At 47.9% G+C, this 115,343-nt stretch carries 107 protein-coding genes and 1 riboswitch; of the genes, 81 read left to right on the forward strand and 26 right to left on the reverse strand.

Going from position 1 to position 115,343, the window contains the following annotated elements; translation table 11 throughout:
- Positions 1-381 precede the first annotated feature (381 nt).
- Positions 382-1,929: a response regulator transcription factor gene (locus tag E0496_RS22235; protein WP_141503985.1), complete on the reverse strand. Its 1,548-nt coding sequence runs from the start codon at positions 1,927-1,929 to the stop codon at positions 382-384.
- A gap of 7 nt (positions 1,930-1,936) precedes the next feature.
- Positions 1,937-3,736 carry a cache domain-containing sensor histidine kinase gene (locus E0496_RS22240; RefSeq protein WP_141503986.1) on the reverse strand — a complete coding sequence of 600 codons (1,800 nt, stop codon included), beginning with the start codon at positions 3,734-3,736 and terminating at the stop codon, positions 1,937-1,939.
- 171 nt (positions 3,737-3,907) lie between these two features.
- On the opposite strand from E0496_RS22240, the gene E0496_RS22245 reads away from it, so the two are divergent.
- From E0496_RS22245 to E0496_RS22260, 4 genes are all read left to right on the forward strand, one after another.
- Positions 3,908-5,275, forward strand: a complete 1,368-nt coding sequence (locus E0496_RS22245; RefSeq protein ID WP_141503987.1) for an ABC transporter substrate-binding protein — start codon at positions 3,908-3,910, stop codon at positions 5,273-5,275.
- Positions 5,276-5,377: 102 nt separating this feature from the next.
- On the forward strand, positions 5,378-6,244 hold the full coding sequence (locus E0496_RS22250; protein WP_241674932.1) for a carbohydrate ABC transporter permease: 867 nt from the start codon (positions 5,378-5,380) through the stop codon (positions 6,242-6,244).
- A complete protein-coding gene (locus E0496_RS22255; RefSeq protein ID WP_141503989.1) occupies positions 6,241-7,077 on the forward strand; it encodes a carbohydrate ABC transporter permease in 837 nt (278 codons plus the stop codon). Before E0496_RS22250 ends, E0496_RS22255 begins: the two co-directional genes overlap by 4 nt.
- Before the next feature lie 92 nt (positions 7,078-7,169).
- A complete protein-coding gene (locus E0496_RS22260; protein WP_141503990.1) occupies positions 7,170-8,735 on the forward strand; it encodes an alpha-L-rhamnosidase-related protein in 1,566 nt (521 codons plus the stop codon).
- A 111-nt stretch (positions 8,736-8,846) separates the two neighbouring features.
- Here E0496_RS22260 and E0496_RS22265 read toward each other — a convergent pair whose 3' ends face one another.
- Positions 8,847-9,233, reverse strand: coding sequence for a cupredoxin domain-containing protein (locus tag E0496_RS22265; protein ID WP_141503991.1), 387 nt, complete (start codon positions 9,231-9,233; stop codon positions 8,847-8,849).
- A 212-nt stretch (positions 9,234-9,445) separates the two neighbouring features.
- Complete coding sequence (locus tag E0496_RS22270; protein WP_141503992.1) at positions 9,446-9,805, reverse strand: phage holin family protein; 360 nt, start codon at positions 9,803-9,805, stop codon at positions 9,446-9,448.
- Between the two features lie 259 nt (positions 9,806-10,064).
- Between E0496_RS22270 and E0496_RS22275 the strand changes: the two genes are divergently transcribed.
- From E0496_RS22275 to cysK, 5 genes are all read left to right on the forward strand, one after another.
- The gene (locus E0496_RS22275) at positions 10,065-12,431 is read left to right on the forward strand and encodes an endonuclease MutS2 (protein ID WP_141503993.1); all 2,367 of its coding nucleotides are present in this window, start codon (positions 10,065-10,067) and stop codon (positions 12,429-12,431) included.
- A 48-nt stretch (positions 12,432-12,479) separates the two neighbouring features.
- Positions 12,480-12,902 carry a DUF350 domain-containing protein gene (locus E0496_RS22280; protein WP_141503994.1) on the forward strand — a complete coding sequence of 141 codons (423 nt, stop codon included), beginning with the start codon at positions 12,480-12,482 and terminating at the stop codon, positions 12,900-12,902.
- 210 nt (positions 12,903-13,112) lie between these two features.
- On the forward strand, positions 13,113-13,718 hold the full coding sequence (locus E0496_RS22285) for a hypothetical protein (RefSeq protein ID WP_141503995.1): 606 nt from the start codon (positions 13,113-13,115) through the stop codon (positions 13,716-13,718).
- A gap of 130 nt (positions 13,719-13,848) precedes the next feature.
- Complete coding sequence (locus E0496_RS22290) at positions 13,849-15,072, forward strand: MFS transporter (RefSeq protein ID WP_141503996.1); 1,224 nt, start codon at positions 13,849-13,851, stop codon at positions 15,070-15,072.
- 12 nt (positions 15,073-15,084) lie between these two features.
- Positions 15,085-16,002, forward strand: coding sequence for a cysteine synthase A (gene cysK / locus E0496_RS22295; RefSeq protein WP_141503997.1), 918 nt, complete (start codon positions 15,085-15,087; stop codon positions 16,000-16,002).
- A gap of 12 nt (positions 16,003-16,014) precedes the next feature.
- On the opposite strand, the gene E0496_RS22300 is transcribed toward cysK, so the two are convergent.
- A complete protein-coding gene (locus E0496_RS22300; RefSeq protein WP_141503998.1) occupies positions 16,015-17,085 on the reverse strand; it encodes a CotH kinase family protein in 1,071 nt (356 codons plus the stop codon).
- A 99-nt stretch (positions 17,086-17,184) separates the two neighbouring features.
- On the reverse strand, positions 17,185-17,511 hold the full coding sequence (locus tag E0496_RS22305; RefSeq protein WP_141503999.1) for a hypothetical protein: 327 nt from the start codon (positions 17,509-17,511) through the stop codon (positions 17,185-17,187).
- Between the two features lie 429 nt (positions 17,512-17,940).
- Between E0496_RS22305 and E0496_RS22310 the strand changes: the two genes are divergently transcribed.
- The 30 genes from E0496_RS22310 (at position 17,941) to E0496_RS22450 (ending at position 45,139) form a co-directional block, all read left to right on the forward strand.
- The gene (locus E0496_RS22310; RefSeq protein ID WP_206669838.1) at positions 17,941-18,597 is read left to right on the forward strand and encodes a hypothetical protein; all 657 of its coding nucleotides are present in this window, start codon (positions 17,941-17,943) and stop codon (positions 18,595-18,597) included.
- Positions 18,598-18,666: 69 nt separating this feature from the next.
- Complete coding sequence (locus E0496_RS22315) at positions 18,667-19,335, forward strand: DUF2642 domain-containing protein (protein ID WP_141504001.1); 669 nt, start codon at positions 18,667-18,669, stop codon at positions 19,333-19,335.
- A 113-nt stretch (positions 19,336-19,448) separates the two neighbouring features.
- Positions 19,449-20,573: a GerAB/ArcD/ProY family transporter gene (locus E0496_RS22320; RefSeq protein WP_141504002.1), complete on the forward strand. Its 1,125-nt coding sequence runs from the start codon at positions 19,449-19,451 to the stop codon at positions 20,571-20,573.
- Positions 20,573-22,027: a spore germination protein gene (locus tag E0496_RS22325; protein WP_141504003.1), complete on the forward strand. Its 1,455-nt coding sequence runs from the start codon at positions 20,573-20,575 to the stop codon at positions 22,025-22,027. The genes E0496_RS22320 and E0496_RS22325 overlap by 1 nt, the downstream gene beginning before the upstream one ends.
- Positions 22,027-23,199 carry a Ger(x)C family spore germination protein gene (locus tag E0496_RS22330; RefSeq protein ID WP_206669839.1) on the forward strand — a complete coding sequence of 391 codons (1,173 nt, stop codon included), beginning with the start codon at positions 22,027-22,029 and terminating at the stop codon, positions 23,197-23,199. Before E0496_RS22325 ends, E0496_RS22330 begins: the two co-directional genes overlap by 1 nt.
- 88 nt (positions 23,200-23,287) lie before the next feature.
- Entirely contained in the window at positions 23,288-23,512 is a 225-nt protein-coding gene (locus E0496_RS22335) for a hypothetical protein (RefSeq protein WP_141504005.1), read from the forward strand.
- A gap of 33 nt (positions 23,513-23,545) precedes the next feature.
- Complete coding sequence (locus tag E0496_RS22340) at positions 23,546-23,947, forward strand: spore coat protein (protein ID WP_141504006.1); 402 nt, start codon at positions 23,546-23,548, stop codon at positions 23,945-23,947.
- Between the two features lie 125 nt (positions 23,948-24,072).
- Entirely contained in the window at positions 24,073-24,564 is a 492-nt protein-coding gene (locus tag E0496_RS22345; protein WP_141504007.1) for an Lrp/AsnC family transcriptional regulator, read from the forward strand.
- A 15-nt stretch (positions 24,565-24,579) separates the two neighbouring features.
- A complete protein-coding gene (locus tag E0496_RS22350) occupies positions 24,580-25,800 on the forward strand; it encodes an aminotransferase class I/II-fold pyridoxal phosphate-dependent enzyme (protein ID WP_141504008.1) in 1,221 nt (406 codons plus the stop codon).
- A gap of 109 nt (positions 25,801-25,909) precedes the next feature.
- Positions 25,910-26,482 carry a cob(I)yrinic acid a,c-diamide adenosyltransferase gene (locus tag E0496_RS22355; protein ID WP_141504009.1) on the forward strand — a complete coding sequence of 191 codons (573 nt, stop codon included), beginning with the start codon at positions 25,910-25,912 and terminating at the stop codon, positions 26,480-26,482.
- Entirely contained in the window at positions 26,479-27,435 is a 957-nt protein-coding gene (locus E0496_RS22360) for an RluA family pseudouridine synthase (RefSeq protein ID WP_241674933.1), read from the forward strand. Before E0496_RS22355 ends, E0496_RS22360 begins: the two co-directional genes overlap by 4 nt.
- A gap of 33 nt (positions 27,436-27,468) precedes the next feature.
- The gene (locus tag E0496_RS22365) at positions 27,469-27,849 is read left to right on the forward strand and encodes an arsenate reductase family protein (RefSeq protein WP_141504010.1); all 381 of its coding nucleotides are present in this window, start codon (positions 27,469-27,471) and stop codon (positions 27,847-27,849) included.
- Positions 27,850-27,857: 8 nt separating this feature from the next.
- Positions 27,858-29,066 carry an aminotransferase class I/II-fold pyridoxal phosphate-dependent enzyme gene (locus tag E0496_RS22370; protein ID WP_141504011.1) on the forward strand — a complete coding sequence of 403 codons (1,209 nt, stop codon included), beginning with the start codon at positions 27,858-27,860 and terminating at the stop codon, positions 29,064-29,066.
- A gap of 564 nt (positions 29,067-29,630) precedes the next feature.
- Positions 29,631-30,497: a 5'-3' exonuclease gene (locus tag E0496_RS22375; protein ID WP_141504012.1), complete on the forward strand. Its 867-nt coding sequence runs from the start codon at positions 29,631-29,633 to the stop codon at positions 30,495-30,497.
- Positions 30,498-30,505: 8 nt separating this feature from the next.
- Entirely contained in the window at positions 30,506-30,820 is a 315-nt protein-coding gene (locus tag E0496_RS22380; RefSeq protein WP_141504013.1) for an ArsR/SmtB family transcription factor, read from the forward strand.
- Positions 30,821-31,180: 360 nt separating this feature from the next.
- Positions 31,181-31,450 (forward strand): DUF1871 family protein, encoded by a 270-nt coding sequence (locus E0496_RS22385; protein ID WP_141504014.1) that lies wholly within the window; start codon positions 31,181-31,183, stop codon positions 31,448-31,450.
- A gap of 8 nt (positions 31,451-31,458) precedes the next feature.
- Positions 31,459-31,587 carry a hypothetical protein gene (locus E0496_RS36945; RefSeq protein WP_277755876.1) on the forward strand — a complete coding sequence of 43 codons (129 nt, stop codon included), beginning with the start codon at positions 31,459-31,461 and terminating at the stop codon, positions 31,585-31,587.
- Positions 31,588-32,094: 507 nt separating this feature from the next.
- Complete coding sequence (locus E0496_RS22390; protein WP_141504015.1) at positions 32,095-32,505, forward strand: helix-turn-helix domain-containing protein; 411 nt, start codon at positions 32,095-32,097, stop codon at positions 32,503-32,505.
- A gap of 99 nt (positions 32,506-32,604) precedes the next feature.
- A complete protein-coding gene (locus E0496_RS22395; RefSeq protein WP_141504016.1) occupies positions 32,605-33,354 on the forward strand; it encodes a YveK family protein in 750 nt (249 codons plus the stop codon).
- A gap of 25 nt (positions 33,355-33,379) precedes the next feature.
- A complete protein-coding gene (locus E0496_RS22400; RefSeq protein WP_161601523.1) occupies positions 33,380-34,009 on the forward strand; it encodes a CpsD/CapB family tyrosine-protein kinase in 630 nt (209 codons plus the stop codon).
- A 356-nt stretch (positions 34,010-34,365) separates the two neighbouring features.
- Positions 34,366-36,192: a polysaccharide biosynthesis protein gene (locus tag E0496_RS22405; protein ID WP_141504018.1), complete on the forward strand. Its 1,827-nt coding sequence runs from the start codon at positions 34,366-34,368 to the stop codon at positions 36,190-36,192.
- Positions 36,193-36,217: 25 nt separating this feature from the next.
- Positions 36,218-37,099, forward strand: a complete 882-nt coding sequence (gene galU / locus E0496_RS22410) for a UTP--glucose-1-phosphate uridylyltransferase GalU (protein WP_141504019.1) — start codon at positions 36,218-36,220, stop codon at positions 37,097-37,099.
- A gap of 23 nt (positions 37,100-37,122) precedes the next feature.
- Positions 37,123-38,289, forward strand: a complete 1,167-nt coding sequence (locus E0496_RS22415) for a glycosyltransferase family 4 protein (RefSeq protein WP_141504020.1) — start codon at positions 37,123-37,125, stop codon at positions 38,287-38,289.
- On the forward strand, positions 38,252-39,439 hold the full coding sequence (locus E0496_RS22420) for a glycosyltransferase (protein ID WP_141504021.1): 1,188 nt from the start codon (positions 38,252-38,254) through the stop codon (positions 39,437-39,439). The genes E0496_RS22415 and E0496_RS22420 overlap by 38 nt, the downstream gene beginning before the upstream one ends.
- Complete coding sequence (locus E0496_RS22425; RefSeq protein ID WP_141504022.1) at positions 39,330-40,445, forward strand: glycosyltransferase family 1 protein; 1,116 nt, start codon at positions 39,330-39,332, stop codon at positions 40,443-40,445. Before E0496_RS22420 ends, E0496_RS22425 begins: the two co-directional genes overlap by 110 nt.
- Positions 40,446-40,461: 16 nt before the next feature.
- Positions 40,462-41,358, forward strand: a complete 897-nt coding sequence (locus E0496_RS22430) for a glycosyltransferase family 2 protein (protein WP_141504023.1) — start codon at positions 40,462-40,464, stop codon at positions 41,356-41,358.
- A 49-nt stretch (positions 41,359-41,407) separates the two neighbouring features.
- Entirely contained in the window at positions 41,408-42,481 is a 1,074-nt protein-coding gene (locus E0496_RS22435) for an EpsG family protein (RefSeq protein WP_141504024.1), read from the forward strand.
- A gap of 12 nt (positions 42,482-42,493) precedes the next feature.
- Positions 42,494-43,234, forward strand: coding sequence for a glycosyltransferase family 32 protein (locus E0496_RS22440; protein ID WP_141504025.1), 741 nt, complete (start codon positions 42,494-42,496; stop codon positions 43,232-43,234).
- A gap of 41 nt (positions 43,235-43,275) precedes the next feature.
- On the forward strand, positions 43,276-43,881 hold the full coding sequence (locus tag E0496_RS22445) for a sugar transferase (protein ID WP_277755881.1): 606 nt from the start codon (positions 43,276-43,278) through the stop codon (positions 43,879-43,881).
- A gap of 121 nt (positions 43,882-44,002) precedes the next feature.
- A complete protein-coding gene (locus E0496_RS22450; RefSeq protein ID WP_141504343.1) occupies positions 44,003-45,139 on the forward strand; it encodes an aminotransferase class I/II-fold pyridoxal phosphate-dependent enzyme in 1,137 nt (378 codons plus the stop codon).
- Positions 45,140-45,147: 8 nt separating this feature from the next.
- Here the strand turns inward: E0496_RS22450 and E0496_RS22455 are convergent, their stop codons facing one another.
- Complete coding sequence (locus E0496_RS22455) at positions 45,148-45,804, reverse strand: acetyltransferase (protein WP_141504027.1); 657 nt, start codon at positions 45,802-45,804, stop codon at positions 45,148-45,150.
- A gap of 207 nt (positions 45,805-46,011) precedes the next feature.
- Here E0496_RS22455 and E0496_RS22460 point away from each other — a divergent pair, with 207 nt between their 5' ends.
- The 11 genes from E0496_RS22460 (at position 46,012) to E0496_RS36950 (ending at position 59,858) form a co-directional block, all read left to right on the forward strand.
- Positions 46,012-47,226, forward strand: a complete 1,215-nt coding sequence (locus E0496_RS22460; RefSeq protein WP_141504028.1) for a nucleotidyltransferase domain-containing protein — start codon at positions 46,012-46,014, stop codon at positions 47,224-47,226.
- A gap of 46 nt (positions 47,227-47,272) precedes the next feature.
- Positions 47,273-48,478: a glycosyltransferase gene (locus E0496_RS22465; protein WP_141504344.1), complete on the forward strand. Its 1,206-nt coding sequence runs from the start codon at positions 47,273-47,275 to the stop codon at positions 48,476-48,478.
- Positions 48,479-48,510: 32 nt separating this feature from the next.
- The gene (locus E0496_RS22470; RefSeq protein ID WP_141504029.1) at positions 48,511-49,542 is read left to right on the forward strand and encodes a glycosyltransferase; all 1,032 of its coding nucleotides are present in this window, start codon (positions 48,511-48,513) and stop codon (positions 49,540-49,542) included.
- A gap of 26 nt (positions 49,543-49,568) precedes the next feature.
- Complete coding sequence (locus E0496_RS22475) at positions 49,569-50,726, forward strand: polysaccharide pyruvyl transferase family protein (protein ID WP_141504030.1); 1,158 nt, start codon at positions 49,569-49,571, stop codon at positions 50,724-50,726.
- Positions 50,727-50,733: 7 nt separating this feature from the next.
- Complete coding sequence (locus E0496_RS22480; protein ID WP_141504031.1) at positions 50,734-51,927, forward strand: glycosyltransferase; 1,194 nt, start codon at positions 50,734-50,736, stop codon at positions 51,925-51,927.
- 10 nt (positions 51,928-51,937) lie between these two features.
- Positions 51,938-53,119, forward strand: coding sequence for a glycosyltransferase (locus tag E0496_RS22485; protein ID WP_141504032.1), 1,182 nt, complete (start codon positions 51,938-51,940; stop codon positions 53,117-53,119).
- Between the two features lie 17 nt (positions 53,120-53,136).
- Positions 53,137-54,324 carry a glycoside hydrolase family 88 protein gene (locus E0496_RS22490; RefSeq protein ID WP_241674958.1) on the forward strand — a complete coding sequence of 396 codons (1,188 nt, stop codon included), beginning with the start codon at positions 53,137-53,139 and terminating at the stop codon, positions 54,322-54,324.
- Positions 54,325-54,341: 17 nt separating this feature from the next.
- Positions 54,342-55,922 (forward strand): lipopolysaccharide biosynthesis protein, encoded by a 1,581-nt coding sequence (locus E0496_RS22495; protein ID WP_141504034.1) that lies wholly within the window; start codon positions 54,342-54,344, stop codon positions 55,920-55,922.
- Positions 55,923-55,971: 49 nt separating this feature from the next.
- Positions 55,972-58,278, forward strand: a complete 2,307-nt coding sequence (locus E0496_RS22500; protein WP_141504035.1) for a right-handed parallel beta-helix repeat-containing protein — start codon at positions 55,972-55,974, stop codon at positions 58,276-58,278.
- Between the two features lie 115 nt (positions 58,279-58,393).
- A complete protein-coding gene (gene galE / locus E0496_RS22505) occupies positions 58,394-59,461 on the forward strand; it encodes a UDP-glucose 4-epimerase GalE (RefSeq protein WP_141504036.1) in 1,068 nt (355 codons plus the stop codon).
- Between the two features lie 135 nt (positions 59,462-59,596).
- A riboswitch (cyclic di-GMP riboswitch) is annotated at positions 59,597-59,678 on the forward strand.
- A gap of 18 nt (positions 59,679-59,696) precedes the next feature.
- Positions 59,697-59,858: an anti-repressor SinI family protein gene (locus tag E0496_RS36950; protein WP_141504037.1), complete on the forward strand. Its 162-nt coding sequence runs from the start codon at positions 59,697-59,699 to the stop codon at positions 59,856-59,858.
- Between the two features lie 14 nt (positions 59,859-59,872).
- On the opposite strand, the gene E0496_RS22515 is transcribed toward E0496_RS36950, so the two are convergent.
- Entirely contained in the window at positions 59,873-60,205 is a 333-nt protein-coding gene (locus E0496_RS22515; protein ID WP_141504038.1) for a helix-turn-helix domain-containing protein, read from the reverse strand.
- Between the two features lie 407 nt (positions 60,206-60,612).
- Here E0496_RS22515 and E0496_RS22520 point away from each other — a divergent pair, with 407 nt between their 5' ends.
- From E0496_RS22520 to E0496_RS22560, 9 genes are all read left to right on the forward strand, one after another.
- On the forward strand, positions 60,613-62,565 hold the full coding sequence (locus E0496_RS22520) for a lasso peptide isopeptide bond-forming cyclase (RefSeq protein WP_141504039.1): 1,953 nt from the start codon (positions 60,613-60,615) through the stop codon (positions 62,563-62,565).
- Between the two features lie 5 nt (positions 62,566-62,570).
- Positions 62,571-62,714 carry a paeninodin family lasso peptide gene (locus E0496_RS22525; protein WP_141504040.1) on the forward strand — a complete coding sequence of 48 codons (144 nt, stop codon included), beginning with the start codon at positions 62,571-62,573 and terminating at the stop codon, positions 62,712-62,714.
- Between the two features lie 115 nt (positions 62,715-62,829).
- Positions 62,830-63,732: an aldolase gene (locus tag E0496_RS22530; protein ID WP_141504345.1), complete on the forward strand. Its 903-nt coding sequence runs from the start codon at positions 62,830-62,832 to the stop codon at positions 63,730-63,732.
- 3 nt (positions 63,733-63,735) lie between these two features.
- Positions 63,736-64,044 (forward strand): lasso peptide biosynthesis PqqD family chaperone, encoded by a 309-nt coding sequence (locus tag E0496_RS22535; protein ID WP_421924478.1) that lies wholly within the window; start codon positions 63,736-63,738, stop codon positions 64,042-64,044.
- A gap of 15 nt (positions 64,045-64,059) precedes the next feature.
- Complete coding sequence (locus tag E0496_RS22540; protein WP_141504041.1) at positions 64,060-64,515, forward strand: lasso peptide biosynthesis B2 protein; 456 nt, start codon at positions 64,060-64,062, stop codon at positions 64,513-64,515.
- Positions 64,516-64,538: 23 nt separating this feature from the next.
- On the forward strand, positions 64,539-66,344 hold the full coding sequence (locus E0496_RS22545) for an ABC transporter ATP-binding protein (protein ID WP_141504347.1): 1,806 nt from the start codon (positions 64,539-64,541) through the stop codon (positions 66,342-66,344).
- A gap of 103 nt (positions 66,345-66,447) precedes the next feature.
- Positions 66,448-67,212, forward strand: a complete 765-nt coding sequence (locus tag E0496_RS22550; RefSeq protein ID WP_141504042.1) for a metallophosphoesterase — start codon at positions 66,448-66,450, stop codon at positions 67,210-67,212.
- A gap of 303 nt (positions 67,213-67,515) precedes the next feature.
- A complete protein-coding gene (locus E0496_RS22555) occupies positions 67,516-68,307 on the forward strand; it encodes an alpha/beta hydrolase family protein (RefSeq protein ID WP_141504043.1) in 792 nt (263 codons plus the stop codon).
- Positions 68,308-68,474: 167 nt separating this feature from the next.
- Entirely contained in the window at positions 68,475-69,830 is a 1,356-nt protein-coding gene (locus tag E0496_RS22560; RefSeq protein WP_141504044.1) for a dicarboxylate/amino acid:cation symporter, read from the forward strand.
- Positions 69,831-69,898: 68 nt separating this feature from the next.
- Here E0496_RS22560 and E0496_RS22565 read toward each other — a convergent pair whose 3' ends face one another.
- Positions 69,899-70,177 carry a hypothetical protein gene (locus tag E0496_RS22565; RefSeq protein WP_141504348.1) on the reverse strand — a complete coding sequence of 93 codons (279 nt, stop codon included), beginning with the start codon at positions 70,175-70,177 and terminating at the stop codon, positions 69,899-69,901.
- A 51-nt stretch (positions 70,178-70,228) separates the two neighbouring features.
- Entirely contained in the window at positions 70,229-70,525 is a 297-nt protein-coding gene (locus E0496_RS22570) for a DUF3055 domain-containing protein (RefSeq protein ID WP_175598113.1), read from the reverse strand.
- Between the two features lie 241 nt (positions 70,526-70,766).
- Here E0496_RS22570 and E0496_RS22575 point away from each other — a divergent pair, with 241 nt between their 5' ends.
- On the forward strand, positions 70,767-71,765 hold the full coding sequence (locus E0496_RS22575) for an HRDC domain-containing protein (protein ID WP_141504045.1): 999 nt from the start codon (positions 70,767-70,769) through the stop codon (positions 71,763-71,765).
- Between the two features lie 49 nt (positions 71,766-71,814).
- On the opposite strand, the gene E0496_RS22580 is transcribed toward E0496_RS22575, so the two are convergent.
- Entirely contained in the window at positions 71,815-72,831 is a 1,017-nt protein-coding gene (locus E0496_RS22580) for a zinc dependent phospholipase C family protein (RefSeq protein ID WP_141504046.1), read from the reverse strand.
- Between the two features lie 169 nt (positions 72,832-73,000).
- Here E0496_RS22580 and E0496_RS22585 point away from each other — a divergent pair, with 169 nt between their 5' ends.
- From E0496_RS22585 to E0496_RS22610, 6 genes are all read left to right on the forward strand, one after another.
- Positions 73,001-73,462, forward strand: coding sequence for a chemotaxis protein CheX (locus E0496_RS22585; RefSeq protein ID WP_053374694.1), 462 nt, complete (start codon positions 73,001-73,003; stop codon positions 73,460-73,462).
- 77 nt (positions 73,463-73,539) lie between these two features.
- Positions 73,540-74,313, forward strand: coding sequence for an SDR family NAD(P)-dependent oxidoreductase (locus E0496_RS22590; protein ID WP_141504047.1), 774 nt, complete (start codon positions 73,540-73,542; stop codon positions 74,311-74,313).
- Between the two features lie 26 nt (positions 74,314-74,339).
- Positions 74,340-75,821 (forward strand): DEAD/DEAH box helicase, encoded by a 1,482-nt coding sequence (locus E0496_RS22595; RefSeq protein ID WP_141504048.1) that lies wholly within the window; start codon positions 74,340-74,342, stop codon positions 75,819-75,821.
- 136 nt (positions 75,822-75,957) lie between these two features.
- Positions 75,958-77,208: an S-layer homology domain-containing protein gene (locus tag E0496_RS22600; protein WP_141504350.1), complete on the forward strand. Its 1,251-nt coding sequence runs from the start codon at positions 75,958-75,960 to the stop codon at positions 77,206-77,208.
- 115 nt (positions 77,209-77,323) lie between these two features.
- Complete coding sequence (locus E0496_RS22605; RefSeq protein ID WP_141504049.1) at positions 77,324-78,073, forward strand: ABC transporter ATP-binding protein; 750 nt, start codon at positions 77,324-77,326, stop codon at positions 78,071-78,073.
- Positions 78,073-79,323, forward strand: coding sequence for an ABC transporter permease (locus E0496_RS22610; RefSeq protein ID WP_141504050.1), 1,251 nt, complete (start codon positions 78,073-78,075; stop codon positions 79,321-79,323). The genes E0496_RS22605 and E0496_RS22610 overlap by 1 nt, the downstream gene beginning before the upstream one ends.
- A gap of 76 nt (positions 79,324-79,399) precedes the next feature.
- Here E0496_RS22610 and E0496_RS22615 read toward each other — a convergent pair whose 3' ends face one another.
- A complete protein-coding gene (locus E0496_RS22615; protein WP_141504051.1) occupies positions 79,400-80,704 on the reverse strand; it encodes an aminotransferase class I/II-fold pyridoxal phosphate-dependent enzyme in 1,305 nt (434 codons plus the stop codon).
- A 230-nt stretch (positions 80,705-80,934) separates the two neighbouring features.
- On the opposite strand from E0496_RS22615, the gene E0496_RS22620 reads away from it, so the two are divergent.
- Positions 80,935-81,720, forward strand: a complete 786-nt coding sequence (locus E0496_RS22620) for a helix-turn-helix domain-containing protein (protein ID WP_141504052.1) — start codon at positions 80,935-80,937, stop codon at positions 81,718-81,720.
- Positions 81,721-81,891: 171 nt separating this feature from the next.
- Here E0496_RS22620 and asd read toward each other — a convergent pair whose 3' ends face one another.
- The gene (gene asd, locus E0496_RS22625; protein ID WP_141504053.1) at positions 81,892-82,683 is read right to left on the reverse strand and encodes an archaetidylserine decarboxylase; all 792 of its coding nucleotides are present in this window, start codon (positions 82,681-82,683) and stop codon (positions 81,892-81,894) included.
- Positions 82,684-82,765: 82 nt separating this feature from the next.
- Positions 82,766-83,530, reverse strand: coding sequence for a TspO/MBR family protein (locus E0496_RS22630; RefSeq protein WP_141504054.1), 765 nt, complete (start codon positions 83,528-83,530; stop codon positions 82,766-82,768).
- A 174-nt stretch (positions 83,531-83,704) separates the two neighbouring features.
- On the opposite strand from E0496_RS22630, the gene E0496_RS22635 reads away from it, so the two are divergent.
- From E0496_RS22635 to E0496_RS22645, 3 genes are all read left to right on the forward strand, one after another.
- Complete coding sequence (locus E0496_RS22635; protein ID WP_141504055.1) at positions 83,705-84,001, forward strand: hypothetical protein; 297 nt, start codon at positions 83,705-83,707, stop codon at positions 83,999-84,001.
- A 131-nt stretch (positions 84,002-84,132) separates the two neighbouring features.
- Positions 84,133-84,810: an HAD family hydrolase gene (locus E0496_RS22640; RefSeq protein WP_141504056.1), complete on the forward strand. Its 678-nt coding sequence runs from the start codon at positions 84,133-84,135 to the stop codon at positions 84,808-84,810.
- Positions 84,811-84,829: 19 nt separating this feature from the next.
- Positions 84,830-85,423 carry an MSMEG_1061 family FMN-dependent PPOX-type flavoprotein gene (locus E0496_RS22645; protein WP_141504057.1) on the forward strand — a complete coding sequence of 198 codons (594 nt, stop codon included), beginning with the start codon at positions 84,830-84,832 and terminating at the stop codon, positions 85,421-85,423.
- A 316-nt stretch (positions 85,424-85,739) separates the two neighbouring features.
- Here the strand turns inward: E0496_RS22645 and E0496_RS22650 are convergent, their stop codons facing one another.
- Together E0496_RS22650 and E0496_RS22655 are read right to left on the reverse strand one after the other, a co-directional pair.
- On the reverse strand, positions 85,740-87,368 hold the full coding sequence (locus E0496_RS22650) for a helix-turn-helix domain-containing protein (RefSeq protein ID WP_141504058.1): 1,629 nt from the start codon (positions 87,366-87,368) through the stop codon (positions 85,740-85,742).
- Positions 87,365-89,176, reverse strand: coding sequence for a cache domain-containing sensor histidine kinase (locus E0496_RS22655; protein ID WP_141504059.1), 1,812 nt, complete (start codon positions 89,174-89,176; stop codon positions 87,365-87,367). The genes E0496_RS22650 and E0496_RS22655 overlap by 4 nt, the downstream gene beginning before the upstream one ends.
- 205 nt (positions 89,177-89,381) lie before the next feature.
- Here E0496_RS22655 and E0496_RS22660 point away from each other — a divergent pair, with 205 nt between their 5' ends.
- The 6 genes from E0496_RS22660 (at position 89,382) to E0496_RS22685 (ending at position 99,258) form a co-directional block, all read left to right on the forward strand.
- Positions 89,382-90,950: an extracellular solute-binding protein gene (locus tag E0496_RS22660; RefSeq protein WP_141504060.1), complete on the forward strand. Its 1,569-nt coding sequence runs from the start codon at positions 89,382-89,384 to the stop codon at positions 90,948-90,950.
- Between the two features lie 62 nt (positions 90,951-91,012).
- Positions 91,013-91,924, forward strand: coding sequence for an ABC transporter permease (locus E0496_RS22665; protein WP_141504061.1), 912 nt, complete (start codon positions 91,013-91,015; stop codon positions 91,922-91,924).
- Between the two features lie 24 nt (positions 91,925-91,948).
- Positions 91,949-92,806, forward strand: coding sequence for a carbohydrate ABC transporter permease (locus E0496_RS22670; protein WP_241674960.1), 858 nt, complete (start codon positions 91,949-91,951; stop codon positions 92,804-92,806).
- Between the two features lie 46 nt (positions 92,807-92,852).
- Positions 92,853-95,057 (forward strand): alginate lyase family protein, encoded by a 2,205-nt coding sequence (locus tag E0496_RS22675; protein WP_141504063.1) that lies wholly within the window; start codon positions 92,853-92,855, stop codon positions 95,055-95,057.
- Positions 95,058-95,135: 78 nt separating this feature from the next.
- Positions 95,136-95,408: a hypothetical protein gene (locus tag E0496_RS22680; protein ID WP_141504064.1), complete on the forward strand. Its 273-nt coding sequence runs from the start codon at positions 95,136-95,138 to the stop codon at positions 95,406-95,408.
- A gap of 82 nt (positions 95,409-95,490) precedes the next feature.
- Positions 95,491-99,258: a right-handed parallel beta-helix repeat-containing protein gene (locus E0496_RS22685; protein ID WP_141504065.1), complete on the forward strand. Its 3,768-nt coding sequence runs from the start codon at positions 95,491-95,493 to the stop codon at positions 99,256-99,258.
- A gap of 342 nt (positions 99,259-99,600) precedes the next feature.
- Here the strand turns inward: E0496_RS22685 and E0496_RS22690 are convergent, their stop codons facing one another.
- The 6 genes from E0496_RS22690 to E0496_RS22715 are packed head-to-tail and all read right to left on the reverse strand — an operon-like array spanning position 99,601 to position 106,363.
- Complete coding sequence (locus E0496_RS22690) at positions 99,601-100,773, reverse strand: YheC/YheD family endospore coat-associated protein (protein ID WP_141504066.1); 1,173 nt, start codon at positions 100,771-100,773, stop codon at positions 99,601-99,603.
- The gene (locus tag E0496_RS22695) at positions 100,730-101,227 is read right to left on the reverse strand and encodes a GNAT family N-acetyltransferase (RefSeq protein WP_141504067.1); all 498 of its coding nucleotides are present in this window, start codon (positions 101,225-101,227) and stop codon (positions 100,730-100,732) included. Before E0496_RS22695 ends, E0496_RS22690 begins: the two co-directional genes overlap by 44 nt.
- Before the next feature lies 1 nt (position 101,228).
- Positions 101,229-102,383, reverse strand: coding sequence for a YheC/YheD family endospore coat-associated protein (locus E0496_RS22700; RefSeq protein WP_141504068.1), 1,155 nt, complete (start codon positions 102,381-102,383; stop codon positions 101,229-101,231).
- Positions 102,373-103,761 (reverse strand): YheC/YheD family endospore coat-associated protein, encoded by a 1,389-nt coding sequence (locus E0496_RS22705; protein WP_141504069.1) that lies wholly within the window; start codon positions 103,759-103,761, stop codon positions 102,373-102,375. Before E0496_RS22705 ends, E0496_RS22700 begins: the two co-directional genes overlap by 11 nt.
- Entirely contained in the window at positions 103,758-104,981 is a 1,224-nt protein-coding gene (locus tag E0496_RS22710) for a YheC/YheD family endospore coat-associated protein (protein ID WP_141504070.1), read from the reverse strand. The genes E0496_RS22705 and E0496_RS22710 overlap by 4 nt, the downstream gene beginning before the upstream one ends.
- A gap of 11 nt (positions 104,982-104,992) precedes the next feature.
- Positions 104,993-106,363: a YheC/YheD family endospore coat-associated protein gene (locus E0496_RS22715; protein ID WP_141504351.1), complete on the reverse strand. Its 1,371-nt coding sequence runs from the start codon at positions 106,361-106,363 to the stop codon at positions 104,993-104,995.
- A gap of 232 nt (positions 106,364-106,595) precedes the next feature.
- On the opposite strand from E0496_RS22715, the gene E0496_RS22720 reads away from it, so the two are divergent.
- The gene (locus E0496_RS22720; protein ID WP_141504071.1) at positions 106,596-106,931 is read left to right on the forward strand and encodes a YlbF family regulator; all 336 of its coding nucleotides are present in this window, start codon (positions 106,596-106,598) and stop codon (positions 106,929-106,931) included.
- Between the two features lie 64 nt (positions 106,932-106,995).
- Complete coding sequence (locus E0496_RS22725) at positions 106,996-107,307, forward strand: hypothetical protein (protein WP_241674935.1); 312 nt, start codon at positions 106,996-106,998, stop codon at positions 107,305-107,307.
- 155 nt (positions 107,308-107,462) lie between these two features.
- On the opposite strand, the gene E0496_RS22730 is transcribed toward E0496_RS22725, so the two are convergent.
- Positions 107,463-107,810, reverse strand: a complete 348-nt coding sequence (locus E0496_RS22730) for a helix-turn-helix domain-containing protein (RefSeq protein ID WP_141504072.1) — start codon at positions 107,808-107,810, stop codon at positions 107,463-107,465.
- Between the two features lie 230 nt (positions 107,811-108,040).
- On the opposite strand from E0496_RS22730, the gene E0496_RS22735 reads away from it, so the two are divergent.
- Both E0496_RS22735 and E0496_RS22740 read left to right on the forward strand, forming a co-directional pair.
- Complete coding sequence (locus E0496_RS22735; RefSeq protein WP_141504073.1) at positions 108,041-108,514, forward strand: hypothetical protein; 474 nt, start codon at positions 108,041-108,043, stop codon at positions 108,512-108,514.
- Positions 108,515-108,612: 98 nt separating this feature from the next.
- Positions 108,613-109,965 (forward strand): DRTGG domain-containing protein, encoded by a 1,353-nt coding sequence (locus E0496_RS22740; protein WP_421924582.1) that lies wholly within the window; start codon positions 108,613-108,615, stop codon positions 109,963-109,965.
- A 10-nt stretch (positions 109,966-109,975) separates the two neighbouring features.
- On the opposite strand, the gene E0496_RS22745 is transcribed toward E0496_RS22740, so the two are convergent.
- The 3 genes from E0496_RS22745 to E0496_RS22755 form a co-directional block, all read right to left on the reverse strand.
- A complete protein-coding gene (locus E0496_RS22745; protein ID WP_141504075.1) occupies positions 109,976-110,272 on the reverse strand; it encodes a YtpI family protein in 297 nt (98 codons plus the stop codon).
- 88 nt (positions 110,273-110,360) lie between these two features.
- Positions 110,361-110,876, reverse strand: a complete 516-nt coding sequence (locus E0496_RS22750; protein ID WP_141504076.1) for a sporulation membrane protein YtrI — start codon at positions 110,874-110,876, stop codon at positions 110,361-110,363.
- 3 nt (positions 110,877-110,879) lie between these two features.
- Positions 110,880-111,206, reverse strand: coding sequence for a YtrH family sporulation protein (locus E0496_RS22755; protein WP_141504077.1), 327 nt, complete (start codon positions 111,204-111,206; stop codon positions 110,880-110,882).
- 182 nt (positions 111,207-111,388) lie between these two features.
- On the opposite strand from E0496_RS22755, the gene E0496_RS22760 reads away from it, so the two are divergent.
- The gene (locus E0496_RS22760; RefSeq protein ID WP_141504078.1) at positions 111,389-115,156 is read left to right on the forward strand and encodes a DNA polymerase III subunit alpha; all 3,768 of its coding nucleotides are present in this window, start codon (positions 111,389-111,391) and stop codon (positions 115,154-115,156) included.
- The last annotated feature ends 187 nt before the right edge of the window (positions 115,157-115,343 follow it).

Raw genomic sequence — 115,343 nt, forward strand, 5'->3', positions numbered from 1 at the left:
TACAACAACTACCGATATACGGAGCGACTTAACGGCTTGTCTCCCCATGAGTATCGTCGAGCTGCGTAATGAAATAATCCCCCAGTTCTCTGTACTTGAACTGAGGGATAGGCCTAACCGTTTTTTTTGTTTTTTTCACTGTCTACTTGACAGGGAGCACTTCACAGTCTGTGTTTTTTTTTTTTTTTCTGTATAGACGAAGCATTCCTTCATTTCTTTCGTTCCACTTCTATTTCTCCAGAACACAGCCCTATCCGGTCCATTTGGACTCGCTGAGCTATGGACTATCATAGACCGACTATGCGTCCGTATGGCATCCTTCTTTCAGAATCTCATAGAGTCTAAACTCATTAGTTGAACTTATATAGTTTTGCTAAGCGGTCAGCTCTTGCGGAATTCTTCTGGGGTGAGGCCTGTCATTTTTTTGAATACCCGAAAAAAATATTTGGGATTGTCATAACCTAATTGCTTGGCTACTTTATATACCTTGTCGTCCGTGTTTTTTAATAGTGCTTTGGCTTGTTCGATGCGAAGCTGATTAATATAATCAGTGAAATTTTGCTTCGTTTTTTCTTTGAACAGGAAGCTCAGATAGCTAGGATTGAGATAAAAGAGCGATGATATTTTTTCCAGCGTTAAATCCTTGGTGAAATTTTTGTGGATATACGTTTTAATGTTATCAATGACATTATCGGATGTATACACTGAGCTGTCCTTCAAAAGATCAGCCGTGCTCATTAAGACGGTAAGCAGGTACTCCCGAATGGAATCGAGGTCAAAGGAAATGTTCAGGACCGACTCCAAGCTGGATGAAGGCGAGCCGTCTGCATGCGTGTGCAAATAAACGGAAAGGATCTTTTTGACCTCCTGGATCATGTCTCTGCTTTGCTCCTTGAGCTGGGCAAGGGAAACGGCAGGCTGACGAATATAAAAGGCAAAGAAATCGAGGACGAGCTCCTTCACCTTTGCGCTCTGGCCTGACTCAATCAGAAATAGCAGCTCATGCGTTCGTTCCCACAACATGACATCTGGTATGAGACTATGCTTATTGTAAACATAACAGCGGCCAAAATCGGTAAGCGACCGTTGATCAAGCGCGGCGATCGTTTCATGGTGAGCTTGGCGCAGCGCATTGAAATCATGGAAAACGGTGCTGATGCCTACACAGCCTTCGCTGCTTCTCCGTACGCTAACGCTCCTGATGAGCTGTTCTGCTGTTCGCTTAGCATGATCAAGCATGGCCGCCTCGGACGATTCCTCCGGAAACGATAGCAGGATGAAAGCGAGCTTATCGCTCTGGGAATGGGGAATATAAATATAATCCTGCTGCGAGTCAATCGTTTCCTGAGTAATTGCATCCGGCGCATAGAGCGTCAACAAGAGATGAGATGCAGCACCGCACGCTTCCTTTAGCCGTGCCGATTGGAAGGAGGGGAGCTTATCTTTTTGAAGAATGCCGATGATCAGATGGAGCAGGGATTGGATGTCGGAATGGAAGCTGATCTGTTCATTTTCCGCAACCTTCAACACGATTTCCTGCTTGACGCTTCGTTCTAATTCAATTGCTTCGATCGCTTGCTCGAGCGTGCGATGGATCTCTTCCCGGCTGAACGGCTTTAGTAAATAACTGATAACTTTGGCTGATATGGCTTCCTTCATGTAATCGAAGTCGGAATGGCCGCTGATCACAATTATTTTTTTGTTTGGGTATTGTTGATGAACAATCTTCATTAACGACTTGCCATCCATCTCAGGCATGCGCATATCCGTAAAAATAATATCGGGGTCCAATTTTTGAATTAAATCCAAAGCATCAACGCCGTTATCGGCTTCTCCTGCGAAGGTGAGATCAGCTCCAAAGGATTGTATTTTTTTGAGCAGACCCTTACGGATCAGGGGCTCGTCGTCTACGATAATGAATGAATACACCTGCTTGTCACCTCTTCTCCCAATTCAATGGAACCTTGATTTTGACGGTTGTGCCTTTATTTTTTTCGCTTTCAAAGGTTACTGCGTCTTCTAAGCCGTAATAGAGCGAGAGCCGCGAGTGGACGTTCTTGATGCCGATGCTTTGCTTCGTTCGCTGCCCAATGGACGAAAATTCCGGAGGCTGGGACAGCAGCTGTTTTAGCTCTATGACCTGCTCTTGCGACATGCCTACGCCGTCATCGCAAATTTCGAAGATAACTAGCTCTTCTTGTTCATAACCTTTGATCGTGATTTGCCCTTTGCCGCGCTTGTTTTCAAGACCGTGGTAAATCGCATTTTCCACGAGCGGTTGAAGAAGCAGCTTCAGCATTCTGGTTTGTAAAATATGTTCTTCCATTTCCTTATGAAAGGTAATTTTATCGCCATACCGAATCTGCTGGATGGCCATATAGTTGTCCACATGCTGGATCTCTTCAGCGGCTGCCACTAACTCGCTGTCGGTCTTGATACTGTACCTGAACATATCTCCCAGCGCTTTCGTCATGACAACGATGCTTTCCACCTCTTCTATTTCGGCTATGCTGTTAATCGACTCTAATGTGTTATACAAGAAATGTGAGTTAATCTGTGCTTCGAGCGCTTTCATTTGGGAGTCCATCGTCAAAATACGGTTTTGGTAGCTCTCACGGATATGAGTATCGATATCCTTCATCATTTTGCCAAACTCGTGGTACAAAATTCCGATCTCATCCACTCTTTTTTTATCGGTTTCAATCGTGACAAACCGCTGCGATTTGTTCTTGCGCATCACCTTGGTCAGTTGAATAATCGGCTTTGTGATTAAATTGGACAAGAAGAAGGATAGCAGCAGAAATATAATGGCGCATGAAGCAGCGATATAAATGATCAGCTTCTGCGAGATGCCATATTCTTCATACACCTTGGCAACCGAGATATTGGCGATGACCTTCCAATGGTTGCTTGGAACCGCTTGAATGACGGTTAAGTTCTTGGAATCGTTGAACTGTTGTTTGGAGCCCATCATGGCAAGTGCTTTGCTCAGCAGCCCGTCTGGCAAATCCTCACCGATGTGGCTGCTTGTCGCATCATACAAAATTTTCCCCTTGTCGTTTGCCAAATAAATATTGGAAATGCTCGGAGCAGGATTTCGATTGAGGCCTGCAAAAATATCCATGCTGCAGTCAAGCATAAATACGCCGAGAAACTCATTGGAATTGGGGTCGTAAAGCGACCGTGAGAAGCCAATCGAAGACTTGGCATTAATGATATAAGGCTTGACGCCAACGTCGCCGATATACAGCTCACCCTTGCTGGCGACGGTCTGTTTATACCATTCATCTTCGAAGGGAATGTAATCGACCATTAAGTCTGTGCCGTTTCCATAACTGATGAATTTCCCATCAGGCATAAATAAGTAAATTCCATTAATGTAATTATAACCCAATAAAATATTCTCGAAAATTAACTTTAATTTGGCTCTCGTAATAAAAATTTCGTATTGATTATTCGTGTTTTTCAGCTTCCTCAGCTCGTCGCTAACAGTGCTGTAAGCGGTTGCAGTAGAAGACTGCTGCTGCACAGTAATCGAGATCCGGTCGATATTTTGCAAAATTTCCTCGATGCTCTTTACCGAGTTGTTGATGGTTGTTGATGCGACAAGGGAGGTTTGTTCATTGACGAGCTTGGTATAGCTGCGATAAGAGCTGACAGTCACGACAATAATGGGCACAATGGATACAAGGACAAGCACAAAAAACAATTTGGTTTTAATATTAAAAAAGAGCATACACGTATCCTCCTAGTTTGTCTAATCTAAAAATAGTGCACCAAATGAGCCAAAGCATTTATACTGTTTCTCACATTATTATAAAAGTGTGCTCAAGGCAATAGCGTTTCATGAAATCGCAGGAAAGAGCAAGCCTGCGCCACAAACAATGAAAACAGGGGGAAATGCACAATGAAATCGGTAAAAACAATGGGGCTCGCTATTCTCGTATTATGTTTTGTTTTGCTCAGCGCTTGCGGTTCCAATAACGGTGCTTCCAATGCGACGAATGCTCCGACAGCAAGCAATGGTACTGACAATGCGGGAGGCGAAAATGCAGGTACGGACACTTCGGAGCCGATTACGCTGACGATGATGATGTCCGGCAACAAAGCTTCGGAAGGCGAGGATTTTGAGCTCGAGACGCTGCCGCGCCTCGTGAAAGAGAAATTCCCAAATATCACGCTTGAAGTGCAGAAGCTTCCCGATGATCAATATAATACCTCCGTTCGCACGAAGCTTGCGGCGGGACAAGGACCGGATATTTTCTGGGTCTTCCCTAAAAATGCAGCCGGGGGCGTCATTGACTTCGCTAAAGCGGGCTTCGCTGCTGACCTGTCTGATTTGAAATTCTGGGACAATATCGGCACTGGCGCCAAAGAAGATATGTCCTATGAAGGCAAGCCATACGGAGTTGCGGAAGGCCTTGATTACCTAGGCGTTTATTACAATAAGGAAATGCTGGAGCAAGTCGGCGTGACCGAGTTCCCGAAAGACTGGACATCTTTCCTTGAAGCTTGCCAGAAGCTGAAGGATGCAGGCATTACGCCAATCGTACTTGGCGATAAAGATCCTTGGGTGATTCAATTCGGCATGTACCCGATCGCTGCAAACGTAGTTTACCCAGATGAAATGGATTTTGATGTAAAGGTACAAAACGGTGAGAAATCGCTAAATGATCCAAAATGGGTAAAAACGATCTCGATGTACCAAGAGCTTTATGACAAAGGTTATGTCGTGAAAAACTCGCTTGGAGTAGGCAGTGCACAAGCATCGCAATTGTTTATCGATGGCAAAGCTGCTATGACATTCACAGGTACTTGGGATTATGCTTCCATGACTTCGAAGGGCGCAGCTGAGTTTACTCGCGGATTCGCTTCTCTTCCAGGCAATGAAGCAGGCAAACCAACCTTCGTATCTGCTGCAACGGCTGCAGGCTATGGATTAAACGCGAAGTCGAAAAACCTCGATGCCGCTAAAGAAATTTTGAACTACCTGTTTGATGGGGAATCGGAACTGTTCAAAGCTTATGTCGCTTCCAACAGCTCCATCAGCGTATACAAAGATGTTCCTTTGACGAACGACCTGTTTAAAGACGTGAACGATAACTACCAAACAAACGGCAATTCGGTATACTTCAGCAACCAAATGTGGCCGGCAGGTGTTTCCGATGTGATGCAAGCTAAGTTCGCGGAAATCATTGGCGGACAAAAAACGACGCCAGAAGACGTTGCTAAAGCGATGGACGAGAAGTTCCAGGAGCTATGGAAAAACAAATAAACGCAAGATGCAATTAGAAAGCAGTAGCGGGGGGAAGGCAGCCGTCTTCCCCGCCGGTATGAGGTTAGCTGGAGAGGATGGAGCAACATGAATTCGACTGTTATGAAAAAAACAATGTACTTTTTTGCAATACCGGCCCTCATTTTTTATTTGATCTTTTGGATTTTCCCGATTTTAAGATTGTTTCAATATAGTATCACCGACTACAATGGCTTCTCTCAGGCGTACAATTACATTGGTCTGGATAACTATAAAGCTCTCTTTAATGGAGATACACTCGGTATTTCTGTCAAAAATACGTTGATCTACACGCTCGTCACGGTCGTGCTGGGCAATATTATTGGTCTTTCACTAGCATTGCTCCTAAACATGAAAATTAGAGGGAAAGGGATTTATCGCTCCTTGGCTTATATTCCGACATTATTTAGTGCGATCGTTGTCGGTTTCATTTGGAGCTATGTCTATATGCCTGATTATGGCATGATCTCGACCTTCCTGGATAAATTCGGCATTAACGATGACAATTTGAATTTTCTAGGCAGCTACTCCTCTGCCTTGTACGCCATTATTTTTGTAGAAATATGGAAAAACATAGGAACAACAATGATTATTTTCCTTGCCGGGTTGCAAACCGTGCCCAATGATTTGTTGGAAGCAGGCAAAATGGACGGCTGTGGCCCTTGGCGGCTCTTGCAGCATGTGAAGCTGCCACTGCTGGCAACCGCGATTACGATTAACGTCACGCTCAGTCTGATCAACGGGCTGAAGGCCTTTGACTTCCCGTTTATTATGACAAACGGCGGACCAGGCACCTCTACGAACACGTTAATTTATTCTATCTATAAGATGGCCTTTACGGAGCAGCTATTCGGTAAAGCATCGGCACTAGGCGTAATTTCCTTTGCTCTAATCATTGTGCTTACGGCGGCCTTCGTTATCCGCATGAACAAACGGGAGGTGTCGGCATGACCATTGGCTCTATGACCAAAAAGACGCTCGTCCAGCTTGGCGTAATCATCGTCATGGCTGTCAATTTGATTCCGCTTATTATTGCGCTGTCGACTTCGCTGCGTGATCCAAAAAACAATGCCAATCCGCTTAACTTGTTCAGCGAAATTTCTTTTGCAAGCTACCGTACAGCGTTTGAGAGGATGCACTTCCCACAAGCGCTTATGAACAGCATTATACTTACCGGGATTTCCGTCATCTTCGTTGTGCTGCTGGCAGCCATGGCGGCATACCCAATGGCCAGACTAAAAACCAAATGGAGTAAATTTCTGTATCTATTTTTTCTCTCGGGATTAGTCGTACCTTCTCAAATGGTGCTTATCCCGATTGTGCAGATGATTAACTCGCTCCATATTCCGACTTCGCAGTATACGCCAATTCTGATGTTCATAACATGCAGTCTTCCATTTTCCACGTTTCTGTACACCGGTTTTATTCGAAGCGGCGTACCGGAAGAGGTGGAGGAAGCCGCCCATATCGACGGAGCGGGACTGTTTCGAAGATTTTGGCTGGTCGTTTTCCCGCTGCTCATTCCGGTTACGGTGTCGGTCATTATTACGCAAGGCGTATGGATATGGAATGACTACTTCTTTAATATGATCTTCATTTCCAGAGCAGCTGAATCCCCGCTGCCGCTGGCGATGCTGGGCTTTCTAGGAGATCAGCAAAACCCGACGCAGTGGAACGTGCTCTTCGCGGCTTGCTTCCTTTGCGCGCTGCCGCTGCTTGTTGCTTTTCTATTTTTGCAAAAATATTTTGTCGGCGGCATGACGGTTGGAGCTGTCAAAGGCTGAGTGCTGAACCAATAACGGGGGGAGAACCCCCGTTTTATTTTGACCATAGGCCTGACGGATAATGGTTTGCAGGCGGAAGAGGAGATCATGCAATGAAAACGAAACAGACGAATCAAGCTTTCGTGGACCTCGCAGAGACGCTGGTGCCACAATTATATAAAGAGAAAGTTTATCCTACTGCTCTGATCGACGTCGTTAGTGACCCGGAAGCCTTTCAAGGGTGGAGAACAGAGCGCGTCGGTGCTATTGTAGAACTCGCTGACCGCGTGCTGGGCAAAGGGGACAGCGTAATTCTCGATTTTGGGGACCATCAGGTTGGATATCTTACGCTTTCGATTAATAATGTGAACAGCAACGCGGATGCACCGCTTCGCCTGAAGCTTATTTTCGGGGAGATGCCTTGCGAGATCGGCGAGGACTTTGACGACTATGACGGCTGGCTCAGCCGTTCGTGGCTGCAGGACGAGACAATCGTTATAGACGTTTTGCCAGGAACAGTGACGCTGCCAAGGCGTTATACTTTCCGGTACTTGAAAATGATTGTACTGGCAACATCTAAGCGATACAGCGTTTCGTTCCCTGAAATTTACTGTACCACGGTAACCTCAGGCGATGTTGCACAGGTTAAGCCGCTGCCTGGGCATTTATCTGAAGAGCTCAAGGAGATGGACCGCATCGGTATCAAGACGCTTCAGGATTGCATGCACACGGTATTTGAAGACGGACCGAAGCGTGACCGAAGGCTCTGGATCGGAGATTTGCGATTGCAGGCGCTGGTGAATTACGAAACGTTCAACAGCAATGATCTGGTTAAGCGATGCTTATATCTCTTTGGCGGCATGCTGCTTGAGGAGGGCCAGGTCGGCGCTTGCTTATATGAGAAGCCTGCCCCATTCGTGGATGATATCTATTTATATGATTACTCGCTCTTTTTCGTTGCGACTGTCTATGACTATTATATAGCGACCCAGGATCGCGTAGTACTTGAAGAGCTATGGCCGATTGCGCTGAATCAGCTTCATATTGGTTTGAAGCGGTTGGACGAGCGGGGCATTGTCACGGATGATGATACTTGGTACTGCTTCTTAGATTGGCATGATGACCTAAATAAGCAGGCAGGCGCCCAGGCAGTCCTGATTTATTGTCTCAAGCGAGGACTGGCGCTGGCGGAAGAACTAGGCGACGAAGAGGCGGGGTCTATGATCTCCGAAGCGATCCATCATGCAACGGACGCAGCTATGACGCATCTTTGGGATCACAAGCAAGGCTATTTCACAAGCGGCGCTAACGCTCAAGTATCGTGGGCTTCGCAAATTTGGATGGTCCTTGCCGAGGTTCTGGACGAGGATCAAAATGGGGCGCTGCTGGATCGGTTGTTCGAGCAGCCGCCGGCGATCGCTATGTCGACGCCGTATCTTTACCATCATCTCATTGAGGCGCTGCTCTTGTGCGGGAAAAAAGAGAAAGCGCTCGCTGAAATGCGCGCTTACTGGGGCGAGATGATCAACGATGGAGCGGATACGTTCTGGGAGCTATACAACCCAAGCGATAAGAAACTATCGCCGTACGGCAGCAATTTAGTTAATAGTTACTGCCATGCATGGAGCTGTACGCCGACGTATTTTATACGCAAATACTTTACGGGCGAGAACAATTAATGTGTTTTGCAAGCTGTGAATTATTAATAATTCACGTTGAGGAAAAAATAAATAAGGCTGTACCCAAGGAAATATTCCTTGGCGTACAGCCTTATTCTTGTTTGGCGTTTCCTATTCAACAACCAGCTTAGCTTTCATTTGAACATGGCCGGCACCGCATGGTCTGCTGCAGATCATGTCGTATGTACCAGGCTCACTAATGTTAACGGCCACTGTTTTGCCGTTGTCGATGCTGTAGTCCGTTTTTTTGATTTGTAGGCCATGCATGCCGTCAACGGAGTCAAGCTTAAGGTTAACCGTTTCGCCGGCTTTAATTTTGTATTCCTCTTGGTCGAACTTCCAGTTGGAAGCTGTAATGACAAGATCAGACGCGGATGCGCCGCTGTCAGCAGCTGTTGTATTGGCTTCTTTGTTATCTTCTTTGGTCGTGTTTGCGCCGCATGCCGCAATAATGAACACCAGACAGATTACGCTTGCAAATAATAACCATTTTTTCATGTGAATAACTTCCCCCTTCAATTGTATAGCTTACACTATAGACAGGCTCTTCTATTGTACATCAACCAAATTGAAAATACAGTGACAGTGATATGACAAACTGATGAAGATGCTGTGAAACTAAGCTGTCGCTCCTAAATGCCCTTACGCAGCAATTAGCCCTTAAATGCCTCGCGAGGCATCCAAGGGCTTTATTGTTGGAAGGTTTACAGTTAATCGCGATTTCTTCGTCCTGCTTCGTACGGGGTACTGACTGGAATGAACAAATCGATGATCCCGATGACAAGCGCGGCTAGAATAGCGCCGAGCAGGGTAACCGTCACGCCGCCAACGATAAACTGGGCGATCCAGATGACAGCCGCACTTGCGATAAAACCTACAATACCACGGCCGAAGGGGGTAACCCTTTTGCCGAAGATGCCTTCAATGATCCAGCCGAGCGCTGCAATCACTAATGCAAGGAAAAAAGCGCTCCAGAATCCGCCGACGCTAAACTGAGGAACGATGAAGCCAACAAGCATCAGTACAAGCGCGGCAACAATGAATCGGACAACATGGCCCAAAAAAGTCATAATGTTTAACCTCCTTCAAGTGTGGGAAACCGAAGCTGAATAAACGAAACAGCTTCATTTCGGTTCATGGCTGCAAAGAGCAGCTGAACCTGTACATTTCGGTTTACTTTGATGCTGCAAGTGAAAAGTTGAATCGTAAGACAGCTCGTTCGTTTATATTGTGACCAATTGTGCATCATTTATGTATGAAACGATGGTTCAACCCGTGCATCAAGGCCGTTGTTCGGCTATAATAGTAAGGCGAGAGGAGTGTTATTTGTTGGACACGAAAATATTGACGACACTTGAATATCCAAAGATCATACATAGATTGTCACAGCACGCGGCAACGTCGCTCGGCAAAGCCATCGTAGAATCGCTTAAGCCGGTTTCTGACTTGGAAGCGGTTAAGCAAACGCTGCAGATCACGGATGAGGCCTATATGGCAGACCGATTAAAGGGCAGTGCTCCATTTGGAGGGGTTGTAGATATTACGGCTCCGCTTCACCGTGCCCGAATTGGAGGCACGCTTAATCCAGAGGAGCTGCTGAATATTGCAGCTACTTCACGAGGCGGCAGACGCGTAAAGAAGCACATTAGTATTCTGCATGAAGACAATCCGATACCGATGCTGCAATTCATTGCAGAGCAAATTAGTGAGCATAAGACGCTTGAGGACGCCATATTTGATTGCATTGACGATCAAGCGGAGGTTATGGATAGCGCAAGCCCTGCCTTGGCATCAATCAGGCGCGAGCTGCGGAATGGGGAATCGCGTACTCGCGAGAAGATGGATCAAATGATTCGTTCCTCTTCCGTTCAGAAAATGCTGCAGGATTCCATCGTAACGCTGCGCAACGACCGATATGTTATTCCGGTTAAAGCGGAATACCGCTCTCACTTCGGGGGGATCGTGCATGACCAGTCAGGCTCGGGGGCTACGTTGTTTATTGAGCCGGAAGCGGTTGTCGCCATGAACAATAAGCTGCGTGAGCTGAAGGCTGGCGAGCTGAGGGAAATTGAGAAAATATTGCAGAAGCTTACCGCTTTGGCTTCGGATTATGTGGAGGATTTGGTTTTTAATTTGGATTTGCTCGGCCAAATTGACTTTGCATACGCCAAAGCCCGCCTTGCTCATGGGATGAAAGCCACGCTGCCGCGTATGAATGACAGAGGCTTCTTAAAGCTGAAGCGCGGCCGTCATCCACTTATCGCTGCGGATCAGGTCGTTCCGCTCGATGTGGAGCTTGGCAACCAGTACACCGCGATCATCGTGACCGGACCCAATACGGGGGGCAAGACCGTCTCCTTAAAAACGATCGGGCTGCTGAGCTTAATGGCGATGTCCGGCTTATTTGTCCCTGCTGAGGATGGCAGCCAGCTGTGTGTATTTGACGCGATTTATGCAGATATAGGCGATGAGCAAAGCATCGAACAAAGCTTAAGTACCTTCTCTAGCCATTTGAAGAATATTATTCGGATATTGGGGACAATGACCTCCAAGAGCCTTGTGCTGCTGGATGAGCTTGGTGCAGGAACGGACCCGGCGGAAGGCTCAGCGCTTGCGATTGCCATATTGGAGCATGTGCATGCCATGGATAGCCGTATTGTAGCTACAACGCATTATAGCGAATTGAAGGCATATGCTTATAATCGTAAGGGTGTCATTAACGCAAGCATGGAGTTTGACGTAGCGACGCTAAGCCCTACTTATCGTCTCCTCGTTGGCGTTCCCGGCCGAAGCAATGCTTTCGCCATTGCGGAGCGTCTAGGATTGGCGCGTTCCATCATAGAGCATGCCAGAGGCGAGGTCAGCGAAGAGGATCAACGTGTTGAAAATATGATTGCGTCGCTTGAGGAAAATCGATTGGGCGCCGAGAACGAACGGCAGACGGCAGAGTCTCTGCGCCGTGAAGTCGAGACGCTTAGGGCGCGCCATGAGGCTGAACGCATGCGATTCGAGGAGCAGAAGGAAAAGCTGATGCTCAAAGCGCAGGATGAAGCCCGTGAAGCTGTTGTGAAGGCTAAGCAGGAAGCAGAGCAGATTATATCGGAATTGCGGAAGCTCGCAATGGAGGAAGGTGCTTCGGTTAAGGAGCACAAGCTTATCGAAGCTCGCCGCAGGCTGGATGAAGCAGCTCCTGAAGTGCAAAAGGCCAAACGTGGAGCATCCAAAACAGCAGTGAAGGCAGCCAAGATTGAAGCAGGTGACGAGGTTACCGTTTATAGCCTGAACCAGAAAGGGACGGTTGTGGAGATTCATCATTCCGAGGCCACGGTACAGCTCGGCATTATGAAGATGAAAGTAGCTTTGGATGATTTGGAGCTGCTTAAATCGACAGCTTCCACGAAAGTCCAGCAGCCTAAGCAAGCGGCCAGCCTGAAGCGCTCACGCGATGAGAATCTCAAGATGGAGCTGGATCTACGCGGTGAGAATCTGGAGGAATCAATCCTAGAGGTAGACCGGTTTCTCGATGAGGCCTTTTTATCGGGTCTTGCGCAGGTAGCCATTATTCATGGCAAAGGAACGGGCGTACTCCGTACGGGAATACAGCAATATTTGCGTAAACATAGCCATGTGAAGAGCTTTAGGCTGGGCAATTACGGAGAGGGTGGCGTTGGCGTCACGATTGCCGAGCTTAAATAGCAGGTTTCTCGCCTGTGAAGAAGAAACGGAATGAGGGAGTGACTTTGAATGAGTAATGAAGTTGATAACCTGCTGAGCAACCCCTACGCTGCTTCGCTTGTTTATGTATCGGTTACGGTGCTGTCTCTCATTGTGTTTTTATCCTGCTTTGAGCTGGTTACCCGCTATAAATGCTGGAGCGAGATCAAGAAAGGGAATGTTGCCGTAGCCATGGCGACGAGCGGCAAGATTTTTGGCATATGCAATATTTTTCGTTTCTCGATCGAGTCGAATGACTCGGTATACCAAAGCCTCATTTGGGGGGCTTTCGGATTTGTTATTTTGATGGCCGCTTACTTTTTATTCGAATTTCTAACGCCTGTATTCCGAATTGACGATGAAATTCAACGTGATAATCGTGCAGTGGGACTTATTGCGATGATTATTTCGGTATCGTTGTCTTATGTCATCGGAGCAACGGTCATTATTTAAAATATAGGACAGTATGTCATTTCGCCATACGGTCACTATATTTCTCGGAATGAAACGCGCTGCGCCGCCAGAGGACGGCTACAGCCGTTTCACCTTGATCGGGGGAAGCCATTTTGAAATATTTATGGAGAATTCTAGTAGTCGTAGCTATTTTGTTTTTTGCGTTTGGCGTAATCTATTTAATGAACCATTAGAAGGGAAGTTATTCAAGTGGAAGAGCATTTGATTTGTCCGTGGTGTTTAACGGAAGTGGTATGGGATGAAGAGATTGGGCCGGAGACGCATTGTCCGCATTGCGACAATGAGCTGAGCGCATACCGAACAATAGAGCTTGGTTATGATGAAGAAGAAGTGGAAGAGGATGAGCATGAGCGCGCAGTGCAAGCACTGAAAATCAATGATGCGCACCGGGCAGCAAGGCAAGCCAGTGGAATAAATGAAGAAGAGCCTTTGGAAGAAGAAGAGGAAGACGACTCTGATGATCCGAACCATAAACGCTGGCTTGCAGAAGGTGACGGCTACCGCAGCACGAATAGTTCGCGTTTTGCAGTGGAGGAAACGGTTCAGCGCATTCTCGATGATCAGGATGAAATACCGGAATGCCCGGTTTGCCGGGAATACATGATCGAGGCTGGCGTGCAAATGATGGGGGACCAGCAATTTGAATCCAGAATTGCACCTTCGCTCGGCGAAGCCGTGTTAACGACTCCGTTCCGTTTGATCCTTTATGTATGTCCGGCTTGTTATCATACCTCCTCGGTGCTAAGTCCTGATGACCGCGAGCAAATGAACCAGCGGCTGATGCCGCGCGAATAGCCGTTACTGGCAATAATGGGCTGGCATATGGGAATGTGATATAGGGAATGTTACAAAACGATATTCAGAAGGTTGGTCAGGCAGGTGAGAGCCTTGCTCTGTTGCTCTGCCACCGCTGGGAGGAATCGTTTTGAACAAAACCACAGCCAGAACGCTAGATGGACAAGCGGTGTTGTTACTTATTGTACAAGCATTGTACGGCATTGCGAATGCGTTGTCAGGCACCTTTGTTCCCGTATACCTGTGGAAAGCCAGTCAGTCTTATATGTTGATCGGCTGGTTTACACTAGGCCAGTATGTGATGAGCGGTCTTACGTTTTGGGTAGCCGGGAAATGGGTGAAGGAGCATAACAAGATGAACAGCCTTCGCGTGGGCATCGTCTTGTCCGGCATCTTCTATTGCACGGTGCTGCTCCTGGGTCAGCAGGCAAAAGTGTATTATGTGCCGCTTGGTATTTTGAATGGCATGGCGCTTGGCTTTTTTTGGATTGCATTTAATGTAGTCTACTTTGAAGTGACTGATCCGGATAACCGAGACCGCTTCAATGGATGGGCAGGCTTGTTAGGTTCAGCTGCCGGTATCGTAGCGCCTTGGGTTTCTGGTTTGCTTATTACATCGATGCAAGGGGAGAAGGGCTACCGGCTTATTTTTACCTTGTCGCTCATTATTTTTTCAATGTGCGTCATATTGAGCTTTTGGCTTAAGAAGAGGAAGGCGCAAGGCGTTTACAATTGGAAACATGGCCTGCAGCAGCTGATGCAAAAAGGAAACCCTTGGCGGCGCATGCTGCCCGCGATTGCGGCGCAGGGTGTACGCGAGGGCGTATTTATGTTTTTGGTAGGGCTTACGGTGTATGTCGCAACTCAAAATGAGAGCAAGCTGGGTACCTATTCGCTTATTACATCGCTTGTTGCCTTAATCAGCTTTTGGGCCGTGGGTAGAATGCTGAACAAAAGCAATCGGAAGCTTGCCATGCTTATTGGCGTTCTTATGATTGCCGTTGTCATTTTACCTTTATTTTGGAAAGTTTCTTATGCTACGCTGCTGATGTTCGGCATTGGCACGTCGCTTTTTATGCCGCTTTATATTATTCCTATGACCTCGCGAGTGTTCGATCTGATCGGACAATCGGAGGAGAGTGCACGCGAGCGCGAGGAGTTTATCGTACTTCGTGAGGCTGGTCTTGTAATCGGCAGAGTGATTGGATTATCCTCCTACTTAATTGTGCTTCCGCTTAATCATTCAGCCTTAGCCATTACGTGGCTGTTATTTGCGGTTGGCGTTGTTCCAATTGCAGGCTGGTGGTTTATGAAGCCTTTCTTGGAGATACAGCAGGCACAAACCAATGGATAAGGAGTGTAACAGATGGCAAGAATTGTTTCGGATATCACTCAATTAATCGGCAATACGCCAGTCGTTCGACTAAATCGTCTTCAGGATGAGCACAGCGCTGAGGTATGTGTGAAGCTGGAGCGCTTTAATCCAAGCGGCAGCGTGAAGGATCGGGCAGCTTTCTCGCTTATAAATGACGCGGAGGAGCGCGGGCTCATCAAGCCAGGCGATACCATCATTGAGCCAACGAGCGGAAATACCGGGATTGGGCTTGCGATGAATGCGGCAGCCAGAGGCTATAAGATGATCTTGGTTATGCCAGACAATATGACTGCAGAGCGAATTAAGCTGCTTCAAGCCTACGGCGCCGAAGTTGTGCTGACTCCTGCAGCAGAGCGCATGCCTGGAGCCATCCGCAAAGCAGAGGAACTTCGCGCTGAGCGCCCTGGCAGCTATATCCCAAATCAGTTTGAGAACCAAGCAAATCCAAATATTCACAGGCTGACGACAGCCATTGAAATTATGGAGCAAACAGGTGGCAAGCTGGATGCCTTTGTGGCAACGGCAGGCACCGGCGGCACCATTACGGGGACCGGCGAAGCGCTTAAGGAGCTGCTTCCTCATCTATACATAGCTGTCGTTGAACCGATGGGTTCCCCCGTATTATCCGGAGGAGAGCCGGGACCGCATAAGCTGGTCGGCACGAGCCCTGGCTTTGTGCCTACGATTCTAAATACATCCATTTACGATGAAATTATTCAAGTATCAGATGCGGATGCGCTATCGACAACAAAGGCATTGGCAACACGAGAAGGCTTGCTGCTGGGGCCGTCTTCGGGAGCATCCGTGTGGGCAGCTATGCAGGTAGCCAAGCGTCTCGGGCCTGGCAAAAGAGTGCTCTGCATAGCCCCGGATACGGGCGAGCGCTATATGAGTATGGATATATTTTAAACGGGTAATCTCTTATTCCCATTCCTTCAATGAACGCTGCACGATTGCTCTTCTTTCTTTTATATAATCATAGATAAAGGACGGCTCTGCCAAGAAGGAGTCGTAGCTTGCTTTTCGCGTATAATCGTTTCGGATAGCTGGAGACAACCGGGCATGCATCTCGGAGATGACCGGCTCCAGCTTCTCGAAGGTGAACGCGGCTTGGAGCTGTTTCTTTATAATCGAACGGTATTTTTGGCGGCATGCAGGAAAAGTAAACAGTTTCTCTGTCAGCGTATTATAGCCTTGCAGTCTTACAAGATTACTGCCGCACGGCTTGCCATAGCAATTCCTCCCCCAGGTACCCTCATAATCCCACGGAATTATGCGATATTTCCCGCTAGTACGATGCTCATATAGAGCGTAGTTTTGATCAAATCCATCATAGTTTCCCGTCAGCACGGCTCCGGCCAGCCATAATAGATATTGCGAAATATCAAGCCGCTTCGCGGTATACACAGCAAGGTTTTTCCCCGACGTACGATTTAAGTTGCGCACAAACGATGTAAGCCTGCTCTTTGTTCCTGTTTTCCCCTGCATTAATTCATAACCATCGAATAGCGAAAGTTTCTTACCCTTAGTTACAGGATCGAATAAGCTGAAATCCGCACTGTCGTTAACAGCATAAAGAAGGGAGCGGCAGCCAATATTTCTCGTTTGAAAAAAGAGTGAGTCGACAGCTTCGATTTCCAAGTAAACGCCTTGAGGCACGCCGTTTATAATTAGCCAAAAATGGTTGGTTTCAGGTGAAGGTACGCCTATTTTGTTAAAGAAATAGAAGGAGAGCGCATTGCGCATCATGGAAGGATCGTCATATTCGGCATTCCAATGAAGCGTTTTTCCGCCTTCTATTCGTACTTCAAAGGATTTTTTGGAATAGTTCCTCGTATGGCCCCCACGAAGGCCAAAGTTTGCTTGATAGGTTTGTCCGTTCATTTCCAGCTCTGCCGGCTTGAAGTCTCGTCCCCAAGCATTTTGGTGCAGCTCTTGAAAATCAGCTGAATCGATGTTAATGATGCGTGCAGGCAGTGTTTCAGTAGCCATATAACCATCTCCTGAGGCAAAAGATAAAGCCTACCGTTAGTCGATAGGCTTTGGATCTTAGTTAAGGTATTCAGCTCATGCCCATATGGTCACACCATTTTAAGAAAGATTGATCTCCCACACAAAGCTTGGCATAAGGTCTGTGTCTTCGAATACAAGATAAGGAACACTGCGATTCCCCTCTGTAAGACTGCCGCTTGTTCGGTTAGCGCTGGAATGGTTGCCTTCCGTACGGTTGCCGTTCGTCATATTTCCGAATGAGCGTTCCTCATTAGCAAGAGTACCCTGCGACCCGTTTCCTAATGAAAAGTTGTGTTCTGAGCGGTTTCCAGCCGTAAGGCTGCTCCCGCTTGACTTCTTAATCTCGTTACTGGCTTTGCTTGCTTTGGCATACTTTCTTTGCTTGCTGTTCCTGTTTCTTGTCAAAGTAAAATTCCTCCTATAAATGAAGATAAGATAATCTATGACAGTTATCTAGTAATCGTTATGGTTGGGATACTCAATCTTGAATAAATAGATAGTAATCTAGTACCCCTGCAATACGGTATACATATAAATATATTACATATCGTATCTCATGATAGATGGCGTGAAAGAAGTATTGGAGGGATGCTTAGCCATACAAACAGGATACTGGTGTAAGAGTTTTGTCAGCTAGTTTGGTGAAAATGCTAGAGCTATTTTTTATTATGAAATTATCGGAGGGATTTTTTTATGAGTTTTTGCTGTAACTTTAATCAATTTGCAGGTCAATCCGTCGCTGGTGCCACAGACAATAACAATAATCATCACAAAAGCCACAAAAGCCACAAGAGCAATCGAAGCGGAAGCAATGACAGCCGTTTTCTAGAAAGCTTGGTTGGCAAGCAAGTGAAGATCAATCGTGGTGGACCAAACTCGGTTCAAGGAAAACTTCTTGCTATCAAAAGCGATTATCTAGTAGTAAGCACAAGACATGGCGTGGTATATGTCGCTTCCAGCCATGTGAAAAGCATTACAGAAGTGGAGTGCAACAGAAGCGGTGGCAATAGAAGCGATGGCAACAAAAGTGGCAATCAAAACAAAAGTGGTTCCTGCCACCGCAGCGGCCATCGCGATCCTAGCTATATTCAGGCCCGCAATTTCAATGGAGTCATTCGCGCTCTGAATCAAACCTTTGTTCAAATCAATTCTGGAGGCCCTGAGAAGGTTGAAGGTTTCATTGCTCAAGTTAACAATGATTCGATCTTACTCGTTGCTTGCAAAGAAGCCATCCAAATCCAAAACGATCATATTAAAACGATTCAAGCAGCTAACAACAACTGTTCCGGTGGAAACAATAACAAAAACAATAATAAAAACAATAATAAAAACGACAACAAAAATGACAACAAAAATGACAACAAAAATGACAACAAAAACGATAACAAAAGCAAATCGCAAGGCAACCGCAGTGGTGGAAGAAACCGCGCTAATGCAGCATCTGTCAAATCCGCTTCAAAAACAGCACGCCGTTCGGTGAAAAAAGGCTAATATCCCGTCAGGCAAAGGCGGGGCCTTTGCCTGATTCTACTATTTACCGGATGAAAGGAGGTTGATCGCATGAAAAACCGTCATCCGCTGCTGGACCGGCAGGTTGAATTGGAGATTTCAGGAAAAGTGGCACCTATTCGCGGAAAATTGATTGAATTCGGTCAAGATATTCTAGTGCTGCATAACGGAACGCAATTTTTGTATATACCGCTTATTCATCTACAGCAGCTGCGTGTGTCATCGCAAGAAGTGGAAGAAGAAATAGAAGTGCCAGAAATGCCTTTTGAGCCCTACAACGAGCCGATCTCTTACCGGAAAATATTAATGAACGCTAAAGGCATGTTCTCGGAAATTTATATTACAGGCAACCAATCCATTCATGGTTATCTCACAACAGTAATGAATGATTTCTTTGTTTTCTATTCCCCTGTCTACCATACGGTAATCGTATCGCTCCATCATATGAAGTATTTAATTCCTTACAATCCTAATGTCACGCCGTATACGTTGACGCCAGAGCAATTTCCCCTTAAGCTCTCCCCGCTTACACTAGCTAGAACCTTCGATCAACAGCTGCGCAAATTAACCGGTGAGTTTGTCGTGCTTGACCTTGGCGAGAATTCAAACAAAATCGGTGTCTTAAAAAGCGTCGACCAAAGCATGATCGAGCTTGCGAACGCAAGCGGAAACGCCGTTTTTTTACATTTTGACCATGTGAAGACGGTGCATCTCCCCTAGTTTTCAAGACTGTGCTTACAGCCATTATAGGCGTGAGCACAGTTTTTTCTGTTTCAACATGCATTTAGATGAATAGACTTGGAAATATTAATTTTCAAGGAAGTGATTGGTAAATGAAAGTGAAGCTATTTGGTATATTGCCATCTATGTTCATGATGATATTGTCCGTGGGGCTAGTGAATCATGTTCTTGTGGTACCTTTGCTGCTTGATGCTGCAAAACGCGACGCATGGGTTTGTGTGCCTGCTGGAATTGTTTTTGTGCTTCTATGGGCTATCGTTCCGCTCTATGGCCTATTAAAGCGCATGAATGGCTTGCCGATCGACCAATGGCTTAAGCAGGGACTGCCCCGTTTGGCAGCAGGTCTGGTGATCGGTATATTTTTGCTCATACAATTAATGCTGGCTTTTGAAACGCTGATTATGACCGCTTCGTGGACGGCGACGACTTATTTGCCCAAAACGCCATCCTTTGTCGTTTGTGCGGTGTTTTTGGGTTTATGTTTATTCGCATCCATTTCTGGCCTTCGGGCAATCGCCTATGCGAGCTGTATCCTGCTGCCGCTGGTCGTTTTGCTCGGCGATTTTGTGATGTCGGCCAATATGCCGCACAAGGATTATCATTTCTTGCTGCCGATGTTTGAGAATGGCATGGGAACGATCATGGAGGGTGTTTTTTTTACGCTGACCTCGTCCAGTGAGCTGTTTGGCTTTATGTTTATCCAGCACCATATCAGAGGAAAGTTCAAACGATGGCATTTTATCGTGCTCGTTTTGTTTTTGTCACTGCTGACTCTCGGACCGGTGATGGGAGCTATTTCCGAATTTGGACCAGTCGAAGCAGCAAAGATGCGTTATCCCGCATTTTCGCAGTGGAGACTTGTTTCGATTGGAAAATACTTTGAGCATGTTGATTTTTTTGCTATTTTCCAGTGGATGTCCGGTGCCCTTATCCGGCTCTCCATTTCGATTCACATTTTGTCCGAGTTCGGACCTATGAGGCGTTTGAGAAGAAGATGGATCTCACCTGTTGTATTAGGTGGCGTGATTTTGGCCGTATCTACTTATGGCATCAATCACATGCTTGAAATCAGGCAAGCCATGCATCTGTTTTTTTGGTATACCGGTATGTTCGTTATGGTGCTTGTCAGTGTCTTGTGGATCCTTTCACTATTCTGGAAACAGAAAGACGTGCACGGGAAGCAGGCAATCATAGGTTCTGAGGAGGCAGAGCAATAATGGAACACAAGGCGAGGGACGTGCGGCAGGGAGAGGAAGGCATATCTCTGGAGCAATTCAGCCGCAGCTTGAAAGATTGCCATGACGTCATCGAATACAAGTTCAAGCTTGATGTGGACGGACCTGTTCAGGTGATTATGTTTTATTGCGAAGGATTGATCGACAATCAGCAGTTGCAGCTTGGCTTGTTGCCGCAGCTTGAAAATTGGGCAAGTCTGCTGCGCTCGTTTAAGGGTGTGGAAGCGGGAGATATACATAAGCCGAGCATGCTATTCAGCAGGGTACATAGCGGACCCAACGGCAGCAATCTATACTCTCGCCTATTTGCCGGCAGTGTTATTTTGTCATTCGATATTCTGGAAGGCTTATTTGAATACGATATCGCTGATCAGCCTGGGAGGAATCCGGAAGAATCGACGATGGAGGTGTCGATCCGCGGTCCCCGAGATGGTTTCGTCGAGCAGTTGGCAACGAATGTTGCGCTTGTACGAAAGCGGCTTAGAACGCCTGACATGCATGTGGAATACAGCAGAATCGGCAGCGAGTCCCTGACAGAAATCGCTCTTGTTTATATGGAGGGCAAAGCGCCGAGTGAGCTTGTCGCAGAAGCAAGGAGAAGGCTGGATCAGATTGACATCCCTTCGCTGAACGGCGCCGGGCAACTGGAGGAGCTTTTAGCAGATCGACGATTATCGTTGTTTCCACTTGTCGAATATGTAGGGCGGCCGGATTATGTCGTTCAGTCACTGATGCAAGGAAAAGTGGCTATTCTGCTGGATGGATCTCCATCTGCCATTATAGCCCCCGGAACTTTATTGCTCTTAATAAAATCGCCGGAGGATGCGCACCTGCCCTACTATTATGTGTCGCTCGAGAGGGTGCTCAGGTTGATTGGACTTATTGTGTCGATCTGTCTGCCCGGATTCTGGATCTCGCTATCGTCGTTCAATACCGATCAAATTCCATTTTCTTTGCTCGCAACGATTACAATTTCAAGAATTGGCTTGCCGCTGTCAGCTACGATGGAAATGTTTCTCATGCTCACGATGTTTGAGCTATTTCGAGAAGCAGGCGTCAGACTACCAAGAGCGGTGGGACAGACCGTTTCCGTTGTAGGCGGCTTGATTGTCGGGGATGCTGCCATCCGCGCAGGGATGACCTCACCGACGATGCTGGTTATGGCTGCCGTGACGGCGGTGTCTACCTTTACGCTCGTTAATCAGTCTCTAAGCGGTTCGGTAAGTTTGATTCGTTATTTGATTCTGATTGCTTCTTCGGTGCTAGGCATATTCGGTTTTTTTGTCGGAAGCTTTGCCGTGCTGATCTACCTCTGTACGTTGGAATCCTTTGGGCGCTCGTATTTGGAGCCTTTGGCTCCGCTGCGCTTCAAGCAGCTAATGCCCGCGCTAATGCAAATGCCATGGAAGCTTAAAGATGGCAGGAGGAATAAATGATGCGGACAGCTTGCCGTTATGGAGCCTACCGCCGTGCGAGGAAGCGCCTGGCGTTTGCAGGTTTAGTTATTGCTTCCTTGCTGCTGCAGGGCTGCTGGGATGAGGTGAATTTACAGGATGTTAGCTACATCTCGGCACTTGGCATTGACTATAAGGAGGATCACTACGAGGTATACGCACAAATGATCAAATTCGCGCTCATTGCCAAGACCGAATCTCTGCAGCCTGATCCTAATCCGGTGTGGAATGGAAGAGGGAAGGGGGATTCTATCTTGCTGGCGCTGAATGATTTGACGCAGGCTGGCCATACGCTGCTTAGCCTGGAGCATTTGAAAACCGTGCTTGTTCAAGAGAGAGCGATGAGTAGGATGAATGACATTATGGATGGAATCAACCGCCAGCGTGCCTCACGGTATACTTCCTTGCTCTACGGAACGAGGGCGCCTATCGAAAAGATTTTTACCACAGATACTTTTTTTGACCAATCACCATTAAATAGTATTATGTATATGCCAAGCCCGCTTGACAGCCAGCGCAGCTTCATACGTCCTTATGAACTGCAGCTGGTGATGCAGACGTTGAAGGAGCCGGCGATGGTGACAACTCTCCCTTCATTGAACGCTAATGAAAGCTACTGGACCAGAAAGAAGCAGCCGCTTCAAATTCAGTTTATAGATGGCATATTTGTATTTCATGAGCTTCGGTATGCGGGCTACTTAACGGAGGCGGACGCAGCCGGACTGCGCTGGGTAAATCCCGAGTTCAAGCATTTCTTAATCAAAGCGGAAGGTCCCGCGGGGAAATCGACGATAGGGATCGTAGCCTCACGTCCTCGGTTGCAAACAAGCTTCGTGAATGGGAAACCGGTATTCACACTGCATCTTAAGATGGCCGGCGACATTTCGGAGATGGCCGGAAGGATGAATGCAGATGAAGTTGTTACATCTGTAGAGTCGCAGGTGAAGGAACAAATTGAGGATACTTACCGCAAAGGGCTGGCTAAAAAGATGGATTTGTTCTTGCTGGAGCATCAATTGTACCGTTACCATCTTAAGTATTGGAAAGAAGCATGCAAAGGAAAAATCTGGCTTCCGCAGGCTGAACAGCTGAAAACAGAAGTTCATTTTCAACTGATCCATTCTGGTAATTTTGATTTAAATACAGACACATAAATAAAGGAAAATCAGGTCATAATACGTTGGGCACGAAAAAAATGGTACAACATGTGCTTAGGATTCAACTATAAAGGAGGATGTCCCTATGATTCAGCCAATGACTGGCAAAGAGCTGGAGTACATTGCAGACTCAATGTCCAACGAGGATTTATTAATGAAGCAGTGCGCGGCCGTAGTTGCTACGGGCACGACACCTGCCTTGCGCAACCTTTGCTCGCAAATGCTGCAAACCCATCAACAGCACTTTGACTCTCTTATGCATGCCATTTCACATCATCAGCAAATGGCACCAACGCAGCCGCAACAATAAAAGCATTTCAATAACGTTTAGGAGGTTTTCGCTATGTATCAACAACAACAGCAGAAGCAGTCAATTTTGACTGAAGAAGACTTGGTTAGTACGATTCTAAGCGATTTAAAGCGAGTCGTTCGGGAATATGCAACAGCGGCGACGGAGTCTACATGTCCGGATATCCGCCAATTGTTTACCAAGCTGATGGACAGCACGTTGACAATGCAAGGCCAACTGTTCCAAGCGATGCAGCAAGCGAACATGTACAATACCTCATCGCCAGTACTGCGCCAGGAACTAGATAAACAAATGAAGCAATATCAGCAAATCAAGCAAAAGACCGCTCAGTTTTTACAGCAAACCCTCGGTCAGCAGCAAAATCAAACGATGTATACGCCGAATATGCAGCAGCAGTCCGGTCAGCAGCAAGGATCTCAAAACTATTACAACTAAAGGCCCCTTTCGGGGTCTTTTGCTTTTTTACAAAGGGTTGTGATAGCTAGGCTTTCATTGCGCGTCAATCAAAAAAGTTGTAAACTATTCTTTATAATCGCAGTCGTACTGGAAGGAGTTATACCATGACCGAATTACAGTTGAAAGTATTAGAACTGCTGAAGGAAGACGCGCGTAGGGATGCAGAACTGATTGCAACCATGCTTGCCGTGCCAACAGAGGAAGTAAAGCAAGCGATTGCTGCGCTTGAGAACGATCATATTATTGTAAAGTATGCTACTGTCGTGAACTGGAGCAAGATTGACGACCAGAAGGTAACGGCACTGATTGAAGTTCAAATCACACCAGAACGCGGTCGCGGATTCGAAGGAATCGCCGAGCGCATTTATTTATATCCAGAAGTAAAATCGGTATACCTGATGTCTGGCGCCTACGATCTACTTGTTGAGGTCGAAGGTAAAAACCTGAAAGAGGTTGCCTCGTTCGTATCGAATAAATTATCACCGATCGATGCGGTATTATCGACAAAAACGTTTTTTATTTTGAAAAAATACAAACAAGACGGCATTATCTTCGAGGAGCATGAAGGTGATCATCGGTTGATGGTTTCGCCGTAAAAAAGGGTGATGGCAATGATTAAAGACGAAGAAAAACAACCCTCCACACCTGTGCAGCGTCAATCGATGGCTGATTATTTGTCCCCGCTTGTCCGGGGCATTAAACCGTCGGGAATCCGTCGGTTTTTTGATTTGGTCAGCACGCGCAAGGATGTCATTACGCTTGGCGTTGGCGAGCCCGATTTTGTAACGCCGTGGCATGTAAGGGAAGCGGCAGTATATGCACTGGAAACGGGAAAAACCCAGTATACATCCAACGCTGGCATGCCTGAGCTTCGGGGGGCCATCGGGCAATATTTGAATGACCAATTCGCTGTGGAATACAATCCGGCGGATGAGATTTTGGTAACGGTAGGCGGCAGCGAAGCGATCGATCTTGCGCTCCGCTCATTTATCTCGCCTGGCGACGAAATTTTAATTCCGGAACCATGTTACATCTCCTATTCTCCGATAACGGCGCTTACCGGCGGAGTACCAGTTGGCATCGAAACCTTTGCGAAGGATGAATTTAAGCTGAAGCCAGAGTCGCTTCAAGCGGTCATTACGCCAAATTCCAAAGTACTTATTTTATGTTATCCAAGCAACCCGACTGGCGGTACGATGACTTATGAGGACTGGTTGCCGATTGCGAAGATTGTGGAAGAAAACGATCTGATCGTTATTTCTGATGAAATCTATGCCGAGCTTACCTATGGCTCTAAGCATGTAAGCTTCGCGGCGATGCCCGGCATGAAGGACCGCACGATTCTTGTCAGCGGCTTCTCCAAAGCGTTTGCGATGACCGGCTGGCGGATGGGTTACGCTTGCGGGCATCCCGAGCTGATCGCTGCTATGCTAAAGATCCATCAATATACGGTCATGTGTGCTCCGATCATGGCGCAATATGCTGCTCTTGAAGCGCTGCAGCACGGTTTGGAAGAAAAGGACCGGATGGTGGAGGCCTATAACCAAAGGCGCCGTTTGGTCGTCAAGGGATTTCGGGAAATTGGACTGGATTGCCATGAGCCGCAGGGGGCTTTCTATGCCTTCCCGTCCATTGTATCCACGGGGCTGACGAGCGAGCAGTTTGCCCAAAGGCTTCTGGAAGAAGCGAATGTCGCGGCTGTTCCTGGAGATGTCTTCGGCCTTGGAGGCGAGGGCCATCTTCGCTGCTCCTATGCGACCTCAGTTACGAATCTTACGGAGGCGCTGGACCGGATCGGCGGCTTCGTTCACCGATTGAAGCAGCAAGGCTAGCAAGCGATGTTTGAGGGCAGGACGAAACAGCAGGTCAGGAGCGCATCCGGCCTGCTGTTTGCATGAGTATAGGGTATTTAACCCAAAACCCTAAAGGAGGCTGGAATCGATGAAAATATATACAAGAACCGGAGACAGCGGCCAAACATCCCTCATTGGCGGGCGCGTTCGCAAGGATGACGCCCGAGTGGAGGCCTATGGCACGATCGACGAGCTGAATTGTTTCGTTGGGCAGGCAGCGGCGGAGGCTGCCAAGCACGAGGAGCTTGTTGAAATGTCAGGGTGGCTGATCGATATACAGCAGGAATTGTTCGATTGCGGATCGGACCTTGCTTACGCGGTAGAAGGCGCGCCGCTCAAAATTGACGGGCAGCCGGCTGCACGTTTAGAGGGCTGGATTGATCAATATACAGCAGAGGCGCCGGAAATCACGAGATTTATTTTGCCCGGAGGAAGCTCTGCGTCTGCCTTGCTGCATGTATGCAGAACGGTATGCCGCCGCGCGGAACGGCGTGTGGTAACGCTTGCTGCAGAGCATCCAATTAACGCCGAGGTTCAAACCTACTTGAATCGTCTTTCTGACTTTTTCTTTGCCGCTGCGAGGGCAGCTAACGCCAAGCTTGGCGTGCCGGACACGGAATATGTCCGAAGCGCAGAAGTATTTCGGAAGCCGAAGAAATGATGGACCATCTAGAGCGGGACTATTATCGGCCGTTAGTGGCTACGGTAAGCGAAGCGGAGGACGGGAAGACGGTTCGAACTGTACTGGAGCGGCAGCTCGGCATATCCCGGAAGCTGCTGTCACAGGTGAAGCTGACGGAGCATGGGCTGACGGTGAATGGAGTGCGGGCCTATACGACGGCTCCTGTAGCCATGGGCGACCGAATAGAGCTGCGTATGGAGCGAGAAATTTCAGAAGACATTTTGCCTCAGCCTATTCCCTTTGAAATTGTATTTGAGGACGAGGATCTCCTCATTGTCAATAAACCGGCAGGCATGATCGTTCATCCGACTCATGGCCATTATACCGGTACGCTAGCTAACGGTGTCGTGTATCATTGGCAGCAAAAGGGAGAACGGGTCCGATTCCGACCCGTTCACCGGCTGGATGAGGAAACCTCCGGGTTAGTTGCCATAGCCAAAACCTCTTACGTACATCAGCAGCTGTCGGAGCAGATGCAGGCTAACGGTTTTTTGAAGCTGTATAGGGCTTATGTGTATGGCAAGCCCGTGCCAGCGCAGGGGACCGTCAACGAGCCTATTGACCGCAATCCTGATCAGCCACATATACGGATCGTGACACCGGAGGGTTATCCGTCCGTGACGCACTATGAGGTGATTTCGGGTTTTCAATCCACCATCGGTGGGCGGGCGGCGGCTGTGCGGCTGAAGCTCGAAACGGGACGTACGCATCAAATTCGCGTTCATATGAAGCACATCGGCTGCCCATTAATCGGGGACAAAATGTACGGCCCGGAGGACGGCGGCATGGCAGAATGGGAAGCAGCGGTGAGCCGGCAAGCGCTGCATGCCGAGGTACTGGGCTTTAAGCACCCTATTCGGAAGCAATGGATGGAATGGATAGCACCTTTACCGCCAGAGCTTGCGCTCTTGGAGCAGAGGTTGTCGGAATAAAATAGAAATGAGCTCAGGGGAGGCTTCATGGGAATGACGAAGGACAAGCCATTAACGATTATTCAATATCCCAAATGCGGAACATGCAGAACCGCAATCAAATCGTTGCAAAACAAAGGCAATGAGGTTATTTCCCGCCATATCGTGGAGGAAACACCAACTGCGGAGGAGATAAAGACGCTGGTTGCGAACAGCGGACTTGAGCTGAAGAAGTTTTTTAATACCTCTGGCGACGTGTACAGGGAGCTTGGACTGAAGGACAAGCTGGCGGACATGGCAGAGGATGAAAAATATAAGCTGCTGGCATCAAACGGGATGCTGATTAAACGGCCAATTGTAACCGATGGCGAGCAAGTAACCGTTGGTTATAAGGAAGAGCAATTCGAGCAAGTTTGGGCGAACGGAAAAGGGTGAATAAGAAGATGACGCAACCGAAATGGAGATCAGAGCGGCTTTCGCAGCTGGGCTCTTCCATTTTTGCGGAGGTTGCCGCATGGAAGCTGTCCGCGCTAGAGAGCGGTCTTGATATTATAGATCTTGGGATTGGAAGTCCGGACCAGCCTCCATCGCCAGCGGTTAGGCAAGCGCTAAGCGAAGCGGCCTTACGCGCAGACATGTATGCGTATCCCGCAACAAAAAGCGGGCTGCCTTTCCGGCAGCATGCAGCGAAATGGATGAAGCATCGTTTTGATGTGGAGTTGGATCCGGCAAGCGAAATCGTTACACTTCTAGGCTCGCAGGATGGTCTGGCGCATTTGGCAATGGCGCTATGCGATCCCGGGGATACGGTGCTGCTGCCTAATCCCGGTTATCCGATTTATACCGCATCATTAGCGCTTGCTGGCGTCGAAGCAGTGCTTATGCCGCTGCGGGAAGAGAATGATTATATGCCTGATTTGGAAGCCATATCGGATACGGATTGGGATCGCGCTACCTTTATTTTGCTTAATTATCCTAACAATCCGATCTCTGCTGTAGCGGACCCAGCCTTTTTTGAACGGTTGCTGGCAAAAGCGCGTCAGCATGGGGTGTTGGTGGTACATGATTTGGCCTATTCTGAAATGGGCTTTGACGGCTGTGAGCCGATAAGTATTTTAGAGGTACCAGGTGCGATTGACCAGGCTGTTGAATTTCATTCCTTATCGAAGAGCTTCAACATGGCGGGCTGCAGGATTGGATTTTTGGCCGGAAACAAGGAGGCGGTTGCAGCCTTGCGGGAGCTGAAAGCTAACATTGACTATGGTGTGTTTGATCCCGTTCAGGAGGCCGGAATCGTTGCGCTGGAGGAAGCCATCGCCAATCCGGAGATGCCTAAAGCAGGCAAGCTCTATGAGCAGCGGCGGGATGTCTTTCTTCAAGCGCTAAGCGACGAAGGCTGGTCCATTGCTGCCCCGAAGGCGACGATGTTTATTTGGGCGAAGCTGCCACCGATGCAGTGGTCACAGGATGAGCCTTGGAATTCTCGGCGAATTTCCCAGGAAATGCTGCGTCAGACCGGTGTAGTGGTCGTTCCGGGAGAAGCTTTTGGCACGGAAGGCGAAGGTTATGTTCGAATTGCGCTCGTAGAAAATGAAGAGCGGCTATTAGAAGCTGCGAAACGGATTGGAAGCTTCATTCGCGGGCAAGGATAGAAGTAGCTGAAATTTGGTTTTGAGTTGAGGAAACGAAATGGGAATATACCTCTGGGGAAAGTTCGAAAGCAATCGTAGCTTTATCAATCCCCCCTAACATGATTTAGTGAGACACGGACCTAATGTAGTTGTTGCGCTCATAATAGGCAGTGGAAGGCTGGCTTTTTGAGAAATAGGTCTAAATTGTAGATCTAATTGATCAAAAATTGCCGCATGGCAAGAATTAGATCTAAAAAATAGATTTAATTTAGCCGGATGGGTGCATATGAGCAGCGAAATGCTGGCTTTTTGTGTAATAGATCTAAATTGTAGATCTATTTGATCAAAAATTGCCACGTGGCAAGAAATAGATCTAAAAAATAGATCTAATTTAGCCGGACGGGTGCATATGAGCAGCGAAAGACTAAACGTGATTTTATAGTTCAATGGAGTCATATAGGTTGAATTTATAATTAATTTTTAGTGAAGTACCGTGCACGGCCAAATTATATAGTTCTAGTTCGATGGATATAGCTGAAATATAAGTTGAAAACTAAGTTGAAAGAGGAGAGAGGGGCTTTACTTATGAGTGAACAACGTTTGCTTCTGGTAGATGGCATGGCCATTTTGTTTCGCGCTTATTTTGCGACCTCGTTCGGTGGCAGCGTCCGTAAAACAAGCGCAGGAGTACCCGTGAATGCAGTGCATGGCTTTGTCCGTTATTTCATGGATGCGATAAAAACGTTTAATCCTACACATGTGGCTTGCTGTTGGGATATGGGCAGCACGACCTTTCGTACGGAGCAGTATGACGGCTACAAATCAAACCGTCCGGCTGCGCCAGAGGACTTGGTTCCGCAGTTTGATCTCGTGAAAGAGGTCGTCGCCAGCTTTAACGTTCCGAATATCGGTATTGTCGGCTATGAGGCGGATGACTGTATCGGAACGCTGGCTGCGGCGCTTAAGGATCAATTGCATGTTTTTGTTGTAACTGGCGATCATGATATGCTGCAGTTGGTGGATGACCGTGTTTCTGTGGCAATTATGAAGAAGGGGATTGGCAATTACATGGTGTATACACCGGAATCGCTGATGGAAGAGCGTCAGCTTACCCCGGTACAAATCATCGATATCAAAGGTCTGATGGGCGATACGGCGGATAATTATCCTGGAGTAAAGGGCATTGGCGAGAAAACGGCACATAAGCTTATTCAGGAACATGGCTCGATTGAGGTGCTGCTTGCTAATTTGGATACCGTCTCCAAAACGATTCGCGCAAAGATTGAAGCGGATTTGGAAATGCTGCATTTGTCCCGTGACCTAGCGACCATCCGCTGCGATGTTCCCGTTACGGCTGAGATTGATAGCTGCAGCTGGGCGTATGACCGCGATACGGTGCTGCGAAAATTCGAAGAGCTTGAATTTAAGAGCCTACTCTCCCTTATTGGGTAACCGTCGGTATGAATGAACGTTTTTTTAGCGCTCTGGCAGAGCCGAATCGGCTGCGCATCGTCGAGCTCCTTCGTGACGGCCCGTTAACCGTAGGAGAAATTGCCGTAAGCCTAGACATGAATCAGCCGCAAACCTCGAAGCACTTACGTGTGCTTAGCCATTCCGGCATCGTTGAGGTGCAGCCAGAAGCGAATCGGCGGATCTACAAGCTGCGCTCTGAGCCGCTTCAAGAGCTGGATAACTGGTTGGCTTCCTTTCGTGCGATGTGGGAGGAGCGGTTCGATCGGTTGGAAGAGTATTTGCGTGAGCTTCAAGATAAGTAGATGCCCACATAGAATAGGGTGAAATGTCGGAAATGCCGTTTTAATCATTCATAGCCTGTTTCGGGTTCCCGCTATGTTCATTCAACAGAAGAATAGATACGCGAAAATAGGAAGAGGGGATAGAACTAGACTTCCTTCCGACCGCTCGTGTCTCCAGCTTCCTTGTAGTTAACTGCTAGGAAGCTGGAGACATAGGTGGACGGTCGCTGTTCTATTAGGTTATAAGGTTTTTAAAGCTTGTAAGAACGATAAGGTTGAGGATTAAACAATAACGTTTATGAGGGCGTTATCAAAATTTCCCAAGGCAGAAGCTTATCTGGAACTCAGACCGATGACTGATGAATAGAATGGGGGAGTAGTATGAAGGAGATTGTTAAGCAAGTCATTGATGCATGGAATCCATATGGATTATTACCAGACGCACCAGAGGACGAATTTGATTCTGAAATCAGACAAATAACCGCAAAATTAATGACGTCTGAATCTATGGAGGAGTTAGCGCTGCACATACAAAAAGTTTTCACAACAAGCTTCGATGACAATTTTAATTATAACAACTGTTTAGATGCAGCAAGCAGGATATGGACATTGAGTAAAGAATCACAAAGAACGAATGGGTTGGAGAGTTAAGTCCAATCATGAGATTGAAATTTACCCATTTTATTAGCTGGCTGGGAGCTAAGTATGCAATAGAATGTCCTCATATCCAGCATTTAAAGGAGCAGGGCTGGCAGGATGATGGTAATCAAGGTGGTCCGACAAGTTAATACTATAAGCCTAAATGGCTTAGGAGAATCGAAAGGCTGCTCAACAAGGAATAGAATGGTTTGTTGAATAAACATGATCTGACTGTTCAATACGCAGCATTATCAGCATGAGTATCCATTTAGAATAGAGTTAAAACTACTATTATGACTATTGATTCACGCAATCGATTGCCTCAACGCAGCGCTCGAACCTCGCTATTCACTCCAATCTAATGACTTTCCCTATCTCCACTACATAATATTTTCAAGCAAATTCAAAAGAATGGGCGCTTACACAGAGACTCGAATAGTACACCAATTTTGTTCGTTCATTCACGTAAGCGATCTATTGTTCCAACTGCGGCCGAATAGGTATTCGGACAGAAGTTTTGGCAAACCAAACGGAATGGTATTGACCTGTTCTTTTTAAAGAACTACAATAGATGTATTGTCTGTTATAACGCATTGCATTTTTCAAGCTAGCGTGAAGCTTAACGTTAGGATCTAAACTGGCCGAAGGAGAATATTATGATTGGGGAACGGATTAAAAGTCTACGGGAAAAAAAGGGCTATTCGATAACGAAGCTTGCCGACCTGGCAGGCGTATCCAAGTCCTACTTGAGCTACATCGAACGAAATATGCAGAACAACCCATCTCTTCAGGTAATGGCAAAAATAGCTGCTCCTTTGGATTCTAACATTGAATATCTACTTGGAGAAGAGCATTTACCGAAAATTCATGAAGACGAAATGTTGGACGAGGAATGGCGCTTAATTATTAAAAACGCGGTAGATGAGGGCATGAGCAAAGGTGATTTCCAAGCTTTAAAAGACTTGATCCGTTCGAATATTTGGAAGGAAAATCGTTTGGAGCCGAGCATTTACTCCAGCGAAAAAAGAAAAACATCTAATATCATTATTCTTCATATTGATAATTGATGCTCCGCAAAAAAGGAAAAAGTGTATTGACATGTTCTATATAAAGAACTAATATTGTGTTATTGTTCTTTATAACAAACATAATAAGCAGGTGTGTAAATGGATGGGAAAAGGTTAGAGGATGTACAATCGTTGCGGAGCGAGAAAGATCGGCTAAAGATGAAAGAAATCAATCTCAAAGCTTTGTATTTGACGATTCGCAAGCGGCTATGGGTGGTTGCACTGGTGACTATTCTTTTTACCATAGCTGCAGGGATGTTTAATGCAAGACCTGAAACACCGATGTATGCTTCGTCTGCCCGAATCATTGTTGCTGCTTCCGCTGAGATGATGGGGACAGTTAAAGTGCTGTTTCGGGAACCGATCGTTATGAATAAGGTGATTGAAGAGCTGCAGCTTAACCGTTCAGCCGCGCAACTAAGAAGCCAAGTCAGAGTGGATAGTGTGGAAGGGTCCCTTGTGACCGTTATATCGGTTGTTGACAGTGATTCGAAGCTGGCAGCTGATATCGCGAATAAAGGAGTCGAAGTCTACCGGAAGGTAGCTGCAGATACCCTTGGCATTACGGCAATACAGCTACTGACGATGGCGGAAGAAAACCCTTATTCCATCAATGTAAAAAGTAACAGTTTGGTTTATGCCGGTTTTATGGCAGGGCTGATCCTGAGTCTGGCTCTCGTGTTTTTGCTTGATTCGCTCGATGATTCTATCAAATCGGATCGCGAGATTGAAGAACTGCTTGGTCTAACGATGCTAGGGCAAGTAAGTCAAATGAAGAGAAAAGATTACGCGAGAAAAGCAAAAAAACAAAAAAGCATTTTAGTGCGGGGTGAAACCATTGGTTCGTGAACGGCAGAAAGCGTCAAAATCTTACGTGAACAAAAGTTTGCTAGCCTATATTCATCCGCATGCTTCCATATCCGAGCAATATCGGACGATTCGCAATAATATCCATTATGCCTCAAGTGGCAGCAAGGTGCGGTCGCTGCTTGTTACTTCTCCTTCTGAAGGAGAAGGTAAATCGACAACGACCGTTAATTTGGCAGTTTGCATGGCGCAGCGAGGCGATCGTGTGCTCATTATCGACGCGAATTTCAGAAATCCGATCATCAACAAAATTTTCAATGTGCAGACGTCTCCAGGGTTATCGAATATCCTCGGACAGCAGCTCGAATTTCGAGAAGCGATCTATCATACGGAGGTCGAGGGACTGGACATTTTGCCAAGCGGACAACGCCTTTACAATTCGACAGAGCTGCTGGATTCCCAGTTGATGGTCGATGTGATGGCATTTGCCTATGAGCATTACGACATTGTGCTGCTGGATTGTCCGCCCGTTCTCGGTGCGCCAGATACGAATGCGCTTGCCAGCAAATGTGACGGCGTGCTTCTGATTGTCAAAAGCGGAGCAACGCAGCAGGAGCACGCACTCGAAGCCAAACGAACGCTGCTGTTTGCCAAAGCGAACATTCTCGGCGTCATACTCAATAAGAAGAGCGTTTGATGACCGCAATCGGATAGCACTTTTTTTTCGGGAAACCCGTTCTCTATAAAGCACAATAACGAGCAATCAAGAAATCTCGTTCGGTAATGTCTCCTCGCCGTTATCCTCGGAGGCACTCGGCCATGCTGTGGGTTTACGGATAAACCTTAGACGCGAGTCGTCAAGAGTGTGGTGTGAGGCGGGGTTGAATGCCCTGGTTTTTAAGTTAGAGTGCTTCACTAGAAGGTTTTATCCTAAAGCCTTTTAGTTAAACACCCTAAAGGGTGCTGCAGCAGTCCACCCAACGTAGCGCGTAACTCCCATGCTTCTCAGCATTGATTTTATTTGACGTTTTTTCAGGAAAGGGTGACAAGGCTTTGACGTATCGACAAAGGTTTTCTTTTTTGATTTTGATGGACTCATTTATTGTATTGACCGCTATTTTCTTTAGCCGTTTTCTTCTTAGCGCTTCTCTGGACGTGGTAACGGCACCGATTGTCATTAGTTCTATTACGCTGCTGCTCAGCCACCATTTCTTTTCCTTCTACTACAAGCTCTACAAGAAGGCATGGGAATATGCGAGCGTGGGCGAGCTTCTGATTATTACGAAAGCCGTATCTTTCTCGATTGTAGCGGCAGCAATCATTCAGCAGCTTGTGCTGCAGGATGTTTTTTTTCGTCTGCTTGCCGTCACTTGGATGATTCATATGCTGCTAATTGGAGGCTCAAGGCTGTGCTGGAGAATATTTCGAGGCCGCTACAATAAGCACGAAGGCTTACGAAAACGTACGTTGATTGTCGGGGCGGGATCTGCGGGCACGATGCTCGTTCGTCAACTGCTAGCCAACACCGATACGGAGCTTTTGCCAACGGCTTTCATTGATGATGATATCAACAAGCATAACTTGGACATTATGGGCATACCGGTCAAGGGTGGCGTGAGAAGTATCGCCAAGGTGGCGCAGGAGCTTGAGATACATAATATTGTCATTGCGATTCCTTCCCTGAGCAAGAAGCAGCTGAACACGATTTTTAGCGAATGCGCCAAGACGAGGGCGAAAACGCAAATTATCCCGATGCTGGAGGATTTGGCTACAGGAAGAGTGTCAGTCAGTCAATTCCGCGACGTTCAGGTCGAGGATCTGCTTGGCCGCGAGCCGGTCGAGCTGGATATTGAGAGCATCTCGGGCTATGTTACGCAAAAAGTGGTCATGGTGACCGGTGCAGGCGGGTCGATTGGTTCAGAGGTCTGCCGCCAGGTTTCGCGGTTTTTGCCGGAAAAACTCATTTTGCTCGGTCATGGCGAGAACAGTATCTATTCCATTGAGATGGAGCTGAAGGAGCTTTACGGCCATACCAAAATTGAGTTTATTACCGAAATTGCTGATTTGCAGGACGCAGCCAAGATGCTTGCCGTGATGCAGGCTCACCGTCCGCAGGTCGTCTATCACGCCGCTGCGCATAAGCATGTGCCTCTAATGGAGCGCAATCCGGAGGAAGCATTCAAAAACAACGTACTTGGTACCATGAATGCGGCCAAAGCGGCAAGCCAGGCGCGAGTGGACACGTTTGTTATGATTTCTACCGATAAAGCTGTCAATCCCACAAGTGTCATGGGAGCAACGAAGCGAATAGCGGAAATGGTCATTCAGCATATGGACCGCATCAGCAATACGAAATTTGTCGCGGTTCGTTTCGGCAATGTTCTCGGCAGCCGGGGCAGCGTTATTCCGCTGTTTAAGAAGCAAATCGAGAAGGGTGGCCCTGTAACGGTGACCCATCCGGACATGGTTCGCTATTTTATGACGATTCCGGAAGCGTCGAGGCTTGTCATTCAAGCGGGAGCGCTGGCAAAGGGCGGCGAAATTTTCGTGCTGGACATGGGGGATCCTGTCAAAATTACAGACTTGGCGCAAAACGTGATTCGGATGTCCGGTTACACGGTCGAAGAAATCGGCATTCATTATACCGGGATCAGGCCAGGCGAGAAGCTGTTTGAGGAAATGCTGAAAGACAATGAAATGGATGAACAGCAGGTGTATCCAAAAATCTACATTGGCAAATCCTTTGAGATTTATTTTGAGCAAATTGAAGAAATTATCGCCCTGCAGGGTGGCATGAGCAAAGCAGAACTGCGAGTCAGGCTGCTAGATTTGGCGAACAATGTAGTCGAGCTTCCGGAATTTGCGTCTGTAACTGGCTAATATAACGAAGGAGTGGACTGACACGATGAAAGTTAGAAAAGCGATTATACCGGCGGCGGGGCTAGGAACGAGGTTTCTACCGGCGACCAAGGCGATGCCAAAAGAAATGCTGCCGATTGTCGATAAGCCGACCATCCAATATATCGTAGAGGAAGCGATCGAATCCGGCATTGAGGATATTATTATCGTGACCGGCAAGGGGAAACGGGCGATTGAGGATCATTTCGACAATTCGCTGGAGCTTGAGCAAATTTTGACGGCAAAGCATAAATTCGATCTGCTGAGCGAGGTTCGCAAATCAGCGGATATGGTCGATATCCATTACATTCGGCAGAAGGAGCCGAAGGGACTTGGGCATGCGATATGGTGTGCCCGCAAATTTATCGGAAACGAGCCGTTTGCCGTATTGCTTGGCGATGACATTATATCTGCGGAAAAGCCATGCATTCGGCAAATGATCGAGAAATACGAGGAGTACCACACTTCGATTATCGGGGTACAGCGCGTCGCAGACGACGCGGTTTCCCGCTACGGAATCGTAGACGGCGCGCCGATGGAGGATTCGTTCCACCGCGTCCGGCATTTGGTAGAGAAGCCATCCAGAGACGAGGCCCCGTCCAATATGGCGATCATGGGACGTTACATATTGAACCCAGCTATCTTCGACATTTTAGGCAATCAGACGCCTGGAGCGGGAGGCGAAATCCAATTAACGGATGCGATTGCCGCTTTGAATCTATCGGAAGCTGTATATGCGTATGAGTTCGAGGGCAAGCGTTATGACGTAGGCGAGAAAATGGGCTTCATCCAGACGACCATAGAATTTGCCTTGCAGCGTGAGGATTTGCGATATGAGTTATTAAACTATTTATCTCAAATGGTTGAAAGAGAGGCTGCTAGAAAATAATTCTAGTCTAGGATGGTGTGCTCGTGCCTAATAAAATATTATTTTGCGCAACGGTAGATTATCACTTCGAGGCTTTTCATTTGCCCATGATGGAATGGTTTAAGCAGCAAGGCTGGGAGGTTCATGTCGCCGCAAAGGGCGCGCTGAGCCTCCCTTTTGTTGACCGGAAGTTTGAATTGCAGATCGAACGCTCACCCATTCATTCGAATAATCTTCAAGCGTATCAAGAGCTGAAGAAGATTATTGATGATCAGCAATACAACATTATCCATTGCCACACCCCGATGGGCGGCGTGCTCGCCCGCCTTGCCGCCGCGTCTGCAAGGCGAAAAGGGACAAAAGTGATTTATACGGCGCATGGCTTTCATTTCTGCAAAGGAGCCTCCCTTCTCAATTGGCTGCTTTATTATCCGATTGAGAAAAATTTGTCGCGCTTAACCGACTGCCTTATTACGATTAATGACGAAGACTACCGGTTAGCGGTCTCGAGGCGCTTTAAAGCAAAACGAATCGCTCATGTTCACGGAGTTGGCGTCAATACGGTCCGCTATAAACCGGTGCAAAAAATTGAGAAATGGCGGCTTCGGCAGGAGTACGACTACCGCACGGACGATTTTCTTTTCTTCTATGCCGCGGAATTTAACAAAAATAAAAACCACCAACTGCTGCTGCATGCTTTGGCTACGATCAAAGAGCAGGTTCCGCATGCAAGGCTGCTTTTGGCCGGCAAAGGTCCGCTTCTGGAAGCGGCGAAGGAACTCGCAGAAAAGCTGGGCATAACCTCCATGGTCAATTTTCTGGGCTACCGGAAGGATATTGATCAGCTGCTGTCGATGTGCGATATCGCTGTCGCCTCCAGCCTGCGGGAAGGGCTGCCTGTCAACATCATGGAAGCGATGGCCTGCGGTCTGCCTGTCATTGCAACCCGCAACCGAGGGCACTCGGAGCTGGTTGTCGAAGGCGATAATGGATTCATCACGGAGCCAAGCGATATGGCCTTGTTCGCCAGCCGTATGAAGCTGCTCAGCGAATCCTTGGAGCTTAGGCAGCAAATGGGAATGAGGAGTGAGCAGCTTGTAAAGAAGTACGGTTTGCTGCAGGTTCAGCAGGAGCTTGGAAGCATTTATAAATCGTATATGCCGGAGGAGCGAAATGAAGCCGAAAGTCAGTATCGTCGTGCCTATATATAATATGGAGGATTATCTCGAGCGCTGTCTCGGGAGTCTGCTTGGACAAAGTTTGAGCGACATTGAGATTATAGCGGTGAATGACGGATCGCAAGATTCGAGCTTGAAGCTTCTTAGGCAATACGCAGAGCAGGACTCGCGCATCGTCATCATCGACAAAGCGAATGGCGGCGTCTCCGAAGCCAGAAATGACGGTGTGAAGGCGGCCAGAGGAGCATTCATCGGGTTTGTGGATCCTGACGACTGGGTACACCCCAGCATGTACCAGGAGCTTTATGAGGCGGCGGTTCAGCAGCGCGCAGAGATTGTCATGTGCACGTATGTCCGCGAGTTTGGCACCCATGCAAAGGAAAAAAAGTTCGATATGGCGAATGGGCAAATGTTCCGCGGCAAAGAGGTGCAAGACAAGCTGCTCAGGCGGCTTGTAGGGCCATTGAATAAAGAGGTGGCGAGCCCGGAGTTTCTGGACGCCTGGGGTACCGTATGGTCCAAGCTTTACCGAGCGGAATTGCTGACGGATAACGGCTTGTCATTTATGGATCTGAGCGTGATCGGAAGCAACGAGGATACCCTCTTTAATATTCATGCGTTCTATCATGCACAATCCTTTGTGTTCCTAAACCGCCCGTTGTATCACTATTGGCGCGCCAATGCAGCGTCGATCACCTCAAGCTATACCCCAAAGTTGCCTGAGAAATTCGAGAAGTTGTATTCGGCGATGGAAGCTTTTTTGGGTGAAAAGCAGCTTGGCGATGAGTATAAAACAGCCTTTAACAATCGGATTTGTGTGAATATTATAGGGCTAGGCTTAAATGCAATGAGCGAGGGCAAAGCCTCCTCGGCAAGGAAAAAGGTTAAAGACTTACAGCTGCTGCTGCAAGGCAGACGGATGCGGGAGGCACTACGTTCCTTCGAGACAAAGGATAGCCCTTTGGTCTGGAAAGTATTTTTTGTATGCGCAAAACTAAAATTTTCGCTCGCGATTTATTTTATGCTCACGGTCATAAATAAGCTGCGGGTGAGGCAGTCAGGGGGGACATCGAGTGAATCCGGTTCGAATCTTGCAAGTCGTCACCATCATGAATCGCGGCGGCTTGGAAACCATGCTGATGAATTATTACCGGCAAATGGATCGAAGCAAAATTCAGTTTGATTTTCTCGTTCATCGAAGCGAGGAAGGTCATTATGACCGGGAAATCGCGGCGCTAGGCGGGAAAATTTACCGGATGCCGCAGATCAGGCCAGGCAATTACACGCCTTATTTTCGAAAGCTGGACCAGTTCTTCAGGGAGCAAACCGATTACAAGGTCGTTCATGCCCATATTAATGAAAATAGCAGCTTTGTCTTGAAGGCAGCGAAGAAAGCGGGGGTGCCTTGCCGGATCACGCATAGTCATTTGAGTGATCTGGGCATTGATATTAAGCTCCCGTTTCGTTTATATGCCAGAATGGCGATGAAAGATAATCCGAGCAGCTACTTTGCATGCTCCAGAAAGGCTGGCGAATGGCTGTTTGGCAAGCGCATAGCGGGCTCAGGCAAAGTGGTCGTACTCAACAATGCCGTGGATGTTCAGCAGTTTTCCTTCGACCCCGCTGTCCGTGAGGAGATCAGGTCGGAGCTGGCTGCGGGCGATCGCCTCGTAATTGGCCATATCGGACGATTCAACCAGCAGAAAAACCATGACTTCTTGATTGATATTTTCCAAGCTGTTCATGAGAAAGAACCAAGGTCTTTGCTCGTACTGGCCGGTGAAGGACAGCTGCGGCCGCAAATCGAAGCCAAAATTAAAAGGCTAGGGCTGGGGGAGCATGTGCGGCTGCTTGGCGTACGAAATGATGTAGCGAGCCTGCTGCAGGGGATGGATTTATTTTTGTTTCCTTCTTTGTTCGAGGGGCTTCCGGTCGTGCTAGTTGAAGCGCAGGCGGCGGGACTTGCATGCGTGGTCTCCGATGCGATTACGGCCGAGACGGATATTACCGGGAAGCTGCAATTTATCAGCCTAAAGCAGAGCGCAGAGCAATGGGCGGAGAAAATAGTGAAAGGCCCGCGCGAGCGGACGGATACATCCGCAGCCATGCGGGAAAAAGGTTACGACACGTCAACCATGGCGAAATGGTTATCGGACTATTACATGGAACAAGCCGCGGCCGTGATGTAAGAGGGAGTGAAGAGATATGTTGCCAATGTTAACGGTGTTTACGCCTTCGTATAACCGTGCCTATACACTGCATCTTTGTTATGAGAGCTTGAAACGCCAAAGCTGCAAGGATTTCGTATGGCTGATTATCGATGATGGCTCAACCGATCAGACGAAGGAGCTGGTAGCGGGCTGGATTACGGAGAACGATATTCCGATTCGGTACCATTTTCAAGAAAATCAGGGGATGCACGGAGCGCATAATACCGCGTACGAGCTCATCGAGACAGAGCTTAACGTTTGTATTGACTCTGACGATTTTATGGCTGACGATGCCGTGGAGAAAATTACGGCGTTTTGGCTGGCAGAAGGCAGCAGTCAGTATGCGGGCATTATCGGTCTGGATGTGTCTGAGGACCATAAGCTGATCGGCACGAACCTTCCCGAGCAGCTGAAGTCGTCTACGCTGACCGATCTGTACGCCCTGCATCAGGTGAAAGGCGACAAAAAGCTGGTGTACCGATCGGAGCTGACGAGGAAACATCCACCGTATCCGTTGTTTCCAGGCGAGAAATATTGTCCGCTTTCCTACAAATACATCTTAATCGACCAAGAGTGCCCGCTGCTAATTATGAATGAGGTGCTGTGCATTGTAGAGTACCGGCAGGACGGATCAAGCCTGAATATGATGAAGCAGTATCAAACAAACCCGCGGGGCTTTTCTTTTTTTCGGAAGGTTGCCATGGCGCATGCCCCATCCTGGAAAGGCCTGATTCGCGAAGCCATCCATTATGTGTCGAGCAGCCTGATCAGCCGCAACAAGAGCTTCCTGAAGGAGTCTCCGCGCAAAGGCGTAACTTTGATGGCGATACCGCTAGGATTACTGCTGTACGTTTATATCCAAAACGCGAATAAGCGAACACTGGTCAAATAAGACCGCCCTAATATTACAAATGATGATCTTATAGGAGGGGAGGCCCACCATGTCTATACTGTGGCTAACACTGGTTTTTGTATTTATCGTTTCGTTGGCAGCCCGATACTTTTCCGTTCCCGCAGGGATCTCCCCTTCAACGATCATACCGAACAAGTTTCTGGCGATTGCCGCTGCTTTAACGCTTGCTATGGTATCCGGACTGCGAATGAATATTGGGGATACCTTTCTTTACATGCACAGCTACTCCATCGGAGACTTTAGCTGGCAATCGGTGGCGGCAAGCCATGATATTGGCTTTAATATCTTGCAAATGCTGCTGAAGCAGCTGTCGGATGATCCACAAATTTTAGTGCTGACCACTGGCGTTGTGACGAATTTGCTGATCATCATGGTAATTTACAAATATACGAGATTGTTTGAGCTGAGCGTGTATTTATACATAACCACGGGGACCTTTACGGTATCGATGAACGGGATCAGACAGTTTTTGGCTGCTTCCATCGTATTTGCCGCTACCAAGTTTTTACTGGAGGGCAAGTGGAAGTCCTACATTGCGGTTGTCGTATTTGCTTCCTTCTTCCATCAAAGCGCGCTTATTATGATCCCGATATATTTTATCGTAAGAAGAAAGGCTTGGACGAGAGCAACGGCGATCCTTCTCACCCTTGCGGTGCTTATCGTTGTTGGCTTCAATGAGTTTTCCGAGCTTCTGTTTACCGCGATTAAGGATACCCAGTATGGCTCCTATCAATCGTTTGACGAGGGGGGCGCGAATGTTTTGCGGGCGATGGTCTGGATTATTCCGCTCGTTATCGCTTATTTTGGCAGAGATAAGCTGCGGTCGGTATTTCCAAAAGCGGACATTATCGTCAATATCTCGCTCGTAGGCGCTATATTGATGATCATCTCCACGCAAAATTGGATTTTTGCCAGAATGGCGATTTACTTCAACTTGTACCAGCTGATCTTGATTGCTTGGTTAATCAAGGTTTTCCGTGAAAAGGACCAGAAGCTCGTTTATTTATGTATATTAGTTTTCTTTTTTCTGTTCTACTTTTACGAATGCGTCATTGCACTTGGTTTGCACTATCAAAGCAACTATTTAATCTGGCCATTTTAGGAGGAGATACCGATGGAGGCTTCAACAAAAATCCCGCGTATCGTCCATTATTGTTGGTTTGGGCGCGGAGCTAAGCCAAGCAAGATGGAGAAGTGCATACGGAGCTGGAAAAAGCACTTGGCGGGCTATCAATTCATGGAATGGAACGAGGAGAATTTTGATCTGGCTGCCAACCGTTATGTCATGGAGGCGTATGAGGCGAAAAAATATGCCTTTGTCAGCGATTATGTACGCCTGCACGCGCTGTACGAGCACGGCGGTATTTATATGGACACCGATGTTGAGGTGATCAAGACTTTGGATCCTTTTTTGAAACATGAGGCGTTCTCGGGCTTTGAGGACGAGACGTTCCTCCAGTCAGGCACCATGGGAGCAGCGCGGCAACATCCATGGATTCAGGAGCTGCTGGAGGACTATGACAGCAGAAGCTTTATACGGCCAGATGGCACCTATGATCTAACGACCAATACCGCAGTCATCACTGCGATTTGCAAAAACCATGGCCTAATTCTGAACGGGCATCTCCAAGTACTGCAAAACGGCGTGGTCTTTTATCCCAGAGATTATTTCAGTCCCTACGATTACATAAACGGCGGCAATTATAAGACGGATAACAGCTATACCATTCATCATTTTGCCCAGTCCTGGCTTCCTCTTCATGTTCGGGTCAGAGGGGATGTGAAGCGGGTGGTAAGCCGACTCGTCGGTCCGCAGATCATTGCCCGAATGAGAAAGCTATTGTCATCCTCGTAATAATAGAACAATGATCACTTAAATAGGAGCCTGTTCATATGTTGAAACGGATATTTGATTTTGTGACGGCAGGTATGCTGCTTATTATACTTAGCCCCATTATTGTGCTTACAGCATTGCTGGTTCGCATGAAGCTGGGTTCACCAGTCGTCTTCAAGCAGGAGCGCCCAGGATGGCATGGAAAACCTTTTTTCGTTTATAAATTCAGGACGATGACTTCGGAGAAGGACAGCTTGGGGCAATTGCTGCCGGACCATCTGCGGCTGACCGTCTTTGGCAGCTTCATGCGCAAATTCAGCTTGGATGAGCTGCTGCAGCTCGTAAATGTTCTTAAGGGCGAGCTGAGCTTAATCGGTCCGCGTCCGCTGCTGATGGAATATTTGCCGCTATATACGCAAGAGCAGGCGAGACGCCATTCCGTAAGGCCGGGCATTACCGGCTGGGCGCAAATTCATGGAAGAAACGCCGTGACATGGGAAGAGCGGTTTGAGCGCGATGTATGGTATGTCGAGAACCAAAGCCTGGCACTGGATATCAAAATATTGCTGTTGACGGTCAAGAAGGTCATGAAGTCCGAAGGCGTGTCGAACACCAATCATGTGACGATGCCAGTCTTTCAAGGAACGACGAGCAATCAGGAAGGGTAAAGCCATTTTCAAGCAGGGACTGTGCTTGAGAGATGGCTTTTTATTTTGAAAAAAATAGTAAAAGGATGTGTGCGGCGTGTCAGCAAATGAACAAAAACGAATTTATTTATCTCCTCCTCATATGAGCGGCAAGGAGCGTTATTATATCGATCAAGCTTTTGAAACCAACTGGATTGCTCCGCTTGGGCCCAATATCGACGCATTTGAGAAACAAATGGCTGCATATACAGGAGCAGCAGATGCTGTAGCGGTGAGCTCAGGAACTGCCGCTATTCATTTGTCGCTGCAGTTGCTCGGCATTGGGGCAGGCGATACTGTATTTTGCTCTAGCTTTACATTTGTCGCCAGCGCTAATCCGATCCTTTATTGCGGGGCCGAGCCGGTCTTTATCGATTCTGAGCCGGACACATGGAATATGTCGCCTGATGCGCTGCGAAGAGCTTTGGAGGATGCAAACCGTCAGAATAATTTGCCGAAAGCCGTGATCGTCGTACATCTGTATGGGCAGGTATCCAAGATGGATGAATTAATGGAGCTTTGCGGGCAGTATGATATTCCCGTCATTGAGGATGCAGCGGAATCGCTAGGATCGATCTACAAGGGTAAACAAAGCGGAACCTTTGGTCAATTCGGTATCTATTCGTTCAACGGAAACAAAATCATTACCACCTCAGGCGGCGGCATGCTGGTGTCCGATGATGTGGAACTGTTAAGAAAAGCCCGTTTCCTGGCCACGCAAGCCAGAGATGCGGCCGCCCATTATCAGCATAGCAGCCTTGGCTTCAACTATCGGATGAGCAATTTGCTCGCGGGTGTTGGCAGAGCACAGCTAGAGGTGCTGGATGAGCGGGTGGCGGCGAGAAGAGCGGTTTATGAAAACTATGTTGGAGCCTTCGCGGATCGAGCGGGCATCAGCTTCATGCCGGAGTTAAACGAAACGAGGTCGAACCGCTGGCTTACCGCTGTGCTTATCGATGAGAAAGAAACGAATGTAACAACCTCCGAACTGCTCGATGCCCTGTCTGCGGTCAATATCGAGGCGCGTCCGTTATGGAAGCCGCTGCATTTGCAGCCGCTGTTCCAGGGCACGCGTTTTTATTCGCATCTGGAAGGGATATCGTTATGCGAGCGTTTGTTTCAAAGCGGCATATGCTTGCCTTCTGGCTCCAGCATGACCGTGATCGACCAGGTCCGAGTCGTCGATTGTATGAATGAGCTCTTTGACAAAGCGGCAATCAATAGCGCCCAATCGGCGTAAGAAGTGGATTAAAGGTAGCGTTCGCCTTCTGCGCGCGTGCGTATGACTCTTGCAGGCGTACCGTAAGCAACCGAAAAGGCGGGAATGTCGCTTAGAACGGTTGACCCGGCGCCTATAACCGTATGCTCGCCGATGGTTTTACCGTGAATGACGCTCGCTCCAAGTGAAATAACGGAATAATCACCAATGGTTACGCCACCGCCCGTTCCAGCTTTCGGAGCCAAGGTGACGAAGTGTCCAAGTACAGAGTCATGCTCAGTACTTGCTTGGGAATACAATACGCTATGCTCGCCGATGATGGTGTCGCTGCCTACGATGCCGCCAGCCATGACCACGCTGCCGGCTCCAAGACTCGCGCCTTTGGCGATCGAGCTAGACGGATGAATCGCGCTTATGAAAGTGAAGCTGGGACATACCGCTTTTATTTTGGTAACGATAGCTGCTCGAAGCGAATTGTCTCCAATGGCAACAATGCCGCTGCTTGCGGTTTCTTTATTAGCCGCTAGCCAGCCTTCATCACCTAAGACCGGATAGCCGTAAATGAAGGACCCGACGGGTTTATAGCCATCTAGCAATCCGGCAATGCGATATAAGCCGGCTTTCTCGATGGTATCGATAACGGCCTTGGCGTGACCGCCGGCGCCGTATACTACAATGTTTTGCATGTTGGTAGCCTCCTCATAGGTTAATTCTAATCCAGCGAATTCTTATATTCTAGCAGTTTAGCACCTTTTTTTGTAAAAGAATAGAGAACGTATGGAAAGGCGATTGACAGATATTAGGGAAGGTGATAATCTGTACTTGTGTTCGTTTTATAGAACGATAAACAAAATTTTGTTCGTTATTGGCTAATCAGTATGAAGGAGAAATTCATGAATAACGACGTCACTCTACATATAGAAGATCTGTCTGACGAGCTGCGGCTCATGCTGGCTTTCCTCTCGTCAGACGATGAGGCGGATCAGTCCTTCGATTATCAGGAATTGCTGCATAAGGCGGATTGGGATCGGTTTATTGAGCTGGCGAGGCATCATCGGGTGTTCCCGACCGTTACTCGCAAGCTGCAGGAGCTGAAGTCAGCGGAAATTCCGGTCTTTGTCACGCAGATGTTTAACCGTGACTATTATCGGAATACGCTGCAAATGCTTGCGCTTAGCGGAGAGATGGAGCAGCTCGCCAAAGAGTTTACCGAACGTGGCTTGCGTTCGCTGTTTTTGAAGGGACCGGTCATTGCTGCCGATTTGTATGGGGACGTGTCGCTGCGCACTTCTTGTGACCTAGATGTTCTTATACCGCTTAAGGAGCTGAATCAGGCTGAAGCGCTTCTTGTATCGTTAGGCTACGAGAAGGATGAATATATCGTATCGGTCCTTAATGATTGGAAGTGGAGGCATCATCATACGACCTTCGTGCATCCAACGAAAGCAATCAAGGTTGAGCTGCATTGGCGGTTAAATCCGGCGCCCTCGAAGGAGCCGAGCTTCAATGATCTATGGAGCCGAAAGCGCAAAAGCGCTTTGATTAGCCGACCCATCTATTATTTGGGCAGAGAAGATTTGTTTATGTTTCTCGTGACTCACGGTGCCAGGCATGGCTGGTCGAGGCTTCGCTGGCTGCTGGATATCAAGCAGCTGGTCAATCAGAAGCTGGATTGGCCTAAGCTCAACCGGTTGCTGAGAAAACATCACTATTCCCATATCGGAGGGCAAGCGCTTCTGCTTGTGTCACGCTTGTTGTCGCTGCCGCTCCGCGATGAGATGAAGCCGCTGCTTGCGGGAAGAAAGGCGCATTGGCTGGCGGAGGATGCCATGTTCTACGTGCAAAGGCTGATCAACTTGCATACACCGCCGATTCCAGAGGAGGTTAGGCGTTTTCATAAACGATACCTCTTCGCTTTGCTTACCATCCCGCAAAAGATACAGTTTATTTCCAGCTTTCTGTTTCCTTATCCCGAGGATGCCGAGATGCTTCCGCTTCCGAAGCGGCTTCATTTTTTGTATTTCCCGCTGCGGCCAATCCTTTGGACTTGGAGAAAGCTGAGCAGCCGCACTTCCGCAAGAGAAGAGGGAACGAAAGTTGAGAAATAGCCAGAGCAATGCTGCTGACCATCTTGCTTCAAGCAAAGGAACCGATATGAAAAAGCAAATTTTAATCTCGTTATACGATATGGAAATTGGCGGCATTGAAAGAAGCCTAATCAATATGCTTGAATGCTTTGATTACGATACATACGATGTGGATTTGCTCATTTTCAGCCATCAGGGTGATTTTATGAGCCTCATTCCATCAGGCGTCAACTTGCTGCCAGAGATAAGCAAGTACAGTGTGTTCCGCAAGTCCGTCAAGCAATGTTTACGGGAAGGGCACTATGTGGCGACGATGATCAGAATGGTTTGTAAAAATTTAGCCTTTATACAAGCGAGGCGAAGAAAGCTGGTCGAAGGCTCAGGTTATATTCAGATGCAGCTGGCTAACAAGTATACGGCATCCTTTATACCCTCAATCAAAAAGGAATATGATCTGTCCATCAGCTACGCTTGGCCTCACGATGTACTCGCGGAGAAGGTGAAGGCGAGGCGTAAGATTGCTTGGATTCATACCGATTATAGCAAGCTGGAAATCGATAACAAGCTGGATCTGGCCAGCTGGAACAAATTTGATTATATTGCCTCAATCTCCGATGCGTGTACCGAGGCTTTTCTCAAAACTTATCCTTCATTAAAGGCAAAGGTCATGCAAATTGAAAATATTACTTCTCCGGCCTTTATCAAAAAGATGGCAGAGGATCGTCCGGCCGAAGCGTTTCAAAGCGGGGAAGAGGAAGCTTTTCGAATCGTTTCCGTAGGCAGGCTCTCTTATGTTAAAGGATTTGATATGGCTGTAAAAGCGCTTCGGAAGCTTCATGATAAAGGCCTTACCCATCTGACCTGGAATATCGTTGGTTATGGCGGCTATGAGGATGAGCTGAAATCGCTGATTGCTGAGCATAAGCTGGAAAATAAATTTGTGCTGCTGGGCAAAAAAACAAATCCCTATCCCTATATGAAAAGCTGCGATCTCTATGTACAGCCGTCTCGCTATGAAGGAAAGGCGGTAACCGTAACTGAAGCGCAAATATTAGGAAAGCCCGTAATCATTACCAATTACCCTACAGCGACGAGCCAAGTGACAAGCGGAGTTGACGGCATCATTTGTGAGCTAAGTCCAGACGGCATTGCGGAAGCGATTGAGCAGCTATACCGCAGCAAGGAGCTGCGAAGTGCCCTCGTAAGCCATGTCAAGGATAAGGATTACAGCAACAGCAGCGAGCTCGATAAGCTCTATCAAATTATAGTATAGCTCTCGCTTCGAGGAGGAGTGTACAGATTACCATGGGAATTAAAGTGAGTGTTATCATCCCCGTATACAACGCTGAGGCCTACTTGGAGGAATGTATTTTATCATTGCTGCTCCAGACGCTTCGGGATTGCGAGTTTATATTTGTAAATGACGGTTCAACGGATCAAAGCAGCCTCCTTCTTGAGGAGTATCAGAAGAAGGACAGCAGGGTAAAGCTTATCCAACAGAGCAATCAAGGAGTTAGCGCCGCAAGAAATGCTGGGCTTGGGGTGGCTACCGGGCAATATGTCGGGTTTGTCGATGCGGATGATTATATTGAAAAGGATATGTATGAAACGCTGCATCATGCGGCTGTTCAACATAGCTGTGACGTCGTCATCGCCAACTTTAAAAGCGAGATCGAGGGCAGCCAAGTGATCACCTCCTATTCCTTTCCTGTTAACGAAAGGTTGGAGAAAGATTTCATTGCGGCGCAGATTTTGCCTCATTTCCTTAAGGCCGATGATTTGAATACTGCCGTAAACAAAATTTACCGAAATCAGCTGCTTACGGAGCATCGGCTTGCTTTTCCAGCCAATGTGGCGTTAGGTGAGGACGGACATTTTAACATCCTATTTTTCAGTCAAGCTGCGTCCATGGTTTATGTGAATTACACGGGCTATTATTACCGGGAAGTAAACGGCAGCGCAACCCGAAACATTAAAGAGAAGGATTACTTCGGCAAAGCAATCGAGGTATATCAGATGCCACCCCCTCCCATCTACCATCAGATGATCCCCGACAGCAGCATCGTTCAGCTAAAGTCGATACGGCTGATCAACAGTATGATTTCCTACATTTATCTCTATTTGAAGCCGAGCAAGGATATGAAATTTGTAGAGCGATACAGCTACGTCAAACGGATGATTACCAGCAGTCCAGTGAGAGAGGCGCTGCCGCTCTACTTGGAAGAAATGCAGCATTCGTTAGGGCGGTACGAACGGTTTATCTTAGGTATGGTTAGAGCAAAATCGACGCTGGGCCTTATGTTTGCCGTCACTTACAGCAGATTAAGAAATACTTAAAATGAATGAACAATGGAGGAAGCTACATGAAAATTATGATGTTTGCCCATGGCGGCAGCCTCAACCGGGGCTGCGAAGCGATCGTTCGATCCTCGACGAAGCTGATTAAAGAAAAAATTACGGGGTCCAAAGTCTATTTAGCTTCAGAGAAACCACAGACGGATTTGGTTATCTCGGCACTTGACGGGATCTATGACGGCTCGAAATCAAGCATCAGGAAATACTCGCTGGATTGGCTGGTTTCCTCATTTCAATATAAGCTCCGCCAGGATGAAACCTACGCGCTGGGCGTGATTGAGCAAAACATTATCAACCGCATCAAGGATGTGGATGTATGCTTGTCCATCGGTGGAGACAACTACTGCTACGGCGAGCAGCCGAACTGGTATGAGATCGACCGCAGGGTGAAGGCCCAAGGGAAAAAACTGGTGTTATGGGGCTGCTCGATCGGCGAGGAGGATATGTCCGAGCGAAAGCTGGCAGATCTGAAGCTGTTTGATCTCATCGTTGCGCGTGAAACACTAACCTATGAAATGCTGAAGAACAAAGGGCTGACCAGCGTAAGACTGGCTGCAGATCCCGCTTTTACGATGGAGCAGGAGCAGCTTCCTTTGCCGGGTGGCTGGCAGAAAGGCAATACGGTAGGCATTAACTTCAGCCCGCTGGTCTGGAAACGAAATCAAAACTCCCGCCAAGCTGTGAAAGAACTGATCAAGCACATTTTAGCAACGTCTGGCATGACCGTGGCTCTCACGCCTCATGTGATTGAGGGCGGGAATAATGACTATGAGGTGCTTGAAAGCTTTTATGAGGAATTCAAGTATACGGGCCGCGTGATCTTGCTCCCGGATAACCTCACGGCCATTCAATACAAGGGATATATCGCGAGGATGCGTTTTTTCATTGGCGCCCGGACGCATGCCACCATAGCAGCGTATTCCAATTGCATACCGACGATGGTACTTGGATACAGTGTCAAATCCAAGGGGATTGCCAAGGATATTTTTAATGAAGAGAAGCTCGTGCTTGGCATCGATGAAATTTCCAGCAGCACCAAGCTCATTCATCATTATGATGAAATGGTTGGGGAAGAGGAGGATATCAAGCGGAGGTTAAGCCAAGCGATTCCAAAAATTAAGCTTATGTCCTACAAGGCCGTGGACTATTTAAGTGAGCTTGCATGAGGTGCACATGAAAATAAATTTATTGTTTGTCATGCCCAGCTTGTCGGCGGGCGGAGGAGAGCGGAGCTTGGTTAATCTTCTCTCGCAAATGAACTTTGAGAAATACAATGTGGACCTGTTTTTGTTCAGCCATGAAGGTATCTTTATGGATTTGCTTCCGGCGGAGGTGAATGTGCTGCCCTTAAACGAGGAGTACAGCCGTTTCTCGCAGCCCGTTCTAAGCTCTGTTCGCCAACTGATCAGCAGTGGCAGCGCAAAGCTGGCGTATAGCCGAATGATGTTCAGCCTAACTAATCATACGGTGAAAGAGGTCGGATTGAAGGAGCAGGATGGCTGGAAATATCTTTCTCCGTCCTTAAGCAAAATCAACAAAAAATATGACGCAGCCATCGGCTTTCTTGAGAAAACGTCCATCTACTTTTGCGTGGAGAAGGTCGATGCCAGGAAAAAGATCGGCTGGGTCCATAATGATTACGACAAGCTGGGGCTTGATCCGTCGTTTGATGAGGGATATTTCGATCAGCTCGACCATATCGTAACGGTTTCGGACGAATGCTCGAATGTACTGAAGCGAAGATTCCCGAATCAGAGCTATAAAGTAAATGTGATTCATAATATCGTGTCTCCCAAAGTCATCGCTCATTTGGCGAGCAAGGAAAGGGATGACGTTTATAACCGCAAGCAAGGGGAGCTCGTTATTCTTTCTATCGGGCGGCTGCATGAGCAGAAGGGCTTTGAGCTTGCGGTTCATACGGCAAAGCTTCTAAAGGACAAGGGACACAGCTTCCAATGGAATATCATCGGCGAGGGCGATGAGCGTGAGAAGCTGACGGAGCTGATTGCAGTGAATGGCCTTGAAAAACAGGTGAAGCTGCTTGGTCTGAAGCCAAACCCGTACCCCTACATTAAACAAGCGGATATTTATGCACAAACCTCCAGGTTCGAAGGGAAAGCGATTGCGATTGATGAGGCGAAAATTTTGGGGAAGCCGATTCTGGTAACGAATTTTAGTACGGCAAGAGATCAAATTGAAGATGGCATTGAAGGATTAATTGTAGAGATGGAAACGGAAGCCGTGGCAGCGGGCATCAGCAGGCTTATGCAGGAACAGGGCATAAGGAATCGATTGTCGGAGCATCTATCCCGTTTGGAGCTGGGTACGGAGGAAGAAATAGAGAAGCTTTACCGGCTTCTGGGCTAGGAGGGAAAGAATGAAGAAGAAGCTGCTGTTCGTCATGAACAATTTAAATTGCGGCGGCGCTGAGAAATCGTTGATTTCGCTGCTGCAAACGATGGATTATTCTCAGTATGAGGTTGATCTGTTTCTATTTAAACATGAAGGCATGTTTCTAAAGAAGCTGCCTGCTGAAGTGAATATTTTGGAAGCCCCGGCCTTTTATCCGTATTTTGATATGTCAATCAAAACGGCTGTAGTTGATTGCGTGAAGCATAGCCGTTTCCGGATTGCTGCTGCACGAATAGGCGCCGGCATTGTGTATCGTACGGAGAAAAATGCCGCAAGGTCCGAGCAGCGAGCATGGCGCTATCTCTCCCATTCACTTGCAAGCTTAACGAAGGAATATGACGCCGCCATTGGCTTTTTGGAGAAAACTCCGATTTACTACATTATCGAAAAGGTGAAAGCCAAGAGGAAAATCGGTTTTATTCATAATGACTATGACAAGCTGGGCATGGACCCGGACATCGATACTGCTTTTTTTGATCGACTTGACTACCTTGTAACGGTCTCTGAGGAATGTGTAAAGCTGCTTAAGGAACGGTTTCCGCGCTTTGAACATAAGATCGAGCTCATGCTTAACATTGTGTCCCCAGCGGCGATTTTGGATTTGGCAGTCGATGAGCTGAAGCTGCCGAAGTCGGGCTTTACCATCGCATCCGTAGGGAGGCTGAATTACCAGAAAGGTTTTGAAATGGCTGTGGAAGCTTGCGAGCAATTAATTCAGGACGGCTACGACCTCAAATGGTACATCGTCGGAGACGGACATGAGCGAGAGAAGCTGGAGCGGCTGGTCAAAGCTAAAAAGCTGGAGCATGCGCTAATTTTAACTGGCGAGCAGGAAAATCCTTATCCCTACATCAGGGAATGCGACTTATACGTACAAACCTCATTTTTTGAGGGGCGCTGCTTGACGATTACCGAAGCTAAAATATTGAAGAAACCGATCGTTTCCACTGATTTCACCGTTATTTATGATCAGCTCGAGCATGAGCAGAACGGCTTGATCGTTAAGCAGGATGCAATCTCCATCTATGAGGGCGTGAAGCGACTGCTGGATGATGAGTCGTTAAGGCAGCGTTTTGTAGACAATTTGCAGAAGGAAGCCTTGGGAACGGAAGATGAAATACATAAGCTTTATCAATGGATCAGCTAGTTAAAGGGGGTGTTATTATTTTAGTCCAAGTGGTAAGCCTGCTGCTGTTGCTTGCAGCAATTATTATCGTCGCGATCGATGTGATTCCGCTGTTCATGGATTGGCTCGGAAGAATTCATATCGGCCGCTATTCGGATGCCAGGCGCTGGAATTCTTCCATCTCCAAGGCGGGTACAAGATGGCTGAATCATACACCCAAAATTAAAGTAACTGATAACACACGGTTTGTCGTGATAGACATGCTTAGAGGCAATTATACGAAAAGTGCGATTCAGCATTGGCAAGAGGCTGCTCTGCTGCTGGGCCTGGCGGAAGTTGCCCGGGGTGGCCAAAGCAAGCAAACGGAAACGGAAATTAAAACCTATCTGCATGCTAAATTCGACAGTAACGGCGAGTGGAAGCAACAGCCTGAACATATAGATGCCGCCATACTCAGCTATGCCATCATGAAGCTGGACATCATTCGTACCGAGCAGTATAAGGGCGCTTTCGATTATGTATGGGAGCTCATCCAAGCCCATATCGGAGAGGATGGAACGGTTCAATACCGGAAGTCTATGAAGAGCTACCGTTACGTCGACACGATCGGATTCATTTGTCCGTTTCTGATCGCCTATGGCGTAAAGTACGGAAAGGAGGAGTGTATCGAGCTTGCGATCAAGCAGCTCACGGAATATGAGCGCTACGGCATGCTGGATAAGCATTACCTGCCAAGCCATGCCTATCATCTGGACAACACGCTGCCGCTTGGCCTCTATGGATGGGGCAGAGGACTTGGCTGGTTTGCCATCGGCCTCATCGATGCTTGGCGCGAGCTGCCGGAAGGCCACCACTCAAAGCCGATCCTGAAAGAAATGATCAAGAAATTTGCAAGCACGGTGCTGGCTTTTCAAGCGCCGGGTGGCAACTGGACTTGGACGGTTAGCCGGGGCGAGGCAAGAGCCGACTCATCTACTACAGCAACGCTAGGGTGGTTCCTGCTGCAGGCTTCGCAAATCGACGAGCTGGCGGAGTCCTGTGCCGAAGGTGCCGACATGGCCGTCCGTTATTTAATGAAGGTAACCAGGCGCAACGGAGCCGTCGATTTCTCGCAGGGCGACACGAAGGATATTGGCGTATACTCGATGCTCTTTAATATTTTGCCCTTTACCCAGGGTTTCTGCATGAGGATCATCAACGCCCGTCAGTACACAAAGGTCGGATAACCGGATAGGGGATTATCATGAGGGTCAAGAGCTCCTTGCTCAATATCACAGCTGGTATCGGCAATCAAATCATTATTACGATATTAAGCTTTGTGTCGCGAACCGTATTCATTAATAGCCTAGGCATTGAATATTTGGGCATCAATGGCCTATTTACGAGTATTTTAGCGATGCTTTCCCTTGCAGAGGCGGGCATAGGTTCAAGCATTATATATAATCTTTACAAGCCTGTCGCCGATAATGACCGACCGAAAATTATGGCGCTGATGAACCTTTACAAAAAAGCTTATCTAGTCATCGCTGGTGTCGTCTTATTGCTTGGCCTCAGCATCCTGCCTTTTCTGGATGTATTTATCAAGGATACCGCTGTCGAGCATATTACCATTATTTATTTGCTGTTTCTTATCAACACGGTGGCTCCTTATTTATTTGTTTATAAATATTCATTTTTAAACGTGAATCAGAAAAACTATATCGTGACCGCCGTTTTTTCGGTTTCCTCCATTTTATCGGCGTGCGCGAAAATAGCGATTCTCTATTTTACACAGCATTTTATATTTTACCTGATCGTCGAATGCGTAATCTCGCTTACGACCTCCGTCATTTTGGCGAGGATGGTCGATCGGATGTATCCGTTTTTGCGAGAGAAGCTAAGAACAAGCTTGGACCCGGACACGAAAGCAAATTTCATCAAAAATATGAAAGCAATTTTGCTCCAAAATGTGGGCACCTATTTCATATTCGGCGTGGACAGCATCCTGATCTCTACCTTCATCAGCGTTGCCGCCGTCGGTCTCTATTCCAACTATAAAATGCTGATCGATCTATGCCGGACCTTCATTAATCAGGTATTTTCCAATATGTATCACAGCGTTGGCAATTTGGTCGCCAAGGAAAGCGAAGAGAAAATATATCACGTGTTCAAAGTGACGATGCTGCTCAACTTTTGGCTGTATTCACTGCTGGCCATTATGCTATACCTGTTCATCGAGCCGCTTATTCTGGTCTGGATTGGTTCTCAGTTTATTATGGGTCCAATGGTTGTGCTCATCTTAATTCTCGGCTTTTACGAGCGGGGCATGCGCAATTCGATCACCATGGTCAAGACGACAGCCGGCATCTTCCATGAGGATCGGTTTGTCCCGCTATTTCAGGCAGCTGTCAATTTGACGATTTCCTTCCTGCTCGTGCAGCGAATGGGCATTGCCGGCATTTTTACGGGGACGCTGGTCAGCGCCTTGATTTTCCCGTTTTGGACCACGCCATATTTCGTATATAAACGGGTATTTAAGCAGCCGCTCAGGCATTATTTTGCAAGCTATGCCTACTATACGATGATAGCCGGGCTGACGGCGGCAGGAGCGGGTTACGTCAATTCACTATTGCCCTCAGGCGGCCTGCTGTGGCTGCTTCTGAAGGGGACGTTATGCCTGGTGCTCATTAATGCGGTCTATGCGCTTCTCTTTCACCGAACCAGAGAATTTAAATATTTATTTGGCATTGCCGCTGCAATTCTATCGAAAATGCCAAAGCCTACCCAGCTGATTGCTAGAATGACAAAGCGTGACCGGCAGCTGGAGGTTAGCGGAAATAAGTAACCTTTCTGTGACAAGCTACATAATCTGAAACTAACAGGAGGTGAGGATTATGAGTGAGAGAGGAACTTATAGGATAGAGCTAGACCGCTTTAAAATCAGCAGCGTGAGTACGAATGCGGATGAAACCACAAATGGCATCAACGAAGCGATCAGATGGGCGAAGTCAGAAGGATACTCGCATGTCATCTTGCCGAAAGGCTTATACAGCGTCCGTCTGGAACCCAATTATCTCGTTGCGATTACGATGGTTAGCGGTATGCATTTGGAGCTGGAGCAAGGCTGCGTTATTAAGCTGGAGGGCAATTCTTCCCCGAATTATTCGATCATCGAGATGAAAGGACTCTCGGATGTGAAGCTATCAGGCGGCCAGCTGGTAGGGGACAAGAAAGAACATGTATATGAAATCGCTGTTAAGTTCGTGAGAGGCGGAGTGAATGCTGACGGTACGCTGAACAACGATCCCAACTGGATTCGCAGTGAGATTGTGGACCGTTATGCGAACCCAGGTCTGCTTGCGAGCTTTAGGCTATGGAGTATTCCTGGCGTCACCGCTACAGGCTATCAATTCTATCAATACAAGGACGTTATTTCGAAGCAGACCTTGGTAGGATCCCGGACCAATGGTGTTTTCGCGCCAGCGAGCTCGGGAGGCAGAGGCTGGTTTCTGAATGAAGAGAAGGACATCACCAAAAACAATAAGATGATCTTTGCGATTCCGCTGACTACCCCGCTAACGGACGGTCAAATTGCCGGCATCCAGGCGAAGGTCGATAATTCCTTCTACACGCATGAAAGCGGGTACGGGATTGGCTCCTTTGGTTCGAATCATATTGAAATCAGCCATATGGAAATCTCGGATTGTACCGGCGATGGCATCCTAACAGGCTATGAAGGCTATTTGCTTGATCCCGCTGCGTATACGCAGGAAATGATGGGACAGCATGTTCTTATTCATGATTGCCATATTCACCATTGCAGAAGACAAGGGATCTCGATCTGCGCGTCCAATGATACGCATGTCTTCCGCAATAAGATTCATCATATCGGCTATGCCGAGGACGGCGTGACGACGAACTTTAGAAACGGTACCCCGCCGATGTTCGGGATCGATATTGAATCCATGTACGGCGAAACCAATATTCCTTACAAGTCGGCAGCAAGGCCAAACGGCATTGAGCTAAACTATCGGATTTATATTAGAGACAACCATATCTATAGCAATGCAAGAGGGCATTTTGTCAATGCTGACGGTACGAATGTCACGCTGGATGGGAATACCTTCGAAGGTGCCAACGTCGGCGGCATTAGCTCGAATCCGAATTTTCCGAACGTGAAATATACGAATAATACGTTTAAGGGCTGCGAGCTTTGGGTGCAGGGCGATAATTTTGTAAACGGAGCCGTCATTCAAAGCGGAAATTTGAAGCTTCTTGATGTGAGGGGAGCCGTTGTTCAAAACTGTCAAATCAAAGACGGCCTGCTCTATGGATCAAGCACGTACGGTTATTTCGGAACGCCTGCGGTGGATATAGCAACAGGCACATTCACCTTCAAAACAGCACATGGCATGGGCAACGGAGCACAAGTATCGTTTGAACAATGGGTTGGCAAAATACCAACGGGATTAAGTGTAGACAAAGTTTACTATACCGTTAATATCACCTCCCTCAGCTTTCAGGTTGCTGAAACGCTTGGCGGCAAGCCTGTAAGTGTTAAGGATGCCGGAGTAGCCGGATTCCATGTGGGAAGATTCAATTATGGCAGATGCTTCATCTCCAATGTAACTGTCGAGCGCGATTGGCGCGCGGATAATGCGCTGACGCCTAACTTCAATCTTTTGGCCACTGGGGCTGTCATTAAAAATGTAACCGTTAAAAATTATGATGCTGCGGTATTGGTACCACAGGATTATACCGGCCGTCCGAATTTGGTTGAGGGCCTGACGCTCATCGAAGGGTCTGCACGATTTGAGGGAACCCATATCAGCGACAGCGAGTTCGTTCGTGCAAAAACGCCTCTTCTAGGAAGCACGGATATCCAGCTCGGATCGAATAATGCAAGCTTTATGAGACAAGTAACCCTGCGTGGCAGCCTGCTTCAAAATCTCGGTTTAGTGATGGATGGAAACTCGTCCGTTACCGGAACAACCTTCGTGAACGCTGCAATTGGAAAATCGGACAATACCAACAAAGCTTTGATCACCCAATCCTATATGGAAAATACAAAATTGAACTTTAACTGGCTTCGCAAGGAGCAGTCCGTTACGGTTGCGAAATCCGTACTGAGAGGCGTAACCGTTACAGGTACGGCGCCTTATATACGCCTGGTTGACAATACAGACCTAGGCAGTGTTTAGTTTTGAAAATACTTCCCTGCCGTTTCTACTTGGACGACAGGGAATTCATTTTGCATAGATGTTCTTAATAAAGAATTATTTGTTTTATATAATGAATTTGAGAGGGGTTTAACTAATGGCCATTTTAATTACAGGCGGAGCCGGCTACATTGGAAGCCATACTTGCATCGAGCTGCTTGAGGCAGGATACGAGGTAGTGATCGTCGATAATTTGTGCAATAGCAGCCACATCTCCTTAAATAGAGTCGCGGAAATTACGAATAAGACCTTTACCTTCTACAAAATGGATCTCATGGACCGAGCAGGCCTGGAGAGTATATTTGCAAGACATCCAATCGAAGCGGTTATTCATTTCGCGGGCCTCAAAGCCGTCGGAGAGTCGGTGCAGCTGCCCTTGTCGTATTATCACACGAATATGACCAGCACCTTAATTCTATGCGAGGTCATGAAGAAGTTCGAGGTACATAAGCTGGTATTTAGCTCATCGGCAACGGTATATGGTCTACCTGAAGCTGTGCCTATTGCAGAAAACGCAGCGCTTGGAGCAACAAATCCATATGGGCGGACGAAGCTGATGCTGGAGCAAATTTTGCAGGATTTAGCGGCATCAGATGAGCGGTGGGGCGTTTCGATTTTACGATACTTCAATCCGATCGGCGCGCATAAGAGCGGGCGGATTGGCGAGAATCCGAATGGAATTCCAAATAACTTGCTTCCTTACATTTCTCAAGTTGCTGTGGGCAAGCTCACGCAGGTGAACGTCTTCGGCGATGATTATCCGACGCCAGACGGAACCGGCATCAGGGATTATATTCATGTCGTTGACTTGGCGAAGGGCCATTTGAAGGCTTTAGAGAAGATTAAAGCCGGATCAGGCGTGGACATTTATAATTTGGGGACCGGCCGTGGCTACAGCGTGCTGGAGATGATTGCTGCATTTGAGATAGCATCCGGCCAAAGCATCCCATATGCTGTCGCGGAACGCAGACCGGGCGATATTGCCGTATGTTTTGCCGATACGGAAAAGGCGAATAGGGAGCTGAACTGGTCAGCGACGCGAGGCATCGAAGAAATGTGCCGGGATTCCTGGCGGTGGCAATGCTCAAATCCAAGCGGGTATGAAGAAGATTCGTTTGTGCTGCACGAGCTTGCCGCGGGAAACTATCATAAGACGGCGCAATAAATAGACGATTGTAATGAATCTTTAGAAATGCTTAAAATAATTCGACAAAAAATGTAATTATCTCTTATTTTTGTGAGACATGAACCGACAGCATGCGCACTCAGACTCATTTATAATGTGGTTATGAGTAAATGACAAGCATAGGGAGACGTTGAAATGCGTTTTTTATCTGGGCACCTTAAACGCATGGAGTCAGTGGTGCAACCGTCCCAAATTGAATGGGGGACATGGGAAAATGGTACTTTTAAAAGCAGATGATCAACAGGACTTGGATTTGGAGTGGGTAGCATTAATCATGAATGCACGTTCTTTGGGGTTTAGTAAGGAAGACGTGAGGAAGGTTTTGCTATGCCTACAGGAAAGCAAAAGTGACGATATCCAGAATACCGCCGTATAAAAGTGAATAAAGCGCTATTCGCGCTTTATTTTCCATTTATTGAATTCAAGAAATTCCTTAAACTGATCCTTGCTTACGCCGGAGGCCATCGCCTCACGAACTAAGTCAGCCCATTCATTGTCTAAATGACCGGGCTTGCGATCAGTTTTTTCGTCGTTGTTGATGATCTCTTCTACCGTTACGTTTAATACGGCGCCTACTTTTTCGAGAAATTGAATCGAAGGATTTTGCTGGAGCCCTCGTTCAATGGAGCTTAAGTAAGATTTTGCGACGCCTGCCCGTTGAGACAACTCCGTTAGGGAAAGGCCTTTTCTCTTGCGCAGCATCTGAATGCGTTCTCCGATCATAGCGAACTCCTCCGTTATCACATCGTTGTAGACTATTACTATTATAACGAATAATTCTTAATTGCGAAAGCGTGTAAGCTATAACGCACTGTATTTTTTACTATATTACAAAGAAGCTGCTTATTCTGCCTAATAAGTGGATATTTCCGGTCGGGATCATTGGCATATTGTTCTATGACAGGCGTTTAATAAGTAAATTTATGGCATTCTTATAAATCGACAAAACGTTTTTAATAAAGAACAAAAACTTGAATAATTTTGCAAAAAAGCGTTGAAAGGTGATTGACAAAGCTTAATTTCAGGTGTAATATTCAATTATGTTCTTTATAAAGAACTGATTCAACACGGATGTTTTTGTTGGACTGTTCTTCATATAGAACAAAATCACGCTATATCCGGAGGAAACCATGAGCGCCATTGCAGGAACCTATCAGACCGACAAGGCAAGTTTAGCAGGAGAGCATGGCGGCAAATTAATGGAGGCACTATTGCAGTATCCATGTGATGCTGCGCAGGCCTGGCAGGAGGATCCGATTTTTCTGGGCTGCCACAACCAGTGGATCACACCAGAATCAATTGGTGAGCGCAATCCCTGTTACGACTCGGAGAAAGGACTCGTCATCACGGCGGATGCGATTATTGATAATCGCTCGGACTTATTGAATAGACTGCAAGTCGAGCAATCTGCTAGAGGAGCAATCACCGATTCCCAGCTTATTTTATTGGCTTATGACAAATGGGGAGAGGAAGCGCCAAAATACTTGGTGGGAGATTTTGCATTTATGCTCTGGGATCGCAAAAACCGTAAGCTATTTGGTGCAAGAGATTTCTCTGGCGGCCGTACGCTCTACTTCCATCGGAATGCTGAACGCTTCGCATTTTGCACGACCTTGGAGCCACTGTTGCTGCTGCCGGGCGCAGAGCGTTTGCTCAACGAGCAATGGCTTGCCGAATTTCTAGCCATTTCAGGAATGGTAGATACCGTAGATTCGTCTAAGACCGTTTATGAGCAAATTGAGCAGCTTCCTCCCTCTCATCGTATTTCTGTTACCGAAGAGAGGATCGTCGTCGCTCGTTATGACCAGTTGCAAGCAACCCAATCCATCCGCTACAAAACGGATGATCAATATGTAGAAGCCTTCCAGGATGTATTTCAACAAGCTGTATCAGCAAGATTACGAACGAATCGTAAGGTGGGGGCACAGCTTAGTGGTGGACTGGACTCCGGCTCTATCGTGAGCTTTGCTGCGCGGACGCTGCGTCCCCAAAATAAAAAGCTCCATACGTTCAGTTATGTGCCTTCGGATGATTTTGTTGATTATACAGCTCAATATATGATGACGAACGAGCGCCCGCTTATTGAGTCTACCGTTAAATATGTAGGAGGAATCGAGGATCATTATCTTGATTTTAAAGGAAGAGATTCTTACTCCGAGATCGACGGTTTTCTGGATATTATGGAGATGCCCTATAAATTTTTCGAAAATTCTTTTTGGATGAGAGGGATGTTCGAAAAGGCGGGCGAGCAGGGAGTGGGCGTGCTGCTTAATGGGGGGAGAGGGAATCTATCGATCTCCTGGGGCTCGGCGATTCCCTATTACGCCACATTGCTGAAAAAAGCGAAGTGGGTTAAGCTTCTGCGTGAAATGCGGCAATACAGCCTGAATATTGGTTCTGGCCGAGCATTTGTACTTTCAAATGTCAGCCGGGCAGCCTTTCCGATGATTGAGCGACTTCGTCCGGTCATGGAGGATTACCATTATCCTATGGTGATCCATCCTGATTTTGCGAGAAGGACGGATGTGTTTAACAGACTGAACGAGCATGGAATCGATCGCTCGGGCTGGTTCGGCGGCAAGGATATTTATGCTGAACGTAAAAGCCACTTCGAAGAGGTATTTCACTGGAATGCCGGCAATACGCTTGCCACAAAGCTCTCGCTTAGGCATTCGCTATGGAAGCGGGATCCAACGAATGATCTTCGTGTCATCCAGTTTTGCCTATCCTTGCCTGAAGAGCAATATGTTCAAAACGGGATGGATCGCGCTTTAATCCGGCGAGCGACTAATCAGCTTCTGCCCGATGAGGTAAGGCTGAACCAGCGTACTCGCGGGGTCCAAGGCGCAGATTGGGTTCATCGGATGCTGCCGAAATGGAAGTTTTTCATGGAAGAGCTTAGGGTAATGATCGAGGACCGGATGTTTACGCAGTTTGTGGACGGGAAGGTGCTCCGCAAAGCGCTGTCGCAGCTAGGTGAGAGCGCCGAGCCGCGACATGCGGTTGATCCGAACTACAGATTGCTGATGAGGAGTCTTATCGTCTATCGTTTTCTCAAAAATAAAGATATTGAAGGGAGGTGACAACTATGCAAACGAAAAAGCAATGGAACAAACCTGAGCTGGAGATCCTTCATGTACATATGACTGCGGCTTCAACTACGAACGGTCCTCTGACGGATGAGGCCTACGTGCCAGGGAAATATTCAGAAAAACCTCGTTTTACTAGCTAAGCTATTATTAGAATCGTATGGCAAAGAAAGCCCTTATACATGAGGTGTATAAGGGCTTTCTGGCTATAATCATGCAAGTGATGGAGTGAGGACCTTGTCAGCAATACACACCAAAATGGCTTATAAGGCATTTGGCCTGATGATCGAAAGCGAGCTTTCGCTGCCTGAGCTGGCCAGAGTTGAGGACAGCAGGGAGCCTGTTGATGTGAAAGTGACCATCGATTCTTCATTGAAGGATTCGTTAAATCTTGAGCCTTATGATTTTACAGTGGATGGCTCTGCAATTACGGTCATGATGCCAGAGGCAGCGGTGTTTCGAGTGGAGGGTGGAGACCGTATCATTATTTCCCCTCTGGATGGAGCGGATGAGGATTTGATCCGTTTGTACGTTCTTGGCACTTGTGTAGGGGCATTGCTTCTGCAGCGCAGCATTTATCCGCTGCATGGAAGCGCAATTGCTATAAACAGCAAAGCTTACGCATTCGTAGGGCACTCGGGCGCTGGGAAATCAACACTTGCTTCAGCCTTTATAAGCAAAGGATACTCCCTACTGAGCGATGATGTTATCGCGCTCTCTCCTTTTGAATCAGCTCAGCCCACGTTTGTGACACCGGCATATCCCCAGCAGAAGCTATGGCAGCAAAGCCTCGATGCGTTTGGCGTGAAGAAAGAAGAGCTGAAGGCCATTTACGGCAGGGAAACTAAATTTTGCATTCCGGTAGTAACGAGCTTTTGTTCCACAGCGTTGCCGCTTGGCGGTGTTTTTGAGCTTTCAACAACGGATGAGGATGACGTAAGCGTTCAGCTTGTTCCAGCGCTTGAACGATTGGATTTGTTGTTTCGCCATACCTACCGTAATTTTTTGGTCCAAAAACTAGGCATGACGCATTGGCATTTCAACAGCTCCGCCAAGCTTGCGGGCAAGCTGCCTATCTACCAGCTGCGGAGGCCATTGAACCGCTTTACAGCTCCACAACTTGTTGAGCTAGTGTTGAATACGATATCTGCGGAGGTATAAATGATGACAAAAAGCCAGGCAATAACCATACAAGCTCTATTGATGGAGCAACTGATCACGCAGGACCCCAACAATATCGTGAGCGATATGGGTGAGGAGAAAGTGGTTTTAAGTATTGAGAACGGAAAATATTACAACTTGGGTGCAATGGGCAGCCAGATTTGGGATTTGATTCAAGAGCCAGTTACGATTCAGCACGTTGTTGAAGCATTATTGAAGGAATATGAGGTAAGCAAGGAAGTGTGCGAGGAGCAGGTGCTTTCGTTTTTGTCTCACCTGGTAGAAGAACGATTGATTCAAATGAAAGATTAGGTATGCGGTGAGCCTATGGCCAAGTTGATGAGATTAAAAGTATTGTTTTCATTGGATATAAGGACAATTTTATTATTGGTTGAAGCTGTGTTTGATTTGGGCTGGGCCCGGCTCCGCATAGCCTTTCAGCCATTTTCAAAAATCGCTCCTTCACTAGGGCATTATATGATAGAAACGGAGAGCGAGCCGCTCGCTGAGCACAGGCAGTCTCTCTTGCAAGTCCGCTCTGTTATTCACATTGCCAGCAGACATACCCCGTGGGAGAGCAAGTGCTTAGCTCGGGCCATTGCGGGCATGAGAATGCTGGAGAGAAGGCACATAAGCAGCACTCTCTATCTTGGAACCGCCAAAGACGACGCAGGCAAGCTGATTGCCCATGCGTGGCTGCGCAGCGGGGCGCATTATATTACCGGTGCTGAAGAAATGGAACGGTTTACAGTGACGGGCATGTTCGCCAAAGCAGCACAATAATAGTGACAGAAAGTGATGAAGCGATGAATCATCTCCTATATTTCTCGAAAAAACTGCATGCTTTTGGGGGCAAGGCGCTGTATATGAATCTCTTTGGCATGATGCTTGTCGGTCTACTGGACGGTGTAGGCATTTTGCTGATTGCGCCTTTGCTTAGCGTGATCGGGATTGTTAATATCCCGTTAGCCTCCATACCTGGCCTTCATTATTTGGCAGCATTGCAGGAGCTCCCAAGAGCGAGGGCCTTATTTATTATATTAGCTCTCTATATCATGCTGGTTACTGTGCAAGGATTGGTAGGACGTTATTTAAGCCTTCAAGAAATCAAGATCCATACGGGGTACGTCAATCAGATCCGCTTGGAAATTTATCGGTCGCTGCTGCAAGCCAACTGGGGTTTCTTTATCAGAAGAAGAAAGACGGATCTTATTAACTCGTTGACAGGCGAGCTCGCCCGCGTAACGAACGGAGCTTATTTATTTTTACAGTTAATGACATCTGCAGCATTTACAGCCATTCAAATCGGCTTGGCTTTTTTTATTTCAGCTAAAATGACGTTATTTGTACTTTGCTGCGGAATCGCCGTAGCGTTGCTCTCACGAAGATATATTAAACAATCCAGAGTGATTGGAACAGCCACCATGGAGCTCGCTCAGAGCTATTTGGCAGGCATTTCCGACCATTTTAACGGAATGAAAGACATTAAAAGCAATTTGCTGGAATCCTCGCGTTATCGCTGGCTGCTTGATTGGTCAGATAAGATTGCGCATGAACGGTTTGAAAATTCAAGAGTGCGGAGCAATTCGCAGCTCTTTTATAAGATTTTTTCGGCGATTATGATTGCTGTGTTTGTGTTTGCATCGGTCTTGCTTTTTCAAAGCCAAGGGGGATATTTGCTGCTTATCTTGGTAATCTTCTCACGTTTATGGCCACGTTTCACAACCATTCAAGCGAACATGGAACAAATTGCTTCCTGCTTGCCGGCGTTCAAGGTATTGATGCAGCTTCAGCAGGATTGCAGCGCAGCCAAGGAGTTAATGAATGGAGATGAGCTCGGGGGAGAGCATGTGGCGCCGCTCAAGATTGAGCAGCAGCTTGAATGTCGGCAGGTCTATTTTCGGTACGATAAGCAGCAGCCGGACTATACGCTTGAAGCAATTAATTTGAGAATTCCCGCCAACGGAATGACGGCGATCGTCGGTCAATCGGGTGCGGGTAAAAGCACATTAATTGATTTGATGATGGGTTTGATGAAACCAGAGCTTGGGCATATCCTCATAGATGGCAAAGTCGTTTCGGAAGATGAGCTATTCTCGCTAAGAAAAGCAATCAGCTACGTTCCTCAAGAGCCGTTTCTCTTTCATGGGACAATCAAAGACAATTTATTGATGATCGACCCGTCGGCGAGCGAGGAGCACATGTGGGAAGCGATGGAATTTTCTTCGGCAGCCGAATTTGTCCGTAAGCTGCCGCTAGGGCTGAATACGGTCATTGGGGACCGTGGGATCCGCCTGTCGGGTGGCGAGCGGCAACGGCTTGTTCTTGCACGGGCGATTCTGAGAAAGCCATATATCTTGATACTTGATGAGGCGACCAGCGCTCTCGACAGCCTGAATGAAACGAAAATTCAAGAGGCCATCGAGCGGTTGAAAGGATTTATGACCGTAATTGTGATTGCTCACCGTCTATCTACTATTCGAAATGCGGATCAGGTCATCGTACTGGAAAATGGAAAGGTGGTCCAATCCGGAAGCTTCCTCTTGCTCTCGGAGGATAAGAAGGGGCTGTTCAGCCGTTTGCTAGGGAATCAGCTGCAAGTAGCATTGTAGGGAAAACTTGATTATACTGGGTAAAATGACGGATTTCATTTTGCCCGAAATCAGGGTATCCTAACAGGATTGGTTTGCTCATTATCCGAACAGGAGGACGTATTTGGCTATCATACTAACAGCAGCGGCAGCGGTGCTTCTCTTATACCTACTTTTTATTTTACCTACCCAGTGGCTCAAGGTGGAGAGAATCAGTCATCCCATCGGCTTAAACAAGCGTATCCTCCAAATTAGCGATCTGCATGTTGACCGATTGCGCGTAAGCGCAGAGCGAATCCGCCGCGAGATTGCGAAGGCGAAGCCGGATTACATCGTGTTGACGGGCGATTATACGTACAAGGAACGATTTCTTCCGCGTGTTGCGTATTATCTCAAGGTGATCGCTGATAGCGGCATTCCTGTTTATGCGGTCCTTGGCAATCATGACTACGAGCTTCCTCGCTTGAAGCGGCTGCTTGATCTTTTCAAAGCTCATGGCATTCCTGTGCTCCGCAATGAAAATAGGAGAGTGGACGGTTTTCAGCTCGTTGGCATCGATAATGCCAGCACGCATCATAGCCGAATCCTCCCCTCATTCAAAGGGATAAGCGGCGATCTTCCAATCGTCGTGATTACGCATGATCCTAATGTCGTTTTGGCAATCAGGCGACCCTATCACTATTTAATGGCAGGCCACTTTCACGGAAAACAGTTAAATGTACCGTTCTTTTTTGCATTTAAGCCTAAAGGTCCCTTGTCGGTTAAAGGAATTTATAAAGGGCTTCATAAGGATAAGAATGGCGTGTTCTACATTTCCAAAGGAATCGGCCAGGCGGGTGTCAACGCACGGTTTATGGTGAGAAGCGAGATAACGGTTCATGATTTATGATCCGTTGTCTTGTTTTTTTTCAAATATAGGAAAGTAAGTCATTTTGCCATTCTATCTCTATATTTCTCGGAATGAAACGCGCTGCGCCGCCAGAGGACGGTGACATCCGTTTAACCTTGGTTGACAAAGGGATAGGAAGCCGCTTATATTTGTATATAACCAAGTAAACTTATGCGAATATATTATTTTGAATGGCAGACCGTGTATTTTATATTTTGCATGCGACCGTAAAAACGGAGGTGTCCTTTTTATCAAAAAGGATAACCTCCGTTTTTTTTATTCAGAATCGGAGGAGTGGTTAAAATGTCAGAAAAAACGATTGTGTCGCACCCTTTTGAGATTAAGTTAACGGAGAAGTTGGTATTGCTAGGGAATGTAAAAACAATAGAGGATGGAATAAACAAGCCTGTCGTCATTGTGGCGCATGGGTACAGAGGTTTTCAGGATTGGGCTTTTTGGCCGGAAGTAACCGACAGCTTGGCGGAGAATGGCTTTTATGCCATAAGCTTTGACTTCTCGCGCATCACTGCAAAGGAATCGGGACTTGGCGAGACTGAAGTTGCAGAGGCCAGCACTATCTCTCAGGAGCTAGTGGATTTAGAAGTTATCGTCCAACATGTGAAGCAAAGGCTTTTGCCTTTGAATGCGGAAGCAAGCGTCAGCCGAATTGCGCTGCTTGGCCACAGCAGAGCAGGCAGCAGCAGCCTCATATTGGCAGCAGAGGAGCCGGAACATGTGCAAGCCGTCGTGGTATGGAATGGCGGTGGGGCGCCTGCCCGCGCAGCAGCAGAGCAAAATGTCACGCTGCTCCAGCAAATCGTATCTGAGGATGCGGAAGTGAATAAGGAACGGTTCGATGTGCCAGCTCTTTTTCATACTTTGGAGCAGCCGGTGCTTGTCGTTCAGGGAAGCAGCGACAATGAGCGCCTGCTTGCTATTCATGCCAAGCTGAAGGAAGCAAATCCTGATCAAACCTTTGTGACGATCGAAGGCGCGGACCATGTGTTTGGCGTTTTGCATCCTTATAAGGGAGCAACGCTGCATCTGACAGAAGCGCTGAAAGCGAGCGTGGATTTTTTGAAAAAAGTTTATTGATCGTAAGAGGAGATTAAAAAATATGATTGACAGCGAAAACCCAACGATGATATATTATCTCAGGAAGCAAAACATAGTAATCTTATCGGAATTAAAGATTAACTAATTTATGGTTAATCTAGGTTCTGCGAAATAGGATTTCGGACTGAGAGGATGATCGTTGCATTATGGAAAATAATTTATTAACCGCACTCGAAACCAACTGGATAACATTAGTTGTATCGGCAATCTTGCTCGGTGGCCTTTATTATTTGGCCAAAAAACGCGTAGCCTTCGGAACGCGGGTTTTGATCGCGCTTGGCCTTGGTCTACTCGCAGGCATTATCTTCAACAACTACAAGCTGGACACGGAAGGCGTAGGCACGATCGGTTCTATTTATATCAATTTGATTCGCATGATCGTTATACCGCTTGTGTTCGTACTCGTCATTAACAGTATTATTTCGATTACTAACATTGAATTTTTACGCAAGCTGAGCGTGAAGACGATTGGGTGGTTTTTGGCCACAACGGGAGTCGCGGCAATTATCGGACTGTTGGTTGCATCGGCAATCAATCCAGGAGCGGGCTTTGAATTGATTAAGCCTGAAAATTTTGAAGCGCGCGAAGTGCCAAGCTTCTTTAAAGTCATATTGGACCAAGTTCCTTCCAATCCAATTAACGACGCAGCAGACGGCAAGGTCGTACCGATCCTTATCTTTGCCCTCTTTATTGCGATTGCGATCGTTAAAGTAGGCGCGAAAAACCCAGATTCTGTTCAACCGTTTAAATCCTTCATTCAATCGGCAACGGTCATTATGCATCAGGTGGTTAAGTTCGTTCTGCGCTTCACGCCGTACGGCGTATACGCACTGATCGCGGTTATGGCTGCCAAATACGGCTGGGAAACGCTTGAACCGCTCGCTATGCTAATCGCGGTAAGCTACATTGCCCTAATTCTTCATTTTGTGTTTGTATTCGGCGGCTTGGTTACTTTTGTAGCCAAAGTGAATCCGCTCAAATTTTTCAAGAAGGCGTATCCGACGGTTGCAGTAGCTTTCACAACGCGAAGCAGCTTCGCGACACTGCCAATCAATCTGGAGGTTATTACGAAGCGGCTTCGCATTTCTCCGAAAATCGCAAGCTTCGTGGCACCACTTGGCGCAACGATGAACTTCAATGGATGCGGCGGGGTTTGGCCAGCGGTAGTAGCCGTGTTCATCTCTCAAGTGTACGGCGTATCTTTGTCAGCAACGGATTATGTATTGATCGTTTTAGTCAGCGTCATTTCCTCAATCGGTGTTGCAGGAGTTCCTGGACCGGCGTCCATTTCAACAACGGTTGTGCTTACAGCAGTTGGCCTCCCGCTAGAGGGTATCGCGCTTGTTGTAGCTGTTGAGTCCTTGATCGATATGGGTCGTACGGCGGTTAACGCAACAGGTACTACGGTTACAGCACTGCTAGTTGCAAACTCCGAGGGTGAATTTGACCGTGAATCATTTGACCGCGGCGAAGAAGATGACCTGGAGCTTAACCCAGCTTAATTGAAGTAATCAATAAAAATGAGCCCTTGCTGCGCGCCTATTGGCGAAGTGGCAAGGGCTCTGTTTATTTAGGGTTCGTCATGCACTTCAGGAAAAGGATGGCCGTACTCATCCTCTCCAGGATAATCACGAGGCAAGTCGGCATGGAGCGCACGGTTTTCATAGCCAAAGCGGTTGGATGGCCGTTGATCGATCCGCCATGGCGTGCTTTTGCCCAGAGATTCCATCAGCAGGTCAGAGCCATACGGGCCATCGGGAAACTCCTCAGGAATGAGGTCATTGCGCTGCGACTCCACAGTTGACACATCGGTGTAAGGCTGGCGATTCTCTTGAATAAACCGATCCATTAGCAGACTCCTCCTGAAATGGGATTTGACATCCATTTCAGTGTGCCCTGATTAATCGGTAAAATGCACCGTTCCGACAACAAAGTAAAGGAATTGTACGAGCTCTGCAGCCTCTTCTTCCGTAAGTTTGAATGCATATTCAAGATAACCTTCCTCTTCGAGATCATCTGGCCCGATAATCGCTGTTTTGCCGAACTGCAAATCGGTCACCAGCTTCTTGCCGTAGAACCGGCTTGTAGACGTAATGGCCAAATCGAATCGCTTCAGGCTTGGTCCGATAAAGGTAACGTATCTGGTAGAGGTTTCTTCCGTTGAGTCGGACATAAAATCAAAATCAGGCAGCAGCATGTTGTATAACCTCCACTTCATTAGTCCCCTTATTATACAACAATAAAATGCTTGTAATAAAGAAATCAATATGATAGCATGAAAGCAATCGAATCATTGAACGTGAGAGGAAGCACCTTCTCTGCCCTAGGCAGAGAAGGTGCTTTTTTTGTTGTCCAGCACTTTGGCCGATCGTCCCATTTGCTGCCTTGCGCTTCAAGACATTCGCTAATAAATCACCTTATTGGAGGATTGAGCAATTATGCAAATCGTATTCTTAAACACGTTCGAGAAGCCAGGAGACAACCATCAGACGGAAAGCGCGCAGTTGACGATTAGTGAAAGCGGCGGTCTCTGGACTGTGCTGTGGGTGGAGGGGGAGGAAGGCATTGCAGATGCACAGACTTGGTTTGAAGGGACATCATGGGAAGAGATGATGATTGCTTTCAGGCACGGCATTGCGAGGTTTATGGTAGAGGGATATGTTCCAGTTATCGATGGCATGCTGGACGATCGCCGTGCTTCTGCCGGCAGTTTTGTATCGATGCTGCAGTGCTATGGCGAGCTGCATGCAAGTCCCGAGCTCTTCCAAGCGCTGCGAGAGTGGCGCCGTGCGAAAGCGGCTGGTGAGAAGCGTTCGGCTTATTTGGTTGCGACCAATCGTATTCTATGGATGATTAGCGCGTTTGTTCCGAAGACGGAAGAAGAGCTGAAGCAAATTCCCGGATGGGGCACAGCGAAGCTGGCTAGCTATGGGCAGGAAGTGCTTGCTATTACGACACATGCTGAGCGCACGGATGATTTTCCGCTGCAATGGGTGGAGCAGAAGCTGGATTCACAGGCCTATACACAGTGGCTTTATAAACAGAAGGAAACCAAATTCAAAGCTCAGATGGATCGCCAGGTAGCCAAGAAACTTATCTTGACAACGGTACAGCAAGGCGGAACGCTGGAGCAGCTAGGGACGGAGCTGGAGCTTTCCAGACGTGAGCTGATGGATCGGATTGAGCAATTGGAGCAAGAAGGCTATGACTTTGAGCCACTCATTACGCGAGAGCTGGGAGAAGTACCAGAAGAAGAGCAGCAGCTCGTTTGGGAAGCGCTTGCGGAGGTTGGCGATAAATACTTGAAGCCTGTGCTGCAGCAGGTATACGGAACATCAGAGCCTTCTCAGCTGAATAAACCGGTGGATGTCCTTTATGAGCGCCTGCGTTTAATAAGACTGCGTTTTCGGAGAAGCCTCACGAGCACAGCGGTTTAGCTAAGCTAATCCGTAAGCTAAGCTAAACCGCCGGGCTGGCGAAGGCTCTTTAATGGTTAGGAGCCTTCGTAATGCCAGGCTGATCATGCCATACCGTTTCGGCAAAACGGATAACTGCTCCGGAATCACAGTCCAATCCCGTTTCATAGGAGCGATTGCCAATAGCTGCAATGGCCGCTTCACGCAAATGGCGGACATGTATCCGGTCTTCCTTCGTGAATTGAGGAGCTTCATGTGCCCTTAACCAAATCAGAATGGCACTTAATGTTTCAAGCGCGTCGCTCATCGCTTGTTCCCATAATAACCAAACGCTTTCCTGGCGATAATTGATGCCTTCAATGGGATCAAGCCAAGGCTTATCCTCGGTATTTAGGACATCATAGGGAACTGGTTTTTTTCTATATACAAAAGGCTCGATTTGTCCGAAGGTCAGCTTCCGGCGTATGCCTGTTGGATCATGGAACAGACGCTGGGCCGTTGTAAAATCACGTTTAGCCTGATTCCAGTCCTCTCGGTTAATATGCAGTGCAAGATCCTTATAATAGGTGTTCACAATGGATTCGAAAGCGTCCAGAATGGCTGGCGGAAAAATTCCATTTGTATCAATATGCCTCCATACGGGAGTTCTCCACGTTTCGATGCCCCATAGCTCTTTGGCAATTACTGTATCCATCATAATTTCAAATCGTTGATGATCCCATTTGCGAAAACCTGATCTGCTGAATACGTACGGGTGCACATGCCTGTCCAGAATATGATGTAAGACGAAACCTAGCGAATAGAGAATGGAGGAATCAGGACGTTTAGGGCATGCGGGTCTTCCATTGACATTATCCAGCATTTCAACGATTACGTGACCGCAATTTTGGGTATGCATTGCGGTACCTAATCGGTTCAGCACAGCACTTCTCTGCCAAGGAAGGAAACGGTGATAAAATAAAAAATCAGGTCCCTGACATCCCATATTGAAGATGTTTTTTTGCTCGTCTGACTGAATTAGCGCCAGTTCACCAAGCTTTTCAAGCACAAGCTGTCCGAATATCAAATGCGCCCATACGTTAGGCATAGAAGACTCAGCTCCATTCCTATGCAGCATGTTGAGGTCATAGTTCATTGAGAGTAGTTCTTTTGATGCATAAATTTTATTTATAGTATACTTGTCCTAGTGAATTAAGTATAATATAAATTAAACAAGACAAAGCGCGAATTTTGTCGAAAAGGAGCGTATCCTCATTATGAAGGCAGAGTATATTAACCCGTTTCTTGAATCCGCAAAAATCGTGATTGAACAAGTGGTTCAAATTCGTCCTGCGACCGGAGAGCTAGGTCTTAAGGACATCAAGTTTGTAGAGAACTACATTTGGATACAAATTGGGCTCAATGGACAGATGAACGGTGATATTGTATTCGGGCTCAGTGAAGAGGTAGCTATGAAAATGGTTTCTGCGATGATGGGCGGATACGTAATTTCTGAAATCGATGAAATCGTGAAGAGTGCTATTTCTGAGCTTGGCAATATGATTAGCGGAAATGCCAGTACGATGTTGTTTAACCAAGGGGTTCGGGTCGATATTACGCCGCCGAAGGTTATCCAGTCCGCGCAATCAGCAGGTTTCTCCGCTCAGAAGGCGTTGACGATTCCACTGATTATGGAAGGCATCGGAGAGCTTGACATCCAGGTTTTAATCGCATCTTAGCACAGAAATGGCTCCTTAGGGAGCTTTTTTTGCGTCTGCTGTACCAATCAAGTAAACTTGTAAATGGGTGATGTTGGATGTTAAAGGATAAAGTGATTTTCATCTCAGGAGCATCAAGTGGCATCGGAGCGTTAATGGCAATAAGGTTGGCTGAAAGAGGTGCAATTCCTGTTTTAACCGGGCGCAATATCGAGAGGCTGAAGGAGATTTCTGCTGCAATCCAAGGGAAGAACTCCTACTATTCCATGGATGTGACCGATAACGAGCAGGTCAAGCAAACGATAGATGCGGTTATTGCCAAATACGGTAAAATAGATGTATTGCTGAATAATGCCGGTTACGGTCAATTCGAAGATTTTATGAGCATGCCTGTGGAAAGTTTTGAGAAGATGATGGACACAAACTATATGGGAATCGTGCGCTGTACGAAAGCGGTTATTCCCCATATGGCAAAGCAAGGCAGCGGGCATATTGTTAATATCGCTTCGCTTGCGGGCAAGCTGGGTACGGCAAAATCTACGAGCTACACAGCTACGAAGCACGCGGTACTTGGCTTTACCAACTCACTGCGAATGGAGCTGCGCGGGCAGGGCATTCAAGTGTCGGCTGTCAATCCGGGTCCGATCGATACCCCTTTTTTCTCGCTGGCTGATCCTTCCGGCTCTTACGTTAAAAATGTCAGTTGGTTTATGATGAAGCCAGAGTATGTGGTTAAAGGCATTATCCGTCTGATTGAACGGAGAAAGGCCGAGCTTGACCTTCCGAAATCCGCGGCTTTTGGCATTAAATTGTATCAATTGCTGCCGCGTACGATTGATCGTCTGTTCGGTGGTTTATTGAATCGAAAATAAAGGATTAAATGAAAGAGGTTTAATGAATGAGTAAGTACACATGGAATGAAATAGGCATTAATGAGGTGCTGGCAGAAAAGCTGGCATCGAACGGAATTGTAGAACCAACCGACGTACAGGCAGAAACGGTTCCGATTTTGCTTGGAGGCAGCGACGTATCTGCTCGCTCACAGACGGGAACAGGCAAGACGCTTGCTTATTTACTGCCGCTGCTGCAGAAGCTGAATTCCTATTCGAATGCTATCCAAGGCGTAATCTTGGCTCCAACGCAGGAGCTTGCGATGCAAATCGTTCGCGTAGCCGAGATTTATGCAGAGCCGCTAAATATTCGCGTGCAGCAATTGATCGGGGGAGCGGCGCTGAAACGCCAAGTAGAGAAGTTGAAGCTGCGGCCACAACTTGTTATCGGTACACCGGGACGGATACATGAATTGCTTAAAATTCGCAAGCTCAAACTAACCGATGTGAATAATGTGGTCATAGATGAGGCGGATCAGGTATTTCAGCTGGGCTCTACGAAAGAGGTTGAAATCATCCTGCATGGCATGGGAAAAGGACGGCAAATCGCCTTTTTCTCCGCTACCTACCCGGATCAGATGGCTCGCTTTGAGGGGCGTTGGATGAAAGATCCGGTCCGGATTCAGATCACGCCGGAGCATCGCGTCTCGGAAACGATCGATAACTATTTTGTCGTGAGCGACAAGCGGGATAAAACGGACACGGCACGCCGTCTGATCCGTTTGCTTAACCCGTCCTCTGCGCTGCTCTTTCTCAACGATACGGACAACATTGCCAATTGGGAGTCGAAGCTTAGTTATGAGGGCTTTACTGTTGAGGCTTTATATGGGGATGCAGACAAGCAGAAGCGGGCAGCCACGCTTGCCCGTTTCCGTGATGGGCGCTGTCAGCTGCTGCTTGCAACGGATGTCGCGGCACGAGGCTTGGACATTGAGGGACTGCCGCTGGTGATCCAGCTTGATCCGGCCGCAGATGCTGATCATTATGTGCACCGGGCCGGGCGTACGGGCCGGATGGGGAGAGCGGGTACTGTCATCTCGATCGTGATGCCGCAGGAGCTGTTCATTATGGAGAAGTTCCGGAAGCAGCTCGGCATATCCTTAATGGAGCGGACGATGTTCAGAGGCAAGCTCCTTTCAGAGGAAGAGCTGCGGGAAGCAACGCGTCCTTTTGCCGCAAGGCATGAGGCGAAGCTGGCAAATCGTTCTGAAGCAGCGCAGGCACGGCGCCAAGAAAACCGGAATGACGCCTCACGTCCTGAAGCGAAAGCAAAGACTGGTCAGTCGGAATTGGCTAAAGCGGAGGTTTCTGGCCTAGTGAATCCGTTGGCTAAACCAATGGCAAAACCAGTTTCAACACCAGCCGCAAAACCAACTTCTAAGCCGGCTGCAAAAGCTGCCCCGAAAAAGGTAGAACGCAAAAAAGAAGGTAAAAACAAAGGGGCTCCGAAATGGCTGAAAGCCAAGCGTGAGGCTGAGAAAAAAGAATAAAAAAACAATAAAAGACGATAAAAAATATTTATTTTGAAAGCCACCCTCCTAAATCGAGCTTCTTCCGCCGAAACGTATAGGCGAAAGAAAAAAATGCGGCAAACCCCGCAATCGAAAAAGGAGTGTGGCTTTCTTGATGAAAAAACAAACGATGTGGAAAAAGACAGCAATTTCCTCGCTTGCGCTGCTAATGCTTGCAGGCGGAGCGACGTCAGCTTTTGCTGACAACGGTAAAGGCAAAGGACATGGAGGCGACCGAGATGATGATAAAGGGCGCCATGAGGACAAAAACGATAAGAACGATAAGAAAGATAAAGATGATGACCAGTATAAAGTAACGTGGAACTTCAAAGATGAGGACGATCTCAAATGGGCCATGGAATACATTATGCGATTGGCGTCCAAGGGCGTATTTACGGGATATGAGGACGGAACCTTCAAACCGAATCAGAAGATTAGCCGGATTGAAACGCTTACGGCAGCGGTAAGGTTGATGGGGCTTCGCGCTCAGGCTGAATCAGCTGAGGAAATGAATACGGAGCTGCAATTCAAGGATGCCGATAAAATTACAAAAAAATATCCATGGGCAGTAGGATACGTAGCGGTAGCACTAGAAAATGATTTATTTTCTGAAACAGACACAGAGGTGAGACCGGAAGCGAATGCGACTCGGCTTTGGTCTACGATTTTGCTCGTTAAAGCGCTTAAACTGGAAAATGAAGCGAAAGCTTTAAATAATACAAAGCTCGACTTTAAGGATGCGGGTGAAATTCCAGCAGGTTCGGTTGGTTATGTTGCACTGGCGCTGAAGAAAGGTATTATCACTGGTTATACCGATAAAAACGGAAAAACATTCCGTCCAAACCAGCCTGTTACGCGTGCCGAGCTCGCTGCGCTTCTTGATCGGACAGATACTGAAATGCCGGATCATGATGCGCAAGCGATTACGGGCAAGCTGAAGGCAGCTCCTGCTGACGGCAAGCTGACAGTAGTCAAAGCGGATAATACGGAAACAGCCTTGACTATTGATCCGAATGTCTTCATCTTCCGTGAGGACAAAAAAGCGCCATTAAGCGCTCTTCGCGCTGGGGATGAGGTGCTGGTACGCACTTATCTGAATAAGGTCGTGTTCATTGAAGTAACGAAGCCGGCTGCTGCCGTCACCTCCTTCTCGGAGCTTGGCACGATCAACACGCTAACCTTTAATGCACAAGCGAAGCTTGCGGCTATATCGATCTCCCGTATTGAAAACTCGCAAACGCTTGTCTATACTTACAACGTAGATCCGAATGTCGCAATTGCGGGCAACGCTTCGCTGCTGAAGGTAGGACAACCGGTATTGGTTAAGGGTGATAACGGCAACGTAAAGTCGATTGAAATTAAATAAGCTGCGCATGAAGAAGCATCACCGCTGGCGGTGATGCTTTTTTTTGATATTAGGCCGAATATTAGGTATGCTGTTTACTAGCAATAACTAAATCGTAATGTTGAAGGTGATCGGGATGGTTCCTATCTTACAGGTAAATAGTTTAACCGGCGGTTATAGCCCAAGGAGACCGGTACTGCATGATGTCTCTTTTGAGATTAAAGCGGGGGAAATGGTAGGGCTAATCGGTCTGAATGGCGCAGGCAAAAGCACGACAATCAAACATATCCTTGGCCTGATGAAACCGCAAATCGGCGAGGTTAAGGTGAGCGGCGTAACGTTGGAATCAGATACGGAGCGGTACCGCAGTTCTTTTGCTTATGTGCCAGAGACTCCCGTGCTCTTTGATGAATTAACGGTAGAGGAGCATTTGAGATTAACCGGGATGGCTTACAGCGTTCAGGACAAGTCCTATGAAACCAAAGAGGAAGAGCTGCTCACGGAGTTTCAGATGCTGCCTAAGCGCAAAGCCTTTGCTTCCCATCTATCCAAGGGAATGAAGCAAAAGGTAATGATCATGAATGCGCTCCTTGCAGAACCCCCTCTGTATATCATCGATGAACCGTTTCTAGGGCTTGATCCGCTCGGTATCCGCTCGCTGCTCGAGCGACTTGTTGAAGTGAAGCAAAAGGGTGCAGCCATCTTGATGAGCTCGCATATTTTGTCAACGGTAGAAGCTTACTGTGACCGTTTTATCGTTATGCATCATGGCAAAATTGTCGCTTTAGGCACGCTGGACGAGGTCAGGCAAGCAGCCGGATTGGAGATGCGCGGAGGCTCTTTGGAGGATGCTTTCTACAAGCTTGTGACTGGAGGCACCGACTAATGAGCCAGGATCGTAGTATGGAGGCGATATGGCGAAAGCGTGCCAAGGCGTTCCGCGCAGAGACCTTGCCCTACTTTCGCTACATGGGTCAAAGCGGTTTTCCAGCGTTTATGTCTTTAATTCTGATTTCTTGTACCATTGGCTATTTTAAATTGATTCATCATGTGCCTGCCAATTTTCCCGTAGCGGCAGTTGGAGTGATCGCATTAACGCTCGTACTATGCTGGAGTCCGCTCCGCACTTGGCTTGCAGCAGGCGATACGGTATTTATGATGCCGCGTGAGGCTGAAATGTCCAGCTATTTGCGTATTTCCTTCCGCTATACAACGATTGCCTGCGCGGTATTGGCAGCGGCCGTGCTGCTTCTTTATTTGCCAATCTACAATCAAGGTGCTGCATATTACGGAGCTTGGATGCTAGTGGTTGTTGCAGCAGTGTTAAAAGCTGCAAACATTTGGGGCGCCTGGAAAGAGCGGCAGATGACTTGGCCTGGTATGAGAAGGCTCATGCGTTTGCTGCGCTGGATGTTGACGGCGTGTACGCTAACCGCATGGCTTGCCGCGTCTGAACTATGGCAGGCGGCAGGCTTTACGCTGCTGATCGCCAGCCTGTATGTCTTGCTCTACAAGCTCCCAAGCAAACATCAATTCCCTTGGGAGAGACTCATAGAAGAGGAAGGAAAAACGCGTAAACGCTACTATGCCTTCTTTGGATTATTTATTGATGTCCCAACGCTGCAATCCAGTGTTGCCAGAAGATCGTATTTGGCATGGGTGCTTCGGCTCGTCCCCTATTCAAACCGAAACACATTTACATATCTGTACGCGGCTTCTCTGCTAAGAGCGGAAATAGGCGGCATGATGCTGCGGCTGCTTTTTCTCGGCTGCCTCATCATTTATTGGTTTGCAGAAGCGGCATCACTCTCGGGGTATGGCAGTGTCATCGTATTCGTTATATTTATGGGGATAATAGCTGTCCAGCTAGGCGGATTGCGTCATGTCCATCGCTATTCAGTGTGGAAGCATGTCTATCCGCTGCCAGAAGCTCAGCGTATCGAGCAGTATTTGAAGGTGGACCGTATTTCACTGTTCTCGTGTGTGGTGATTCTCTGGCTGTTTGCAGCTATACCACTAGCGGTCGCAGGCGTGTATATGCCTTCACTCATAGCAGCCGTTTTGGCATTAGCTTATCTGGCACTTCGGCCAATGCGCTTGCGCAAGAAGCTTATCAAGGACGAGGAAGAGGAATAAAATGAAAATAACCCCTTGGAATTGCAGTTGTTATAACCTGCTTCTCCCAAGGGGTTATTTCATATTCGTTTAGCGATTAAGCTTGATTAGCAGTCAATTCCGTTACGGCTTTAAAGATCGTGTCGAACAATTCTTCAAGGTTCTCTTCCTCAATGCAAGAGAAAGCGACGCGAAGATCCGTTTCACCAAGTGCAATCGTTCCGATGCCATATTGGTTCAGTAGATGTACGCGTACAGATTCTGCAGTCACGCCGCTGAGTTTCAGGCACATGAAGTATCCGGAGTTGAACGGATAGTAGCCCCATACATCGCCATACCGACCGCTGTCGAGCAGCGTTTTGACACGGTTGGCGCGGCCCTTCATAATATCGTATTTTTCCGCTTTTTGAGCTTCAAAATCCGGCGATGTCAACGCACGCAATACGAAGGTTTGCGACGGGTGTGGACCGCTTGAGATCGTTGCACGGATGATACCGGTCGTTTTTTGCTCCAATGCGCTAAGAACAGTTGCTGAAGTGGAAGCATAAGTGATGAAGCCTACACGGAAGCCCCAGACATATTCTTCTTTTGTAGCGCCATCCACCTTGATTGCAAGTACGCGCGGGTGGAGGTCAGAGAGTTTGGAGAACAGTGACTCATGCATGGAATCTTCAAAGAACAAACCGAAATAAGCATCGTCCGTAACGGCTACGACATTAATGCCTGCTTCAGCAGCATCACGGATCGCAGCAACGATTTCTTCGCCTTCCTGCGCATCAGGCGTGTAGCCTGTTGGGTTGTTCGGGAAGTTAAGCACAACAATCGCTTTTCCTTTGTCTTTCTGAGCAAGCAAGGCCTCACGAAGAGCAGTGCTGTTGAAACGGGTTTGTTCATTGTAGAGCGGGTATTCTACGATTTCGGCACCGCGGCGGATTCCGAACGTCAGTTCATAGTTTTCCCAGTTTTTGTTAGGGATGATTACAGCGTCACCAGCATCTGCAAATAGGTCAGCAACAATGCTGAGTCCATGCGTAAGGGCGTTGGTAACAACCGGATTACCGAAGCCTTTGGATTCCAAAGACGGATTATCCTTAATCATCTTTGTGCGCCATGCGGCGCGCAACTCAGGCTTGCCGCCTGGAGGAGCATATTCATATATATCTTTCGGATTGTAAGCAGATAGCGTATCCTGGATGACCTTAAGATGCATCGGTTGTCCGCCTTCTGTTGCAATTCCGATCGTAGCGTTAAATTTGGTTGCTTTGGTCTTCGCTTCGGCGGACTGGCTGAGAATGCCCTCCTTCGGGAAATAAATCGCTTTGCCTAAGGCTGACAACATCGCATAGACGTTCGGACTTTCCGATTGCAACGTCTCGTTTAACTGCTGAGCAAGTGGGTTCATGGACTTTATTCCATCCTTCCGAAATCATTCATTTGAAATAGGATTAGCATGATGAGCTTGTGAAAAAGAACAAGTCGTTAGCAATTAACGCTTGTCGGGTGCTATTATAACATTTTTTTTGAGCTGCAAACCATTCTCAAAGCAAATTTTTTCGTAATTTTAGGGCAGCTTGCACAAAACTTTGCAGCTGTTGTATGATGACGGCATAGATTTGCACAGGAGGTTGCCCTATGCTGCACATTTCGCCTGATTCGTTCATCCTGTTACCCGCGTTTGCCAAGATCGTATGCGAGCCGGGCTGGAGATGGGCGAGACGCGAGAAGCCGATGGCCAATTTTGATTTATTTTACGTATGGAGCGGCGAGGGGGAAGTAGAAGTCAACGGAACACCTTACGAGGTAGGACCAGGCAGCTGTTTTCTGTTTCGTCCAGGAGACTACACAAGCGCTACCCATAACCCGCAGCGGCCGCTCGTGTTATCCTATATCCACTTTGCCGTCAATGACCCGGCAGATGCGGTGCCGAACCGTTACAGACAATTAAATGATACCGTTGATTTTGAATACATGCTCTCCAGGTATGTGAGGCTGTTCCTGGTAGAAACCTACGCGGCCGAAGAAGAGGCACAGCTTGTTCTTAAGCAGTTAATGATTCATTTGCTAAGAGAGGACAAGCAGCTGCCAGTCGAGAAGAAGGCGAGCAATCAATTGACGGAGGCGATTCATGAGGTCGCCAATTTTGTTCGGCAAAATCCGAGTATCGCTCACCGGGTAGAGGATCTGGCGATGCGCGCCCAGTTGTCGCCGCGGTATTTCTCGATGAAGTTTAAAGAATTAATCGGCATGTCCGTGCAGACGTACATGATCCGCACCCGAATCGAGCGGGCACAGCATTTGCTTATGCATGCGGGTATGAATGTGACGGAGGTTGCGGATGCGCTGGGCTACCGTGATATCTTTTTCTTCAGCAGGCAATTCAAGCAATATACGGGGCGCAGCCCTTCCGAAATCAGGTAGTTGGCTAGTTTAGTTCCATATAGACGAGTTACTTTCAGAGGCAATGCATAAATCTTTCTTGAAAAAAATAACCGCCAGCCTGCAGAAACGCAGGCTGGCGGTTATTTTGGCTGCGGAGAGCTGTATTCAGCTGCTCCCAACTTCATCAAACCTCTCGCTTTATCAGTTGAGCTAGCTTTCCTCAATAAGAGTACCCAACCGCTCGCCCATGGCTACCTTGCTGCCGAGAAGGCCGGCTTCGCGCGGTTGAAAAGTGTCATCTTCCAGTAGCAGTACGACAGTGGAGCCGAACTCGAAATAGGCTAGCTCGTCACCTTTTGCCATTTCAGCTTTTAGGGGCTGCACATACTGAATGCTGCTAACGTTCATTGCACCCACCTTGACGACGGCTGTTTCTCCACCACTATGCTGCATGTATGTGATGAGCCGCTCGTTACGGCTGAGCACTCTGCGCATATGAGTCAAGCCAAAGTCGTTCACCGGATACACTTTTCCTAGTACGTGCTCCCGCTCTACAATACGTCCGCTGACTGGGGTATGGATGCGATGATAATCAGTCGGGCTTAAATAAAGGACAATATAATAGCCATTCATGTAATTAGCGGTCCGCGGAGAACCGTTAAGCAGCTCATCGATCGTATAATCCTGGCCTTTGACATTGAGGATCGTGCCTTTTTCAATCGGTCCGGCACCTGTAATAAGGGCATCTACGGGGCTTGTCAGCGAATCTACTGAAGCATGAACCTCTCTGAATCCTGGCTTTAACCGTCGTGTGAAAAACTCATTTAACGTCTTATATTGAGACAGAGGTTTCTCTGCTTCCTCTGTTTTAATTCCGTATGCCTTGGCGAATCGGGAAATAAAAGGGCGGCTGGCAGCCGATTGCGCAAACTTCCCGGTCATGCTGGAAATCCATTTGCGCGAGCTTAATTCTGTCATGGAACGAAGCAGCCATTTTGTCATGCGTGAACCGTCACGTCCTTTCCTGCTAGGGGCAATGAGTCTCAATACCCAACACACAGTGTGACATATCCTGTTCTATTTTTCAATACGCAGCCGATTTCCTTTTTCTCGCCATGAACAAAACATAGACGGCGGCAACGGCCAAAACAGCTGCACCAATGTAGGCTGCAAGAGTAACTTGCGACGCTTGGCCATCCTTTACTGCAATGGCAATAAAGGACCAGACAAATACGAGAATGTAGGCAGCGTCGTTATAGCCGAAGCCAAATGCTAGCGCAAGCAGGCTGGCAATGACGAGCAGGATGACGGTCCACGTTATATCCGATAGTCCAAAACCATCCCAATCGGATGCATAGAGGACGACCGATACATTAACGATGGTTGCCGTGCTAATCCACCCCAGATACACACTAAACGGAAGGCGAACGAGCAGACTCTCGCCGAGACTGGCCGACGGTTTGCTGCTGCGAATGGCAAGATAAATCGTAATGAGTGAAAGAAGCAAGGCGATCATCACAAACATGCTGCTCATCAGTTTCTCATAATGCCATACGAGTATCCAGGCCACATTCAGCAGGCAGCTGATCAGAAACCATGGCCCTATGTTTTGCACGTTTTTGTTATTGGCTGCTCTCCTTGTGAATTGGTAAATGACGAATCCAATTAGCAGCAAATAAATGAGCGACCAAATCGAAAAAGCATAGGGAGCAGGAGTAATCAGTACGGGATATTTGGCAGATAGCTCTCCTGTTGTTTTACCGTTGATCGGAAGCCATTGCGCCAGTCCGTTAATGATCAGCACGATGGCGAGTCCAATCACATTGATCCATTTTAAACTTTTCTTCATAACAAAACCTCCGTTTCAAAATATATTGAGTTCATAGAAGTGTGATTATGTATGGTCTACTATCATATTTAAACAACCTTACGGTTAATTATTCACATTTCCTCATTTTCAATCGGATTGGAGAGGTTTAGGAGCTGAGAAATTTACCGAACCTGTCACTAGAGGTGAAGGTCAATGATGATGATTATCGGGGCTGTGCTCGCTGTTGGCGCCCTTTTTATCGGTTGGGCAAGCAGAAGGAGCGACTTTGTCAGCCGTTTGTTTGATGTTGTTGCAGCTGTCGCGCTATTTATTTTTTATGTCGCTGCGGCAGACGCGGTTATCGAAACGATTGCGCATGAGACTGTGTTTATGACTGAAGTTCATCGGGTGTTTGAGAATACCATTTTTTTGGTAAGCGGTGCTTATCTGGGGCCATACACGCTCGCGAGAATTGCGATGCTTCCCGCTTATCTATTTGGTAGAAAATAACGATTCGTATGATCCGTGTGAACTTGAATATACGTTTTTCTGCTGTTCATCTAGAAAAAAGGCCGTTCGTGCTTGCGAATATTTCCTTCATTCCAGTATGATAAGAGCAGACCTTGAAGGAGGATTTTCCAATGACTGAGCTTAAGCTTCGAAAGCCGGAGGCTGTAATATTTGATATGGATGGTACGTTGTTTGAGACGGATACGCTGCTTATACCTGTGCATAACCGCGTATTTGAAACGCTCAGGGCGGAAGGGCTTTATATGCATGAAACGCCGCCTGTGGATCGGTTACTGAGCTGCCTCGGGATGCTGTTGGAGGATATATGGCGGCAGGTGATGCCAGATAGTACGGAAGCTGCACGCCAGCGCGCTGATGTGCTGCTTTTGCAATATGAGCTGGAAGGGCTGGCTGCCGGCGAAGGCAAGCTTTATCCCTTTGTGGAGCAGACACTGCGCGAACTGAAGGACCATGGCATCAAGCTGTTCGTTGCGAGCAACGGACTTGAAGATTATGTTAAGGGCGTTGCGGAGCAAAGAGGGATAGCGGAGCTGTTTGATGGTTTGTACAGCGCGGGCGAGTATGCAACCGCAAGCAAGGTGGATCTTGTGGCAAGGCTGCTTCAGGATCACGGTGTGCAGAACGCTTGGATGGTTGGCGATCGCTCGTCTGATGTTGAAGCCGGCAAGGGCAATGGTTTGCAAACCATTGGCTGTGCCTACGCGACGTATGGACGTGCTTCTGAGATTGCCGGGGCAGATGTCCTCATTTCTGATTTCCGCGAGCTGACTCGTTTGCTGGAACAATAAATGAACGGGAGGAGCCATTGTGAATTCTACGAGCTGGAATACGGATCTTATTGTTAACGCTAATCAATTAAGGGAGCTTGTGGGGACGCCACATGAATCCGTTGTCAAAAAGAGCGTCTCCCAATTAGAGGAGCATGTTCGTCATTTTCTGTCTCTGTCTCCTTTGTTTTTCTTATCTACTTCGGATGCAAGCGGGCGCTGCGATTCGTCGCCGCGCGGCGATGATGCGGGATTTGTAAAGGCGCTGGATGATTTTCGGGTAATTTATCCTGAGCGGCCGGGCAACCGGAGAATTGATTCCTTGCTGAATATGCTTGAAAATCCTCAGGTAGGCATGTTATTTATTATTCCTGGTATGCAGGAGGTCCTGCGCATTAACGGCCGGGCATCTCTGACGACTAATGCGGAACTATTGGAACAGATGAATTGGGGCGGCAAAGCCCCTGCACTGGCAGTCATCGTTGAAGTACAGGAATGCTTCATCCATTGTCCACGAGCACTTAAGCAAGCAAGCGTTTGGGATAAGGAACAATGGCCGGAAGCAGAAGCTATGCCTTCGGTTAGCGAAATGTTTAAGGCCCATTTACGAATGAATGGTTATGAAACGAAGTAGGGAGCGGGCGTTACCCTCGGAAGTCCTTGATTTCTGTATACGACTTTGTAAATGCGCGAAACAAGAATTTCATAGTAAACGGCAGGATTTTAATTCTCTGCTGAACAAAAGCAGACGTCGTTGAGGTGTTGCCATCATAGCCCTGCCATTCCTCGAATGAGGGATGGCAGCGTTTCATTTAGCGAATTGGCGTAACCTCCTCGTTTTTTTTAAGAGGTTTATGTTCACGCTTCCATCCCCAACGTGCATGCCCTGGACGTTGTGCTGGCGGAGCTTCTGAAGGAGCATTTCGAAGGAATGGAGTCACTCCAAAGGATTACGTTTGGCTCAACGTTTGACCAGCATTTCGGAAGTCCGAAGGAGACATACCGGTTTCTTTCTTGAACATTCGGTTGAACGAACGATAATTTTCAAGACCGACCGCTTCAGCAATCTCAAACGTTTTGAGATCGGTAGTAAGTAGCAACAGCTGCGCCTTTTCAATTCTCAGCCGCGTCAAATAAGGAATGAAGCTTTCTCCGGTTATCTTTTTGAACATGCTGCTGAAGTAGGGGACACTGTAATTGATGCTGGCCGCAAGTTCTTGCAGTTTGTAAGGATAGCTTAAATCTTCGTAAATACGCTGAATCAGATGTATGATGGATGAATCAATATGTTTCTCGTCAATGGACCGTCGGTCATGCAGTTTACGAAAGCAGGCGACAATGGATTCATAGACAGCACGATAGGTCCGGCTTTGGTCCAGCTTGCTACGAAATTCGGCTTCATTATCCGTCAGTCCGTCAGGTTCTGCCGCAAATTGGGTGCTATCCAAAAATATTCTATAGTAGAGTGATTTGATGTGCTCTGGCTCCCAGTGGTTCTGCTTCGCTTCTCTAAGCAAGGCAGAGCTTGTCTGTTCAACGGGCACTGAAGTCAAATGGCATTCCAGCAGCGCCTGCTTGAGGGCTTTGAGCCAGACGCTTCGCCTTGTCTCGGGCATGGGAGCGTAATGATTGTTTTTCTCCCAATTTGCGAAATCCGAGTGTGCACTGTTGCTGTAGAAAAAAGGGTAGCGGGCGACTGCAAGTCTAATTAATTCGGAGGTTTGCTGAGCGATATTTTGGTCAAAAACGCAATGTAGTACAAACACGTCTATCTTAAGGAAGGTTAGAAAAGCATGACGTATTTGCTCTCGCAGGATTGAGCTGTCTCGAAGCACGGTGGATTGGAAGATAGCGAGGAATCGACCTTTTTCCATTGCAATGGTTTTATTAACCCCAACTCCGTCGAGCAGCTCGCTCAATACATTGACGCCAGCAAACTGCCATAGCTTTAGATCCTCCTGCTTTTTGTCCCGAAACAAGGAGCTGTCAATATCCAGGTCCAGCAGAAACACGTGAAATTCGGTCCGCTCGATACAAAGGGAGGATTGTTGCAGAATACGCAGCAAACCTGTTTTCGCCACAGAACTCCGTTGCATATCAAGAAACAAATTACGTTCAATCTCTAGGATGTTGGAGCGCAGCCTTTGATCGATCAGAAGCTGCTCCTCTCGCGTACGATCTTGTATCTCCATTTGGCGGCACAGCCTGTCTATGGTCTGCGGCAAAAGAGCCGAATTGGACAGGCAGTCGTCCTTCAGCAGGTAGGAGGCTACCTTAAATCGAATTGCCTCTCGTGCGTAATGAAAATCCTGATGACAAGTCAAAATCACGATTTGAGGCATGGTCTCCCCGCTTCTCTCAATCTCATCAAGCATAGTGAGTCCGTTCATCCCCGGCATCGTAATATCCGTTACGATAATTTGAGGTTTGTGCTTCCAATAAAGCTCAAGTCCTTCCCGCCCATCCGCAGCTTCTCCAACCAGTTCGCACAGGCTGCGCTGTGTCTCCTCCAGCATAAGCCGGAATACGGTCCTGGCTGGAAATTCATCTTCTACCAGAATCATTTTTAACTTGCTCACGGGCAGTCTCCTTTCTCGTGGTTTGGGTAAATGGGAACGGCTTGCTCTGAAGCAAGAGTGAAGCGAATTGTCGTGCCTGCGCCAAGCTTACTATGTAGTTCGACTCTTGCCGCTCGGCCGAACATGAATCGGAACCTCAACCATACATTTTGCAAGCCGATGCCTTCCACGCGTTCATCTCGTTGTAAACGAGCTCTAAGTTTCTCCACTTCTTTCTCGGACATGCCTTGTCCGTCATCCTCAACCTCAATGAGTGGGCAACCGAGATCCGGATGGAACGCAACGCGAACAATAATGCGGCCTTCCTCTATCTTCTTGGGAAGTATGCCATGGAAGACGGCATTTTCGATTAACGGCTGGAGACTCAGCCGCGGAATCGGAAGCTTCGCCAGATTGACCTCAACCTCGGTTAACAGAACAACTTGATCTTTGTAGCGCATATTGATCAATTCGATGTAATCTGACAAATAACTCAACTCTTCCTGAAGCGGAACGTACTGGTTTTCATTCTCCATTGAATAACGCAGCATAGACACAAGCCGCCCCATTAACGCATTGATGCGGTCATAGTCCTTAAGTATGGCGAACATACGAATCGTGTTTAAGGTATTGTACATAAAATGCGGATTGATTTGGGACTGAAGCGCCCGTATCTCCAATCTGCGCTTTAAATTTTCGGAATGCTGCTGCTCTGCTAGCAGCTCTTGGATACGGATGGCCATCGTATTAAGCATACGTCCGAGCTCCCCGATCTCATTGTTGGCGTAAACCTCGGAGCTGGCCTCAAAGCGTCCGCTCTTGAAGGCGGCGACCTGTCGTTTCATTGCTCTAAGCGGCCTGTATAGTCGATATCCAAAGCCTGCAATCGTCAGCGAACCGAACAGAATTAACAAAATCAGGACATATGTGACGGTTTGCCGAATCATATCGGCGTTTTTTGCAAGTTCAGCGGACGGGATTTCTGATACTACAATCCAGCGATCGTAAGTAGACGTTTGTTCCACGGAAATGATAGAGGTGCCTATAGAAAATTGATCGGGTTTCCCAAGGGTATGCCATCTGTCCAGCAGGCGTTCAATCCGCAGCTCATCTTCGCTCTTTTCCAGCTTGCTGGTTGTAGCGATTGTCGCCCCTCCTGGTGTAAGTAAGGAAATCGATCCTGAACCCAGCTCGACATTCTGGATTTGTCGTCCATATTCCGTATTGTTTATGGCAATAACGAGCGCTCCCTTAACCTCTTCATAGGGATTAAGTGGAATCCGTCCGACATAGTAGGTCGTTTCTTCAAGGGCAGTATGCAGAGGCAAAGTGTCTTTGTCCAGAAATAATCCAGCCTTGCCCGACGATAGCAAAGCTTCGATAAGCGGCTTGTATGGAGATGCTTCAAGCGTTGCCGGTATATCGGAGGAAGACAGCACCTCTCCGCTTGCGGCAGAATAAACCATCATTCCTTTCAAATTTCCAATTACGGCTGATGTTGTGGACAACAAGGAGATTAGCTCGCGCTTGCGAACCACATCTTTGGAATAGAGTTCGGAAGGAGGGATGAGGGCATTCGGTATGCCCGGCATTCGCGAATATTGTCCAATAATTTCTTGAAGACGCTCCATAGACAATTCAATTCGGTCTATCGCCTGTTTCACAAGCTGGCTGTTCAATTGATTGACCTGTTCCTTGACCGTTGTGCCGGAGATGGAGATGGAGACATAGGACAGGGCCACTAGCGGAATGATGGACAAGACGACCATAATGGCAATCATCTTGACGTAGAAGCTCTTGGTAAGGAAATGAATGAAGGGGGATATCACCTGTGCACCGCCTCTCCGCTTGCCTCGAAATCTATCCTGATTATAGTACAGTTGATCAAGGAGGTGCTAGATGTAATGGCTTACATCATAAAATCGGAGACACATTGAATCGAATTCGTCATGTTGCGAGTTGGACGATATCCATTATAATCGCAATTGTAAGCACAATGGCCGGCCGGCTGAATTTGATAAACGGGGGATTAATATGGGACAAAAAAACAAATGGGCGCTATTTATCCTATCAGTGGCAGTAGGCTCCGCTTTGGCGGGATGCTCCGGATCGGCCAACGAACCGACCGCAACAATGACTTCGGGAGGGGATTCCAAACAACCCGCACAAACGGAGGCTGCCTTGCCAACTTCTATTAAAGCAATGACAATTATATTCGGCACGCCGCCTGCCGAAGAGAATAACAAGGCGAGGGAGGATCTGGGCAACCGGGGAAATGTAGATTTAACGGTTTCCTTCGTACCAGCCGAGGCTTATCAGGACAAACTTTCGGTAGCTATTTCGGCCGAAAATTCCTTTGATCTACTGCTATTCGACCGTGGCAAGGATAATCAGTTCGTCAAGTTGGTTCAAATGGGTGCCTTTCATGACCTGACTCCTTATTTGGAGGGAGCATCCAATCTGAACGAGATTGAAGATGCCGTATGGAGAAATATCAAAGTAGATGACAAGGTATACGGAATTCCAAGACCGCGAGGATTGTATGGAGGCGGAGAAGCCAGCTTTGCCATCCGCAAGGACTGGCTGGATCAATACAGCCTGCCTGTGCCTTCAACACTGGATGAACTTACGAATACTCTAAAAGTATTTCGGGAAAAAGATCCCGTGGGAGGCGGAAAAACGATACCACTCGTTATGGCAGGATTGGATGGCAGCTCATCTCCTGCTCCGTTTGCCGGGATCAGCCCGATTCAATACGCATTTGGGGTACCCTTTGATTGGAAAGTCGAGAATGGCGAAGCGCTTCGCGATATCGAGACGCAGGAATACAAAAGCTTCATGAACTGGATGCGAGACGCATGGCAGCAGAACCTGATCGACAAGGACGCCCCAGTTCTGAAGAACCAGCAGCAGGCACAGGAGAAGTTTCTAGCGGGAACCGCCGGTGTATTCTCGGGCAATGCAACTATGCTTAACGAGTCCAATGTTGCCAAGCTCAAGCAAGCTGATCCGAATTCTGAAATCGTGATTATTGATTTGCTGGAAGGGCCTGATGGCCACAAAGGTGTTTTGATGACGGCGGGTTATTATGGTCTTTGGGCGGTACCAAGCTCGGTGCCGAAGGAAAAGGTGCAAAAGATCGTTGATTTCCTTAATTTTACGGCTTCCGAGGAAAATGCGGTGTTTTCCAAAACTGGAGTCATCGGCGTCCATTCAAATGGTCTCAAGGACGGCGTGCTCGATCAGACGGAAGAACAGAAAAAACAATTTGAGCTGGACAAACCGGACACCTTTATGTTGGAAAATCGTTCGGATCCCTATATTTATGCTAATTCGAAAATGCCGGAAATACATGTGGCGCAGAAGAAATCGCTCGATGCCATCAGCAAGTTCGGCATCGAGAACCCTTTCTTGAGCTATAGCTCTGCTACACTTGCCACCAATGCGGACAGCTACAAAAAAATCAATACAGCTTTGACAAGGTATGTACTCGGAGAAGTTGAGTGGGATGCGGTTCAGAAAGAAATTGACAGTTGGAGCGGCGGGGTTGGTGCGCAAATCAAACAGGAAATGATGGAGCAATACAACGCTGACCATAAATAAAGAAGTGGTATTCGGACGCAACGGAGGCTCTGTTGCGTCCGTGGATGGGGGAGGTTGTTGCAATGTTGGAGAGAACGCGTAGACTGGGATGGCCTGGAAAATTATTGCCTTATTACGTGCTGGCCGCGCCGGGTATCGCTTACTTTCTTATCTTTCATTACACTCCGATGTGGGGGCTATTGCTTGCCTTCAAGGATTACAGCCCTTTCATCGGAATATGGAACAGTCCGTGGTCGGGATTCGAACATTTCAGGCATTTTTTCAGTACCAATGATTTTTGGAATCTCCTTCGCAATACATTGTTGATCAGTTTTTATAATTTAGCGGTTTTTTTCCCGACAACGATTGTTCTCGCCATTATGATGAACGAAGTGGCTCAACGATGGTTCAAGCGTTTGGCTCAAACGGTTGTCTATCTCCCTCACTTTTTATCCTGGGTGGTTATATACGGCATGACCATTACGTTTTTTGGACCATCTGGCGTTATTAATCATTGGCTTGAGGCCGGGTTTGGCATGAATTTCAAATTTCTGATCAGCAACGAGTGGTTTCGACCGCTTGTGGTGTTCCAAGCCATATGGAAGGATGCCGGCTGGGGAACCGTTATTTTACTTGCTGCGCTCGCCGGGATCAATCCCGAGCTATACGAAGCAGCCAAGGTGGATGGGGCCGGCCGCTTTCGTACAATCTGGCATATCACACTGCCAGGCATGAAGTCGACGATAGTCATTTTACTGCTTCTGCAGCTTGGCTCGTCTATGGATACAAATTTTATGCAAATTTTTCTGATGGCCAACAGCTTGAATCTCGATGTGTCCAACGTCTTTGATCTATATGTATACCGCGTCGGCTTGCAACAGTTTAACTACAGCTACGCTATTACGGCAGGTCTGTTTAAGTCGGCGGCCAGTCTGATTCTCGTGCTTGGCGCCAACTATGCAGTCAGAAAAATGGGCGAAGACGGCATCTTCTAGGGAGGTGGGAGCACATTGATAAAGGTGAAGTGGTTCGACACCTTAAACGCGTTTTTTCTAGTGCTAATAGGGTTGTCTGTTTTAATTCCGTTTGTATACATTACCGCTGTTTCTTTTAGTCCACCATCAGAGTCGCTTGGGGGCCGGTTTTATTTGTGGCCGAAGGAATGGTCCTTTGCCGCCTATGACTATTTGTTTCATGCCCGTAACTTTATCAGATCCTTACAAAACTCGGTTGTCATAACGGTGCTGGGAACCTGTGTGAATTTGCTGATTTCCATTACGTTAAGCTACGCGCTGTCGAAGAGGTTTGTACCCGGCCGCCGAATCGCACTGTTGTTCATTTTTTTTACGATGATCTTCCATGGCGGGATGATTCCGAGCTATCTCGTCGTCAAGAGCTTGGGGCTTATCGATTCGTATTGGGCCATTATTCTTCCGGCTGCAACGAGCGCTTTTAACATTATGGTCATCCGAACCTTTTTCCAAAGCTTACCGGAAAGTTTGGATGAAGCAGCTCGGATTGATGGGGCGGGGGAGTTTCGTATCCTGCTTTCTGTTGTGCTTCCGTTATCCAAACCAATTATTGCGACATTTGCATTGTTTTTTATGGTGCAATACTGGAATGAATTTTTTTCTGCCATTATTTATTTAAATGATTCCAGAGATTGGCCGATCCAGCCGTTGCTTCGTCAGATGGTGGCGATCAGCGCCTCGAACATCTCGGCTGACGCTGCTCTGGATGCACAGCTTGCAGTGAGTCTCGGTCCCAATGTGCAGAATGCTGCGATTTTGCTGGCCATGTTGCCAATTGTAGCTGTGTATCCGTTTCTGCAGAAATATTTTGCTAAAGGCGCCATGCTTGGCTCAATCAAGGAATAGCTTCTAAATTTCGAATGTATGGATTTCTTATGCAAGGAGTGATAAAGTGCCTGGTACATTGGAATACCGCCATGTAAGACATGACCCGCGTTACACGCAAGAGCTTATGCCAGATGACTACTTTCTTGCACAGGAGCTGCGGCTGGAGCGTCCAGGGATGGAGGAAGTTGCGGAGCGAATCGAGCAAAGAGATGTGATGGGCGCTCGCGATGCTTATTTGCGGAATATCCGATTTGGAGTAGAAAAACGCTATTATTACGGCTTCGACGATATTTCGACATTATTTGAAGTTGCCCGGACGCATTATCAACATGACGAGGAAGCTCGTCGGGCCATCGAGGAAGCCGATCGTATTACGGAAGGTGATATTCCGCTGTATAAGGAGCGCCGGGCGTCCTTCGAGGGAGGGGTATACGATTGGAATAGCTCTCTTCACGATAGCTCCCAGTATCAGCTGCACCTGGTCCGCTTTAGTTATGTGAAATATCTAGTTCGAGCTTACGGTTTGACCGGCGATGAGAAGTATGCGCAGTGCTTTAATGAAATGATGGATCATTTTTTTAGTGATAATCCGATGCCGATGGACAGCACATTCCGTTGGCATATCTGCACATGGGATCCGTTGTCGACCGGCATCAGAATGTTTACTCTTGCAGAGCCGTTTGTTGTTTTCTTTGATTCGCCCGCTTTCCTGCCGGAAGTGAAGTTAAAGATGATTAAGGCATTTCAGCAGCACGGTCGTTATGTGCGGCAATACCTGGCGGCTAGCGGCAACCATGTGTGCACACAGTTGCGCGGTCTGGTCCAGATAGCTTTGCTGCTGCCGGAGCTTAAGGAGTCGGAGGAATGGCTGAACCTGGCTTTGGAGCAATTGCCGGGCTCCACGCTTGGCAATTTGTATGAAGACGGCGTTCAATTCGAAGCGAGTCCCAGTTACCATGTCGTTGTAATGAGGGATTTGTACGAACTGGTACCGTTGCTCGAAGCGCATGCTCTGGAGGCAGTGCCTTATCGCGAAATGCTGGAGAAGATGTACGAGGTGCTGATGCATCTGATCGCTCCGGATGGTCATTTGGCCAAATTCGGAGATACGGATGTGCACGCCGACAACGAAATCAGCGACGCAATGTGCCTTGGCGCCTATCTGTTTGAGCGAGGAGACTTCAAGTCGCTGGGCGACTCCCGGCTGCCATTTTCTCTATTGTGGCGGCTGGGCCCCACCGCTGTTCACCTCTATGAAGGTCTGATCTCCACGCCGCCAGTGCGTACCTCTGCGTGTTTCCCTATCGGTGGTTACCTGATGTCTCGCCAAAGCTGGGATCGAAACGCCATGTACATGGCAATGCGGGCGGGCGTTGGCATCCATGGTCATGCGCATTCTGATGCACTTAGTCTAATTCTCTACGCCAATGGGAGAGAGATCGTCGTGGATTCGGGATCTGGCGTGTACGAGTGGAACAAGGAACGCAAATATATGGTATCTACACGGGCCCATAATACGGTTGTTGTGGACGGGCAGGATCAGCATGTGCGCAGCCTTCACTGGATTGCGCCTCCGACTGCGGCATGTCGGATATGGAATTATCGGAGCGAGGCACAATATGATTACTTTTACGCAAGTCATTACGGCTACACGAGGTATGATGATCCTGTCATCCACTCCCGGAAGGTGCTGTTTGTCAAAAATCGTTACTGGTTGATCGTGGATCTGTTCGAGGCCCGGGAATGGCATAATTATGAGCAATATTATCACTTGCCCAGTGGAGAAGCCATTGGCGACTGGGACAAACGGCAGTTTCGGACGGCGGAGGCAGGAGCCAATGTTCTTATCGCATATCCTCCTGCTGCTGCTGAGGAGCGGCTGTCGCTGGAGTCCGGTCTTCTGTTCCGTCAAGGAGGATATAAACCAAATCCGGTTGTAAAACGCTCTATGTTCGCTGCCGGCAAATTGGTGATGGAAACACTTGTTGTTCCATTCGGAGAGAGTATTCCGCGGCTTGCAATGACACGGCTGCCTGTGCAGCGGAACGGTAGCGAACTGCCTGCAAGTGAAGCGACGGCACTGCTGATTGAAGGGGAAGAATGGCGCGATCAAATATGCTTGTATCATGGCAATTATCGCGTCACATCGTACCTCAATGCTTCAGGAAGCACGGTCGATCCTGCGTTGCTGCCGGAGCCAGAGCCGATTGGCGAGCTGCTTTTCGACGGAAAACAGTACCGCGATAGTGTGGTGGTACATGTAGGATGACTGACAAAAGAGGCCGGCATCCTTCGGCCTCAGGCCTCCGTTTATTAATAACCAATTTTATTAAAGGAGTGTTATGTTATGAGAAGAAAGTCGGGTAAAGGTCTATCGCTTGTGCTTGTGTTAACGCTTTTGTTATCGGTAATAATGGAAGCGGTTCCATCTTCTCAAACAGCGTTTGCTGCCGAGCAAGCGAGTTATTACGTGTCCCCGGACGGAGACGATAGCCATCCCGGTACTTTGGAACAGCCGTTTAGAACCATTGAGAAGGCCCGCGATGTCATACGTGGCATCAATGACAATATGACGGGCGATATTACGGTTTATATACGGGGGGGGCACTTACCGCGTTGATTCTTCAATCGATTTCGGTTCGGAGGATTCGGGAACCAACGGCTGGAAGATCCGGTATACTGCATACAATGGGGAACAGCCCATGATTAGCGGAGGAGTCGAACTGACCGGATGGACGGCTATCGGCGGCAATATATACAGTACGCCTGTCCCGGCGGGCGCAGATTTCAGACAAGTCTACGTCAACGATCGAAGAGCCGAACTCGCCAGAACGCCCAATACCGGAAGCTATTACACAATTGCTTCCTATGATGAAGCGAATAAGAAAGTGGCGGTTCGGACAGAGGATCTGAACCCTGCCTGGAGCGGATTTGAAAGCACGGTTTCTATGGTTCACCTTAATGAATGGGTGGACAGCATTCTACGGGTCAGTGATAGCGAGACGAGTGGCGAACTGACCACATTGACCTTCAAAGACCCCGAACGAGGTGCATTGTTTGGACGTCTTTATCCGGAGAAGGTGGGGGAGCGACAGAAATATTACTGGATAAACTCGTATGACTTTCTCGATGCAGAAGGAGAATGGTTTCTGGATAAAAACCAGAACACACTCTATTACAAGCTGCGCGCAGACGAGGATATCGCGACGATAAATGTGGTTATTCCGCAAACGGAAACGCTGATGAAGCTTGTGGGCACGTCGACAACAAATACGGTACATGACATCGAGATATATGGAATCGCTTTCATGCATACGAACTGGACGGTTCCGAATAATGGGTATTCGAATGTGCAAGCTGGACTTCCCAGATCTATTGTACGGCCAGGATATATCGAAAGACCAGGCTCACCTGGCGTTTTACTCAAGAATGCAAGCAATATCTCGATTATACGTTCTAAGTTTATATTGCTTGGGTCTACCGGACTTGATATTTATACAGGGACCAGAGATATTAATATAAGCGGAAACATAATCTCAGATATCGCAGGCACCGGAATCATTGTATCCAAATTGACGGAATTCCCCTATGGGTATGCTGATATGTGGAATCCCGTCGATCCGCTGGAGCCTGCGCAATTAATTAATATCGAGAACAATTATATTACTAGGGTAGCACAAGATTATTATGGAGCTGTCGGGATTCTAATTGGATACGCAAGGAGTTGCTTCATTGGGCATAACCAACTCAGCGATCTTCCGTATACCGGCATCAGCGTGGGTTGGGGCTGGAGCAATGCGGACAGTGTGCTGAGCGATAATATCGTAGAAGCGAACTATATGTATAACGTTGTTAATATGATGGCGGATGGTGGTGCCATATACACGCTCTCCAAAAATTCGAACAGTCGGATTCAGGACAATTATATACACGATTTGTATCGCAATAAAGACACGGGTATGACTTATCCGGTTCGAGGTATTTACCTGGATCAGGGTAGCGAAGAGTTTACGATTGTCAACAATGTGGTACACAATGTACCGGAAGTGCTCGGTGGGCATTTGGACCATAATGTAATTGTCCCCAATACCAAGACAGATGCCGAGATTATTGCGGCTGCCGGAATCGAGCCTGCCTTCAGGGATATCATTCCAGGCGTTATTCGTCATGACTCAAATGTCGATTGGGTGGCAGCCGGGAATGATATCGTTAGCCTAAGTGGCACGGTGACGCTGGCGGATCAGGCTGCGGACACGGTAACGGCATCCGTGTACCGTAATGGTACAGAGTTGCTGTGGAGCGCCGAAACGAATCAGGCAGGAGCCCAGTATGATCTATATCTGGAACTGGAACCGGGCGATACAATCAGCTTTGCAGCGGCTAGAGGAGAAACGGCTGCCGATGAGGATGCAATATGGAACTCGCTTATTGTTAGTCGCATCTTTTCACCTCAACTTATCATTACGGACGTGGATGCGGGATTTAAACAAGTCGGTGAAGCTTTGATTGACGACATTACTAGTATTATTACTGTGTTTGTCGAGGAGGATACAAATCTTGCGAGTTTGGATCCCGTATTTTTCTCTCCCCGGGGCACAGTGGTTGAACCCGCTCCGAACGAGACGGTAGATTTTAGTGGAACGGTGGTGTATCGCGTAACTAAGGAAGCGTCTCTGGAACTGGGAGGAGCGAAGCGATACAGAGACTGGAAAGTAAATATAGTGAAAAAAAGCGAAAAATTGAATATTAGAGGTTATAACATCGCAAATTCACTTGCGGATACAGACGGTTGGTATATGTCGACAGGAGGTACAAAAACGGCCGGAGTGGACAGTCTTACGCTGAGCAACGGTTATGCGATCTATCAGGGCGAAACATTTGGAAACGAGCTGCTGGAGTTTAACATGAAGCCAAGTCAATCGGGCTGGCCGAGTATTACGCTGAGAAATCAGAGTGCGACGGCTAGTGGTATCGGCGGTGACAGCGCGAGCTATATTGTCGTCATCCGGCCAGAAGCCATTGAGTTGCACCGGTTCAATCAAGGCGTGCGAACCGTATTTTACGGTAATTTGGATGGATATACAAGTCTGTACGGAGATGAAATCCCGAACACGGTTTTCGATTATTCGAGGGACAATCACGTGCAGGTAGGGGCAATTAATACGGAGGATGGCGTTCGACTAATCATGAACGTCAACGGTCAGAACGTCTTCGATTGTATCGACAGCGAGCCGGGACGTATAGTGTCCGAGGGATATTTCGGCACATATCAGGCAGGCAGCGTCATTAAACTTGCCGTGGCTCCGGCAATTAGAAGTATGAAGGACACGATTGCGAATGCGGACGGCTGGTATGTGTCGACGGGGGGAACAAAGACGGCCGGGACAGGCAGCCTTTCGCTGAGCAATGGCTATGCGATCTATCAGGATGAAATGTTCGGGGATGAACTGTTAGAGTTCAACATGAAGCCAAGCCAGTCGGGTTGGCCGAGCATTACGCTGAGAAATCAGAGCGCCACAGCCAGCGGTATCGGTGCGGCCAGCTCGAGTTATATTGTCGTCATCCGACCGGAGGTGATTGAGCTGCATCGGTTTAATCAGGGCGCGCGAACGGTTTTTTACGGGAATCTGGAGGGGTATTCCAGTCTATACGGAGATGCGATCCCGAACACTGTGTTTGATTATTCGCGAGACAATCACGTGCAGATAGGGGCGATCAATACCGACGACGGCGTCCGGCTTATCCTCAACGTTAACGGTCGGAGCGTCATCGATTGCATCGACAGCGAGTCGGGTCGTATTGCTTCCGAGGGATATTTCGGCACGTATCAGGCGGGCAGTACTATTCGACTCGCCGAGCCTCCGACTATTGTTAATATAAGTGAGACGATTGCAGACGGTGACGGATGGTTCGTGTCGGGAGGAGGGACCAAGACGGTCGGCACAGGAAACGTTAAGCTGAGTAACGGCTATGCGATCTATCAGGGCGAGACATTTGGTAATGAATTGCTGGAATTCAACATGAAGACGAACCGGGCGGCTTGGCCAAGCATTATGTTGAGGAATCAGAGCACTACGGCCAACGGAATCGGAGCATCCAGTGCCAGCTATATTATGATTTTTAAAGCGGAGGGCATAGAACTGCATCGCTTTAACCAAGGGGTGCGAACGGTGTTTTACGGAAATCTGGAAGGGTACACCAGTTTGTTCGGGGACGCGCTCCCGATCACCGCATTCGACTACACGCGGGACAATCTTGTGCAGGCTGGAGCAATAAATACGGACGACGGTGTAAGGCTGATATTAAACGTCAACGGTAAAAGTATTATTGATTGCATCGACAGCGAACCGGGACGCATTACTTCTGCGGGCTATTTCGGCACCTACCAGGCGAGCAATACCATTAGGCTGAGTCAAGGCTTCTATGCCGTCGCTCCCATGTTGGCTCCTTCAACCATGGCAGCAGCATAGTCCATTTATGATTCCAATATCGAAGGAGTGGTTCCAGGGCAATATCCAGTGGGCTGAAAAGGCGGTCTTCTGGCCGCAATTCAGGCAGCCGAAGCGGTTGCGGTGTTGACGTAATAGCCCTGCCATTTCTCGGATGAGGGATGCCAGCGTATCTTTTAGCGAACTCGCGTACTCATCCATCTGCTTGTCAAATTTTATTTTTCTTTTTCGCACAAAAAAAGAGCGGGCTATCCTTTGGATAACCTGCTCTTTTTCTTCATTTTTGGCCTTGCACCTTAACTTAATGACATTGCTTGAGAGGCTGGCGTAGTTATACGCTGCAGCCTTCCAGGTGCTCTTTTCTTAGTCCAACTCGAGATTGGGCTCTTTATCCGTCCGAGTATCGGAGACGGCGGCTTGCTTCTCTTTAGATTTTCTTCGTTTCTTCTGATTATGAAGCCAGAGCGCATATTCCAGCGGCCTGATAATTGCTTTACGGTAAACATCTTTTTCTCCGGCTTGTGCGAAAACCTCTCTGGCTGGCTTCGGGTTAACCTCAAGCAGCCATATGCCGCCCTTTCGGTCAATGGCCAAATCCAGTGCCAGCTCGCAGAGCCTGCCATATTCAAGCTCTAAGTAAGCTGCGATGCCAACCCCTAGTTTCTCCGCTTCTTCCTTCACTTGAGTGACTTTGCTCTCCTCGCGGAGCCACTCCTTCAATAAGGCACTCATCGTTGCGGCATGGCCGCCGCCGTGTAAATTAGATGTAATGCTGCCTGCAGCGCCAATTCTTCCGGCACAGCCGGTGACCTCCCAAGCGCCTTCGCTATTTTTCTGAACGAGCATCCGGTAGTCATGAACGCGTCCGCTCGCAAGCTTGATTTGAATGCCCTGCTGGGCAATGTAACGATTGCCCTTCAAGTTCCAAGGCGCCAAATAACTGCTTAAGGCAGCCGCCGATATTTCCCTTGGCCGTATGATTTTTCGGGATTGGTCACGTCCCTGAATATGAAGCTGACCGTCCCGTCGTCTCTCAATTCGCAATATACCCCTGCCGCCGGTGCCATTAACTGGCTTTAGATAGACCAGCGGGTATTTGCGGATCATCTCAGACACATCCTCGTTGTTCTCGATATATCTGGTCGCAGGTAAATATCCCTTATATTGGGAATCCTTCGAGAGGACGCGGTGAACCGTCCATTTATTGCGAAGCGGGCGATTAAGAAAGGTGAGATGGCTGTAGCGAGAACGGAATTTCTTGAGCTGGTCAAAACGGTAGGTGCGTTGAATGCGGCAGCGGTCGTAAATCATATTCGGAAACGATGTCCACTTACGCGACCATGTTTTCGATTCGGGATGATAGAAAAGGGCATGAATTTTATTTTGAATATAGTTGACGTCCTTAGGCGTAAAAACGAAGACGTTAAGCCCAAGTTTTTGTCCGGCTGACGTCATTTTCTGATAGATGGATCGCTCCTCCAGCAGGCCGGCTTCATTGAGGTACAAAGTCAGAATGCCTAGGACGGGCTGCGTCATTAGCGGTTCCCCTTTCAAAGCGGAGCGTCGGTTTGCCAGTCGGCCCTCTATGCATGGATACGGCTGTCATCCCCAGCCGGAAGCAAAGAGCCATGCTTGCCGTGTTATCCGCAGCCACGTTGCAGGCAAGCTTGCCTAGGCGTGCAATCATCGCCTGAACAAGTGAGCTGCCGATACCAAGGCTTCTTGCTTCGGGGTGAACGACGACCATGCAGGCAGCTTCGCCTAAAGCTTCAGCGAAGCCAAAGCCGCTGATGCGGCTGCCCTGTCTGGCGATAACAGCTACTGCGCCATAGGGCTTGCCGCTGGCAGCTTCCAGCAGGGAGGGATCAAGCTTTCGCAGCGCATGTATGGTAGCTACGGCAAGCCGCTTATCTCCGAATCGAATGGCAAAGCCGATGAGTCTTTTTTGTTCTGCTAACCATGTCTCCGGTGTAAGCAGCTCTAGCTCCACGTTACATGCCTCCCGCTTTCTCCATTTTTCTTTTTGCTAAATAAGATCCGTAATGAAATATTCGTTCCAGCGATTTTTGCCGGATATGCGGCTCATCGAATTTCATGGGTTTGGAATTAGCTTCGAAAAACCACATGTTCCCTTCGCTGTCTACGCCAAGATCCATTGACATCTCGCCAAGCAGTTGCCCCGAGGCGCGCTCGATTTGCTTGGCGATTAGAACGGCGGCATTTTTAGCCTTTATGAGAATCTTACGCGCTTGCTCTTCATTAAATGAATTCACGAGCAGTTTTTCTGGGTCATCGATCATGCCGCCGCGAGGGACATGGGTCGTGATGCTTGACACTCCGGCGATTCTCGCGCCGATGCCGGTAATATCCCACTGCCCTCGCTGGTTTTTCTGAACGAGTGCGCGGAGATCGAATCTTCGATCTTGAAAAGAAGCCAGCTTAATCCCTTGCTGAGCGATATAGGGCTCCCCTCCGCTTTGCTTTTGAATGCGGCTCCAAAGCTTATAGATATTCGCGCAGTTATAAGTCACGCTTTTTTTGTTTTCCTGAATTTTTAGCCGGTAGGGGAGCTGCTTCTCCGCCTGGACCTTAATCGTCATGATGCCTTTGCCGGCTTTGCCGCTCTCGGGCTTTAAATATAGATAAGAATGCTTCTGCATCAGCCGTCCTAAACCCGACACCGTAACGAGGCGGCGGGTGGTTGGAATATACGGTTTGGTCGAATTGGATAATCGAAGCCACTCAAATAAATTCCATTTGTTAAAGAAAGCAGGATTGAACAGCGTTACGCGCGGATGCTTGCGGCAAGCGTCGATCTTTTGCCTGACGGCAGGCAATACTTCATCCTCGCGCAGCGGTATGCGGTTATAGATAATGTCGGGAAAAGGGAGAAGACGCTCTTGCCAGCTGTCTTCGGCTTCGTTATAAACATATCCCTTTAAGCTGCTCTTGGTGAGCAGCAGGTTTTTGACAGTAAGGACATAGACGATAAATCCCATCGATTGTCCAGTACGAATCAAATCCACAAAGTTGCTCCGGTTGCCACGAAAGAGCAGCATGTCATCCTCAATGGTCAAGATCGCAAGGACTGTTCTGCCTGCCCGTGTTTCTCTGAAATCGCTATCCTCTGATAGGTTACTGTCCATCAACTGCTCCCTCCCTGCTTTGGAAGCGGCTGAGGTACATACAATGCTCTAAAATATACGATAGCGACGCGCGCCCTTCCGAGCGGAGCGCAGGATGTTTGAAGATAGAGCGTCCAGGCTTGGCATTAGCCTCGAACATCCATATTTCGCCGTCTTTATCGATCCCAATGTCAAGACCCAGCTCGCCGAGCCGATGTGGGTAGTTCCTTTCTATGGCTTCCGATAGCTTGATGGACGCAAGCTTCGCTTTCTCTAGAACAGTATCTGCTTCCTTACCGAAGGTTTGGTCAAGCGCTTGCTCGGGCGTCATAAGTGAACCGCCATTTTTCACATGGGTGGTTACGCTGCCGCGGCCTGCTTTTTTGGCGCCGATACCGGCGGGAATCCATTCATTCTTGCCGTTCTTGTGCATGTGAAATCGGAAATCGAGTGGACAATTATCGATTTCGACAAGCCGAATTCCTTGCTGTACAACATAATGGTTTAGGTTGCTGCCATGCTTCGCTTGGATCATGCGCATCAGGCTGTTAAAGGTGCTAAACCTTAGTAGTACATTTTGGTTCCCTTTACGATAGCGCGCGAAATAGCCTCGCTTAGGGTGATAGGTCAGACGATAGATGCCAACGCCTAGACTGCCTGCCGTAGGCTTGAAATAAAGAAACTGATGCTTCTCTAGCATTTCCTTTATCTTTTCCGATGACGGACCTGAGACCGACTCCGGCAAATGGACCAGCGCTTCCGGATCATTGTCAAGCAGCTTGTAGACATCCGCTTTGTTGAAGAAGCTCCAGTTGAAGAACGGAATTTTGCGGCGCACGAATCGTTCGCGCAGCGCATTTATCGAAGATGAGGTTTCCGCTTTGCGGCTAGGGAGACGGTTATAGACGACATCGGGAAGTGGAACGATTTTTCGGTACCAGCCGCCTTGTGCATTAAGAAAATAGCCGTTGACTGTTCCTTGCTGCCAGTTGATATCGCTTGGCGTAAAGCCGAACAAGTAGGCTTTATGCTCGCCGGTACGAATGACTTGTTTAATGAAGCCGGTTCGTGGGCCAAAAGGATTGCTTTCAGATCGGGTCGGGTTATCGCTTAAAATGCCGACGAGTGGACCGAGCTGCACTTCATTGCCTCCGGCGTTTAGCACATACACATTGCCTGATTTCGGAACTTTGATTAATTGCCTTACTCCTGCTGAAAGGTACAAGTGATTTCCAGGTCGCTTGAGCTGCTTGATTTCAGCAATAATCACCTCGTTGCCTAGCTTGAGGTGTACCGATTTTTTGCCGGAAAGCTTGAGCTGTTTGAGCAGCGGGCTGGATAAATAGACGATTTTATTCGATTGCTGTGAAAAATGGACGTTACAAGTTGTCAAACTCATCGATGAACCTCCTGAACGTTGAAAGGCCGTAATAGGTTGTCGGGACGTGTTGGATAATGACGGCCGTTTGCGGATTCATTGGCTACTAAGGACGGTGATAAACGCCTGGACAGCAAGGCTGCATATAATAACGGTCTCTCTATTGAATGCCGCTTGGCCAAGGGATCGCCGATTGTACGAAAGGAAGATCGCCCTGGCTTTGAGTTTGCTTCAAGCAGCCACAGAAGGCCGCTCTGATCTATGCCATAATCCAACCCAAGCTCTGCAAATCTGCCGTATTTGCTCTCAAGCCGTACTGCTGTTTGCTTGCTTATTGTATGGATTTGTTCTAGCAAACGTTCGGCTTTCGGCTTGCCATATTTGGCGGAGAGTAGGCTGACTGCAGGCATGGCGCCGCCGCCGCCGTGCAGATTGGATGTCAAGGAGCCTGCATGGCCAGTACGCGCAGCAATGCCGGAGACAGACCAGATTCCTCTGCCATCTTTTTGAATCAGTGCTCTAATGTCGAAGGGCTTGCAATCCTCTCCGCTCAGCTCCAAGTAAGGCTGGATAATATAAGGCGAATGATGGATAAAGCGGGCAACCCAATGTTCGAAATCCTGATTTTCTTCAAATGTGAGTGCAAAAGAATGATTTCGGCGTGTACGCCCTTTGATCTGTATGGCTGAATCAAGCGGACGAAGCTTGATATGGATAATCCCTCGTCCCTGCATGCCTGCAGACGGCTTGAGAATGATGCCCGCAGGGTAATGAGTGATAAGCTCATAGATCTGTTCTTCAGCTTTAAAAGACAGAGTGAGGGGCAGATGCTGACATAACTGCTGATCTTCTATTAGCCATTCGTATACGTCAAGCTTTGCCGGAAGCTCTCCGTTTAGTCTGCGGAACGGTTGAATCGCGGACAACTGCCTCAGCATCCGTCGGCAGTCCGACCGCTCGCTCGCATTTGCGAAGAAACAACGATCGTAGATCAATTCGGGAAACGGAACACGCTGCTTATCCCAACGGCTGCCTATCCATCTATATCCATAAAGCAGCTTCGTTTGCGGTTGAAAACATTCGGCTGTTAAGACATAGACGTCGACACCAAGTGCCTTGCCTGCCGAACAGAGCTCGCGGTAGAAGGCGGGCTCTGGCAGAAGAGGAGCAGCATGGCTATCTGTGGAAGGCTGCTTAACGGATGCGATGACAATGGCGAGATTGACGATGTTAGCCTGCATAGGCGCCTCCGTTAAAAGCCCGATAAAAAACGGGAATATTGAATCATCATGCGTACAGATGGTCGGATTTTATTTTCATTAAGCGGTGTATTGTCGTTTTTGGATGGCTTTGAATTGACCTCCAGCAGCCAGACGCGGCCGCTAGTATCCATGGCCAAATCAATGCCAAGCTCACCGAAATGAGCGGGAATTTGAGTGTCAACGCCGCGTGCAATATTCAGCGCCGCCTGTTGAAGCCGTTGAACGGCATCCTGCCTGCTGATGCCGGGATTGAGATTTGATTTGGCCACGGCATCTCCGACGGTACTCAGCGTACCTCCTCTAGCTAGATTGGACACAAAATGATGATTGCCGGCGGTACGGGCGACAATGGAAGTAATCGTCCATTTACCGGAAGCATTTTTTTGTACAAGGGCACGAAAGTCGACCGGCCGCTTCTGGATTTCGATCAACGTCAGCCCCTGCTGAATTTGGTACTTAACGGTTTTCATCTTAGCGGATATCGTTGAGAACAGCTTGAGCAGGCTTGAATATTGCTGCTTGCGGGAGCCAGCAGCCGTTGCATACATCACTTGATAATTATTCGAATCAATGCGCGTAACTCGAATGATGCCTTTACCCAAGCTGCCGCGAACGGGCTTGAGAAACACGCTGCTATAGCGCGAGCACATGGATTTCAACATCGTGTAATTTCGCAGAGAGTGCGATTCGGGCAAGTAGCGGACGAGGTTTTCCTCTTTCTTCAGCGCATCGAAAACTTCGGTCTTATCCAAAAACTTTTCGTTGAAAACGGTAGTCTGATGCTTCAGTTTTACTTCCTTGATGAATTGCTGTACGCTGGGTCTGTTCTCCAATTTTCTGGAGGTAAGCCGGTTGTTAATCACATCGGGAACGGGCAGCGTGACCTTGAGCCATCCATTTGAATAGATCCATCCGTCAAGGTGGTCAAGACTTGTGCCGATCTGATTCGGCGTGAAAAAATAAACGTAAGCGCCTTGCGCCGTACAGGCTTCTACAAGCTCCCTGCAAAACATAGTAATGGAACCAAACGGTTTATCAGGAAGGTGTGGATAATCCCGACTGACAAGCACGCCGATGAGAGGTCCCAGAACAAGTGTTGCTGTGCCGTCTTTATATTGCAGACGAATCGATGTGCCGTTGGATAATCCCATTTTTCTTGCTAGGCTTTGGCTCATTCTCATGCCATTGTACTTTGCGACAGGGATTACCTTTACGTGCTGCCGAAAGCCACCGAACTTTATAAGAATGTGCTGGCCTTGAGGGATTTTCCATTGCTTCACATAGACTTCGCCTAGCATAAGCGTATCTTCCGGTAGCATGCCGGAGCTGATCACCTGTACGGCTACTTTCGATTTGAGCATCATAAATCTCCTTCCAAGCAGGAGGATGACGATAAGAGGTTAGCGGCCTATAGGTGTTTTGCACGAATTACCTCATCATATGAGGACATCTATCCCTTTGTGAATCCTAAACAGGAGGGAAGCTTGTGTTGTTTTCATTGGCTTTTCCACTAGGGCTTGGCTTCTGCTGCAATTAAACGGTATGATGAATGCATAGATAAATAGACCAAATTTACCGAATGGAGAGAGACGAATGAATGTATATGACAAAGCTTATGAATTGGCAAAAGCATTAAAGGACAGCGAGGAAGCGAATTTGCTCAAGCTTGCCAAGGAAGCGGCTGAAGCGGATGCGGAAGCCAAACGAATGCTGGATGATTTCCGTGAGCGGCAATCCTTCCTGCAGCAAAAAATGATGGCTGGCGAGGAGCCTTCTGCGGAAGAAATGGAGAAGATGAACAAGCTCTACGAGGTCATTACACTCAATCCATTGATTGGTAAGCTGCTTGACGCTGAGCGCCGATTCGCAGTTGTGTTTGAGGATGTCAACCGAATAATGTCCGACGTTCTAAAGTCTATCGTAGACTAGCTGCAGGCATATCCCTTGTCCTTTCCTCATAGAATGGTAGTGCGGACAAGAGCATTGGCCGCTAATGACCGAAGTAGAGGAGCTGAACGGGATGCTAGCTGGTAAGGTTCGTCACGTCATATATTTGCTCATTGCGCTTGCGATGCTTGTATATGCGCTTCCGCGTCTGGAACTGAGCGCACCTTGGAGCATAATGAGCGTATTTGGGCTGGTCTGGATAGGGTTTGCGCTTATCATTATTACCGCACATGTCAATGCGCTGCTGATGAATGAGGAGAAGCGCAAGGAACTCGCGCGCATCAAGAAAGCCAAGGCTCTTCTCTGGGAGCAAAAGCTGCTCCAAAAAGCAACACTTTCACGAAAAGCGAGAGGTTAGTTGCTACAAAAGGCATCAGCCAAGAGGAAGGCTAGAGGATCAGAGCAGACATGCTGCTCTGAGTTATTGTTTTCTAACAAAGAAGCTCCGCCGATTTCTCTTCGGGCGGAGCTTCTTTGTGTTGTATGTCAACCTGTAGAGGAAGTAGTGAAAGGTTAAATATCTTTGAATTGAACCAACTGCTTGACGATTTTGTAGACGGCTTCCTGTTCCTTCAGGCTTAGGCCGTGGATTTGATGAACAATTTTGGTGGCGTAGCCTTCAGGGTCCACATCCGCCAAATCCGGAGGGGCGCTGACATTGACGAGCATCTCCAGCGGCGTTTGCAGCGCGTTTGCAATTTTGCTGAGCACATCGATCGTCGGATTTTTTTCACCGCGCTCGACCTGCCCCATATACGATGCATTAATATCGGCGCGAAAAGCAAGCTGTTCTTGGCTTAGGCCTCTTTTTTTCCTCAATTGACGAATGTTTTCTCCAACCAGCCCTGCAATTTCAGTCATTTTGTCACCTCAGCCTAACGATAAAACTTTGCTTGACGGCCAACAACGCCCTATAGAACATATTAAAAATAGTGACTATAGTCATTGACAAAAAGTTGGGCTCTTTACTATAATTGTGTAAAAAAGTATCATTCTATTAATATCATTACCTGTAAAGGGTCAATTTACCAATTAAACTAAAGATGATAGGATATATTAGGGAAAAATTGAGGCGAAGGGAGGATGGCTGGGTGGTTGATGAATTCGAGTTTTTCAGAAAAGTCCGTGCATATTATAATAATGTTCCCTTCTTGGTTCAATTCACTTATCGATTGTCTCATCGTGTAGACAAGGCAGTTACGGCCCGCGGCTCGTTCAGTTGCCGCGTTAATCCTCATACCCAAATCGTGGAATATGTGCTTGAACTCAAATCGGATACAATATCTAGACCTTACAGCGAGCAGAGCTCGTTTTTGTTTTCAAGCATATATGAGGAAATACCAGCTCAAATGATTGAAATGATGCAATTCCCAATTCAATCCCTGAGATATCCTATACCCATTGAGTATGATTGGCAGGCTTTTGTGAAGTCCGGAGCCGAGGAAGCGATTAACGTGCAAACGATCCAGCAGTTATTTAAGAAGTGGAGATTGAAAGGGCCGGAGGGGCAACAGATCGACGGCAAGCTGAAGGTGGAGCGCGTGCTGCTGCAATGGCAGCTATAAGAGCAGTTTAATGATGGACAGACATGACTTGTATCCCGCTTTCTCCTATAATAGGTTGTAACAATAGAAAGTCGGACGGAGGATATAAGGTGACTTCAATCGGACCAGGCAATGAAACCAGCACGAAGCATGAACAGATTTTGAACTATATTCAAAACCTCAAGATTGGAACAAAAATATCAGTTCGGGCAATTGCCAAATCTCAGGGCGTTAGCGAGGGGACGGCATACAAGGCATTCAAGGAAGCAGAGAGTTCGGGTCTTGTCAGCACGAAGGAACGGATTGGCACGGTGCGGATCGACAGGAAGCGCCGTGAGGCGCTGGATCAGCTTACTTTTGGCGAGGTCGCCGAAATCGTAGAAGGCCGCTTGTTTGGAGGCGCAGCTGGACTGGATAAAACGCTGCATAAGTTCGTTATCGGCGCGATGGAGATTGATGCCATGCTGCGTTATATCGATGAAGGCAGCCTGCTCATTGTAGGCAATCGGATCGGAGCGCATCGCTGTGCACTAGAAGAGGGTGCAGGCGTGCTAATTACCGGCGGCTTTGAGCCGAGCTCGGAAGTGATCCAACTGGCAGATGAGCGAGCACTCCCTATTATTTCCTCGCGCCATGACACGTTTACGGTCGCTTCTATGATCAACCGGGCCATGTATGACCGGCTAATTAAGCGCAAAATTATGCTGATCGAAGATATCGTCACCTTCAGTAAACCAGCTGACGTGCTTAGAATCCGAAATACCATTTCAGACTTTCATAAGTTATCTCGCGAGACGGGCTATTCTCGTTTTCCCGTGATCGATGATCGAACCAAGGTGATTGGGATGATGACAGCCAAGGATGCTGTCGGTGCACCGGAGGATAGCATGGTTGACAAGGTGATGACCAAACAGCCGATTACGGCAGCTCCCAATATTACCGTTACCTCTGCTGCCCATACCATGGCCGCTGAAGGAATTGACTTGCTTCCTATCGTAGATAGACATCGCAAGCTGCTGGGCGTCGTAACGAGGCAAGAAGTACTGGATGCGATGCGTTTTGCAGGCAAGCAGCCGGAATCGGGCGAGACCTTTGAGGATTTAATGTGGACGGGTTTTCTGGCTACTTCAAGCGCAAATTCAGCTGGGCATGATGAGCTGGGCATTTCCTACAAAGGCACGATTACGCCGCAAATGTCGGGCGCGCTGGGGATGGTATCGGAGGGACTGCTGGCCACTTTGATGACACAGGCAGCTCGCAGAATGATTAGGGATACCGCCAAAAGGGATTACTTGCTTGAGAGTATGACGACTTATTTTGTAAGGCCGGTTCAGATCGACAGCGAAATTAGAATCATACCGAGGGCATTGGAAATGAGTCGGAAGTTTACGAAGTTGGAAATCGAGGTCAAGGATGCACAAGGATTGGCCGCCAAGGCAATGCTGACGGCCCAAATGATTGATCCGTATTAAATAGCAGGTATTAGCTTCTCGAAGAGCTGTAGAGGCTGAGATTGCGAAGTCCGGCAAATAGATTAAATACGCCAAGTACGAGAAAGATAGCGCCGATGACGATGCGAAGCGTGGACTCGCCGGACAGAAACAGTTGAACCAAAGCGATAAACAGTAGCATACTGCCCATGCTGATATTCATTTTGGCAGAATGTACGGCTCTTGTTCTCGGATCGGCGGCGCGGCGTGATTTGAAGCTGAATACGGCTGAGAATACGAGTGAAACAAGGATGCCAGGCATGAGCAGCCATTGCATTAGTTGATTCATGGAAAAGTAGCTCCTTTAGGTCTAATCATTATCGTTATCAGATGGACAACAGACAGAGTCTATTGTACCACGAAATACGGCTGTGTGCCTAAGATGGAGGCTTTGTGTAGTTGCGGATCTCGACCCAGACTTGAAGGATATTGTCGACGACCAGAATCGTTTTGACTTCAATTGTATAATCTTTGTTATAAACGTCCATATAGACCCTTTTCTCCAACAGCTTGCGCGCGAATCTCGCATCGGAGTCAATCTCATATATGCTTCGACCAAGAAAGATCTTTAGGTCTTCCTTAATCCGCTTAATCAGTTCAGCTTCAGCCACCTGATCAATTTTTGGCCGGTTTGTGTCCTGCGCGGTTTCCTTCTCAATGCGGGGAAGCACGCTCTTGATTACGGTATGCTGATTCTTGAATTGATTCAAGGATTTGATATCCTGTTCATATTGCTCAAGCTGCACTTCAAGCCCGCTTTTTAAATCAATCAAAGCCTCGAACTGCACCAAATAAATGGAATTATAGATGATTGCTCCGATAATCATGCCTAACATTAAAACCCCAACCATTTGAAGACCTCTCACAAATCGGCCAAACGGCGGCAGACGCATCGCTTAATTGGCTCCCTTGCAAATGAGACGGACAAGCTCCGTGCCTAGATGCGCCCCAAGAAACGCGATGAAAATAAAGCATATTTGCTGCGCTGCCGGAGATAAATGCCCCTCACTAATATTGCTCTCAATGACACGAACAGGATCGATGGACCCGCCTATAGCGGCTACGATCGCCCAAATTTTCAGCCGCACTGCCGTATCCAGCATTGTCGTTGCAGGCGGCAGCAGCATGAAGATCGAGCCGATGGCAGCAAGCGTCGATCCTCCTAAAACCACGCCAAATGCAATAAAGAAATCAAGTCCCGCTTTGGACAAAAAGTAGCTCATGGTATCCCTCCTAAAAATATGATGCATGATGCGCAACCCACAACCAACCCCTATTTACGCTGTTCTAGGGAAGCGGGCCTTGAGATGCCTGTATACACTCCTACCATTCTATGGGCGTGTCCACTGCTAATATGATAAAATAGAGATAACTTATTTGGACGCAGCGGAAAGGAACGGATGCAATGAGCGGCGAGAACCAACAATCATTCGTGCATTTGCACGTTCACAGCGAATATAGCCTACTTGATGGTGCCGCAAGAATCCGCGACCTAACGGCAAGAGCAGCGGAGCTTGGCATGAAGGCGCTCGCGTTGACTGACCATGGGGTTATGTACGGTGCAATTCCATTTTACCGGGCATGCCGTGCGCATGGCATTAAACCGATTATCGGCTGTGAGCTCTATATGACGGCCGGGTCCCGCTTTGAGAAAGGGACACGCAAGGAAAACCCGATCTACCATTTGATCGTGCTTGCCAAGAACGAGACGGGTTATCGGAATTTGATGAAGCTTAGCTCGATTGCCCATTTGGAGGGCTTTCATTATAAACCGCGCGTTGATTTAGAGGTTCTAAGGACGCATTCGGAAGGATTGATTTGCCTAAGTGCGTGTTTAGGAGGAGAAGTATCCCAGCATTTGCTGCATGAACGCATAGAAGAAGCTAGGAACAGTGCTTTACGGTACAAAGCGATTTTTGGCGATGACTTTTATTTAGAGCTGCAGGATCATGGGATGCTGGATCAGAAGAAGGTTAATGCCGAAATGATTAAGCTGGCTGCTGAAACAGGCATCAAGCTTGCGGCGACAAACGATGTGCATTATCTCCAAGCAGAGGATGCCGCTGTGCAGGACGTACTTATTTGTATTGGCACGGGCAAGACGATAGAGGATACCGATCGGCTGCGTATGCTTACTGATCAGATGTATATGAAAAGTGCAGATGAAATGGCGCTTTTATACCGGCATGTGCCAGAAGCATTGGCGAATACGATAGAAATTGCAAGCAAATGCGAGCTGGAGCTTACGCTTGGCCGTGCTGCTCTTCCTGTGTTTCGGCCGGTGCCTGATGCGATGAGCTCATCCGATTATTTAAGGACATTATGCCAAGACGGGTTGACCGCAAGATATGCGGGCTTGTCCGAATGGGCGGACGATGCCGAGTTCAAGCAGAAGGCAGAGGAGCGTCTAGCATATGAGCTTTCTGTCATCGACAATATGGGCTTTAGCGATTATTTTCTTATCGTTTGGGATTTTGTTCGATTTGCCCATGAGCGCGGCATACGGACAGGACCGGGTCGAGGTTCCTCCGCAGGCAGCTTGGTAGCCTATACCCTTCGGATAACTGATGTTGATCCGCTGAAATACAAGCTTTTGTTCGAGCGTTTTCTGAATCCGGAGAGAATCTCAATGCCGGATATCGATATCGATTTCAACGATGAGCGACGAGACGAAGTTATCGCCTATGTTGCGGCCAAATACGGGGATGAGCATGTCGCCCAAATCATTACTTTCGGTACGATGGCAGCCAAGGCTGCGGTTCGGGATGTAGGGCGAGCGATGAACGTTCCATTTCAAGAAGTGGACCGCGCTGCGAAGCTCATTCCGAACCAGCTTGGCATTACGCTTGAGGAAGCGCTTCGCATCAGCAGTGAGCTGCGTGAAGCAAGTGAGCGGCAGCCGAAGACGGCGGCTTTGCTTCAGATGGCTTTGAAGGTAGAGGGAATGCCTCGCCATGCGTCCACGCATGCGGCTGGTGTTGTTATCTCGCAAGAGCCTCTAACCCACTATACGCCCATACAGGGCGGAAGCGAGCAAATACCGCTGACGCAATATTCCATGGAGCATCTGGAAGCGATCGGCCTTCTCAAAATGGATTTTCTCGGTTTGCGGACGCTGTCTATTCTAGAGCGTGCCTTGCAAGCCGTAAAGGACCAGCACGGTAAAATTATTGATTTTCATACGATAAGCGATAATGATCCAGCGACCTATGCGATGTTAAGCCGGGGAGATACGACGGGCATATTTCAGCTCGAGTCCTCCGGCGTAAGGCGCGTCTTAAAGGAAATGAAACCGACGGAATTCGAGGACATCGTTTCGGTGCTTGCGTTATACCGTCCGGGCCCCATGGAATTTATTCCGAAATATATTCAGGGCAAGCATGGATTAGTGACGGTCGAGTACCCGCATCCTTCGCTGGAGCCTATTTTGTCAGATACGTATGGCATCATCGTCTATCAGGAGCAAATCATGCAAATTGCTTCCGCAATGGCCGGTTTCTCGCTTGGCGAAGCTGATTTGCTGCGTCGTGCCGTATCGAAGAAAAAGCGCGAGGTACTTGACGAGGAGAGGGCGCATTTTGTTAAGGGCAGCTTGGCACAGGGGTATTCCGAGTCCGATGCCAATCACGTTTACGATATGATCGTCAGGTTCGCCGATTACGGCTTCCCACGCGCGCATGCGGCAGCCTACGGTGTGCTTGCTTTCCAGACGGCTTGGCTCAAAGCCAACTATCCGGTTCCTTTCATGGCTTCCATGTTGGCTTCTGTGACAGGCAACCAGCGGAAAACTGCGGAATATGTAGATGAGTGCCGCCGTATGGGCATTGCCGTGCTGCCTCCTGACGTCAATGAAAGCAGCGTATCCTTTACGCCTGTAGATAAAGCAGTGCGCTTTGGGCTTGCCGCGATTAAAAACGTCGGTACGCAGGCAATTGAAGCACTTATGAAGGAACGAGGAGAAAGCCCTTTTGAAAGCTTGCTCGATCTTTGTCAGCGCGTAGACCTGCGGGTTGTGAACAAGCGAGTGCTCGAATCGCTCATTCAAGCAGGGGCGTTAGATACTTTGCCTGGGCATCGTGCCCAGTTGCTCGGTGCGCTTGAAGAAACGGTGGAGGCTGCCGTCAAGTGGCGCAAGGAGCGAGAGGAGCTTCAGCTCGAAATGTTCGGGCTCGATGAAGTGCAGAACTGGGATGTAGAGCTGCCGGATATACGTCCGTATACGTCCGCACAGCAGCTTGATTTCGAACGCGAACTGCTGGGGCTTTATATATCGGGCCATCCTTTAGACGGGGCGGAGCAGCAGCTAAGCACGTTAGGGCTCGACCGGTTGGTTGAACTTAGCGAAGCGAAGGATGGTAATATCGCCATCCTAGGTGTAATGATCGTCTCCCTAAAGCCGTTTACGAATAAAAAAGGGCTCGCTATGGGTTTTCTTGAGGTAGAGGATCACATTTTGCGTGTGGAAGCTGTTGTCTTTCCAACGACATGGAAGCGGATCGGCAGCAAGCTGGTCAAAGGCGGTTTGGCAATTATCCAGGCAACGGTACAGCAGCAGGATGATGACTTTAAGCTCATTGTTGAGGACTGCGTGCCCATTGATCTTGAAGATGTTGGGCTGGCTGATCAGGTTAAACGGCTTCAGAAGCAGGCGCAAGCGCGCGCGGCACGCGTTTCCGGAAGCGCAACGCCGGTATCGTCGGGTGGTTCTGCAACGAGGGACAGGACGCAGAGCGGCTATGGACAAGCGGCCCGAGGGGCTGCATCCGTTAAGCAACAGACGAGTCAGGAACCGGCTGTCAAACCTAACAGACAGCAAGTGACGGGAACAAGGCAAGGTGCAGCACATGGAACGGAGCAAGGGACAACACAAGGAACAGGGCAAGGATCAGTACAAGGGACCGTCCAAGGAGCAGCACAGGATCGTTCTGCCCTAGGCGAACGCAAACCGCAGCGCGTCTATATCAAAATCGTGGCAGAGAAAGAAGAACCTGCTGTTCTGGAACAGCTAAAACGTTTATTGGTGGCACACAGCGGCCAGAACGATACGGTTCTCTTCTATGTGCAAGGACAAAAGTCAATCGCGCTTAGCGAAAGCTACCGGGTGAAGCCATCCCCGCAGTTGATATCAGTTATTGAGGAGCTTCTTGGAGAAGGCACGATCGTTGTGAAATAATTGCAGCTTAACTTGCAGTCGGATTCTTGTCTGATACGATCTATTTAAATTAAAGAAGACAGCTGCAAGTGCGTTCCAAAAGAATGTTCTCCTCACGCAGTGATCAAAACATAAATAATTCTAGTTCAAGTAAATTTCCTTCCGAATGCTTCCGGAAACAAATGTATTTCGTATGCACATCAGGGCT

Origin of the sequence: Paenibacillus luteus (assembly GCF_006542765.1) — a bacterium.
GTDB classification, from domain to species: Bacteria; Bacillota; Bacilli; order Paenibacillales; family Paenibacillaceae; genus Pristimantibacillus; species Pristimantibacillus luteus.

What these genes read in the sequence shown, in the direction of transcription:
- E0496_RS22680 (WP_141504064.1), top strand. Translation starts at nt 95,136, where the DNA reads ATGAGAAGAAAGTCGGGTAAAGGTCTATCGCTTGTGCTTGTGTTAACG.
- E0496_RS22435 (WP_141504024.1), top strand. Translation starts at nt 41,408, where the DNA reads ATGTCTATACTGTGGCTAACACTGGTTTTTGTATTTATCGTTTCGTTG.
- E0496_RS22630 (WP_141504054.1), bottom strand. Translation starts at nt 83,530, where the DNA reads ATGAAGAAAAGTTTAAAATGGATCAATGTGATTGGACTCGCCATCGTG.
- E0496_RS22615 (WP_141504051.1), bottom strand. Translation starts at nt 80,704, where the DNA reads ATGAACCCACTTGCTCAGCAGTTAAACGAGACGTTGCAATCGGAAAGT.
- E0496_RS22330 (WP_206669839.1), top strand. Translation starts at nt 22,027, where the DNA reads ATGCGGACAGCTTGCCGTTATGGAGCCTACCGCCGTGCGAGGAAGCGC.
- E0496_RS22280 (WP_141503994.1), top strand. Translation starts at nt 12,480, where the DNA reads ATGAGTAATGAAGTTGATAACCTGCTGAGCAACCCCTACGCTGCTTCG.
- E0496_RS22730 (WP_141504072.1), bottom strand. Translation starts at nt 107,810, where the DNA reads ATGACTGAAATTGCAGGGCTGGTTGGAGAAAACATTCGTCAATTGAGG.
- E0496_RS22375 (WP_141504012.1), top strand. Translation starts at nt 29,631, where the DNA reads ATGAGTGAACAACGTTTGCTTCTGGTAGATGGCATGGCCATTTTGTTT.
- galU (WP_141504019.1), top strand. Translation starts at nt 36,218, where the DNA reads ATGAAAGTTAGAAAAGCGATTATACCGGCGGCGGGGCTAGGAACGAGG.
- E0496_RS22660 (WP_141504060.1), top strand. Translation starts at nt 89,382, where the DNA reads ATGGGACAAAAAAACAAATGGGCGCTATTTATCCTATCAGTGGCAGTA.
- E0496_RS22540 (WP_141504041.1), top strand. Translation starts at nt 64,060, where the DNA reads ATGGCCAAGTTGATGAGATTAAAAGTATTGTTTTCATTGGATATAAGG.
- E0496_RS22665 (WP_141504061.1), top strand. Translation starts at nt 91,013, where the DNA reads ATGTTGGAGAGAACGCGTAGACTGGGATGGCCTGGAAAATTATTGCCT.
- E0496_RS22300 (WP_141503998.1), bottom strand. Translation starts at nt 17,085, where the DNA reads ATGGCTACTGAAACACTGCCTGCACGCATCATTAACATCGATTCAGCT.
- E0496_RS22525 (WP_141504040.1), top strand. Translation starts at nt 62,571, where the DNA reads ATGCAAACGAAAAAGCAATGGAACAAACCTGAGCTGGAGATCCTTCAT.
- E0496_RS22325 (WP_141504003.1), top strand. Translation starts at nt 20,573, where the DNA reads ATGGAACACAAGGCGAGGGACGTGCGGCAGGGAGAGGAAGGCATATCT.
- E0496_RS22720 (WP_141504071.1), top strand. Translation starts at nt 106,596, where the DNA reads ATGAATGTATATGACAAAGCTTATGAATTGGCAAAAGCATTAAAGGAC.
- E0496_RS22640 (WP_141504056.1), top strand. Translation starts at nt 84,133, where the DNA reads ATGACTGAGCTTAAGCTTCGAAAGCCGGAGGCTGTAATATTTGATATG.
- E0496_RS22605 (WP_141504049.1), top strand. Translation starts at nt 77,324, where the DNA reads ATGGTTCCTATCTTACAGGTAAATAGTTTAACCGGCGGTTATAGCCCA.
- E0496_RS22535 (WP_421924478.1), top strand. Translation starts at nt 63,736, where the DNA reads ATGACAAAAAGCCAGGCAATAACCATACAAGCTCTATTGATGGAGCAA.
- E0496_RS22460 (WP_141504028.1), top strand. Translation starts at nt 46,012, where the DNA reads ATGAATAACGACGTCACTCTACATATAGAAGATCTGTCTGACGAGCTG.
- E0496_RS22580 (WP_141504046.1), bottom strand. Translation starts at nt 72,831, where the DNA reads ATGCCTAACGTATGGGCGCATTTGATATTCGGACAGCTTGTGCTTGAA.
- E0496_RS22750 (WP_141504076.1), bottom strand. Translation starts at nt 110,876, where the DNA reads ATGCGTCTGCCGCCGTTTGGCCGATTTGTGAGAGGTCTTCAAATGGTT.
- E0496_RS22715 (WP_141504351.1), bottom strand. Translation starts at nt 106,363, where the DNA reads ATGCTCAAATCGAAAGTAGCCGTACAGGTGATCAGCTCCGGCATGCTA.
- E0496_RS22470 (WP_141504029.1), top strand. Translation starts at nt 48,511, where the DNA reads ATGGGAATTAAAGTGAGTGTTATCATCCCCGTATACAACGCTGAGGCC.
- E0496_RS22705 (WP_141504069.1), bottom strand. Translation starts at nt 103,761, where the DNA reads ATGAGTTTGACAACTTGTAACGTCCATTTTTCACAGCAATCGAATAAA.
- asd (WP_141504053.1), bottom strand. Translation starts at nt 82,683, where the DNA reads ATGACAAAATGGCTGCTTCGTTCCATGACAGAATTAAGCTCGCGCAAA.
- E0496_RS22455 (WP_141504027.1), bottom strand. Translation starts at nt 45,804, where the DNA reads ATGCAAAACATTGTAGTATACGGCGCCGGCGGTCACGCCAAGGCCGTT.
- E0496_RS22390 (WP_141504015.1), top strand. Translation starts at nt 32,095, where the DNA reads ATGATTGGGGAACGGATTAAAAGTCTACGGGAAAAAAAGGGCTATTCG.
- E0496_RS22710 (WP_141504070.1), bottom strand. Translation starts at nt 104,981, where the DNA reads ATGCAGGCTAACATCGTCAATCTCGCCATTGTCATCGCATCCGTTAAG.
- E0496_RS22240 (WP_141503986.1), bottom strand. Translation starts at nt 3,736, where the DNA reads ATGCTCTTTTTTAATATTAAAACCAAATTGTTTTTTGTGCTTGTCCTT.
- E0496_RS22265 (WP_141503991.1), bottom strand. Translation starts at nt 9,233, where the DNA reads ATGAAAAAATGGTTATTATTTGCAAGCGTAATCTGTCTGGTGTTCATT.
- E0496_RS22560 (WP_141504044.1), top strand. Translation starts at nt 68,475, where the DNA reads ATGGAAAATAATTTATTAACCGCACTCGAAACCAACTGGATAACATTA.
- E0496_RS22475 (WP_141504030.1), top strand. Translation starts at nt 49,569, where the DNA reads ATGAAAATTATGATGTTTGCCCATGGCGGCAGCCTCAACCGGGGCTGC.
- E0496_RS22395 (WP_141504016.1), top strand. Translation starts at nt 32,605, where the DNA reads ATGGATGGGAAAAGGTTAGAGGATGTACAATCGTTGCGGAGCGAGAAA.
- E0496_RS22495 (WP_141504034.1), top strand. Translation starts at nt 54,342, where the DNA reads ATGAGGGTCAAGAGCTCCTTGCTCAATATCACAGCTGGTATCGGCAAT.
- E0496_RS22365 (WP_141504010.1), top strand. Translation starts at nt 27,469, where the DNA reads ATGACGAAGGACAAGCCATTAACGATTATTCAATATCCCAAATGCGGA.
- E0496_RS22485 (WP_141504032.1), top strand. Translation starts at nt 51,938, where the DNA reads ATGAAGAAGAAGCTGCTGTTCGTCATGAACAATTTAAATTGCGGCGGC.
- E0496_RS22515 (WP_141504038.1), bottom strand. Translation starts at nt 60,205, where the DNA reads ATGATCGGAGAACGCATTCAGATGCTGCGCAAGAGAAAAGGCCTTTCC.
- E0496_RS22270 (WP_141503992.1), bottom strand. Translation starts at nt 9,805, where the DNA reads ATGACTTTTTTGGGCCATGTTGTCCGATTCATTGTTGCCGCGCTTGTA.
- E0496_RS22480 (WP_141504031.1), top strand. Translation starts at nt 50,734, where the DNA reads ATGAAAATAAATTTATTGTTTGTCATGCCCAGCTTGTCGGCGGGCGGA.
- E0496_RS22690 (WP_141504066.1), bottom strand. Translation starts at nt 100,773, where the DNA reads ATGACGCAGCCCGTCCTAGGCATTCTGACTTTGTACCTCAATGAAGCC.
- E0496_RS22420 (WP_141504021.1), top strand. Translation starts at nt 38,252, where the DNA reads ATGAAGCCGAAAGTCAGTATCGTCGTGCCTATATATAATATGGAGGAT.
- E0496_RS22440 (WP_141504025.1), top strand. Translation starts at nt 42,494, where the DNA reads ATGGAGGCTTCAACAAAAATCCCGCGTATCGTCCATTATTGTTGGTTT.
- E0496_RS22340 (WP_141504006.1), top strand. Translation starts at nt 23,546, where the DNA reads ATGTATCAACAACAACAGCAGAAGCAGTCAATTTTGACTGAAGAAGAC.
- E0496_RS22355 (WP_141504009.1), top strand. Translation starts at nt 25,910, where the DNA reads ATGAAAATATATACAAGAACCGGAGACAGCGGCCAAACATCCCTCATT.
- E0496_RS22725 (WP_241674935.1), top strand. Translation starts at nt 106,996, where the DNA reads ATGACCGAAGTAGAGGAGCTGAACGGGATGCTAGCTGGTAAGGTTCGT.
- E0496_RS22585 (WP_053374694.1), top strand. Translation starts at nt 73,001, where the DNA reads ATGAAGGCAGAGTATATTAACCCGTTTCTTGAATCCGCAAAAATCGTG.
- E0496_RS22255 (WP_141503989.1), top strand. Translation starts at nt 6,241, where the DNA reads ATGACCATTGGCTCTATGACCAAAAAGACGCTCGTCCAGCTTGGCGTA.
- E0496_RS22500 (WP_141504035.1), top strand. Translation starts at nt 55,972, where the DNA reads ATGAGTGAGAGAGGAACTTATAGGATAGAGCTAGACCGCTTTAAAATC.
- E0496_RS36945 (WP_277755876.1), top strand. Translation starts at nt 31,459, where the DNA reads ATGAGATTGAAATTTACCCATTTTATTAGCTGGCTGGGAGCTAAGTAT.
- E0496_RS22595 (WP_141504048.1), top strand. Translation starts at nt 74,340, where the DNA reads ATGAGTAAGTACACATGGAATGAAATAGGCATTAATGAGGTGCTGGCA.
- E0496_RS22360 (WP_241674933.1), top strand. Translation starts at nt 26,479, where the DNA reads ATGATGGACCATCTAGAGCGGGACTATTATCGGCCGTTAGTGGCTACG.
- E0496_RS22450 (WP_141504343.1), top strand. Translation starts at nt 44,003, where the DNA reads ATGAGCGGCAAGGAGCGTTATTATATCGATCAAGCTTTTGAAACCAAC.
- E0496_RS22370 (WP_141504011.1), top strand. Translation starts at nt 27,858, where the DNA reads ATGACGCAACCGAAATGGAGATCAGAGCGGCTTTCGCAGCTGGGCTCT.
- E0496_RS22620 (WP_141504052.1), top strand. Translation starts at nt 80,935, where the DNA reads ATGCTGCACATTTCGCCTGATTCGTTCATCCTGTTACCCGCGTTTGCC.
- E0496_RS22575 (WP_141504045.1), top strand. Translation starts at nt 70,767, where the DNA reads ATGCAAATCGTATTCTTAAACACGTTCGAGAAGCCAGGAGACAACCAT.
- E0496_RS22745 (WP_141504075.1), bottom strand. Translation starts at nt 110,272, where the DNA reads ATGAATCAACTAATGCAATGGCTGCTCATGCCTGGCATCCTTGTTTCA.
- E0496_RS22700 (WP_141504068.1), bottom strand. Translation starts at nt 102,383, where the DNA reads ATGGACAGTAACCTATCAGAGGATAGCGATTTCAGAGAAACACGGGCA.
- E0496_RS22350 (WP_141504008.1), top strand. Translation starts at nt 24,580, where the DNA reads ATGATTAAAGACGAAGAAAAACAACCCTCCACACCTGTGCAGCGTCAA.
- cysK (WP_141503997.1), top strand. Translation starts at nt 15,085, where the DNA reads ATGGCAAGAATTGTTTCGGATATCACTCAATTAATCGGCAATACGCCA.
- E0496_RS22250 (WP_241674932.1), top strand. Translation starts at nt 5,378, where the DNA reads ATGAAAAAAACAATGTACTTTTTTGCAATACCGGCCCTCATTTTTTAT.
- E0496_RS22755 (WP_141504077.1), bottom strand. Translation starts at nt 111,206, where the DNA reads ATGAGCTACTTTTTGTCCAAAGCGGGACTTGATTTCTTTATTGCATTT.
- E0496_RS22555 (WP_141504043.1), top strand. Translation starts at nt 67,516, where the DNA reads ATGTCAGAAAAAACGATTGTGTCGCACCCTTTTGAGATTAAGTTAACG.
- E0496_RS22685 (WP_141504065.1), top strand. Translation starts at nt 95,491, where the DNA reads ATGATTAGCGGAGGAGTCGAACTGACCGGATGGACGGCTATCGGCGGC.
- E0496_RS22245 (WP_141503987.1), top strand. Translation starts at nt 3,908, where the DNA reads ATGAAATCGGTAAAAACAATGGGGCTCGCTATTCTCGTATTATGTTTT.
- E0496_RS22545 (WP_141504347.1), top strand. Translation starts at nt 64,539, where the DNA reads ATGAATCATCTCCTATATTTCTCGAAAAAACTGCATGCTTTTGGGGGC.
- E0496_RS22565 (WP_141504348.1), bottom strand. Translation starts at nt 70,177, where the DNA reads ATGGATCGGTTTATTCAAGAGAATCGCCAGCCTTACACCGATGTGTCA.
- E0496_RS22530 (WP_141504345.1), top strand. Translation starts at nt 62,830, where the DNA reads ATGGCTTATAAGGCATTTGGCCTGATGATCGAAAGCGAGCTTTCGCTG.
- E0496_RS22570 (WP_175598113.1), bottom strand. Translation starts at nt 70,525, where the DNA reads ATGCTGCTGCCTGATTTTGATTTTATGTCCGACTCAACGGAAGAAACC.
- E0496_RS22590 (WP_141504047.1), top strand. Translation starts at nt 73,540, where the DNA reads ATGTTAAAGGATAAAGTGATTTTCATCTCAGGAGCATCAAGTGGCATC.
- E0496_RS36950 (WP_141504037.1), top strand. Translation starts at nt 59,697, where the DNA reads ATGGTACTTTTAAAAGCAGATGATCAACAGGACTTGGATTTGGAGTGG.
- E0496_RS22335 (WP_141504005.1), top strand. Translation starts at nt 23,288, where the DNA reads ATGATTCAGCCAATGACTGGCAAAGAGCTGGAGTACATTGCAGACTCA.
- E0496_RS22465 (WP_141504344.1), top strand. Translation starts at nt 47,273, where the DNA reads ATGAAAAAGCAAATTTTAATCTCGTTATACGATATGGAAATTGGCGGC.
- E0496_RS22385 (WP_141504014.1), top strand. Translation starts at nt 31,181, where the DNA reads ATGAAGGAGATTGTTAAGCAAGTCATTGATGCATGGAATCCATATGGA.
- E0496_RS22520 (WP_141504039.1), top strand. Translation starts at nt 60,613, where the DNA reads ATGAGCGCCATTGCAGGAACCTATCAGACCGACAAGGCAAGTTTAGCA.
- E0496_RS22315 (WP_141504001.1), top strand. Translation starts at nt 18,667, where the DNA reads ATGAAAAACCGTCATCCGCTGCTGGACCGGCAGGTTGAATTGGAGATT.
- E0496_RS22635 (WP_141504055.1), top strand. Translation starts at nt 83,705, where the DNA reads ATGATGATGATTATCGGGGCTGTGCTCGCTGTTGGCGCCCTTTTTATC.
- E0496_RS22320 (WP_141504002.1), top strand. Translation starts at nt 19,449, where the DNA reads ATGAAAGTGAAGCTATTTGGTATATTGCCATCTATGTTCATGATGATA.
- E0496_RS22345 (WP_141504007.1), top strand. Translation starts at nt 24,073, where the DNA reads ATGACCGAATTACAGTTGAAAGTATTAGAACTGCTGAAGGAAGACGCG.
- E0496_RS22610 (WP_141504050.1), top strand. Translation starts at nt 78,073, where the DNA reads ATGAGCCAGGATCGTAGTATGGAGGCGATATGGCGAAAGCGTGCCAAG.
- E0496_RS22430 (WP_141504023.1), top strand. Translation starts at nt 40,462, where the DNA reads ATGTTGCCAATGTTAACGGTGTTTACGCCTTCGTATAACCGTGCCTAT.
- galE (WP_141504036.1), top strand. Translation starts at nt 58,394, where the DNA reads ATGGCCATTTTAATTACAGGCGGAGCCGGCTACATTGGAAGCCATACT.
- E0496_RS22600 (WP_141504350.1), top strand. Translation starts at nt 75,958, where the DNA reads ATGAAAAAACAAACGATGTGGAAAAAGACAGCAATTTCCTCGCTTGCG.
- E0496_RS22760 (WP_141504078.1), top strand. Translation starts at nt 111,389, where the DNA reads ATGAGCGGCGAGAACCAACAATCATTCGTGCATTTGCACGTTCACAGC.
- E0496_RS22260 (WP_141503990.1), top strand. Translation starts at nt 7,170, where the DNA reads ATGAAAACGAAACAGACGAATCAAGCTTTCGTGGACCTCGCAGAGACG.
- E0496_RS22380 (WP_141504013.1), top strand. Translation starts at nt 30,506, where the DNA reads ATGAATGAACGTTTTTTTAGCGCTCTGGCAGAGCCGAATCGGCTGCGC.